The sequence below is a fragment of the Oribacterium sp. P6A1 genome (assembly GCF_000702885.1).
Classification (GTDB): domain Bacteria; phylum Bacillota; class Clostridia; order Lachnospirales; family Lachnospiraceae; genus Oribacterium.
On the sequence record NZ_JNKO01000001.1, the window covers coordinates 1 to 115,343 of the forward strand.

At 42.8% G+C, this 115,343-nt stretch carries 97 protein-coding genes, 1 tRNA gene, 1 other RNA gene, 1 pseudogene and 1 riboswitch (1 of these 101 running past the window's edge); of the genes and pseudogenes, 11 read left to right on the forward strand and 89 right to left on the reverse strand.

All coding sequences use genetic code 11. From position 1 onward, the window contains the following. From T515_RS00005 to T515_RS00165, 35 genes and pseudogenes are all read right to left on the reverse strand, one after another. Positions 1-306: pseudogene (locus tag T515_RS00005) on the reverse strand (hypothetical protein); the annotation flags it as partial. 77 nt (positions 307-383) lie between these two features. Beyond that, positions 384-536 (reverse strand): hypothetical protein, encoded by a 153-nt coding sequence (locus T515_RS17250; protein WP_155988215.1) that lies wholly within the window; start codon positions 534-536, stop codon positions 384-386. Between the two features lie 33 nt (positions 537-569). Continuing rightward, positions 570-836 (reverse strand): hypothetical protein, encoded by a 267-nt coding sequence (locus T515_RS00010; RefSeq protein WP_036606240.1) that lies wholly within the window; start codon positions 834-836, stop codon positions 570-572. An 896-nt stretch (positions 837-1,732) separates the two neighbouring features. Then, positions 1,733-2,080, reverse strand: an RNA gene (rnpB, locus tag T515_RS16240) — RNase P RNA component class A. A 97-nt stretch (positions 2,081-2,177) separates the two neighbouring features. Then, positions 2,178-3,830, reverse strand: a complete 1,653-nt coding sequence (locus tag T515_RS00015) for a nucleoside kinase (protein WP_036606241.1) — start codon at positions 3,828-3,830, stop codon at positions 2,178-2,180. 124 nt (positions 3,831-3,954) lie between these two features. Next, on the reverse strand, positions 3,955-4,827 hold the full coding sequence (locus tag T515_RS00020; protein WP_036606242.1) for a Nif3-like dinuclear metal center hexameric protein: 873 nt from the start codon (positions 4,825-4,827) through the stop codon (positions 3,955-3,957). Further along, positions 4,824-5,570 (reverse strand): class I SAM-dependent methyltransferase, encoded by a 747-nt coding sequence (locus T515_RS00025; protein WP_051671272.1) that lies wholly within the window; start codon positions 5,568-5,570, stop codon positions 4,824-4,826. The genes T515_RS00020 and T515_RS00025 overlap by 4 nt, the downstream gene beginning before the upstream one ends. A 103-nt stretch (positions 5,571-5,673) precedes the next feature. Then, positions 5,674-7,437: a DNA primase gene (dnaG, locus tag T515_RS00030; RefSeq protein ID WP_036606243.1), complete on the reverse strand. Its 1,764-nt coding sequence runs from the start codon at positions 7,435-7,437 to the stop codon at positions 5,674-5,676. A 127-nt stretch (positions 7,438-7,564) separates the two neighbouring features. After that, on the reverse strand, positions 7,565-8,623 hold the full coding sequence (locus T515_RS00035) for a deoxyguanosinetriphosphate triphosphohydrolase (RefSeq protein WP_036606244.1): 1,059 nt from the start codon (positions 8,621-8,623) through the stop codon (positions 7,565-7,567). Positions 8,624-8,827: 204 nt separating this feature from the next. Then, positions 8,828-9,196 (reverse strand): RidA family protein, encoded by a 369-nt coding sequence (locus tag T515_RS00040; protein ID WP_036606245.1) that lies wholly within the window; start codon positions 9,194-9,196, stop codon positions 8,828-8,830. Between the two features lie 164 nt (positions 9,197-9,360). Continuing rightward, entirely contained in the window at positions 9,361-9,855 is a 495-nt protein-coding gene (gene ilvN, locus T515_RS00045) for an acetolactate synthase small subunit (protein WP_036606247.1), read from the reverse strand. A 10-nt stretch (positions 9,856-9,865) separates the two neighbouring features. Beyond that, the gene (ilvB, locus tag T515_RS00050) at positions 9,866-11,500 is read right to left on the reverse strand and encodes a biosynthetic-type acetolactate synthase large subunit (RefSeq protein ID WP_036606249.1); all 1,635 of its coding nucleotides are present in this window, start codon (positions 11,498-11,500) and stop codon (positions 9,866-9,868) included. Between the two features lie 166 nt (positions 11,501-11,666). Next, positions 11,667-12,866, reverse strand: a complete 1,200-nt coding sequence (ilvA, locus tag T515_RS00055) for a threonine ammonia-lyase (protein ID WP_036606251.1) — start codon at positions 12,864-12,866, stop codon at positions 11,667-11,669. 17 nt (positions 12,867-12,883) lie between these two features. Next, entirely contained in the window at positions 12,884-13,138 is a 255-nt protein-coding gene (gene ilvN, locus T515_RS00060) for an acetolactate synthase small subunit (RefSeq protein ID WP_036606254.1), read from the reverse strand. A gap of 13 nt (positions 13,139-13,151) precedes the next feature. Then, the gene (gene ilvB, locus T515_RS00065) at positions 13,152-14,810 is read right to left on the reverse strand and encodes a biosynthetic-type acetolactate synthase large subunit (protein WP_036606258.1); all 1,659 of its coding nucleotides are present in this window, start codon (positions 14,808-14,810) and stop codon (positions 13,152-13,154) included. A gap of 467 nt (positions 14,811-15,277) precedes the next feature. Then, positions 15,278-16,579: an ATP-binding protein gene (locus T515_RS00070; protein WP_036606260.1), complete on the reverse strand. Its 1,302-nt coding sequence runs from the start codon at positions 16,577-16,579 to the stop codon at positions 15,278-15,280. 146 nt (positions 16,580-16,725) lie between these two features. Further along, complete coding sequence (gene ilvC / locus T515_RS00075; RefSeq protein WP_036606261.1) at positions 16,726-17,745, reverse strand: ketol-acid reductoisomerase; 1,020 nt, start codon at positions 17,743-17,745, stop codon at positions 16,726-16,728. A 408-nt stretch (positions 17,746-18,153) separates the two neighbouring features. Continuing rightward, positions 18,154-19,533: an NAD(P)/FAD-dependent oxidoreductase gene (locus T515_RS00080; protein ID WP_036606263.1), complete on the reverse strand. Its 1,380-nt coding sequence runs from the start codon at positions 19,531-19,533 to the stop codon at positions 18,154-18,156. 106 nt (positions 19,534-19,639) lie between these two features. After that, a riboswitch (purine riboswitch) is annotated at positions 19,640-19,738 on the reverse strand. 146 nt (positions 19,739-19,884) lie between these two features. Beyond that, positions 19,885-21,168, reverse strand: a complete 1,284-nt coding sequence (locus T515_RS00085; RefSeq protein WP_036606265.1) for an O-acetylhomoserine aminocarboxypropyltransferase/cysteine synthase family protein — start codon at positions 21,166-21,168, stop codon at positions 19,885-19,887. Between the two features lie 427 nt (positions 21,169-21,595). Beyond that, positions 21,596-21,669 (reverse strand) — tRNA-Pro (locus T515_RS00090). Positions 21,670-21,907: 238 nt separating this feature from the next. Then, positions 21,908-22,516, reverse strand: a complete 609-nt coding sequence (locus tag T515_RS00095) for a vacuolar family H+-ATPase subunit H (RefSeq protein WP_036606266.1) — start codon at positions 22,514-22,516, stop codon at positions 21,908-21,910. Positions 22,517-22,547: 31 nt separating this feature from the next. Continuing rightward, positions 22,548-23,027 (reverse strand): pantetheine-phosphate adenylyltransferase, encoded by a 480-nt coding sequence (gene coaD, locus T515_RS00100; RefSeq protein ID WP_036606599.1) that lies wholly within the window; start codon positions 23,025-23,027, stop codon positions 22,548-22,550. A 67-nt stretch (positions 23,028-23,094) separates the two neighbouring features. Then, positions 23,095-23,661, reverse strand: coding sequence for a 16S rRNA (guanine(966)-N(2))-methyltransferase RsmD (gene rsmD, locus T515_RS00105; protein ID WP_036606268.1), 567 nt, complete (start codon positions 23,659-23,661; stop codon positions 23,095-23,097). A 133-nt stretch (positions 23,662-23,794) separates the two neighbouring features. After that, entirely contained in the window at positions 23,795-25,831 is a 2,037-nt protein-coding gene (gene recG, locus T515_RS00110; protein WP_036606269.1) for an ATP-dependent DNA helicase RecG, read from the reverse strand. A gap of 65 nt (positions 25,832-25,896) precedes the next feature. Next, positions 25,897-27,591: a DAK2 domain-containing protein gene (locus T515_RS00115; protein WP_155988220.1), complete on the reverse strand. Its 1,695-nt coding sequence runs from the start codon at positions 27,589-27,591 to the stop codon at positions 25,897-25,899. A gap of 46 nt (positions 27,592-27,637) precedes the next feature. Continuing rightward, positions 27,638-27,997: an Asp23/Gls24 family envelope stress response protein gene (locus T515_RS00120; protein WP_036606273.1), complete on the reverse strand. Its 360-nt coding sequence runs from the start codon at positions 27,995-27,997 to the stop codon at positions 27,638-27,640. A 217-nt stretch (positions 27,998-28,214) separates the two neighbouring features. Then, positions 28,215-28,433, reverse strand: coding sequence for a 50S ribosomal protein L28 (gene rpmB / locus T515_RS00125; RefSeq protein ID WP_036606275.1), 219 nt, complete (start codon positions 28,431-28,433; stop codon positions 28,215-28,217). Positions 28,434-28,620: 187 nt separating this feature from the next. Beyond that, a complete protein-coding gene (locus T515_RS00130) occupies positions 28,621-29,025 on the reverse strand; it encodes a GerW family sporulation protein (protein ID WP_036606277.1) in 405 nt (134 codons plus the stop codon). A gap of 10 nt (positions 29,026-29,035) precedes the next feature. Continuing rightward, on the reverse strand, positions 29,036-30,160 hold the full coding sequence (locus T515_RS00135; protein WP_036606278.1) for a hypothetical protein: 1,125 nt from the start codon (positions 30,158-30,160) through the stop codon (positions 29,036-29,038). 82 nt (positions 30,161-30,242) lie between these two features. After that, a complete protein-coding gene (locus tag T515_RS00140; RefSeq protein ID WP_036606280.1) occupies positions 30,243-30,518 on the reverse strand; it encodes a hypothetical protein in 276 nt (91 codons plus the stop codon). Positions 30,519-30,530: 12 nt separating this feature from the next. Further along, a complete protein-coding gene (gene pgsA, locus T515_RS00145) occupies positions 30,531-31,073 on the reverse strand; it encodes a CDP-diacylglycerol--glycerol-3-phosphate 3-phosphatidyltransferase (RefSeq protein WP_036606282.1) in 543 nt (180 codons plus the stop codon). Then, on the reverse strand, positions 31,073-32,341 hold the full coding sequence (gene rimO, locus T515_RS00150; RefSeq protein ID WP_036606284.1) for a 30S ribosomal protein S12 methylthiotransferase RimO: 1,269 nt from the start codon (positions 32,339-32,341) through the stop codon (positions 31,073-31,075). Before rimO ends, pgsA begins: the two co-directional genes overlap by 1 nt. 2 nt (positions 32,342-32,343) lie before the next feature. Next, positions 32,344-32,736: a DNA-directed RNA polymerase subunit omega gene (gene rpoZ / locus T515_RS00155; RefSeq protein ID WP_036606286.1), complete on the reverse strand. Its 393-nt coding sequence runs from the start codon at positions 32,734-32,736 to the stop codon at positions 32,344-32,346. Then, positions 32,717-33,355, reverse strand: coding sequence for a guanylate kinase (gene gmk, locus T515_RS00160; protein WP_036606288.1), 639 nt, complete (start codon positions 33,353-33,355; stop codon positions 32,717-32,719). Before gmk ends, rpoZ begins: the two co-directional genes overlap by 20 nt. Positions 33,356-33,422: 67 nt before the next feature. Then, a complete protein-coding gene (locus tag T515_RS00165) occupies positions 33,423-34,304 on the reverse strand; it encodes a YicC/YloC family endoribonuclease (RefSeq protein WP_036606291.1) in 882 nt (293 codons plus the stop codon). A gap of 252 nt (positions 34,305-34,556) precedes the next feature. Here T515_RS00165 and T515_RS00170 point away from each other — a divergent pair, with 252 nt between their 5' ends. Next, positions 34,557-36,338 carry an Rqc2 family fibronectin-binding protein gene (locus T515_RS00170; RefSeq protein ID WP_036606292.1) on the forward strand — a complete coding sequence of 594 codons (1,782 nt, stop codon included), beginning with the start codon at positions 34,557-34,559 and terminating at the stop codon, positions 36,336-36,338. A gap of 57 nt (positions 36,339-36,395) precedes the next feature. Here T515_RS00170 and T515_RS00175 read toward each other — a convergent pair whose 3' ends face one another. The 25 genes from T515_RS00175 to T515_RS00295 form a co-directional block, all read right to left on the reverse strand. Then, a complete protein-coding gene (locus tag T515_RS00175) occupies positions 36,396-37,157 on the reverse strand; it encodes a YebC/PmpR family DNA-binding transcriptional regulator (RefSeq protein ID WP_036606293.1) in 762 nt (253 codons plus the stop codon). Positions 37,158-37,273: 116 nt separating this feature from the next. Then, positions 37,274-38,341, reverse strand: coding sequence for an NAD(P)H-hydrate dehydratase (locus T515_RS00180; protein WP_036606295.1), 1,068 nt, complete (start codon positions 38,339-38,341; stop codon positions 37,274-37,276). A gap of 80 nt (positions 38,342-38,421) precedes the next feature. Then, a complete protein-coding gene (acpS, locus tag T515_RS00185) occupies positions 38,422-38,781 on the reverse strand; it encodes a holo-ACP synthase (RefSeq protein WP_036606297.1) in 360 nt (119 codons plus the stop codon). 9 nt (positions 38,782-38,790) lie between these two features. Next, entirely contained in the window at positions 38,791-39,429 is a 639-nt protein-coding gene (locus T515_RS00190; RefSeq protein ID WP_036606601.1) for a redox-sensing transcriptional repressor Rex, read from the reverse strand. A gap of 235 nt (positions 39,430-39,664) precedes the next feature. Beyond that, complete coding sequence (locus T515_RS00195; protein ID WP_036606299.1) at positions 39,665-40,951, reverse strand: adenylosuccinate synthase; 1,287 nt, start codon at positions 40,949-40,951, stop codon at positions 39,665-39,667. Between the two features lie 113 nt (positions 40,952-41,064). Further along, a complete protein-coding gene (locus tag T515_RS00200) occupies positions 41,065-41,250 on the reverse strand; it encodes a hypothetical protein (RefSeq protein ID WP_036606602.1) in 186 nt (61 codons plus the stop codon). Between the two features lie 237 nt (positions 41,251-41,487). Continuing rightward, on the reverse strand, positions 41,488-43,014 hold the full coding sequence (gene yjeM / locus T515_RS00205) for a glutamate/gamma-aminobutyrate family transporter YjeM (RefSeq protein WP_036606300.1): 1,527 nt from the start codon (positions 43,012-43,014) through the stop codon (positions 41,488-41,490). A gap of 209 nt (positions 43,015-43,223) precedes the next feature. Further along, positions 43,224-44,708 carry a cytochrome c biogenesis protein/redoxin gene (locus T515_RS00210; protein ID WP_242839289.1) on the reverse strand — a complete coding sequence of 495 codons (1,485 nt, stop codon included), beginning with the start codon at positions 44,706-44,708 and terminating at the stop codon, positions 43,224-43,226. A gap of 187 nt (positions 44,709-44,895) precedes the next feature. Beyond that, positions 44,896-46,332, reverse strand: coding sequence for an adenylosuccinate lyase (gene purB / locus T515_RS00215; RefSeq protein WP_036606302.1), 1,437 nt, complete (start codon positions 46,330-46,332; stop codon positions 44,896-44,898). Between the two features lie 375 nt (positions 46,333-46,707). Continuing rightward, entirely contained in the window at positions 46,708-47,472 is a 765-nt protein-coding gene (gene dapB / locus T515_RS00220) for a 4-hydroxy-tetrahydrodipicolinate reductase (protein WP_036606303.1), read from the reverse strand. A gap of 76 nt (positions 47,473-47,548) precedes the next feature. Further along, positions 47,549-48,433, reverse strand: a complete 885-nt coding sequence (gene dapA, locus T515_RS00225; RefSeq protein ID WP_036606304.1) for a 4-hydroxy-tetrahydrodipicolinate synthase — start codon at positions 48,431-48,433, stop codon at positions 47,549-47,551. Positions 48,434-48,547: 114 nt separating this feature from the next. Then, entirely contained in the window at positions 48,548-50,383 is a 1,836-nt protein-coding gene (gene typA, locus T515_RS00230; RefSeq protein WP_036606305.1) for a translational GTPase TypA, read from the reverse strand. A 133-nt stretch (positions 50,384-50,516) separates the two neighbouring features. Then, positions 50,517-51,131, reverse strand: coding sequence for a YigZ family protein (locus T515_RS00235; protein WP_036606307.1), 615 nt, complete (start codon positions 51,129-51,131; stop codon positions 50,517-50,519). Positions 51,132-51,242: 111 nt separating this feature from the next. After that, positions 51,243-53,873, reverse strand: coding sequence for a transglycosylase domain-containing protein (locus T515_RS00240; RefSeq protein WP_051671273.1), 2,631 nt, complete (start codon positions 53,871-53,873; stop codon positions 51,243-51,245). A gap of 190 nt (positions 53,874-54,063) precedes the next feature. Next, complete coding sequence (locus T515_RS00245) at positions 54,064-54,705, reverse strand: RpiB/LacA/LacB family sugar-phosphate isomerase (RefSeq protein ID WP_036606309.1); 642 nt, start codon at positions 54,703-54,705, stop codon at positions 54,064-54,066. Between the two features lie 171 nt (positions 54,706-54,876). After that, complete coding sequence (sufU, locus tag T515_RS00250) at positions 54,877-55,347, reverse strand: Fe-S cluster assembly sulfur transfer protein SufU (RefSeq protein WP_155988221.1); 471 nt, start codon at positions 55,345-55,347, stop codon at positions 54,877-54,879. Between the two features lie 102 nt (positions 55,348-55,449). Beyond that, positions 55,450-56,694, reverse strand: a complete 1,245-nt coding sequence (locus T515_RS00255) for an aminotransferase class V-fold PLP-dependent enzyme (RefSeq protein ID WP_036606315.1) — start codon at positions 56,692-56,694, stop codon at positions 55,450-55,452. 79 nt (positions 56,695-56,773) lie between these two features. Next, complete coding sequence (locus T515_RS00260) at positions 56,774-57,835, reverse strand: SufB/SufD family protein (RefSeq protein WP_036606317.1); 1,062 nt, start codon at positions 57,833-57,835, stop codon at positions 56,774-56,776. A gap of 95 nt (positions 57,836-57,930) precedes the next feature. Continuing rightward, positions 57,931-59,349 carry a Fe-S cluster assembly protein SufB gene (gene sufB, locus T515_RS00265; protein ID WP_036606318.1) on the reverse strand — a complete coding sequence of 473 codons (1,419 nt, stop codon included), beginning with the start codon at positions 59,347-59,349 and terminating at the stop codon, positions 57,931-57,933. 101 nt (positions 59,350-59,450) lie between these two features. Then, complete coding sequence (gene sufC / locus T515_RS00270) at positions 59,451-60,191, reverse strand: Fe-S cluster assembly ATPase SufC (RefSeq protein ID WP_036606320.1); 741 nt, start codon at positions 60,189-60,191, stop codon at positions 59,451-59,453. 360 nt (positions 60,192-60,551) lie between these two features. Beyond that, complete coding sequence (locus tag T515_RS00275) at positions 60,552-61,439, reverse strand: radical SAM protein (RefSeq protein WP_036606322.1); 888 nt, start codon at positions 61,437-61,439, stop codon at positions 60,552-60,554. 120 nt (positions 61,440-61,559) lie between these two features. Continuing rightward, positions 61,560-62,903, reverse strand: a complete 1,344-nt coding sequence (locus tag T515_RS00280) for an ATP-binding protein (protein ID WP_081832592.1) — start codon at positions 62,901-62,903, stop codon at positions 61,560-61,562. Between the two features lie 391 nt (positions 62,904-63,294). Beyond that, positions 63,295-64,035, reverse strand: a complete 741-nt coding sequence (locus T515_RS00285; protein WP_036606324.1) for a S1 RNA-binding domain-containing protein — start codon at positions 64,033-64,035, stop codon at positions 63,295-63,297. Between the two features lie 256 nt (positions 64,036-64,291). Beyond that, positions 64,292-64,870 carry a DUF3793 family protein gene (locus T515_RS00290; protein ID WP_036606326.1) on the reverse strand — a complete coding sequence of 193 codons (579 nt, stop codon included), beginning with the start codon at positions 64,868-64,870 and terminating at the stop codon, positions 64,292-64,294. A 96-nt stretch (positions 64,871-64,966) separates the two neighbouring features. Then, entirely contained in the window at positions 64,967-65,398 is a 432-nt protein-coding gene (locus tag T515_RS00295) for a flavodoxin (RefSeq protein WP_036606327.1), read from the reverse strand. A gap of 279 nt (positions 65,399-65,677) precedes the next feature. On the opposite strand from T515_RS00295, the gene T515_RS00300 reads away from it, so the two are divergent. After that, on the forward strand, positions 65,678-66,163 hold the full coding sequence (locus T515_RS00300; RefSeq protein WP_036606328.1) for a peptidylprolyl isomerase: 486 nt from the start codon (positions 65,678-65,680) through the stop codon (positions 66,161-66,163). Between the two features lie 261 nt (positions 66,164-66,424). Here T515_RS00300 and ptsP read toward each other — a convergent pair whose 3' ends face one another. The 5 genes from ptsP to T515_RS00325 all read right to left on the reverse strand — a co-directional run bounded on the left by ptsP (position 66,425) and on the right by T515_RS00325 (position 73,512). Further along, entirely contained in the window at positions 66,425-68,050 is a 1,626-nt protein-coding gene (gene ptsP / locus T515_RS00305) for a phosphoenolpyruvate--protein phosphotransferase (protein WP_036606329.1), read from the reverse strand. Positions 68,051-68,191: 141 nt separating this feature from the next. Further along, positions 68,192-68,449, reverse strand: a complete 258-nt coding sequence (locus T515_RS00310; RefSeq protein WP_036606330.1) for an HPr family phosphocarrier protein — start codon at positions 68,447-68,449, stop codon at positions 68,192-68,194. 174 nt (positions 68,450-68,623) lie between these two features. Next, positions 68,624-70,492, reverse strand: coding sequence for a PTS beta-glucoside transporter subunit IIBCA (locus T515_RS00315; protein ID WP_036606332.1), 1,869 nt, complete (start codon positions 70,490-70,492; stop codon positions 68,624-68,626). Positions 70,493-70,628: 136 nt separating this feature from the next. Beyond that, positions 70,629-71,453 (reverse strand): Cof-type HAD-IIB family hydrolase, encoded by an 825-nt coding sequence (locus tag T515_RS00320; protein WP_036606333.1) that lies wholly within the window; start codon positions 71,451-71,453, stop codon positions 70,629-70,631. A gap of 205 nt (positions 71,454-71,658) precedes the next feature. Further along, the gene (locus T515_RS00325) at positions 71,659-73,512 is read right to left on the reverse strand and encodes an alpha-amylase family protein (RefSeq protein ID WP_036606334.1); all 1,854 of its coding nucleotides are present in this window, start codon (positions 73,510-73,512) and stop codon (positions 71,659-71,661) included. Between the two features lie 373 nt (positions 73,513-73,885). On the opposite strand from T515_RS00325, the gene T515_RS00330 reads away from it, so the two are divergent. Continuing rightward, positions 73,886-74,764 (forward strand): ROK family protein, encoded by an 879-nt coding sequence (locus tag T515_RS00330; protein WP_036606335.1) that lies wholly within the window; start codon positions 73,886-73,888, stop codon positions 74,762-74,764. A gap of 239 nt (positions 74,765-75,003) precedes the next feature. Here the strand turns inward: T515_RS00330 and T515_RS00335 are convergent, their stop codons facing one another. Both T515_RS00335 and T515_RS00340 read right to left on the reverse strand, forming a co-directional pair. Continuing rightward, positions 75,004-76,275 (reverse strand): chloride channel protein, encoded by a 1,272-nt coding sequence (locus T515_RS00335; protein ID WP_242839290.1) that lies wholly within the window; start codon positions 76,273-76,275, stop codon positions 75,004-75,006. A 158-nt stretch (positions 76,276-76,433) separates the two neighbouring features. Then, positions 76,434-77,360 carry a transporter gene (locus T515_RS00340; protein ID WP_036606337.1) on the reverse strand — a complete coding sequence of 309 codons (927 nt, stop codon included), beginning with the start codon at positions 77,358-77,360 and terminating at the stop codon, positions 76,434-76,436. Between the two features lie 141 nt (positions 77,361-77,501). On the opposite strand from T515_RS00340, the gene T515_RS00345 reads away from it, so the two are divergent. Both T515_RS00345 and T515_RS00350 read left to right on the forward strand, forming a co-directional pair. After that, on the forward strand, positions 77,502-78,398 hold the full coding sequence (locus tag T515_RS00345) for a TIGR01212 family radical SAM protein (protein WP_036606338.1): 897 nt from the start codon (positions 77,502-77,504) through the stop codon (positions 78,396-78,398). A 374-nt stretch (positions 78,399-78,772) separates the two neighbouring features. Next, complete coding sequence (locus tag T515_RS00350; protein ID WP_051671274.1) at positions 78,773-80,089, forward strand: EAL domain-containing protein; 1,317 nt, start codon at positions 78,773-78,775, stop codon at positions 80,087-80,089. 77 nt (positions 80,090-80,166) lie between these two features. Here the strand turns inward: T515_RS00350 and T515_RS16195 are convergent, their stop codons facing one another. Further along, positions 80,167-80,571 (reverse strand): barstar family protein, encoded by a 405-nt coding sequence (locus T515_RS16195; RefSeq protein ID WP_051671275.1) that lies wholly within the window; start codon positions 80,569-80,571, stop codon positions 80,167-80,169. 58 nt (positions 80,572-80,629) lie between these two features. Continuing rightward, positions 80,630-81,121, reverse strand: coding sequence for a ribonuclease domain-containing protein (locus T515_RS00360; protein WP_036606616.1), 492 nt, complete (start codon positions 81,119-81,121; stop codon positions 80,630-80,632). A gap of 348 nt (positions 81,122-81,469) precedes the next feature. Here T515_RS00360 and T515_RS00365 point away from each other — a divergent pair, with 348 nt between their 5' ends. Continuing rightward, positions 81,470-82,591 carry a hypothetical protein gene (locus tag T515_RS00365; RefSeq protein ID WP_051671276.1) on the forward strand — a complete coding sequence of 374 codons (1,122 nt, stop codon included), beginning with the start codon at positions 81,470-81,472 and terminating at the stop codon, positions 82,589-82,591. Positions 82,592-82,732: 141 nt separating this feature from the next. On the opposite strand, the gene fliB is transcribed toward T515_RS00365, so the two are convergent. After that, positions 82,733-83,896 (reverse strand): flagellin lysine-N-methylase, encoded by a 1,164-nt coding sequence (gene fliB, locus T515_RS00370; RefSeq protein WP_036606339.1) that lies wholly within the window; start codon positions 83,894-83,896, stop codon positions 82,733-82,735. 203 nt (positions 83,897-84,099) lie between these two features. On the opposite strand from fliB, the gene T515_RS00375 reads away from it, so the two are divergent. Next, a complete protein-coding gene (locus T515_RS00375) occupies positions 84,100-85,161 on the forward strand; it encodes an anthrax toxin lethal factor-related metalloendopeptidase (RefSeq protein ID WP_036606340.1) in 1,062 nt (353 codons plus the stop codon). Positions 85,162-85,240: 79 nt separating this feature from the next. On the opposite strand, the gene T515_RS00380 is transcribed toward T515_RS00375, so the two are convergent. From T515_RS00380 to T515_RS00405, 6 genes are all read right to left on the reverse strand, one after another. Further along, the gene (locus T515_RS00380; RefSeq protein ID WP_036606341.1) at positions 85,241-85,912 is read right to left on the reverse strand and encodes a zinc ribbon domain-containing protein; all 672 of its coding nucleotides are present in this window, start codon (positions 85,910-85,912) and stop codon (positions 85,241-85,243) included. A gap of 285 nt (positions 85,913-86,197) precedes the next feature. Further along, positions 86,198-88,786, reverse strand: a complete 2,589-nt coding sequence (locus T515_RS18125) for an FAD-dependent oxidoreductase (RefSeq protein ID WP_155988216.1) — start codon at positions 88,784-88,786, stop codon at positions 86,198-86,200. 300 nt (positions 88,787-89,086) lie between these two features. Further along, entirely contained in the window at positions 89,087-89,590 is a 504-nt protein-coding gene (locus tag T515_RS00390) for a NusG domain II-containing protein (RefSeq protein WP_036606343.1), read from the reverse strand. A gap of 41 nt (positions 89,591-89,631) precedes the next feature. Next, on the reverse strand, positions 89,632-90,519 hold the full coding sequence (locus tag T515_RS00395; protein ID WP_036606345.1) for a hypothetical protein: 888 nt from the start codon (positions 90,517-90,519) through the stop codon (positions 89,632-89,634). 203 nt (positions 90,520-90,722) lie between these two features. Further along, the gene (locus T515_RS00400) at positions 90,723-92,132 is read right to left on the reverse strand and encodes an alanine/glycine:cation symporter family protein (RefSeq protein WP_036606347.1); all 1,410 of its coding nucleotides are present in this window, start codon (positions 92,130-92,132) and stop codon (positions 90,723-90,725) included. Positions 92,133-92,296: 164 nt separating this feature from the next. Further along, positions 92,297-94,618, reverse strand: coding sequence for an ATP-dependent helicase (locus T515_RS00405; RefSeq protein WP_242839291.1), 2,322 nt, complete (start codon positions 94,616-94,618; stop codon positions 92,297-92,299). Between the two features lie 178 nt (positions 94,619-94,796). On the opposite strand from T515_RS00405, the gene T515_RS00410 reads away from it, so the two are divergent. Further along, entirely contained in the window at positions 94,797-95,462 is a 666-nt protein-coding gene (locus T515_RS00410) for a hypothetical protein (RefSeq protein ID WP_036606349.1), read from the forward strand. Positions 95,463-95,523: 61 nt separating this feature from the next. Here the strand turns inward: T515_RS00410 and fliD are convergent, their stop codons facing one another. Both fliD and T515_RS00420 read right to left on the reverse strand, forming a co-directional pair. Beyond that, positions 95,524-96,558 carry a flagellar filament capping protein FliD gene (fliD, locus tag T515_RS00415; protein ID WP_036606351.1) on the reverse strand — a complete coding sequence of 345 codons (1,035 nt, stop codon included), beginning with the start codon at positions 96,556-96,558 and terminating at the stop codon, positions 95,524-95,526. Between the two features lie 267 nt (positions 96,559-96,825). Next, positions 96,826-98,406, reverse strand: a complete 1,581-nt coding sequence (locus T515_RS00420) for a glucose-6-phosphate isomerase (protein ID WP_036606352.1) — start codon at positions 98,404-98,406, stop codon at positions 96,826-96,828. A gap of 179 nt (positions 98,407-98,585) precedes the next feature. Between T515_RS00420 and T515_RS00425 the strand changes: the two genes are divergently transcribed. Then, entirely contained in the window at positions 98,586-99,548 is a 963-nt protein-coding gene (locus T515_RS00425) for a carbohydrate kinase family protein (RefSeq protein WP_036606354.1), read from the forward strand. A gap of 102 nt (positions 99,549-99,650) precedes the next feature. Here T515_RS00425 and T515_RS00430 read toward each other — a convergent pair whose 3' ends face one another. The 10 genes from T515_RS00430 to T515_RS00470 all read right to left on the reverse strand — a co-directional run bounded on the left by T515_RS00430 (position 99,651) and on the right by T515_RS00470 (position 112,825). After that, a complete protein-coding gene (locus T515_RS00430) occupies positions 99,651-100,136 on the reverse strand; it encodes a ferritin (protein ID WP_242839292.1) in 486 nt (161 codons plus the stop codon). 94 nt (positions 100,137-100,230) lie between these two features. Further along, positions 100,231-101,427, reverse strand: a complete 1,197-nt coding sequence (locus T515_RS00435; RefSeq protein ID WP_036606358.1) for an FprA family A-type flavoprotein — start codon at positions 101,425-101,427, stop codon at positions 100,231-100,233. Between the two features lie 230 nt (positions 101,428-101,657). Next, positions 101,658-103,850 carry an alpha-galactosidase gene (locus tag T515_RS00440; RefSeq protein WP_036606360.1) on the reverse strand — a complete coding sequence of 731 codons (2,193 nt, stop codon included), beginning with the start codon at positions 103,848-103,850 and terminating at the stop codon, positions 101,658-101,660. A 286-nt stretch (positions 103,851-104,136) separates the two neighbouring features. Then, entirely contained in the window at positions 104,137-104,352 is a 216-nt protein-coding gene (locus T515_RS18535) for a type II toxin-antitoxin system PemK/MazF family toxin (RefSeq protein WP_081832594.1), read from the reverse strand. An 80-nt stretch (positions 104,353-104,432) separates the two neighbouring features. After that, positions 104,433-104,909 (reverse strand): YbaK/EbsC family protein, encoded by a 477-nt coding sequence (locus T515_RS00445; protein WP_036606365.1) that lies wholly within the window; start codon positions 104,907-104,909, stop codon positions 104,433-104,435. Between the two features lie 473 nt (positions 104,910-105,382). Next, positions 105,383-106,360, reverse strand: coding sequence for a calcium/sodium antiporter (locus T515_RS00450; protein WP_036606367.1), 978 nt, complete (start codon positions 106,358-106,360; stop codon positions 105,383-105,385). Between the two features lie 290 nt (positions 106,361-106,650). After that, positions 106,651-107,739, reverse strand: coding sequence for a ribose-phosphate pyrophosphokinase (locus tag T515_RS00455; RefSeq protein ID WP_036606369.1), 1,089 nt, complete (start codon positions 107,737-107,739; stop codon positions 106,651-106,653). Positions 107,740-107,858: 119 nt separating this feature from the next. Next, positions 107,859-108,713: a serine O-acetyltransferase gene (locus T515_RS00460; RefSeq protein WP_036606370.1), complete on the reverse strand. Its 855-nt coding sequence runs from the start codon at positions 108,711-108,713 to the stop codon at positions 107,859-107,861. 116 nt (positions 108,714-108,829) lie between these two features. Beyond that, the gene (locus T515_RS00465) at positions 108,830-110,560 is read right to left on the reverse strand and encodes a putative bifunctional diguanylate cyclase/phosphodiesterase (protein WP_036606371.1); all 1,731 of its coding nucleotides are present in this window, start codon (positions 110,558-110,560) and stop codon (positions 108,830-108,832) included. Between the two features lie 237 nt (positions 110,561-110,797). Further along, entirely contained in the window at positions 110,798-112,825 is a 2,028-nt protein-coding gene (locus tag T515_RS00470) for an FAD-binding protein (protein WP_036606372.1), read from the reverse strand. Between the two features lie 340 nt (positions 112,826-113,165). Between T515_RS00470 and T515_RS00475 the strand changes: the two genes are divergently transcribed. Further along, complete coding sequence (locus tag T515_RS00475) at positions 113,166-113,486, forward strand: DUF5955 family protein (protein ID WP_242839293.1); 321 nt, start codon at positions 113,166-113,168, stop codon at positions 113,484-113,486. A gap of 139 nt (positions 113,487-113,625) precedes the next feature. After that, positions 113,626-115,023 carry a class I SAM-dependent RNA methyltransferase gene (locus tag T515_RS00480; protein WP_036606373.1) on the forward strand — a complete coding sequence of 466 codons (1,398 nt, stop codon included), beginning with the start codon at positions 113,626-113,628 and terminating at the stop codon, positions 115,021-115,023. Between the two features lie 116 nt (positions 115,024-115,139). Here the strand turns inward: T515_RS00480 and T515_RS00485 are convergent, their stop codons facing one another. Then, a protein-coding gene (locus T515_RS00485; protein ID WP_036606374.1) for an ATP-dependent helicase crosses the window boundary here: on the reverse strand, positions 115,140-115,343 show its 3' end. Its footprint extends 2,304 nt past the window's final position; the window shows 204 of its 2,508 coding nt (coding positions 2,305-2,508); the start codon falls outside the window, past its right edge; its stop codon occupies positions 115,140-115,142.

The following is a 115,343-nucleotide window of genomic DNA, read 5'->3' on the forward strand; positions in this document are numbered from 1 at the left end:
TTTATGTTTAGACCAGTCTTTAATAGCCGTAAAGAATGACTTCCAGTCCTTTTCCAATAAACGAAGGATTTGTTGAGCCGACTGAGCGGTAGGCATCTGTTTGTAATCATCAAATTCAAGATCTGCTTTTAACAGCTTATCCATATCTCCGTACCGAAGCCATTTATCATTTTTGACAAATTCGCTACGGACTAGATAGTTTGCATGATTATAGAGATTCTTTGATTTATGGGTAAAGTCACAGAACATTGAGTAGAACGGACTATTATGTTTTATCAGATGTTTCTCTACTCTCTGAGCTATCATCTTCTTCTACCCCCCAAAAATAGCCACAACATTGAATATAAAAAATCTTATATATTTATAATCATTCTTTATTGTAATTAGTGACTATACGCACCAAACTGTGGATATTCTGCTAAAAGAACTTGATCACCAACTTTGTATTTTGGAGTTGGTGCATTCGCCTCGCTGACACCGCCAGATACCTTAGCCATCATATCATCATTAAGTTCTATGTTCTTATTCTCTGACATATCTGTTTCCTCCTTGTTGTGTTGTTCTTCTCATCAAAGGAATTGAATAATCTCCCATTTGGCTTGTCCTATTAGTTCAACTTTCACCCTTGTACCCGGCTCCAGCAGCTTTCCGATTGCCCAATAGTGAGCGCTTATATCTCGCCCGTCATCCGCATGTACCTTGTAAATCGTCGGATCTCCTGAAACACCAGGGCCAACTACTGTTCCTATTGCAGTACGTCCTCTTTCTTCAGCATTACCACCCGTAGCATTCGCCATCATCTTATCATTAAGTTCCATGTTCTTATTCTCTGACATTTTCTTATCCTCCTGTCTTAGTCGAAATTTTTTAGGAATCTTTCTAATTCCTTTTGTTCACGTTTTTTTGATAGATAAACTGTACCATTAATGCATTATTGGCACAATGATTCGCGTCTATTCGGTAAATTTTAATGTCTATTTGGCAAAAAACTCTGATTTTTGTGTTTTTTGTACATCAAAAAGAGGATGTGGAAATGATCTTTCATTTTCACATCCTCTTTAACTTAATAACTTAGTGACAGATACTTTTGACATTCATATCAATTCATGAATCTAACTGCTTATAGAGACCGATTCACTGTTGAATACCATTAAGATAGTTCTGCATTGTTTGAATTTTCTTCTCATATCAATAATCCCTTCCAAATAACATATTGCACAGAAATGTGTGTTGCATATTATCCCAATAACTTATTTCGACAGGGATTACTAAAAAATATTCTATAATTTTAAGTATTAAATATGAGGTAATTAATATTGTTGATACATAAAATTATTAAGTACGGAGAATAAGTTAGGATTTAAATAGTTTACATACAAAAAAACAGCGGCTCCCGAAGGAACCACTGTTCTGATGTAAAGATAAAGTCTTTGACATTACCTTTCATCCGCATCAGGCTGTTTTTTATATATCCTGAGTTTTACTATTCTATACCCTCTGCTTTAGCTGCGATTCCATATATTTCGTTTCATACTCAATCCCCTCAAATTGAAATAGAACAATATATGTAAGCGCTTACAACTCACAAAAGTTATTATAACATTAATAAATTAAATTTCAATAAAAACTTATAAAAAGTATTAAAATGGTTGGAATTGAGAGGGATTTGTTCGAAAATGAAAAAACTGCCCCAAAGGAGTTAATCCTCCTTCAGGGCAGTCTCAAAATCTTAGGATCGAGTATCGTAATAAGCCGGGTTATGTATCAAGTGGTCATCTATCTAGGGCGTATGTTGCCATACGTCTCAATCAACCTACCCGGAAACTGACGAGCAGCCATATGTTTCCTATTTGGTCTTTCTTCGAATGGGGTTTATAATGCCGCTCCTGTCACCAGTCGCGCGGTAGTCTCTTACACTGCCGTTTCACCCTTACCGGCAAAAGCCGGCGGTCTGTTCTCTGTTACACTTTCCTGTGCGTCACCGCAACCTGCCGTTAGCAGGCATCCTGCTCTGTGAAGCCCGGACTTTCCTCTCCCAGCCGGTTTCCCTTATACTGGCAGCGACCACATCCGATACTCGAACTAAAATTGTACTATCAATTCACAGATAATACAAGTGCTTTTTCTTTTTGAAACCTGTGTATATTCTTTCTGAAACCTGCGTTACAGGCAATAACCTAACCTACATCCAGGCAGCTTCCGCCGATGAACTCCCGCACGATGGAGGTTTGAGGAATGAGCTCCGGACTTATAGGAAGGATGTAATCCAGGAACTTGAGAAGACGTTTTGCTTCAACATGTTCCGGATCTCCTCTCTGTATCTGGAAAAGAAGCGGAGCTGCAAAAATCTTCAAAACCGGAAGCTCGTAAATCATGCTGGAGTTGACCATTACATCTGCGCTTTCCTGATACGGGAAGATATTTTTATCTTCTCCCTTTCTGACATTCTCCCACATGGCAATGGTGTTCTTTGCACTGTAGCCTCTTGTTCTGTTGTCACGGACTATGCGGCGGAGAAGTCTTCCGTCTGTGGTGGCGATGCGGTTGTGGGCGTCAACATTAATCTGCGTAAGAGATGAAATGTATATCCTGTACTTGTCGTTATCGGACAGTGAGGAAGACATCTCATCATTCAGGCAGTGTATACCCTCGATTACCAGAACATCATTGGCACCGAGCTTGCAGAAATCCCCTTTATACTCTCTCGTTCCTGTGAAGAAATTGTAGCGGGGAAGCTGGATGGTCTCGCCCTGAAGGAGCTTCAGCATATCGCTGTTGAACTGCTCTACGTCTACACACTTGATGGACTCGAAATCCTTGTTTCCGTTTTCATCAAGAGGCGCCAGGTCTCTGTCTCTGAAGTAATTGTCAACAGAGATTGGGTGAGGATTAAATCCCAGTGCCTTCAGCTGGATGCTGAGGCGTCTTGAAAATGTGGTCTTGCCGGAGCTTGAAGGTCCCGCTATCATAACCACCCTCTTGTTTTTCTCTGCGATATCCATGGCGATGTTTCCGATGGTCTTTTCGAAAAGAGCTTCCTGCATAAGGATCAAGTCATCGGAATAACCGTTCATGATCATCTCATTCAGGGAACCGATACTTGAACAGCCGATCTTTGAAGCCCACTTTGAGGATGTATGTTCTACTTCATACAGCTTGTTCTGAGGTACGAAAGCTGCCACCTTTTCAGGAGTGCTGCGGGTAGGAAGCATAAGAACAAAACCTTCACCGTAAGGAATAAGATCATAGTACTTTATATAGCTTGTGTTCAGCACCATGTAGCCGTAGAAATAATCAACAAAATTCCCCATGTAATAGAGGTTGACGCTTCCTGTCATTCTGAAGTGGAAAAGACGTTCCTTGCTGACCATTCCGTTTTCACGGAAAATCCTGATGGCCTCTCTGGTGCTGACAGACTTCTTGAGTATAGGAATGCTTTTTTCATGATACTCATCCATCCTGGCTTTTACTTTTTGAAGAAGTTCCGGTGTAGGTTTTACTTCACCTCTAAGGTAACAGTAGTATCCGCCGCCCAATGTATAATCAACAACCACTCCGAAGTCCTTGACATCTTCGCAGACATTGTAGAAGGCTTTTAGCATCATGAATATGGCGGATCTCTCATAGGTTGACTGACCTATCTTTTCCGTGCAGGTAATGAAATGAATCTCGCCGTCTCCAGGTACTGTATGATAAAGCTCATAAAGCATGTTGTTGTACCGTGCAAGCAGGATCTCATGCTCGTACAGAGGCTGAAAATGTCTGGCTACTTCAATAAAAGTTGTTCCTGTTGGAAATTCCTGTGTTTGTCCCTTTGCTGTGATTGTCATGTTGATCTCCATTCCGCCGCAAAAAACGCGGCACAAACAGTGATATTAAGTAAAATTTTCAGTATAAAAAGGTATCGTAGTAAGCTTCACATGACATGATCCCGAAAGTGGAAAACGGGGCTGTTTAAATATATTTTACCGGAAATCCGGTTTCATCCTTTATGATCTCCACCTCGGGAAAAGATTCCGAAAGGAAACTGCACATGTGTTCCACAAATATATGCTCAAGACCATAGTGTCCTGCATCTATAAGGCTTATACCCTCTTCTGTAAGGTCAAGTCCTTCGTGATGCCCCATATCTCCGCTGATAAAAGCATCCACATGAAGCTTCATGACTTCCTTAAGTTCTCCTCTGCCGGAACCGGGACAGCAGGCGATGGTCCTGATGGGGGCTCCTGCATCATAGAATCCGACAAAAGGAAGATGGAATTTATCCTTCACGAGTTTTGCCAGTTCATCACAGGTCATGGTATGAGAAAGCTTTGCAACAAAACCGATACCATATTCATTTATATCGGCGATGTTTCCATCTGTATCAGTGTCAGGTTCCGGGGTGGGAAGCATTGAACCGAAGGAACCGCCGTTTTCGGAGTCTTTAGGGGTGTATCCCGTAGCTTCCATAACAGAGAGCTTTTTAAGCCCCAGTGTTTCACAGACTATGTCTGCCATACCTCCCGGGCAGCTGTCATAGTTCGTGTGCATGGAGTAGACCGAAACATCATTCTGAATGAGGTCAAGAAGCTTCAGCCCCAGAGAGGACTCATCGTTTATGGCCTTAATGCCTCTGAATATCACAGGATGATGCGTGACTATGAGATCACAGCCGGATTCAATGGCTTCGGTGACAGCCTCCTGTGTCGCATCAAGTGCCACATAGACCTTACTCACTTCCTTGTCGTTCCTGCCCACCAGAAGTCCCGGATTGTCCCAGTCACAGGCAGAAGCTTTAGGTGCAAGCTTATCAAGCCTCTCAACTATATCTCTTACTGTTATCATCTGTATGCCTCCAATGCCTTAAGACAAATCTCATAGGACTTTCTGACAGTCTCATTTGCGGTTTTTTCCAGGATTCCCTCATATCGCAGTTTCTCTTTTTGAAGAAAGCTGAGAAGTGTCTCGTTTTTATCCCTAAGAAGGATACCGCCGTAGATGAAATCCTCATCATTTTTGTAGAAATCCAAAGTTTCATCCGGAGTAAAGCTGCCGGCTTTGCCCTGTGACAAAGAATCATCACAAGAGGGAAGCGTTTCATCAGGATTAGCTTTTGTTGTTTTTACGGGAACCGCAGTAATGATGGTATAGTACTTCTTTTCGTCAATCAGCATCTCTTCTTCTATGATGTTCATCCCGTTGTCTATCAGGAAATGACGGAAGTGTTCGATGTCCGACTGAGGTGAAAGAACAAAACGGTTAAAATCCTGAAGCCGTCCGGTGAGGATTCTTTCCATCAAAAGTCCGCCCATGCCTGCGATGATGACAGTATCCGCTTCATGGGGTTTTACTTCCCTGAGCCCGTCACTGAGTCTTGTTTCTATTTTTTCAGACAGTCCCTCCCCTGCGATATTCTGTGCCGCGCTGTTTAAGGGGCCTTTGTTAATGTCACAGGCCAGGGCTCTTCTCACTTTCCCTGAACGCACCAGCTCTATGGACACATAGGCGTGGTCGCAGCCTATATCCGCAATGGTTTCAGAAGGAGGAACCATCTCTGCTATTTTTTTTAATCTGTACGGTAAATTCATATAATGTCATTCTGAATCTCCTGTTCCGGTGAATATCAAATACTTTGGAGATAAGGTTCTTATATCCATTCAGGATATCCCTATTCCGGAATAAGTGATTCTGTTAAAGCTTTAAATTCTGAAGATCCGACTGCTGTTTGAAAAGCTCTGTCAGCATGTGGGGATCGATTTCATTTTCTATTTTTTTATTTAATGAGGTGAGTTTGATGTTTCGTATCACATCTTCCAGTCCACGTTTGAACTCATATTCATCGGTGTCATCTGAAAGCAGATTTCCGTTGAACATGCCGGCAACTTTTTCGTACTCCTCATCTGAGTCTCTGAAGCTGTCCAGAATCTCATTGGCAGGCGTCTCATTATAGACCATGGAGAGAACCTTCTGCATGGATGGGTCACTGAGATCCTCTGGGAAGATATACTCCCTGACCTTCGGAATGAGCTCTGGCTTTTCCTGAAGCCAGGTAATAAGCTGCTTCTCGGATTTCTGAAGAGCACTTTCCTTTTTCTTCACATTTTTCTTTTCCTGTGTGAAGCTGGTATGGTTGTAGATCTTTTCGTTTAGAGGCGAGTTATTTCTTTCGCGGAGATCCCCCATGTGATTAACCAGCTTACGGAGGCTGTCGTAATCTATCATCTGTTCTCTGGCAACAGCCTTTATATAGTTCTCCCGCTCTATAGGCTCCTTTATCTCACTGAGCTTTGAAGCGACTTCATTTGTGTACTGTGTCATGCCTGCAGGATCCGAAAGATCATAGTCCTGTTTCAGCACGTCTATAAGCCAGAGAAAACTGTTTTTGGCATTGTCTATGCGCTCCTGGAATTTATCAACACCCATGGCCTTGATAAATTCATCAGGATCCTTGTAGGGACGCATATTAATGACCTTTGTGTTGATTCCTACTGCTTTCAGCATGGGCATGGCTCTTTTAGCGGCGTTAATACCGGCACCGTCCGAGTCATAGGTCAGGAGAATGTCGCTGACATAACGCTTGAGAAGTTTGCACTGCTGTTCTGTGAGGGCGGTTCCAAGGGATGCAACAGCATTGTTAAAGCCGGCCTGATGGAGCTGTATGACGTCCATATAACCCTCGCATAGAATGAAGAACTTTTTCCGGGATTTTTTGGCATAACAAAGACCGAAAAGATTTCTTGATTTGTCAAAGAGTCTTGTTTCCGGACTGTTCAGGTATTTCGGCTCTCCATCTCCCAGGACACGTCCTCCGAAACCGATGACACGGTTGTTGGCATCCATGATAGGAAACATGACACGGTTGAAGAATTTGTCATAGATACCCTTTTCAGAAAAGGTTATGAGTCCGGAATCATGGAGAATGTTGTCATCGAAACCTGCATTCTTCAGGTACTGATACAATCCGTCCCTTGTCTGGTCGGCGTAGCCCAGTCCCCATGCCCGAAGAGTCTCGTCACTCAGTTCACGTTTCTTAAAATAGTTCATGCCGTTCTGACCCACAGGGTTTCTCAGAGCGTTGAAAAAATAAACTGCCGCTTTTTTATTTATATCAAGCAGCTTGATTCGAAGATCCGTATCCTTTTTCTGTTCGGCGCTTTGTTCTATCTCCGGGAGCTTGTAGCCTACATCATCGGCTATTTTTTTTACGGCCTCGGGAAAGGTCAGGTTCTCATATTCCATGGTGAACTTAATGACATCTCCACCCTTTCCGCAGCCGAAGCAGTGAAAGATCTGCATACGGGGATTTACGGAAAATGAGGCTGTCTTTTCTCCGTGAAAGGGACACAGACCGAAATAGTTGGCTCCCTTTTTTTTCAGATTTACATACTGCCCGATGACATCAACTATGTCAGCCCGGGATCTTAATTCTTGAACTGTCTCTTCAGGATAAAACAATGTGGTACTCTCCAGTTTGTTTACAAATATGAGGTATTGAGTATTTCAAATGATGGCAAAGCACATAGTTGTGTGCCATGCATCCCATAAGGACCTACCCAATAAAATTCCGGAAGATCCATATGAATCAGTATTTCTGCCATCCGATGGGAACAAAATACTCTTTGAATTTATATATACAGTAGTCATCTGTCATGCCGGCGATGTAATCACACACGCTTCTTTCATGGGCCAGCAGGATCTTCTTTTCCTTCATGGGATCATCTGATCTGATTGCCGAAAGCATATTTTCAAGCATGGTGGTATACTCAGAGGTCATGGATTCAGGATGCTCCATGTAGTAGTTGAAAAGAAGGCGGATCATCCGGTTTACCTTCACCTCTTCAGCCTTTGCGGCACCGCCGATGTAAATGTGGTCGAACATCCATTGTCTCAGAATCTGCATGGCTGTCTCTACCTCACGGGACATACGAAGCTCTTTCTGATCCTGAGAATTGTAAATCACATCATGTATCAGGGTGTTGAGACGTTCTTTTACAGAATGACCCAGCACATCGGTTATTTCTTTCGGGATGTCACTTTCTTTAATAAGTCCTGCGCGGATGGAATCGTCTGTGTCATGATTTATATAGGCGATCTTGTCTGCAAAACGTACTGCCTGGCCCTCCAGTGTGTGAGGGTGTCCCGAGGTACGGTGGTTGAGAATTCCGTCACGTACTTCCTTTGTAAGGTTAAGTCCCCTTCCGCCTTTTTCCAGAACCTCAACGACTCTGACGCTCTGTTCGACATGAGAGAATTTTTCGTGGCAAAGATCATCCAGAACTCTTTCTCCGCTGTGTCCGAAGGGGGTATGTCCCAGGTCATGTCCTAGGGCAATGGCTTCTATCAGGTCTTCATTGAGACGAAGGGCTTTTCCGAAGGTACGGGCGATCTGACTTACCTCCAGAGTGTGTGTGAGTCTGGTACGGTAGTGATCACCTTCAGGCGCTATAAAGACCTGTGTCTTATGCTTCAGTCTTCTGAATGCCTTACAGTGGATGATGCGGTCTCGATCTCTCTCATAGCATGGTCTGATATCATCCGGCTCTTCAAATCGGTCACGTCCTTCCGAGTTTTTGGATAATGCTGCATAAGGAGATAATGTTTTCTCTTCCAGCTCTTCAAGTTGTTCACGAATACAGCTCATACACACCTCCCGATATCAAATAATACGTAAAGCATAGCATTTTGAGCCCATCTCCGCAATAATTTGCGAACGTTTGTACATAAAATAGATGGGGTGCAAAGTCGGAAGCCTTCCGGTATCAAATATAAAAGGAGGCTTCATCTAACGAAGCCCCCTTCCGATTCAATATTTCTTTTTGGCTTTATACCGGCCGGCCTTTAGCATTTAAAGCTCTGCAATAGCCTCGATCTCGCACTTCACACCCTTAGGAATGTCCTTTACTGCAACGCAGGATCTTGCAGGATTTGATACAAAGTACTTTGCATATACTTCGTTGAATGCAGCGAAGTCGTTGATATCGCTTAAGAAGCAGGTAGTCTTAACAACCTTATCCATAGAGCTTCCCGCAGCCTCTACCAGGGCCTTTACATTTTTGCAGCTCTGCTCTGCCTGTTCTGCTACTGTTTCTGCAACGTTTCCTGTAGCAGGATCAACAGGAATCTGACCTGAACAGAATACAAGATTTCCCACCTTCATGGCCTGTGAATAAGGTCCGATTGCTGCAGGTGCATTATTTGTTGATACAACTTCCATTGATTTATCTCCTTTAGATTGAATTAATATGATTTTACCACCTTCATAATAAATGGCATTTATCAATTACTAATGATATCCATAAAATATTTTGTCGTGCTTTTTCGTTCTATGGTAATTCCGAAAGTTATATTTATCAGAACCGGATAGAACAGATTTGAGTATTATTTCTCCTCACCCTGATCTTTAATCTTCGTTATAGCGAGAGTTCCGGTTCGCGCAAGTTCTACTATACGTATAGATTTAAGAGTGTCAAGGAACATCTGAACTCTCTCAGGGGTATCGCACATCTTTATGGTCATCATGGACTTTGAAAGATCCACGATTCGGGCTCCCATGATCTGGCAGTTCTCCATGATGTCTTTTCTGTTGTCACGGTTGTATCTGATCTTTACGAGAACCAGTTCCTGACTTATACCTTCGCTTTCATCAAAGGTCTTTACCTTTATTATATCAAGCTTCTTGTTGAGCTGCTTCTCTATCTGTTCGAGAGTGCGTTCGTCACCGCTTGAAACGATGACCATATTGGAAACAGTCTTATCCTCGGTTTCACCAACAGTCAGAGAATCGATGTTGAAGCAGCGTCTCCAGAAAAGACCGGCTACCTTGGCAAGAACACCGGATCTGTTCTCAACAAGGCAAGAATATATTCGTTTCATTTGGTCCTCCTTAAGCTATCTCTGATGGGTCAACAGTGACTTCCATAAGTATGGATTCATCCTTTTCAAGGAAATCATCCAGCTTTTCGGCCATCTCGCTGTTGTTTGAAAGTTTGATGTATTTCACGCCGTAAGCTTCGGCTATCTTATCAAGCTCCGGACTTCCTGAAAGATCCGTAACCGAGAATCTGTCCTTATAGGTAAAATGCTGATACTGCCTTACGAGACCGAGCCAGCCGTTTTTAATGACTGCGATCTTTACAGGCACACCGTACTGACGCATGGTGGCAAGCTCCATAAGGCACATCTGGAAGGCACCGTCGCCTATTACCGCAACCACCTGCTTCTTTGGATCTGCAAGCTTCGCGCCGAGAGCCGCCGGGATGGAATAACCCATGGTTCCCATACCACCTGATGTGAAAAAACGTCCGTTACGCATGATGTAGTTTCCGCAGCTCCACATCTGGTTCTGTCCTACATCCGCAACATAAACAGCATCATCCTTCATCTTCTGACAGAGCTCAATGATAAATTCTTCGGGAGTGACGGTTGAAGATTTTCTCACCCTCTCCAGGAGCTTCTGAAGCTTCTTGTCCTCAGTCTCCTTTTTGTAGGCCTTAAGTCTGTCAACCCACTCGTTGTACTCGGAGTCGCAATCCTGCTGATTGAAAACCTCAAAAACGCTTGCGATATCACCTACAAGAGGAATCTCAGGTCCGGCGTTTTTTCCGATTTCTGCAGGGTCAACATCTATGTGGACAAGCGTCTTGTTCTCAGTAATGAGGTCTGGCTGGCTAATGCTTCTGTCCGCAACTCTGGCACCCACCATGATGATCATGTCAGCCTCATTCATGGCGCGGTTTCCGTAGGAATTACCGTTGTTTCCGACCATGCCGAAAAACATGGGATCGTTGGACTTCATTACGCCTATACCCATCATGGTGCAGACTACAGGGATCCTGTTGTTGTCGGCAAAGCTTCTTACAGCATTAACAGCCCTTGCCAGGTGAACTCCCCCGCCTACGCAGATGATAGGACGCTTTGCCTCTTTGAGTCTCGCAAAAACCTTTTTGATCTGTACCGTATTTCCCTGTACGGTAGGTTTATAGGTTCTTAATTTTGCTTCATCCGGGTACTTAAATTCCTTTATTTCGGCCTGCTGAACGTCTATAGGGATATCAATGAGCACAGGTCCTCTTCGCCCTGAATTGGCAATGTAAAATGCCTCCTTCATGATGCGGGGAATGTCTCCTGCGTCACGTACTATATAGGAATACTTAACGAAAGATTCGCAGGCTCCTGAGATATCTGCTTCCTGAAACACATCTGAACCCACAAGACTGCTCTTCACCTGTCCGGTGATGACCACTATAGGAATGCTGTCTGCAAAGGCAGTGGCTATACCTGTGATGATATTTGTGGCACCGGGACCTGAGGTAACTGCTGCCACGCCCACATTTCCGGTGGCTCTTGCATAACCGTTTGCGGAATGGGCTGCATTCTGTTCCTGACGGACCAGTACGGTCTTAATGTCTGTGTCCAGAATGCTGTTGAAAAAGGGAGCTATGGCAACTCCCGGATATCCGAAAACATATTCAACATGTTCATTCTGGAGACATTTAACTAAAGCGTCTGCACCTGTCATATATTGATATCTCCTTTAAAAGATTGATATAAATGTCATAAGTCTTTTTCCACTCGTGCTTCAGCAAATGTGGAGGGAATGCCTGATGGCAAAATGAGATTCGGTCCGATATCGCATTTTGTCATTACATCGCTGCAGCATGGCATTTCCTGATATTGCCCGGATATCAGACCAGCTTGAAGCCTTCTTCCACGAACTTTGATCTGATGGCTTCGATGTGTTCGAAGTTTCTTGTTTCCATCTGTAGAGTAAGATAGCATCCGTTGATGTCTGTGTCCATGGAGATGGTGTTATGGTCAACCTTTGTGACATTGGCACCCATGGAAGCAACGATATGTGATACCTCCTCCAGCTGACCCGGCTTATCCAGAAGCTCGATGGTGAGAGTTGCCTTTCTTCCGGTTTTGATAAGACCTCTGTTGATTACGCGTGAAAGGATATTTACATCGATATTGCCGCCTGATACCACGCAGACAACCTTCTTGCCCTTTACAGGAATCTTGTTGAAAAGTACTGCAGCTACGGAAACTGCACCTGCACCCTCTGAAACAACCTTCTGCTTCTCCATAAGTGTGAGGATGGCTGCTGCTGTTTCGTCGTCTGTAACCGTTACGACTTCATCAACATATTTATTTACCATATCGAAGGTGACATCTCCCGGGCACTTTACGGAGATACCGTCTGCAAAGGTATGAACCTCACTTAGAGCTTCTACCTTTTTGTCCTTTATGGCTTCTACCATGCTGGCGGCACCTGCTGCCTGGACACCGTATACCTTACAGTTGGGATTAAGCTTCTTTACTACGAAGCTGACTCCGGAGATGAGTCCGCCTCCTCCTACAGGAACAACAACGGCGTCTGCATCTGCAAGCTGATCACAGATCTCCATACCGATGGTTCCCTGGCCTGCGATTACATCAACATCATTGAAAGGATGGATGAACACAGCTCCCGACTCCTTCTGATATTCTACAGAAGCGGCATAAGCGTCATCATAAACACCGTCAATCAAACGAATCTCCGCACCGTAGCTCTTTGTAGCCTCCACCTTGGAAATAGGTGCTATGGCAGGCAGGAAGATGGTTGACCTGATTCCTGCGCGCTGTGCTGCAAGAGCAACGCCCTGTGCATGATTTCCGGCTGAGCATGCAACAACTCCCTTGGCTTTCTCTTCATCAGTAAGGGTTGAAATCTTGTAGTATGCGCCTCTGATCTTGAATGATCCGGTGTTCTGAAGATTCTCAGCCTTTAAGTAGAGATCGCAGCCTGCATCGATTCTGGTGGCATGTACAAGTTCTGTCTTGTTGATAACCGGTTTAAGTACGTGTGCTGCCTGATAGACCCTGTCCAATGTTAATTCGTTCATAATTCCTCCCAAATCTTTTAGTCTTCCATCATTTCTGTTCTTAAGTCAACCTTCCGGATATCGTAGAGCTTTTCAAGCTGGGATATGACCTGGGTTCTCATATAGTCATCTCCTGTGGAAACGATCTCTATCTTCGTCACTCCGGGAATATCCGTAGGACCGGCATGAATTGTCTCGATATTGTAGCCCCGCTTTGAATAAAGGCCTGTGATCCTGTTGAGTACGCCGAAACGGTTATTTACCCAAAGATCGATAATGAATCTCTCTTCCATAAAAACCTCCTGTTTAATCCTTCAGTATGATGTTCTTTATTGACTTTCCGGGCGGGATCATCGGAAGAACCTTTTCATCCTGATTTATATGACAATCAATTACGTAGGAACCTGTATCTCCGGTATCGGTCTCTGTCAGTACCTTTTCAAGTTCTTCAAGAGTGGATACCGAATATCCCTTTGCTCCGAAGGCGTCTGCAAGGGCTGCGAAGTCAGTTTTTCTGTTAAGGGTTGTCTGGGAATATCTTCCCTCGTAGAAGATTCCCTGCCACTGTCTTACCATACCGAGAACATTGTTATCGAGGATTACAACAGTGATGGGAAGATCCTGACTGACTACGGTACAGAGTTCATTGAGATTCATTCCGAAGGAACCTTCCGATGTGAAAAGAACGGTTCTCTTTCTTCCTGAGCCGATACATCCTCCGATGGCAGCTCCCAGACCGTATCCCATGGTTCCAAGACCACCTGAAGTAAGAAGAGTTCTAGGAGCTTCAAAGTCGTAGAACTGAACGGTCCACATCTGATGCTGTCCCACATCCGTTGCAACAACTGTTGTATCGGTTGTGTGCTTTCTTACTGCATTTATGATGTTCTTCGGACAGAACTCACCGGGACGATCGGGAATCACTACCTTCTTGAACTCCTCTACTTCATTTCTCCACTCCTGATGGCGAACTCCCTTGAGTTCTGAAAGAAGATCCTGAAGTATGGTCTTTACATCACCCTGTAAACAGAAGTCTGAATTTACATTCTTTCCGAATTCGGCCTTATCTATATCGATATGGATGACTGTGCACTTTCTGGTGTATTCATTGATATCACCTGTGGCTCTGTCTGAGAAACGTACTCCCACTGCAAGCATGAGATCACATTCGGACTGAGCCTTTGTGGCGGCGTACTGACCGTGCATTCCGCACATTCCCAGATTGTATTCGTAGGAATCCGGCAATGCTGTTCTTCCCATCATACTGAGTCCTACAGGTGCATCCAGACGATGTGAAAGCTCCAGAACCTCCTTCTCGGCATTGGCAGAGATAACTCCGCCTCCGCAGTAGATGAAAGGTCTCTGACAGTTTCTGATGGCTTCCAGAACCTTTTCCTTTACGAAAGGAACCTTGGGCTTGTCAGGCATGCGCGGAACAACCGCGATTCCGTATTCACAGAGATCTGTCTGAACGCTCTTTGGAATGTCTATAAGAACCGGACCCTTACGTCCTGAGTTTGCGATGAGAAATGCTTCCTTGATGGTCTGCTCCAGCTCCTGTACGTGGCGTACCATGAAATTGTGTTTAACAACAGGCTGGGTGATACCTACGATATCAACTTCCTGGAAACTGTCACGTCCTAAAGCATTGATGGAGACATTGCCGGTGATGGCAACCAGAGGAACGGAATCAAGATATGCATTGGCGATACCTGTTACAAGATTTGTTGCACCCGGACCTGAGGTGGCGATGACAACGCCTGTTCTTCCGGTGGCTCTTGCATAACCGTCAGCAGCATGACATGCTCCCTGCTCGTGGGCAGTGATCACATGATTGATTCTGTCTGAACTTTTATAAAGCTCGTCATAAATATCCAGAACAGCACCGCCGGGATAACCGAAAACTGTATCAACACCCTGTTTGATAAGCTCCTCTATCAGGATTTCTGCGCCTTTTAATCTCATATCTTTAAACTCCTTTGATGGTGAATTTATATATGTGAATGTGTTACCAAAACCAAGCGAAATGTTAAAAATATTTAGTATAAATTATAAATATAACTATACAACAAATTACCAAAAAAATAACCTTGCAGTTGTAAAGCTGCAAGGTTTAAAAACATATCTGTCTTATCAATCTTGAAAAGCTTTACGCAAATAAGCACTATTGTTAATCACAATAATGTTCACGAGAATAATAATGACAGATGTAATAACACTGTAATTACTCATGCGTCTTTGCGTCACCTTTCATTGAAATAGTTTCAAAACATGATCCTGATGATGTAAAAACAAGAGACTCAAAGCTGTACGATCCAATAAGATCAAAAGGACAGCTTCCTGCCATGAATGTTCTAAAACTTGTACAACAATTATGCGATTCCGAAGTCGGCATGTCAATGAACAAAAAGTTATAAGAGATATAGCGCCATTTACGGATTCAGGGAATTGATGAACTGCTGTGCTACTCTGCCGGTATGGCCGCCCTTTCTTACGGACCAGACATTGGCCTTTGCAAGAAGCTCCTTTTCAGGCATATCGATGCCATGCTTACGTGCGAGGCTTATGACGATCTGCTGGAATTCCTGGAAGGTAGGCTTCGTATAAAGAATATTGAGTCCGAAGCGGTCAACCAGAGACAGCTTTTCCTCAAGGGTATCGGAATGATGAACATCTCCGCCTGCCCCCATATCATCACGATCCGCAGTACTTTCTTTTATGAGGTGGCGGCGGTTGGATGTGGCGTAGATGAGAATGTTGTCGGGCTTTGTTTCCATTCCGCCTTCGATAACTGCCTTCAGGTACTTGTACTCGATCTCGAAGTCCTCAAAGGAAAGGTCGTCCATGTAAATGATGAACTTGTAATTACGGGTCTTTACCCTGGAAATCACATATGAAAGATCCTTGAACTGGTGCTTGTAGATTTCGATGAGACGAAGGCCCTCAGGATAGAACTCGTTAAGTGTCGCCTTGATGGTAGTGGACTTTCCTGTTCCGGCATCACCGTAAAGAAGTACGTTGTTGGCACGTTTTCCTTCGATGAAGTTCCGGGTATTGTCGAAAATCTGCTTCTTCTGAAGCTCGTATCCAACCAGATCATCGTAGTTTACGGCATCAAGGTTGTTTATGGGAATAAGCTCAGGGGTGCCGTCCTGGTCGTTTCTTATACGGAAAGCTTTGTTGAGACCGAACATGCCCACACCATGCTCATGATAATACTTACCTACAGCGTCATAGAATTCATCAGCGGTTCCGGCAGCAAGAAGTTTATCCTTTAACTCATTTACTGTTTTTGAGATGTAACTGAAATACATACGCTCATGCTTTTTTACTGCGTGATAGTTCTGGAGTGTGGTGAAACAGTCGGTGCAGAGCAGGTCTTCCAGCTTTGAGAAATCATAATGCATAAGGCGGATGATGTATTCGAAATCATGCTTTGCAAAATGAGCCGCAGAACCTTCCGGAATAGAGGCATTTTCAGATATCATGGCCAGAGGATTCTCATCTGTCATGAGAAGGAAGGTAATGTATCCGGCCCAGAGATCGTCTGTAAAGCCGTAGTTTGTGGCTGTTTCCATGATTTTATGAACCTGATCGAAGCAGGCGGAAAGCAAGCTGAATACCTTTGCTTCTTCTCCGGCTTCCGCTGCATCCGAAATGACGGCTATGGTGTCCAGAGTTTCATCATGTTTCAGATTTCCGTACACTATAAGATTTGATAAAAGGTTTTTCATAAGGGCTCCATTCTGTTGCGGATTAACACATAAGTTTTTAATGTGACGGGGATATAAATAACTTAACAGACCGGCGTTATGCAGAACATAACAGCCGGTCTGAGGTTTGTTTTATTTAATTAATAAAGACCGAAGGATCCTTTTTATCAGTTGTTTACGAGCTTGTCTGATTCATTGTTCCAGCTGTAGAGCTTTCTGATATCCGCACCTACAGTCTCTGTCGGGTGCTGGGCAGCCTTTGCTCTCATTGCCTGGAAGTGAACCTTACCGTTGTTCATATCCTGAAGGAACTCAGATGCAAATGTTCCGTCCTGGATGTCAGCAAGGATCTTCTTCATAGCCTTCTTTGTATCCTCTGTAACGATCTTTGGACCTGTTACATAGTCACCGAACTCGGCTGTGTTTGAGATGGAATATCTCATGCCTGCAAAGCCTGACTGATAGATGAGGTCAACGATAAGCTTCATCTCGTGTACACACTCGAAGTAAGCATTACGTGGGTCATAGCCTGCTTCAACGAGAGTCTCGAAGCCTGCCTGCATAAGTGCGCAGACACCGCCGCAAAGAACAGCCTGCTCACCGAAAAGGTCGGTCTCTGTCTCGGTCTTGAATGTTGTCTCAAGAAGACCTGCACGTGCACCGCCGATTCCTGCACCGTATGCAAGAGCATAGTCAAGTGCGTGACCTGTAGCATCCTGATGGATGGCAACAAGACAAGGGGTTCCCTTACCTGCCTGATACTCGGAACGAACTGTATGACCAGGAGCCTTAGGAGCGATCATAGCAACATCTACGTCAGCAGGAGGAACGATAAGCTTGTAGTTGATGTTGAAACCATGAGCAAACATGAGCATATCGCCGGCCTTTAAGTTAGGCTCGACATCTTTCTTGTACATGCCTGCCTGAAGCTCATCATTGATGAGGATCATAATGATGTCAGACTGCTTAACAGCTTCTGCTGTAGGAAGAACTGTAAGTCCCTGAGACTCAGCCTTTGCCTTTGACTTTGAACCCTCATAGAGTCCAACTACTACATCACAGCCGGATTCCTTCAGGTTAAGTGCATGTGCATGTCCCTGAGAACCATATCCGATGATGCAGATCTTCTTTCCGTTAAGAAAAGATATATCACAGTCTTTTTCATAAAATAATCTTGGTTCTGCCATTTTTATTCCTCCAAAATATTATAATTTCGACAATCGCTCCATGATGTGCAGCAATCATTTTTTCGTGTATTTCGGTCAAAAACCATAATTCATGTATATGTATACTGATAATTATTAGTGACCTTCACAATTAAAAATTATAAATATCGAAAAATGAAAATGCAATATGAATTATGAAAAGATAATATGATATAACTTCATAGAATGTATAACCTGACATAGAAAAAGAGGCATTACCCGATGGTATGCCTCTTATAGTAAAAATATCTGTTATTTAGGGAAATACTGATTAAAGTGTTTCTCCGGCCGGATTATCCATGCGAAGCAGCAATTTCCTTTAAAAATCCCTGCCATCCGAATTAGGATCTTAGGAAACGCTGATTAAATCAGTAGTTTCTTATATCCGTCTTATCCGATTCTCTTTGATATCTCTCTTGCTACGTGGACACCGCTGGCACTTGCATGTGAAAGTGAATGAGTGACTCCGCTTCCGTCTCCGATGCAGAAAAGATCAGGATAAATGGTCTCGAGTTTGTCATCCACCGAAACCTCCATGTTATAGAACTTGACCTCTACACCATAAAGCAGGGTGTCATCATTGGCAGTACCCGGAGCAATCTTATCAAGAGCGTAAATCATCTCGATGATGCCGTCGAGTATGCGCTTTGGAAGTACGAGACTGAGATCTCCCGGTGTGGCCTTAAGAGTAGGTCTCACTGTTCCCTCTTCGATTCTCTTCACTGTACTGCGGCGTCCTCTTTCGAGATCTCCGAAACGCTGAACGATAACTCCGCCTCCCAGCATGTTGGAGAGTCTGGCAATGCTTTCGCCGTAGCCGTTGCTGTCTTTGAATGGCTCTGAGAAATGCTTGCTGACAAGCAGGGCGAAATTGGTATTCTCTGTCTGAAGAGACGGGTCCTCGTAGCTGTGACCGTTTACTGTGATGATACCGTTTGTGTTCTCATTAACCACCGCTCCGTGAGGGTTCATACAGAAGGTACGGACAGAGTCTTCAAACTTCTGGGTCTGATAAACGATCTTTCCTTCATAAAGCGCATTTGTAATGTCTTCAAATACAACTGCAGGAAGCTCCACTCTTACACCAAGATCCACTCTGTTTGACTTTGTAGGGATCTTGAGATCATCACATACTGTTTTCATCCATTTGCTGCCGCTGCGGCCTACGGAGATAACACAGTACTTACAGGAAGCAGTACCGTCTTTATAATCAACTTCATAACCGTCATCAAGTTTCTTTACCTTTTCAATCGGTGTTCTGAAGAAGAACTGAACCTTGTCCTTCATTTCCTTGTAGATGTTATCAAGAACGATATAGTTTTTGTCGGTTCCCAGATGACGAACGGATGCGTCAAGAAGTGTAAGTCTGCTCTGGATACACTTTTTCTTGAACTCGGATCCTGAGGTGGAGTAAAGCTTTGTGCCCTCTCCTCCGTGAGTCATATTGATGGTATCAACATACTTCATAAGATCTGTAGCGTTTTCTCTTCCCACATGCTCGTAGAGTGTTCCGCCGAAGGCATTGGTAATGTTGTACTTGCCGTCCGAAAAGGCTCCTGCTCCGCCGAATCCGCTCATGATGGAGCAGGTCGGACAGTTGATGCATGACTTTATCTTGTCGCCGTCGATAGGACATTTTCTCTTCTCCAGAGGATTTCCGGCCTCAAATACTGCAACGGAAAGAGAAGGCTGAAGCTTCATGAGCTCATAGGCTGCAAATATTCCTCCCGGACCGGCGCCGATTATGATTACATCAAATTTAGTGTTCATTTATTTCCCCTCAAATAATTATTTTTCCCTTTGTGCTTTTAAAAAGGACTGAATATATACCGATCATTGTATATTTCGGCAAAATACAAGCTGCCACTAACAGAATCTTATGACAAATAAAAGTCATAAGGTGCTGTTAATGGCAGCTTGTAGAAACGCCCAACCATATAATGGGCATATTATGACGATGAGATTTTAATGGTTTTCCCGCACATCGTCAAGCAAGTACTTGATGTCAATACTCACAAAAAACTATACGCAGATATGTGAGAAATCACAGTGGGAACAAGATGTTAAGCCGGAATCGGATGACCCGGATATCTGATATGAGAATAATTCCCTTTATAGAACTTATGCCTTCTGTGAAGCTTCAAGAGCCTGCTTGAGATCCTCTATGATATCATCAACATTCTCGATGCCTACGGAAAGACGAACCATATCCGGCTTTACACCGCCTGCAAGAAGCTCCTCGTCTGTCAGCTGGCGATGGGTGGATGATGCCGGGTGAAGAACACAGGTATGTGCATCTGCAACGTGAGTTGCAATGATAGCAAGCTTAAGGTGCTTCATGAATTCCTCTGCTGTCTTTCGTCCTCCCTTTACACCGAAGGAAATAACACCGCAGGTTCCATCAGGCATGTACTTCTGAGCTCTCTCGTAGTACTTGTCCCCGGGAAGGCCGGGATATGTCACGTAGGAAACATTGGCATTTTCCTGAAGGAATTCAGCCACTTTCTGAGCATTCCTGCAATGTCTCTCCATTCTCACTGCAAGAGACTCGAGACCCAGGTTAAGGAGATAACAGTTCATGGGTGAAGGTATGGAACCAAGGTCACGCATAAGCTGGGCTGTTGCCTTTGTGATATAGGCTTTTTCCTTTCCGAACTTCTCTGCATAGGTTATTCCGTGATATGACTCGTCGGGAGTGCAGAGACCCGGGAATTTGTCGGCATGTGCCATCCAGTCAAACTTTCCTGAATCAACGATAACACCGCCTACTGTTGCGTCATGACCATCCATGTATTTTGTTGTTGAATGGATAACGATATCAGCCCCCCATTCAAAAGGTCTGCAGTTAATAGGTGTTGCAAAGGTATTGTCTACGATAAGAGGAACACCATGCTTATGTGCGGCTGCAGCAAATCTTTCGATATCAAAAACAATCAGTGCGGGGTTAGCGATGGTTTCGCCGAATACTGCCTTAGTGTTTGGCTTGAAGGCAGCCTCAAGCTCTTCATCACTGCAGTCAGGATCAACGAAAGTGAAATCAATGCCCATTTTTCTCATGGTGACATTGAAAAGATTGAAGCTTCCGCCATAGATGCTTGAAGATGCGATTACATGATCTCCTGCATTGGCAAGGTTGAATACCGAGATGAATGATGCTGCCTGACCTGATGAGGTGAGCATGGCAGCGGTTCCGCCCTCAAGGGCAGCTATCTTTGCGGCAACAAAATCGTTTGTAGGATTTTGAAGTCTTGTATAGAAGTAGCCTTCCGCTTCAAGATCAAACAGCTTACCCATATCAGCACTGGTATCATACTTGAAAGTAGTGCTCTGAATGATGGGAATCATTCTTGGCTCGCCATTCTTTGGTGTATACCCTGCTTCTATACATTTGGTTTCTTTTCTCATTTTACTTCAAAGCTCCTTCGTTCTTTTGATTTACGGCATAAATCAGGTGCAAGGTACTTATGTAACAGGATAGATACTTGTAAGAATACAAAAATCTATGCAGCATGGTGATGTGTTGGCTGTACAATGCATGAGATTTATACTCGCAGTATTTCGGATTTAGATATTTGGTAAAAGCACAGGATCATCTTAGTCTTCTGTTTCTTTTTTACAGGATGTGTCATCCTGTAACCCGACCACATACAGATAATTGTGACGATGAACAAGATCACAATGCTCATACTATGCCACTCATGATAACTCATAGCAGCCTTGTTTTTGAACTAGATTAATTCTATAACTGGTAATAGCAACAGTCTAGCACGAAGAAAATGATAATAAAAGAAAAGACCCGGTACTTTCGTACTGAGTCAGTCCCAAGGGTTAGTCGATGCGACAAGATTCGAACTTGCGACCTCTGCGTCCCGAACGCAGCGCTCTACCAAGCTGAGCCACGCATCGCTTTTTTATGCAAGTGAAATCTTAGCAGACAGATTAAGGCATGTCAAGTTATATATAAAAATAGAATAAAAAGTTATGGCTTTAAGTCCAAAACTGAATTCTGCTGCCATACAGCACAGAGTGATAAAAGTCATTCCGCTTTAAAGGCTGTATGGAAGCCCATGCTGACAGCTAAGAAACAGAGTATCTCATGATATCATGAAATACTCTGTAAAAGATGAATCAAATATAATGAAGATTACTGCTGAAAGCTGTCCTGTGCTGAAGGATAAGCTTCAGGGTACTGGGCATCCTGAGCTGTCTGAGGATTCATAGCCCGGTTAAGCTCTCTTCGATTGTTTGTTACTACATTATAGGTGTTCTGCATGCTGTCAAGTAAGGACTGGTATCTTGTCTGCTGCTCTGAGATGGAATTTCCCAAAAGTACTTCGATGGATTCAAGGATGCCGTCTGTATAAGTGATGGCACTTGCCTTAACACTGTTTGCTTCAGCCTGTGCCTCGGCAAGAATCTGATCAGCCTTGGCCTGAGCCTGCTGAACAAGAGCATTGGCCTCATTGTATGCCTGCTGCATGATCTCATTCTCTGATACCATCTCCTCAGTCTGCTGTCTTGCGTCCTGAAGCATGCTTTCAGCCTGATTCTTTGCATCTGCAAGAATAGCTTCCTGCTGTGATATGATCTTCTGATACTTTTTGATCTCATCAGGTACTCTGAGACGGAGCTCAACCAAAAGCTCTTCCATCTCTTCCTTGTTTACAAGGATCTTTGTGTTTGAAAGAGGCTGGTACTTGCAGCTATCAATATATTCTTCAATCTCACCGATTAACTGTTCAATTCTGCTCATTTATCTAATCCACCTTATATTAACTAATAATTTACTTTTTATACTTTTCTTTCATTTTTCTCTCTACCTCGGCAGGTACAAACTCATGGATATCTCCGTCGAAGCTGGCGATTTCCTTGACTGTGCTGGAGCTGAGATAAGAGAACTTGAGATTTGTAGTAAGAAAAATCGTATCGATATCGGGGGCAATGACTTTGTTTGTCTGCGCAAGCTGCAGTTCGTATTCGAAATCGGTTACTGCGCGCAGTCCTCTTACTATAACTGTAGCACCGCACTCGCGGGCAAAGTTGACAGTTAGACCACCGAAGGATTTAACCTCAACATTTCCGAAATTTTGGGTCAAATCTTCAATCATTTTAACACGTTCTGACATGGAAAACAACGGGGTTTTTGCACTGTTCTGCAAAACTCCGACAATCAGTTTGTCTACCATCTTAGAAGCTCGTTCTATTATGTCGAGGTGACCAAATGTGACTGGATCAAAGGATCCCGGATAGATACCTATTATCATAGTATTTCTTCTTTCTCGGTTTATATTTATAGCACGTTCAATTATGGTATGTAAATATATGGAAGAGTTATTCTGTAATTCTTTTTTTGAAAAAAACATGTTTATTTGTCTTATATGTTTTTTCCCTCTGAAGAGAATAACCCATAGCTGCTATTTCGTCAGCGATGTCATCGTTTATATCAGCCTCTACAACGAACAGTGTGTTTTCATCCACATAATCCATGTCCCGAATGAGCTGCATGGCTTTACGTTCAAAACCGCGGTTGTATGGTGGATCCATAAATACGATTCCGAATCTGTAGCCCTTTCCGTTAAGTCTGTTAAGTGCTGCCATATAGTCAGTAGTCATAACAAGAGCCCTGTCACCGAACTTACAATGCTCGATGTTTTCATTTATGCAGGCTGCAGCCTTTGGATTGTTTTCTACAAATACCGCTCTTTTAGAACCTCTTGAAAGAGCTTCTATACCGATGGCACCTGATCCGGAAAAAAGATCCAGGAAATCAATGCCAGGTACTTCGAATTGAAGCATATTGAAAAGGGTTTCTTTTATTCTGTCTGTAGTTGGACGTGTGTCCGCTGAATCAATGGTTTTAAGAAGAAGTCTTCTTGCGCTTCCCGCAATTACTCTCATTTTAATCTCCTCTAATATGATGACATAAGTGTCATAAGTCAATCTCACATTTTGACACTTACTTAAATGAATATTTCAAATACACTATGGTTATATTCCGGAGGACAGCATGCCTGTTTAAAAAAGCAGGCTGTTAAAGGATACAGCTCTCTTCCAGATATCTGTTGAGTCTTTCTTTTAGATCATGATGATCCTCATTATTAAGCTCAGGATCGGAACGAAGAACATACAGCGCATCCTCAGATGCTTTTCTCAGCAGTTCCTTATCCTGATAAATGTCGGCGATGGTGAAATCAAGTGCACCCGACTGCCTTATTCCGAAGATATCTCCGGGGCCTCTCAGCTTAAGGTCCTCTTCTGCTATATGGAAACCGTCATTGGAGGTGGCCAGTATATGAAGCCTTTCTTTTGACTTATCAGAATTGGAACTGTCTACAAAGATGCAGTAGCTCTGATGCCCGGATCTTCCCACACGCCCTCTTAGCTGATGGAGCTGTGCAAGTCCGAAGCGTTCTGCATTTTCAACCATCATTACGGTTGAGTTCGGAACATCCACGCCTACTTCAACTACTGTTGTTGAAACCAGAATATCGATTTCTTTATGGAGAAATCGATTCATGATCTCGTCCTTCTCTTTAGGCTTCATCTTTCCGTGAAGCTTTTCGATCCTGACATCGGATGGGAATACCTTTCGTATCTTTAACAGATAATCTGTCACGTTCTCAAGATCAAGCATATCATTTTCTTCGACCATAGGACAGATAATATAGGCCTGTCTGCCCTTTTTTATTTCATCATATATAAATTTATATGATTTTTCCCGGTAGCTTTCATTTACTACCGCATTTTTAATAGGCAGACGATTGGAGGGCAGACCTTTTATCAGACTGACCTTCATATCCGCGTATAACAGCATGGCCAGTGTTCTCGGTATGGGTGTGGCAGACATGACCAGAGTATGGGGACTGTGTCCTTTCTCTCCCAGAGTTTTTCTCTGATTTACACCGAAGCGGTGCTGCTCGTCCGTCACAACAAGTGCCAGATCGTCATAGATGACATTGTCCTGAAACAGGGCATGGGTTCCGATAATGATATCTGCCTCGTGGCTTTCTATCTCTTTATATACGGCCTTCTTTTCAGAAGCTTTAAGTGAACCTGTGACAAGTACGATCTTCAGGTCGTAGGCATTGTCCGAAACTATCTTTTTAAGCTTTTCATAGTGCTGGGATGCCAGAATCTCAGTGGGAGCCATAATGGCTGCCTGATGTCCGTTAAAGGCGGTTTCCAGTGCGGCTATAAATGAAACTATGGTCTTTCCGGAACCTACATCTCCCTGAAGAAGTCGGTTCATTATAAATCCTGATGAAAGATCCGTTCTTATATCTTCCACTGCTGCTGCCTGTCCATCGGTGAGTTTGAAGGGAAGACCGGTAATAAAGGAATCGATTCGTTCATCACGTTTCAGGATATATCCGGATTTTTTCTCATCCGTATTCTGCTTCTTTTTAACAAGGGCCATGGAGAATAAAAAGAGCTCATTATATGCATGACGCTCTCTTGCTTTTTTATAGTCCTCCATGTTTACGGGAAAATGAATATGTCCGATTGCCTCGTTCATACTCATAAGTTCCCTGTTGTAAAGTATGTTTCCGGGAATGAAGTCCTTCTGTGCTTCCGAAACCTCCATAGCCTGCTTTATGGCTTTTTGGATCAGGGAATTGGAAAGCCCCTTTGTCTGGCCGTATACAGGTTCCAGAGTATCTTCCTTTTTTGAGTATTCATCAACTGAAAAGATTTTCGGCTGGTTCAGGGTCTTTTGTCCTTTATAATCCCCTACCTTTCCGAAAAAAACAAAGGCAGAGCCTGCTCTCAGTGTATTTTTTAAAAAGGGTGCATTGAACCAGGTGAGGCGCATCTTTCCGGACAGGTCTCTGATGTAAGCTGTTGTCATCCTGAGTCCATGAAGATTTATTATGGATGCATCTTTTTCAAGCATGCCTTTAACAGCACCCGTTTCCCCTTCGGTGAGGCTGCCTATAGGTGATGGTTTCCTGTAGCAAAGGTAAGTATGAGGGAAATAATACAGAAGATCCTTAACTGTAAATATTCCCAGCTTGTTGAAGAGTTTTTCTGTTTTTGGTCCTATTCCCTTTAAATCTGTCAGAGTCATATATTTTATGTTAAAAATGCTCCTGAGATGTATTTCTCAGGAGCTTGTATATTCTCAATAATGATTTATTCCACAGAAATGAAATAATAGTAAATAGGCTGTCCGCCGTACTGAAGCTCTGTTTCAACAGAAGGATACTTCTTTCTGATATCACCGGAAAGCTTTTCCGCATCCTCTTTCTTTACATCCTTACCGTAATAGATGGTAACGATTTCAGATTCGTTGTTGATCATTTTGGCTACTGCTTCGTTGACTGCATATTCGATGTCTTTCTGTACAGAAAGGAGTCCGTCATCACCGATTACCATGATGTCATTTTCCTGAATGGCATGTCCGTCGATGGTGGTGTTACGTACAGCGTATGTTACTTCTGCAGAGTTCACACATTCGGAAGCATCCTTCATGGCTTCCAAGTTCTCTTCTGCCGTCATATCCGGGCTGAAGCTGATCATGGCTGTGATACCCTGAGGGATGGTCTTGGTAGGTACTACGATGATGGTCTTGTCTTCTATGATATCCTTGGCCTGATTTGCCGCAAGGATAATGTTTTTGTTGTTTGGAAGAACAAATATGGTCTTAGCATTGACCTCGGCACAGGCATTTAAAATGTCCTCTGTTGAAGGATTCATAGTCTGGCCGCCTTCGATCACATAGTCAACACCTACACCCTTGAAGATCTCTGTGAGTCCCTCTCCGGCAGATACTGATATGAAGCCGAAATCCCTGGCAGGACCGAGATCCTTCTTTGGCTCTTCCTGAGGGGCTGCTGAACTCTTTGACTTTTCGCTTTCGGCAATCTTTGAGGCATCCTTGATAAGAACTTCATTGTGCTCAAGACGCATATTGTCTACTTTCATTTTTGAAAGGTATCCCATGGAAAGGCCCTTTTCGAAAGCATTGCCCGGGTGGTTTGTATGTACGTGAACCTTGATTATGTTCTCATCTGAGAAGCATACGATGGAATCACCGACACCGTTAAGCCAGGATCTTAATTCATCAACTTCTTCATCACTGAACTCGTGATCACCGTTTACCATGAATTCTGTACAGTATCCGAACTTGATATCAGCTGTGGATATGTCTCCGCGGGACTTGCGCTCTGCCTGAGGTGCAGCTGCAGGTGACATCTCTACGTCATCTATGTCAATGCTGACATCCTCTCCCTTAAGGGAAGCAAGGGCGCCCTTTACAACAGTCATAAGACCCTGTCCGCCTGAATCAACTACACCGGCTTCCTTAAGTACGGGAAGCATGTCGGGAGTCTTGGCAAGAACATCATCACCGTAAGCGATAACCTTTTCAAGCATGGTGAGAGTATCCTCATCAAGTACAGACAATTCTGTTATTCTGTCAGCCATTCCCTTGGCAACTGTAAGGATAGTACCCTCCTTGGGCTTCATAACAGCTTTGTAGGCTGTTTCTATAGCACGATTAAAAGCTCGTGCAAGGATAACATCATCAATCACGCCTGCTTCTGCATTCTCACGGATTTCCTTTGTGAAACCACGAATGAGCTGGCTTAAGATTACGCCGGAATTTCCTCTTGCTCCGCGGAGTGAACCGCTGGCCATAGCCTTTGCCACATTGTCAATAGTGGGCTCGGAAATCGCAGCTACCTCTCTTGCAGCTGACATGATTGTCATAGTCATATTTGTTCCTGTATCACCATCAGGTACAGGGAATACATTGAGTTCGTTGATGTACTCTTTCTTGGCGTTAAGACTGTTAGCGCCTGCAAGAAAAGCGTTTTTCAACGCCATTGCATCAATTTGATTACCCACAGGTAATTCCTCCTTATAAACTTCATCAGTCAATGACTCTTACGCCTTCAACGAAGATATTGACATCTTTAACCTTCATGCCGGTATACTCTGTAACTTTATATCTGACGTTTTCGATAAGATTGTCAGCTACGGCACGAATGCTCACACCGTAAGCAACAATAACGTGGAAATCAAGAGATATCTCGTTGTTCTCAATCTTTACCATGATGCCCTTAGTGAGACTTTCACGCTTAAGAAGCTTTACAAGCCCGCCGGACTGGTAAGAGACCTTAGCCATACCAACGATACCAAAACACTCTATTGCGGTAGTTCCTGCATAGGTAGCAATAACATCAGGATCGATCTGAATTTCACCCAGCTTGGATGCAATTGTTCCTTTCATATATTACCTCCGGAAAGATACTGTAATGTAGTAAGTCTTATAAAAATCGGATTGCTGCGCGTTCAGCGTCTGCGCAATGCTTTTTTATAAAAGCAAGCTTGATTATAGCATATTATACCGTTGTGTGCACTCTGACTTTAATTTATGGTTTTGCATGAAAAAAGGGTATTACGAGTGATCGTAATACCCTGTCATGCATCAATTAGACGATCCTGAATTAAGCGTTTGCCTCAACAGTCTTAGATGTACCGATTGCACGCTGAACCTTGCCAGATCTTAAGCAGGAAGTACATACATACATCTTCTTTGTACCGCCATTTACCATAACTCTAACTGACTTAATGTTAGCCTTCCAGATCTTGTTTGATCTTCTATGTGAATGGCTTACCTTATTTCCGAAGTGAACTGCCTTCTCACAAACTGCGCATTTTGCCATGGTTGCACCTCCCTTTTCAAAATATATCGAATCAGATACGCTCTGAATTCGCGACTCAACTATACTAGCAAAGTTACCGGGAATTTGCAAGCTTTTTTTAGGAAAAATATCATGGGGCATTTAAACGTGCTTTAAATAGGAATTTACCCTCGGTTAATGTATAGTAAAAGATATAGACTCCGGTTATTCAGACTTCGTTTTCGATAATGTCCAATGCGGCTTTTTCGGCATCCTTTGATACTCTGCTGCCGCCTGTAAACTTATCTATGGCATCAGGTATCATGTCCAGTATTTTTGTGAATGCGTCCTGATTCTTGACATTGATAAGCTTACTGTTTCCGTTCTGAAGAATGAGGATGGCTGTAGGAGTGATCCTGGAGCTTAGAGCTCCGGCACCGCCGTCATCTTTGTTACTGTCTTTTGGCTTGGAAAAGCCTCCGGCTCCCATTCCGCAGCTAACCTCAATAAGTGGGATAAGTGTGGCATCCCCCACCTTAACGGGCTCGCCTACTACTGTTTTTGAATTTACAAATCCGTCCATTCCATGAAATAGAGTGTCCAGAATCTCTGTTACATTATTTTTGTCAGCCATGGGTGCCTCCTTACAAATGATTTATGACAAGTTGTCGTATTTTTTTATTTAGCATCAGTTCTATAAGTACAATCAAAAGATGAATGAGTCTTATTCTGCCTTTGAAATTCATATCTCCGCATATCACGGACCTGTCAAAGACAGGCTCGATGGTGAAGTTTTCTCCATATACAGGATAAAGCAGGCTCAGATACATCATGGCGCTGCCTACTGATGCCGGATCCTCTGAACCATAGGTCAGATTGCCTTCAAGGCTTCTGAAACGGTAATGTTTAAGAAGATACTTTGTATTTTTTATTATAAGCTTCAGCGCTTTTCTGTTTTCTTCATCAGTTATTGCAGCCTTTATGCCGGATATCTTTTCTGCAACATTCTCTATTTTACCAGGAATTTTTCTGAATTTCTCCACTGTTTTTTCTCTTAGTGAGGGGCCTCTCTTTTCTTTAGGAAGAGGGGCTTCAGTATTTTCGGTTTTTTCAGACTGTTCGAAGACATCAGAATCAGCAGGATCTGCGTCAATTTCAGAGACCTCGGAATCGGCGGATGTATCGGATTCAGAGATGTTATCGCTGATTTGAGAGACATTGACATCAATGGCGATATCAGAATCAGTAACATGATCGTCAATTTCAGAGGAATCGGAATCAGCAGGTGTATCAGATTCGGCAGGTATATCAGAATCGGTGATATCGTCACTTATACCGGTGTTATCCAAAACCTCTGTGATATCAGATTCGGAATCTGTGACTGGAGATTTTCCCGAGCCGGTTAATGAACTGTTTTCAGTGTTTGAAACAGAGTCTGATGCTGATCCGGGATTCTCTTCCTGATTGCATATATCAGTTTCATCGGAAGATGATTCCTCATCATCCCCTTCAGAATCCATCAGTGTGAGCCACAGGAATTTGAGATTCATTTTCAGACCATCCGGATCAAATGCAGCCTTAAATCTAAGGGCCTTTAGAAGCCAGCTTGCGTTAAGGTCAATGTAGTAGTCATTTTCCGATTCTTTTTTATATCCCATGGATCTGTATCTGACAGGGACAAACAGGATGATAGAAAGCAGAAATAAAATGAGCAATAAAATAACGAGGAGCACAATGCCTATGACCTTTAATATTGTCAGGACAATCATGTAAGCCTCCTCGTTTTAATTAACGTCCCCATACATCAGTTATCTGTACGGACGCTCATGTGTTTTTTTGACAGGGATGAGATCAACAGATCACATCCTTTCTCTGCATCAGCATAGTTGTGACACATTCAACGGCATCTTTATAGCCGTAACCTATTCCAAGGATTTCCACGTTTTCCGTGTTCATCTTTGGGTTCAAAAACATAGCCTGATTATATATTTCATACAGATTCGGTGCTTTTGCCGCTATGATGACATAGGCACCCGGTTGAAAATGTCTTTTTCGCAGATTATCAAGAATATATTTCTTATGTTCCCTGGCATGTCTGCCCCAGTAAAGATTCTCAGAAAAAATCATATTTCCGACCTGTTACATACCGCCTTCTGTAATGACACGGATGTTTTTAATCATGTAATCCACAAGAGACACAATGGTAAGTACCAAAGCTATTCCGGCAATAATGTCAGTGATCAGCTTTAATACAGGAATGTCTATAATCAGTAAAATGACTGTGAGCATCTGGAAAGTGGTTTTGAATTTGCCCCACCAGGATGCAGCGATAACTATGCCTTTGTCAGCAGCCACAAGCCTGAATCCGGAGATGATAAACTCTCTTGCTATGATAACGATAACGTACCATGCAGGCAGCTGATTCAGCTCTATAAGGCATATAAGAGCCGAACATACCAGAAGCTTATCAGCCAGAGGATCCATAAATTTCCCAAAATCTGTAACCAAATTCCGCTTTCTTGCTATCTGTCCATCCAAAAAATCCGTAAATGAAGCAAGACAAAAAACAATCAAAGCAGCAATACGTAAATTCTGATCCTGTCCACCGTTAAACAGAAGCAAAACGACAAACAGCGGAATCATGAGTATACGAAGTATCGTCAGTTTGTTTGGTAAATTCATTAGATGCGCTCTCCAATCAAGTCATATCCATCTGCATCGATGATACGACAATCTATCATATCACCGGAGATTTTGTTGTTATATGTTCCTGCGTCTACAAATACCATACTATCTATGTCGGGATTGTCCATATAAGAACGTGTGAGATACATGTTGTTTTCAGGGTCGTAGCCTATAACCATAACTCTGAGCTCTCTTCCGATCTGCTCTCTGGCCTTTTCAAAAGCGATGCGCTGCTGAAGTCTCATGATCTCATCCTGACGCTGAAGCTTTATCTTTTCCGGAATCTGACCGGTCATCTCAGCGGCAGCTGTATCTTCTTCCTGTGAGTATGGGAAAACACCCAGACGTTCGAATCGCATTTCTCTGACAAAATTCTTCAGGATCTCAAAATCCTCTTCTGTCTCACCAGGGAATCCGGTGATAAGTGTGGTACGTAATGCGATATCCGGAATTGCTTTACGGAGCGTAGCTATACGTTCCTTAAGCTCAGCCTGTCTTGTTTTTCTGTGCATATTCTTAAGGACTGCATCAGATGCGTGCTGGATAGGTATATCAAGATAATGAACCACCTTCCTGTTATCACGAATGGTCTCGATGAGCTCATCTGTGATCTCTTCAGGATAGCAGTAAAGTATACGTATCCACTCTATTCCCTCTATCTCTGAAAGTCTGTTGAGAAGCTCCGGAAGTGCTTTCTTCTTATAAAGATCAACACCGTAAAGAGTTGTCTCCTGAGCAACAAGGATCAGTTCCTTTGTGCCGTGGGATGCAAGCATCTTTGCTTCTTCAATGAGATGTTCCATAGGTACGGAACGGTAGTGTCCTCTGAGACTCGGAATAATGCAGTAAGTACAGTACTTATCGCAGCCCTCCGCTATCTTAAGATATGAAGTATAATTCTCGGAGTTTTCGACACGTGCCATCTGGATATCCAGCTTGTCAACGTAGTCCTTTACTCCCATAACTTCGTCTACTTCAGGAAGCTCTTTTCTTATCTGGTCTTTGTAGCGTTCAACTAAACAGCCGGCAACGATTATTTTCTTAAGCTTTGCCGACTGCTTGTATTCGCCCATCTCGATGATGGTATTAATACTTTCTTCCTTGGCATCACCAATAAAAGAACAGGTATTGATCACAGCGATATCTGCTTCAGCAGGATCATCGGTTATCTCGGATCCGGGATACTTTTCCAGTAGGTTGCTGAGCATCTTTTCGCTGTCTACCCTGTTCTTATCACAGCCAAGTGATATCATATGAATCTTCATGCTTATGCTTCGCTGTCAGAATTGTAATCATCTTCTGAAGATGCTGAAGGGCTGTTGTCGATAAGCTCTGCAGTTCCGTCATCATCCTCATCAAACTCTTCTGTTGCAAAATCGAAACGCTTTTCAACAGCATTTGTTCTGAACTCGTCTTCGACCTCAGATCCGCGCTTGATGGTGATGGCGTTCTTGGCAAGCTCCTCTACTGCGATAGAAAGAGGCTTTCTGCTTGGGTCTACAGGGAGAACCGGAGAAGCTCCGTCTATTAACTGTCTTGCACGCTTGGCACTTGCGATAACAACAGAATATCTGCTTTCTACAAGTTTGTCTGTGTCGTCCTGAATCGCATTGGTGTTGTTTGCTGCATCGATCAGTTCGTTATATGATTGCTGTGACATCTTCTATCCTCCTAAGATCTCTTCTAACATTTTCTATTATATCAATATGGTTTTTAGCCTTTTCGTGCTGAGCACGAATGAGATTATGCAATTTTTCGGTGCAGGTGTCAATATCATCATTAATTAAAATGTAATCGTAGGCCTCCACACCTTCAGACTCCTGAATTGCACGTTTAAGCCTCTTTTCCACCACATCCATGGACTCGGTTCCTCTTCCGATGAGTCTGTTTTTGAGCTCAGCCCCTGATGGTGGTGTAATGAATACCAGCACTGAATCAGGAAACTTCTGCTTGATCTTCAAAGCACCCTGAATCTCAATTTCCAGTAGAACATCCTTTCCTTCCGAAAGATTGGAATCCACAAATGCTTTTGGTGTACCGTAATAGTTCTCTACGTACTGGGCGTATTCGATAAGCTCATCTTTTTCTATCATATCAAGAAATTCTTCTTTTGTTTTGAAGAAATACTCTCGACCGTCCTGTTCGCCCTCTCTCGGATTACGTGTTGTACATGAAATGGAAAGAGCGTAATTGTCATATTTAGCGAGCAGACTCTTCATGAGTGTGCCCTTGCCGGCACCGGAAAATCCCGATACGACTACCAAAGATCCTTTGTTCATACTTATCCTCTTAATGTCTGAATTCTGTAGTTATGCGAAACACTTTGTTTGCTGTTTCGTGTAGGGATCACTCCAGATTCTGTATCTGCTCTCTGATTTTTTCTATCAATGTCTTAAGACCGATGGCATCATCGGATATGATAAGATCATTTGCCTTACTGAGAGTTGTATTGGCCTCTCTGTTCATTTCCTGGGCGAGGAAATCAAGTTCTCTTCCCACAGAACCGCCGGCTTCAAGCTTTCCGCGCATGTTCTTTATGTGGCTGTGGAGTCTTACTCTCTCCTCATCTGTACAGATCTTATCGGAATACATGGTGACTTCCTGAACTATACGGGATTCATCAATACCCGCTGTTCCCAGAAGTTCGGTAACCTTTGCGCGGAGCTTCTGCTCGTATGCGGCTGTGATCTCGGGTGAACGCTCGTCTATGCGAAGAACGATAGATTCCATTTCTGAAAGCTTGCTCAGAAGGTCGCTCTTTAAATTCATACCCTCTGATACTCTTGTGGCCACAAAGTTTGTGAGAGCCTGAGTAAGAGCAGGATTAAGCCGGTTCCAAAGCTCGTTATCATCTTCCGATTCCTCGGAGAGAACAAGAACATCAGGAAGGCTTGCAATGTTGGTGACTTTGACATTGTCATCTACTTTAAGCTCTGTGCATATCTTTCTCATGGAATCGAGATACTCTCTTGCAAGATCAAGGTTAAGTCTCAGGGACTTGGAACCCTCTCCGAACTCGTCATAGGTGATGAATAGATCAACCTTTCCGCGGGAGATGTACTCCTTGATGGTATTTCGGATATTGGCCTCAAGTGCATTGAACTTCTTGGGCATCTTGATGTTGAGATCAAGAAAACGTGAATTTACGGATTTGACTTCGACGGAAAGACGATAGATTTCATTGGAAACTTCACATCTGCCAAATCCGGTCATGCTTTTTAAATCCATAGCATACCTCTTTTGAGTTAATGAAGAAAAAACTGATTATAGAAGTGTTTCTTCATAAATATAAAATAGTGTAAAAAACATTCGGACTAAAGTCATCCGAATTGTATCTTTATGCCGGAAATCTGTACCCTGTCTGCGGCTTGTGTTTTCCGAACATTTGTTATAAATTATAATCTACCCTAAAAAATAAGTAAAGTTAAAGAAAAGTGCATGTATTATTGTACATAAAACAGGAATTGAGAGGTGATCAACATGGCTTATGACGGACTGGTTGTTTCGGCAACGGTTAAAGAATTCAGGGAAAAACTAATCGGTGGAAAGATCTCAAAGATCACCCAGCCTGAAAAAGACGAGATCGATTTTGTTATACGTAATCAGAAGGATAATTACCGTTTAAAGATTTCCGTAAATCCTTCGCTTCCATTATGTATACTTTCCGATGAAAAGAAGCTCTCTCCTATTTCCGTACCTACTTTTTGCATGGCTCTTCGTAAGCATATAGGAAACGGTGCCATACTTGATGTAAAGCAGCCGGATCAGACATTGAAATGCAAGGGTCTGGAAAGAGTTGTCATTTTTGAGATTGAGCATCTAGATGAAATGGGTGATCTGGGAAAGAGATATCTGTCTGTTGAGCTCATGGGTAAGTATTCGAATATCATATTATATAGAGAAGATTTTACCATCATTGATGCGGTGAAGAGGATTTCACTGTCCCAGTCTTCTGTTCGTGAGGTGCTTCCCAACAGGGAGTACTTTATTCCGGATGCGGGAGGGAAGAAGAATCCGCTGGAGCTTACAGAAGAGTCTTTCGTTAGTCTTCTTTGTGATAAGCCTGAGCCTGTTTTTAAAGCTCTCTTCCATAATATAACAGGATTAAGTCCTCTGACTGCTTCCGAGATGTGCCACAGAAGTTCTGTTGATCCCGATCTTTCCGCCAACTGCCAGCCTAAAGAAGCATTGGCGAAGCTCTATCAGGGATTTAATGAGGTGGTAAGCTCTGTTGCTGCACGGCAGTCTCCTGATCCTGTCATAGTTTATAAGGACGGAGTACCTTCCGATTTTTCGGCATTTCCTCTTACAATCTATGATACTGACAGTCAGTATGAGGTCAGACATTTTGAATCCATGAGTGATGTCATTTCGCGTTTTTATAGTGAAAAAGATAAAAGTTCAAGAATCCGTCAGAGGTCTACAGATCTTCGCAAGGTTATAAATACTTTGCTGGAGCGTACCGGAAAGAAGCTTAATATTCAGGAAAAACAGCTTAAGGATACGGAGGACATGGATAAGTTCCGCGTTTACGGAGAGCTGCTTCATACCTATGGTTATTCACTTACCGGTGGCGAAGAGGTACTTCGCTGCGAGAACTTTTATACCAATGAAGAAATTGACATCCCGCTTAAAAAGGATCTGACTGCTTCTGAAAATGCAAAGCATTATCTTGAAAAGTACGATAAGCTGAAGCGTACCAGGGAAAATGTCACTGTTCAGCTTGGGGAAACAAGACAGGAACTTTCACACCTTGAGTCCATTCAGACCGCCCTTGACATCGCTGAAAGCGAGGAGGATCTTCAGGATATAAGAAGAGAAATGGGGGATTTCGGTTTCATTCACAAAGCCCAGGGAAAGGATAAGGGGAAACTTCAGAGAAAGTCAAAGCCCTATCATTTTGTTTCGGAAGATGGCTATGAGATCTTTGTCGGAAAAAATAATTATCAGAATGAGGATGTAACCTTTAAAATCGGTGACGGAGGTGACATTTGGTTCCATGCCAAGAATGTTGCCGGTTCTCATGTTATCGTGAAGACCGGAGGACAGCCTATGGAGGATATTCCGGACAGACTTTTCATAGAAGCTGCAGGACTCGCTGCCTACTACTCTTCTCACAGGGATGATAAAAAGGTGGATGTTGACTATACTATAAGAAAGAATCTGAAAAAGGTTCCTAACGCAGCGCCGGGTTTTGTTATTTATCATCAGAACTGGTCTGTTACCGTTGAACCTAAAAATATGACAGAAGTAAATGATTGATATAAAAAAGAAGCGGTCCGAAGACTGCTTCTTTTTTCGAATCAGAGTCTTTAAAACTTATCCCTGAACGCTGTCGTCGTTCTCTTCTGCCCAGTTGGTGTAAACATTCTGAACATCCTCTGATGCGTCAAGAAGATCGAGAGTTCTGCGAAGTCCCTTTACTGCCTCAGGGTCTGTTACAGATACATAGTTCTGAGGAACCATAACCACATCAGCCTCTGCCATAGGGATACCCTGCTTCTCGATGTTCTCGCGAACTGTCTCGAAATCGCTGGGAGCTGTGTAGATTACGTAAGAATCTTCCTCATCCTGAATATCCTCAGCACCGGCCTCTATAGCCATTTCCATAAGTGTATCGAAGTCCTTGTCCAGGTCGTCCATAGCCTCGCGGTCAAGGATGATCTGTCCCTTCTCATCGAACATGAAGGATACTGCACCCTGTGTTGCGAGGGAACCCTTACCCTTTGTGAAAGCGGAACGGATATCTGCTGCGGCACGGTTCTTGTTATCTGTAAGAACCTTTACGATGAGAGCAACACCGTTAGGACCGTAGCCCTCATACTGAAGCTCCTCGAAGTTATCAGCTTCCATGGATCCGGCAGCCTTCTTGATACCGTTGTTGATGGTATCATTAGGCATGTTGTTTGCCTTAGCCTTTGCGATAACGGCTGCAAGCTTTGAGTTGTTGGAAGGGTCAGGACCGCCAGCCTTAACAGCAAGCGCAATCTCATGGCCGATCATTGTGAATATTTTACCCTTAGCGGCATCATTCTTTTCTTTCTTAGCTCGAATGTTAGAAAATTTTGAATGTCCTGACATATCATTCTCCTCAAATCATATATAAAAATCATTGTTTATAAATCAAACTCTAGTACTATAACGTAAATGAAGCGCAGAATCAAGAGTTTCATGAATCTGCGCCTGAAAAATGAATTCTATTGTTCTGATAAGGAATCAATGATACGTCCAAGAGAATTTGCGGTGTCCCTTGCCAGAACTCCGTTTATGCCGTATTGTTTCGCTGCAAGCACTCCTGCTTCTGCATGAATAATAACTGCAAGAACCGCGGCATTATAGGCCGTGTTCTTAAAACTTACGGATTCTGATATTTCGTATCCGGATCCATCAGTAATGTATGAGCCTGATTCATCAGTGGGAACAGAGGACAGGTCAACTCTATTTGAAGGTTCACAGTCAAATTTGTTCCTGCTGCCCATATTACCTGATTCTGCCCTGAGCAAAGTATACATACCTGCTATGGCTCCGCTTAGAACATCCCCTGATCCGCCCTTGCTGAGGGCCGGACTTTTTAGTGTGTTTTTGAAGAGCTTCTCTCCTGTTTTGTCTGAAACTATGGTCTCACTGCCCTTCATTATAGTAATCAGTTTATGGCTTTTTGAATATTCCGAAGCGGTTAAAGCCGGATTTTCCAGAATTTCCTGCAGGGATTTACCGGATAATCTGCTCATTTCCATGGGATGAGGTGTGATTATGACAGGAATCCTTTCCGTAATTTCAGAAAGTTCTTCCTTTAAAGAAGGACTTTTGCTAAGGATATTAAGTCCGTCGGCATCCAATATGAGAAGAGGTGACTTCTTTTTTATAAGGTCATCATCAAGAGAGAAAGCTTTTATGGATTTTAATGTCTCTCTCAGGACATTTTGACTAAGAAGAGAGTTTCCAAGGCCGGGACCTGCAATTATTACATCCGCCCATTGAACATTTCTTTTGGCAAGCTCATTTACGTCACCTGACTCCTCATAGCCTTCATAAACCGCCTCCGGGAGAAGTGTCTGCAGTATAGTTCTGTTATCTTCATGGGTCAGGAATTTTACCAGTCCCGCACCGGTACGGTAAGAGGCAAGGGCCGAAAGATAGGCTGCCCCGCTCATGCCTTTGCAGCCTGCAAGTACGAGAACCTTTCCGTAGGTTCCTTTATTGCTGTCCGGAAGACGTAAAGGTATGGAATTGAAATAAGGGGATGGGTCAGTTTGGATATTCATGGATGTATCCTTTCATTTTAGGAGCCTTATGTCCGGTTTACGATTTTCCGAAACTTATTGTGTCCGGAAGCGGGGATGAACTACCCTTCCACCACTGCCATGGCTGAAACCAGATCCTTGGTATCGGTTATGGAAACAAGGATGTTTTTTCCGCCCAGTTCTTCGAACTTTTCCAGAGCTTTCCCATGCAGTACAACGTAAGGCCTGCCGTTTTCCGTTCGCAGAATTTCGATATCAGCCGGGCGTATGCCCTCTGAAAAGCCGGTGCCGAAACATTTGACCACACATTCCTTACATGCAAAATCACCGGCAAGCATCGAGTCCTTGTCTGATGCCTGCCGGAGTTCTTCTTCGGTAAAAATACGTTCTGCAGTATGGTTCTTTCTGGTGTTTGCTATACGCTTTATTTCTAAAAGGTCAGTACCTATACCGATGATCATGATGACCTCTTATTCAGCATTGAGAGATTCTCCCATACGGTAGCTCAAACGCATAAGAGACTCGGAAAGATGTACATTCTCTATAACGATGTTCTCGGGAACATCCAGATCCACATGGGCGAAGTTCCAGATGCCCACGATTCCGTCATTGATAAGCTGCTCAACCACCTTTATTGCCGCGTTCTTGGGGATACATACAGCAGCCATCTTGATATTGGATGACTTGATGATTTCATCCATGCTTTCCATGGACTGAATCTCTATATCACCGACTTTTTTTCCGACAATGCTTGGATCCTTATCAAAGATGGCTTTAACTATAAAGCCTCTCTTACGGAAATTAGTGTAATTTGCAAGAGCCTGTCCAAGGTGTCCGGCTCCTACGATGATCATCTCATGCTCATTGTCAATGTTAAGAATTTTGGCAATCTCGTCATGGAGGTTTTTGATGTTATAGCCGTATCCCTGTTGACCGAATCCGCCGAAATTGTTCAGATCCTGTCTGATCTGGGAAGCGGTGAGCTTCATTCTTTTACTGAGCTCGCTGGAGGATATACGTTCAATGCCCTGATCCATAAGATCTTCAAGATAACGGTAATATCTTGGAAGTCTCTGAATGACTGCCTGAGAAATCTCTTTTTTTGCCATAAAATAACCCTCTATATTTTCAATCTTTTTATTATCTGAATTTGATGTGATCATGTTTCCTCTTTCATCACCTAACATATTATACAGTTTTGTTAATTATATGTCAAAAGTTATAGTAGAATTCTTAACAAAGTTTTATAGATGCTTTTTTAATAAAACCATGCTTATTCTGTAAAAAAATACATTGAAAGGCGGATCGGATATGATCCGACCCGCCGATTGATTAATAAATATATCAGATCTTAGGTGTACGCTTAAGAATCTCGTGTCTCTCGGGACCGTTTGAAACCATGGTTATAGGAGTCTCTATCTGCTTCTCGATGAAGTCGATATAATCCTTACACTCCTTTGGAAGCTCGTCATAGTTCTTGATACCGCGGATATCGCAGTTCCATCCCGGAAGGGTCTCATAAACAGGTTTTGCCTTGTTGAGAAGCGGTGTAACAGGGAAATCATTTGTTACTTCACCATCAATCTCATAACCTGTACAAACCTTAAGCTCCTTGAGATAACCAAGTACATCAAGAACAGTAAGAACTGCCTCTGTTGCACCCTGAAGCTGACAGCCGTACTTTGAAGCAACTGCATCATACCAGCCCACTCTTCTCGGACGGCCTGTGGTTGCGCCGTACTCACCCTTATCTCCGCCTCTTCTTCTGAGCTCCTCTGCTTCATCACCGAAAAGCTCTGAAACAAAGTCTCCGGCTCCTACTGCTGAAGAATATGCCTTGGTTACGGCAATGATATCCTTTATCTCATAAGGAGGGATACCTGCACCTACCGCACCGTAAGCTGCAAGAGTTGAGCTTGATGTAACCATAGGATAAATACCATGATCGGGATCCTTCATGGTTCCAAGCTGACCCTCAAGAAGAATAGTCTTTCCTGCCTTAAGAGCCTCTCTAAGGAACTTTGAAGTATCTGTAACGTATGGTGCAATGAGGTCTCTCTGCTTGTGGAGTTCTGTGAGGAGCTCATCATAGTTTATCTCTGCTGCATGATAAAGCTCGCGAAGTGCCGCATTCTTTATTTCCACAACCTTGTGAAGTCTGTCTGTAAGAACTTCTTCATCAAAGAGCTCACAAACCTGAAGGCCGATCTTTGCGAATTTATCGGAGAAGAAAGGAGCGATACCTGACTTTGTGGAACCGTAGCTTTTTCCGGCAAGTCTCGCTTCCTCAAGAGTATCAAAAAGTACATGATAGGGCATCATGACCTGTGCACGATTGGAAACAAGTATCTTAGGCTTTGGAACACCTGCATCAACCAGAGACTTGAGCTCGGCACAGAACTTTTCTATATCCAGTGCCACACCGTTGCCAAGTACAGAAGTTGTGTGATCGTAAAATACACCGCTTGGAAGAAGGTGAAGTGAAAAACGTCCGTAGTTGTTTATGATGGTGTGACCTGCATTGGCACCGCCCTGAAAACGTACTACGATATCCGAAGTCTCGGCAAGCATGTCAGTGATCTTGCCCTTTCCTTCGTCTCCCCAGTTTGCACCTACGATTGCTCGAACCATATTAATCCTCCTAAAGAGATAGTATCCCAAGGATACTACTGATGCCCCTCACCTTTTTGACACATTATGCAGAACTGCTTCTGTGAGAGATTCGTGACCGAAGCACCAAAAAATTATTTTTTTGTTAGCTTTGTGAACCAGATAAATACATAAAGTACCGACGGGATCACTATGAGGCAAAAAAGAACAGCCAGAAGATACTCTTTTTTAGCGCCGGTAAAAGCGAAAAACAGTAAAAGTATAAGCAGTATGGCTATGATTATCAGAGCTAAAATTGCAAGCACTCTTTTTAAAGTCAAAACTGCACCTCCATGATGATCTAATTTGCACAGACATGAAGAATTATATAAATAAAACACTGAATTTTCAAGTTGTATCATTAGCGTAAGCTGCATATTTAAGAGTTCTAAAGTCAGAGCCCCTCCGGCTCTTCTGAAATATCTGCTTGACTGTATTAAAAAAACTCCGACATATAGTATCTCGATATGGATACCTTATGTCGGAGTTGGATATTTTAATATTATTTTTAACTTATCTCAGGCAATCTTCTTTACCTTCTCTTCAGGGCCTACAGCCTTTCTCTTCTCATATCTTGTGTAGATAACATAAGCGGCAAATCCGAAAAGCACGGGACCTATGATGGACCAGAAAGTAGTCTTGTAATCTCCGTCCAGGGCCGGCTGAATGATGGCAAAAAGGTTTGCAAGGAACAGAGTCATAGTAACGACATAGCCCCAGAAAGATGCTGACTTCTGGGATTTGTATACTTCAAAGCTTCTGTCTATGCCCTTAAGCTTCTTGAACTTAGGGAAGGCGTAGGAAATGAACATGTAAGGGATGGTCATACCAACGTTTACCATGGCTGTAAGGATAAGGAAGAACTGCTGCATGGTATCTCCGCCGAAGGAAACAAGAAGTACCATGGTGCATACGATGGCGCACTGAATCCACATTGCATTCTTAGGCATGCCATCCTTTTCAATAACGCCCATCTTTCCCGGCCAGAGATCCTCAGGTGTTCCCTCGATCATCTGCTTAAGAGGTGAGTAAACAAGTGTAAACATTGCACCCATAAGGGCAAGGAACATAATAAGTGCGTAGATTCGTGCAAAACCGTGAGCGAGAGTTACCTGCAGTGCCTCTGAAGCACCGAAGGCTCTTCCGAAGGTTGATGCAAAGTTAGACATTATTACATAGGATACGTTTCCAAGGGTAATGTTACCGGCCCCGAGAATTTCCTCATAATTTGTGAATGAACCAACCAGCATGATAAGGAGCGCATAACCCACAAGGATAACCATTGCAGCTGTTACGATACCCTTAGGGAAGTTCTTCTTGGGATTTTCAGTCTTATCTACAAGACCGCCCACAGCTTCTATTCCGCCGTATGCAAAAAGTGCGTATACGATGAAGGACAGGATCATGATGAAATTGCCCTGGTATGCCGCATTAAGAGGAGTCTTTAATGACTCAAAGCCAAGGAACGGCTGCTCGAGCTGACCGTGGCGGGCGATGATCATTACGATAGAACCCACAAGTACAAGAACATTGATGGTGAGAACCGCAGAGCCGCCGATGGATGTAACCTTACTAATCTTGTCAATGCCTTTGGTATCAAAGTAGGTGATCACCATGAAAAATGCTGCAGCCAGTATTCCAAGAAGTCTTGAACCGGATAATAGCTCTGAACCGAAAAGTGACCATGTGGAAGTTGTATCGCTTCCGAAGATGATGTTTGAAATGGGTACCCAGATTCCGGAGGAGACATTGACCATCCAGAGAACGTAGGAGGTATACCACATGAATGTTCCGATAAATGCATATTTGGGACCTACGGACTTCTCCATCCATGAGTACATTCCTCCGGTCTCGTTACGGAAGGCGGAACCGAACTCCGCTATCATAAATGCAAAGGGAATAAAAAACAGGATTCCTGCGATAACAAACCATGGAATCGCCGCATATCCCATGAGATAGTAGGATCTTGGGATGTTATTGAATCCGTATACTGATGTAAAGATCATCAGTATAAGTGACATTAAACCGAGTTTCTTTTCTTTCATCTTACTTCTGTGATGTACGTTCCTTCTGATGCATCACAGCTCCTTTCTTTAGTGCTCCGCATGAATTCAAAAAAATACACGCGAGGTTATATATTACATAAATTTAGGTTATATGTAAATGTCAATTTTGCACAATTTGTACAAAATTATATTTATACCAAAAAGAGGATGAAGCACCGCTTCATCCTCTTATATAAAGTTTCAACATATTAGGATACCGAAACATGGTTACGGTATCGTGCTGACTCTCTTCTTGCTCTGTCTATAACATCTTCCATCATTTCTTTGTTCATGCCTCCCGGAACATAGCCAAGTATGTTGCCATGAGGATCAATGAGGAAGGTGGTGGGAAAGGCATTGATATAATACTGCTCTTCCGTGATGTATTCCGTGTCCATAAGGACAGGGAAGGTATAGCCATGATCATTTGTGAATTTCTTTATTCCGGTAACATTCTTTTCCTGCCCCAGGCCCGGAAAAGTGATAGTGAGGAATACTATATCAGAATCTGTTTTCTCACTGTATTCTTCGAAAAGCTCCTGAATATATGGAAGTTCTTCCTTACATGGTGGACACCATGTGGCCCAGAAGTTCAGGAAAACGATTTTCCCCTTGTAATCTGAAAGGGTATGAGTGTTGCCGTGCTGGTCTTTCAGTGTGAAATCAAAAGCCAGATAGACATCTTCGTTTGAAGCATTTTCCGAAGATTCTTCTGTTTCATCAAGGGTCTCTTCCCGGCTTTCATTGATATGATCATTTACGGATTCATCGTTTTTTTTGCTGATTGAATCCCTTACAGATTCTTTCAATGATTCATCATTTTGCTTTGAGCTTTCAGCATCTGTCTTCTGACTTGTATCGGTTACTGAATTTATATCAGATCCCCCTGATTTAACTACACTGTCTTTGACAATGTTTCCGGTATTATCTCCTTGAGTAGTGCTGCCTGTATCTATGGAAACCGATGACAGATAGGATGATAATCCGTTTAGCTGTCCTGTGAACATCATAAGCCCGATGACTATAAGAAGTGCCCCTCCGATTTTCACAGAGTACCGGACTATGGATTTGTGCCTTGAGAAAAATTCAAGAAGTGTTGTTGTGAATAATCCCACCAACAGAAAGGGAATTACATAACCTAAGGTATAGACAAAAATCAGCAGTAGGCCCTTTAGCACGGTATCTGCCGATGCCGTCATTATAAGTATGGATGACAGAACAGGACCTATGCAGGGGGTCCAGGCAAAGCTCAGTAAAAAGCCGAACAGAAATGCCGCGAAAGGAGACATTGTCATATTCTTTGTGTCAAAGGGGAGCCTGAATTCTCTGCTCATAAGGCTGCTCATTCCGAAGAATCCAAGCTGATACAGACCGAAAAGTATGATAATGATGCCGCCGATTTTTGAAAAAAGAAGCTGATGCCCTGAAAACAATCGCCCAATGGCACTCATTCCCAGACCCAGGATCAGAAAAGCAAAGCTTATGCCCACAGTAAAGAAAAAGGTGTTGATCAAAACCTTTTTCCTGTTGTAATGAAAGCTGCCATCCGACTCTTTTTTCAGGGTTCCGCCGGATAGATAAGCGATATAAACAGGTATAAGAGGTAGAACGCATGGAGAGAAAAAACTGATAATTCCTTCAAGAAAAACAGTCAATATGGAAATGCCGGAAGTTACCGGTAGGTTCATAGCCATGATACTCTCCTTATTTCATATGAAATTGCAATGTCTGTTAATTAATATATTAAGCCATTAAGCAAAAGATGTCTATTAATGGCATATTTGATTTCTCGTATATGAAATTGGTTAGTAATGAGATTTTAATAAGAGCCAGAGGGCTCCATATAAGCCCCTCTGGCTCTGTTTTAAAACTAATTCTGTTTTAAACCTTTATCTCAGCAGTGAGTCCAAGAAGCTCCTTGTTATCTTCAAGTATCGGCTTCACAACTTCGTTAATGTAGTCTTCTGTCTGCTTTGGTGAACGTCCTACATAACGCTCAGGCTGCATGCTTGCCTCAAGGTCGTTAAGGGAAAGGTGGAAGCTTGGGTCAGCAGCTATAAGCTCAAGAAGGTTGTTGTCCTTACCCTCTTCCTTTACTGTCTTTCCTGCTTCCATGCTGAGCTGTCTGATCTTCTCATGAAGCTCCTGACGGTCTCCGCCTGCCTTAACTGCATCCATCATGATATTCTCGGTTGCCATGAATGGAAGCTCTGCCATAAGGTGCTTTCTGATAACCTTAGGATAAACAACAAGACCGTCAACAACATTGAGATAAAGATCAAGGATACCGTCTATGGCAAGGAATCCCTCAGGTACTGAAAGGCGCTTGTTAGCGGAGTCATCAAGAGTTCTCTCAAACCACTGTGTGCTGGACACAAGCATTGGGTTCATAAGATCTGACATAACATAATCCGCAAGAGATGCGATACGCTCAGAACGCATAGGATTACGCTTGTAAGCCATGGCACTTGAACCGATCTGATGTTTCTCAAAAGGCTCTTCGATCTCCTTCATGTGCTGAAGCATACGGATGTCGTTTGTGAATTTGTGTGCTGACTGTGCGATTCCGGCGAGGATGCTTAATACACGGAAATCCACCTTACGGCTGTATGTCTGACCTGAAACAGGATAGCAGGACTTGAAGCCCATCTTCTCTGCTATCTTCTGGTCAAGCTCACGGCACTTACTGTGGTCGCCGTCAAAAAGCTCAAGGAAGGAAGCCTGAGTTCCGGTGGTTCCCTTGGAACCTAATAATTTTAGAGAATCGAGAACATAATCGAGATCCTGGAGATCCATAACGAGATCATTGATCCAGAGAGTAGAACGCTTGCCCACAGTTGTTGGCTGTGCCGGCTGGAAATGAGTATAAGCAAGAGTCGGAAGATCCTTATGCTTTAGAGCGAACTTGCTGAGCTCGTTGATACAGTTGATGAGCTTTTTACGAACAAGCTCGAGACCCTGACGCATGATGATGATATCTGTGTTGTCACCTACATAGCATGAAGTTGCACCAAGGTGAATGATTCCTTTGGCATTGGGACACTGAACGCCATAAGCGTAAACGTGGCTCATTACATCGTGACGAACTTCTTTTTCACGTGCTTCGGCAACCTCATAGTTGATCTCATCCTGATGTGCCTTCAACTCATCGATCTGTTCTTTGGTGATGTTGAGTCCAAGCTCATGCTCTGTTTCCGCAAGGGCTATCCAAAGCTTTCTCCATGTACGGAACTTGTTGTCCTGTGAAAAGATGTACTGCATTTCCTCTGAAGCATAACGTCCTGTCAGTGGGCTTGTGTAACGATTATGTTCTGCCATCTTGATCTCCTTTAAATAAAGCTTGTGTGAACTTATTCTTTTATCTGTGTGCCAATGTTTAAACCCTGCTCTGAGAGCAAAACATCAGACCACAGCAATTAGAACTATATAACATTTTTTCTTTGCTGTCGAATGCTTTTGCCACGCTCGGCATAATGCACAATAAAGTTCCGGAAAAGAAAGTACGCGACTACCCTTTTTTACATCGTATGCTTAAAACCTTTACCGAGTCTGCCATTCCTGATATCAGATTCCTCGTCGGTTATCAAGAGTTCAAATTTTCTTTTGTGCAGGCACAACAACCTTTTGAGAGTTTAACAAGTCTTATAACGTAAAAAGCAGAATCCGATTTGGATCCTGCTTGAATCTTTCATATCAACGCAGAACATCCTGCATGGAATAAAGACCCGCTTCCTTGTTCTTAAGGAATTTTGCAGCATTGAGTGCTCCGTTTGCAAAAATGTTTCTGGAGTATGCTGTATGGTTAAAGGTTATGACCTCGTCTTCACCTGCGAAGATTATATCATGTACACCTGCAATGGTTCCTCCGCGGACTGAACTGATACCGATCTCTTCATGTGGTCTCTGCTGACGGCGTTCTGAACGATCGTAAATATAATCAAGCTTATTATCAAGAGCATCATTCACAGCATCTGCGAGAGCTAAAGCTGTACCTGAAGGAGCATCAGCCTTTCTTCTGTGGTGCTGCTCTACGATATCTATATCGAAGCCTCTCTCGTAAAGCTTCTGCGCGGCTGTCTTTACAAGTTCTAAAAGAAGGTTTACACCGATGGACATATTGGCACTTCTGAGTATTGGAGCCTTCTTTGAAATTTCCTTCACTCTTTCAAGCTGAGCATCATTTAGACCTGTTGTGCACTGAACACATGCCTTGCCGGTCTTCTCCACATAATCCAAAAGCTTGTCTATGGCAAGGGCAACCGAGAAATCAATGATTACATCAAACTCTTCTGTCACCTTATCGAAACTGTCATATACAGGAAATCCGATAGCTGGATCATCAAGGTGATCTTCCCTGTCTATTCCTGCTACTATCTCGATGTCATCCATAGCCTTTGCGCAATTTGCAACGTTCTTACACATAACACCCATGGCACCGAATAATAAAACTTTTGTCATAACAACCTCACTTTCAATTTATATCAAAACAGCAGTGATCAGGTAGACCACTGCTGAAATTTACTTTTGATCCTGATCAAAGAACTCCGAACTTTGTCATCTCTTCCTTAAGAAGAGCCTTTGTCTTGTCAGTTGCCTCTGTAAGAGGAAGTCTCATGGAACCAACGTTCTTTCCCTGAAGATTGAGAGCTGCCTTTACAGGAATAGGATTTACTTCTGAGAAAAGAGCCTTGATAAGCGGAAATGCCTTGAGCTGCGCATCAAGAGATCCCTTGATGTCGCCGTTAAACCACTTCTCACAAATGTCGTGAGTCTCTTTTGGAGCAATGTTTGAAAGCACTGAGATAACTCCTGAACCACCGAGGGCAAGAAGAGGAACCACCTCATCATCATCTCCGGAATAAAGAGCGAAATCCTCATCAACGAGAGTCATGAGCTTGGTGCTCATCTCGATGTTTCCTGTAGCGTCCTTGACACCTGCGATGTTCTTGACATTCTTATAAAGATATGCCATGGTCTCAGGCTGTATGGTAACACCTGTTCTTGAGGGTATATTGTAAAGGATACAAGGAATGCTTATGGCCTCTGCAATAGTTGTGAAATGCTTTATAAGACCTTCCTGTGTTGCTTTATTGTAGTATGGAGTAACCAGAAGAACTCCGTCAGCTCCCGCTTCTTCAGCCTGCTTTGAGAGCTCAACAGCAGTTGCTGTACAATTACTTCCTGTTCCGGCGAGTACCGGTATACGGTGAGCTACCTTATCTATGATGAAACGTACAACATCCATGTGTTCTTTCTCTGACATGGTTGATGCCTCACCTGTAGTGCCGCAAGCTATAATGGCGTCTGTGCCGCCTGCAATCTGTTCTTCTATGAGCTCTGTAAGTTTTTCGTAATTTACAGATTCATCCTCATTAAATGGAGTAATGAGAGCTACTCCTGCTCCTTTGAATATTGCCATAACAACCTCCGTTATTTATGGTTTTAGCATTAAACTTCACCTATTATACAATATGATTTAAAAACAGGCGACAGAAAATCTGCCGCCTGCCATAGTTTTTTATTATTTCTGTGATTAGCTGTTCTTTCTGGCAATTCCGGCTCTCTTTCTGAGAGTAGGATCAAGAATCTTCTTACGGATACGGAGATTCTCAGGTGTAACCTCAAGAAGCTCGTCTGTATCGATGAAGTCGATGCACTGCTCAAGAGACATGATCTTCTTAGGTGTGAGCTTAAGTGCTTCGTCAGATGATGAAGTACGTGTGTTTGTAAGGTGCTTTGTCTTACATACGTTAAGCTCGATGTCCTCAGACTTAGGTGACTGACCGATGACCATACCTGAGTAAACCTTCTCACCCGGTCCGATGAAAAGAGTACCTCTTGCCTGTGCCTGGAAAAGACCGTATGTTACAGCCTCACCGTTCTCGAAGGCAATGAGTGAACCCTGGTGACGGTATGAAAGCTCGCCTCTGAACTCGCCGTAGCCATCAAACTCTGTATTAAGGATACCGTTACCCTTTGTATCTGTCATGAACTCGCCTCTGTATCCGATAAGACCTCTTGAAGGGATATCGAACTCAAGACGTGTGTAGCCTGTTGCAAGCGGGCTCATGCCGTTAAGAACACCTTTACGCTGTGTGAGCTTCTGGATAACTGTACCTGTGCAGTCATCCGGAACATCGATGTAAGCGATCTCCATAGGCTCCATCTTCTTGCCCTGCTCGTTGGTCTTGTAGATAACCTCTGCCTTGGAAACAGCAAACTCGAAGCCTTCACGACGCATAGTCTCGATAAGAACTGAAAGGTGAAGCTCACCACGTCCTGAAACCTTGAGAGTATCGGCTGAATCAGTTTCCTCAACACGGAGAGATACGTCAGTCTGAAGCTCTCTCATAAGACGGTCACGGATATGTCTTGATGTAACGAACTTACCTTCCTGACCTGCAAGAGGAGAATCGTTAACGATGAAGTCCATAGAGATGGTAGGCTCAGTGATCTTCTGGAACGGAATAGCCTCAGCCTCTCCTGTGATAACAGTATCACCAACGTGGAGATCTTCGATACCGGAAATGGCAACTATCTCACCGCACTGAGCTTCCTGAACATCCACTCTCTTAAGTCCATCGAAGGTATAAAGCTTTGTGATTCTTACCTTGCTCTTCTTTGATGGATCATGGTGATTAACTACGTATGCATCCTGATTGAGCTTGAGAGAACCGTTCTCTATCTTACCGATACCGATACGACCAACGAACTCGTTGTAGTCGATGGTAGAGATGAGCATCTGTGTATCAGCCTCAACATCTCCAACAGGCGCCGGGATATAATCGAGGATAGCCTGGAAAAGAGGCTCCATGTCCTTCTCTTCGTCTGAAAGATTTGCCTTGGCAAAACCTTCCTTGGATGATGCATAAAGGAATGGGCAGTCAAGCTGCTCGTCGGAAGCATTGAGATCCATCATAAGCTCAAGAACCTCATCCTCTACATCAGTAGGACGAGCCTGTGGCTTATCGATCTTGTTGATTACACACATTACAGGAAGTCTGAGATCGAGAGCCTTCTGAAGTACGAATCTTGTCTGAGGCATAGGACCTTCGAAAGCGTCAACAAGAAGGATGGCACCGTCAACCATCTTAAGGATACGCTCAACTTCTCCACCGAAGTCTGCGTGGCCCGGAGTATCAATGATATTGATCTTTGTATCCTTGTAAGTAACAGCTGTGTTCTTTGAAAGGATGGTGATACCTCTCTCACGCTCAAGAGGGTTGGAATCCATTACACGGATACCTACGTCCTGATTGTCACGGAATACACCTGACTGCTTTAAAAGCTCGTCAACAAGTGTTGTTTTACCATGGTCAACGTGGGCGATGATTGCGACGTTACGAATATTTTCTCTCTTCTGCTTCATTCTTGTACCTCATCTATACAGTATAAAAACCCAGTCGCATATAGTATGCGAACTGAAAAATTGAGTTTCAGAGCGCATAGGTTTTAGCGACCGGGCTTAATATGCGCCTTGAGTACATACACTCAAAAAAATCCTACGCATTATACCACCGGTGTTTCTCGATTGCAAGAGAAATACTTCCACCGGACATCTCCTGTATCTGATTTTGAAACAGAGTCAGTTTATCTTCCGGAACCAGCCATGTCATGTTCACGTTGTTTCCGTACTCTGCAGTTTCTTCTGTTATACCCTCTGTTTCTGTGAAATATTTTATTTTTCCTACCAGTGTATATGGAATCTCGGCAGCTGCACGATAGCCTTCAACAGCTTCCAGTACAACTGCATTATCAATTGCTGCTTTGCTTGCATTAGTATAGCTTCTGACCAGTCCTCCCGTGCCAAGGAGTGTTCCTCCGAAGTACCGGGTTACAACTATAAGGGCATCATGTATCTCCTGTCCCTTAAGAACATTCAGTATAGGCATGCCGGCGGTCTGGGAAGGCTCACCGTCATCGGACTGCTTTACGGTTTCATAATTGTCTCCCAGAACATAAGCATAACAGTGATGGCGTGCGTCATAGTACTTCTTTCTAATGGCGGCTATATGCTCCTGAGCCTCTTCTTCTGATTCAATAGGAAAGATTTCACCTATAAACCGTGATTTTTTTTCTTCGTATTCACCTGTTGCGTACTCTTTTATATATCTCATGTTTATTATCCAAGTACACCCATCTCTGCAGGAGATGGGTGCTGAAAAATATTTATTTATTTTTAATGTCTCTGCCGTTACTCTCGTGCTGTGAATCCATACAGAAAATCCTTAGTTCACTATGACCACCGGCGCTTCTATGCCTGTTGCAGGGGGTCTGCCGGTAGGACCGTATTCATAGGTTTCTGCCGCCTGAGTCTCTGCCGTGGTTTCGGTAATGGTTGGAAATACAAACTGAGGTATCTGAACTGCCTGATAATCGGAATAGCTGTATCCGCTGTCATCAGTTCCTCTGTCTTCTCCCTCGGGTATCTTTATTCCGCCCCAGCTGTAGTGAAGTTCACACTTGTCTTTAGGCACCGTACCCTCTGCGAAGTACTCTGTAATCACGGCACTTCCGCGGTGATCGTGGTAGCATCCTCCGGAAGGCAGCTTCCCTGACTTGCGGCATACTTTTTCTGTGACTATTCCTGTCGGCTCGTCAAAACCGATATCCGGGAGTCCCTCGTGAACCCTTTGCATTATTTTTCTCCATATGTCCTTATGGAAACCGGAACCGCCGTTGTATTCACCGCTGGCATTGTCGATAAGAGGCTGGTTTTCGTCGCAGCCGCCCCAAACGCCTGCAGTATAATATGGAGAGAAACCTACGAACCATATGTCCACATCCTTGGTGGTTGTTCCGGATTTACCCGCAAGACTCATACCGTCAAAATGTGCTCTTGTGGAAGTAGAGTTTACACTGAGACCGGATGCAAATGCCCTGTTGGGAAGCATGGACTGGCTCATGGCATCAGTAAGAAGAAAGGCTGTGGTTTCTTTCATGGCCTGTCTCGGTTTATCCAAAGTTGTGTCAATGATTACATTTCCGTCCTGGTCCACTATTTTTGTGAAAAACTTTGCTTTATTAAAGGTTCCGTTGTTTGCAATGGTTGCAAATGCCTGCGTAAGTTCAAGATTGGTTACGCCGTTTGTAAGACCTCCCAGGGCAAGAGCGGGGTTCTCGTCTTCATCAACAAGAGATGTGATTCCGAGATTTTCCGCATACATGCGGCCCTTATGGGGATCCAGCTGTTCCATGAGACATCTTACAGCGATTATATTTAGGGAGTAAATGATACCGTCTCTTATGGTCTGATATCCAAGATATCCCTTGCTGTACCAGTTCTTGAAGGTCTTTTCTCCTATAGTATAGCTTCCGTCATAATAGCTGGAAGCAAGAGTGGCACCGTAAAGATCTATGGCAGGTGCAAAGCTTGAAATGACCTTGAAGGTTGAACCGGGCTGTCTCAGTGTGTTTGTGGCACGGTTCAGTGAACGTGAGAAAAGCTTCTCTCCTCTTCCGCCGCTGATGGCCTTGACCTGACCGGTGTACTGATCCATGAGAACGAAGGATACCTGAGGCTCAAGTGTTGCAAAATACTTTTCTCCAAGTATCACATCCGTATCAGTAAGTAGTTCGGACTTATACTCTTCAATATATGTCTTGGCAGTATCTTCTGATTTGTAAAGGCCGTTAAAGGAAATGCCCCTTACTTCTTTTATATAACGGCTCAGATCTCTTTCCGAGTAGTTGACTATGGTTCCGTCTTCATGACGTACAGTAAATCTCCAGGTTATGGAATACTTTTCAGTATCGTAATTCTCAGGATTGTTTACTTCCTCATCAACTATGGCCTGAAGTGAAGGATCCTGTGTGGAGTAGATGGTGAGTCCACCGGAATAAAGAAGATCCGTTGCCTTCTCCTTTGAGTAATCGAAACGGCTCTGAAGCTCTTCCACAACCTGTTCCGTAAGTTCATCAACAAAGTAGGAATATGGTTCATCCACCTCTGCGGATTTCTGTGTATCAACGTCCTTTATCCTGGAGTAGACATCATCCGCCATAGCTGCATCATACTGGGCCTTTGTGATGTATTCCTGCTTCAGCATATTGGAAAGAACCTGAGCTCGACGATTGGCATTTTTCTCGGGGTGTGTGATAGGGTTCAATGCTGACGGATTCTTTGTGATAGCTGCAATAACCGCACATTCGGAAAGGGTAAGGGTATTGACTTCCTTATTAAAATATCTTCTTGCTGCAACCTTGACACCCAGTGTATTGGAACCGAGGTTTATGGTGTTGAGATACGCGGTTATGATATTCTGTTTTAACTCCTCTTTCGAGATATCCGACTGACTTTCAAGCTCCAGAGCCAGATACTGTTCCTGGAACTTTCGGACATATTTCTCAAAGGTTCCTTCATTTAAACCGCCGCCGAAGACATTGTTCTTGATAAGCTGCTGGGTTATGGTGGAACCGCCGCCGTCGGAGCTGTTATTTGAAACTACGCCTCGGGCTGCACGGAGTATGGATTTAATGTCTATACCGTTGTGTTCCCAGAAACGTTCGTCCTCTATGGCTACGAAAGCATTGATGAGGTCCGTTGGAATCTGATCGTAAGTTACTCTTTCTCTGTTTGAGCCCGCCTGTACGAGGGTTGCAGTGACATTGCCCTCGGTATCAAGTACTTTTGAAGCATAGGCTGTAGGACCTATATGAATTGATTTTATGTTTGGAGCGGAATCCAGGATTCCCTGAAACATACCATATCCCAAAGCTGCTGCGAGTATGCCTCCCGACAGAGCTCCCAGGATCAGAGCCATCTGAAAAAAATAAGATATGCGGCGTCCGACCTTTCCTTTGGTATCGTCCAAAGCATAAAGGGTTTTATCTATATTGTATTTCGTGTATTTTGTCATTACTTCCTGCCTAAAATGGTTAATACTGTCTCCTGTTGATTATACATTTCACAGAAATTGTATGCAATGCCATCACACTTACAAAATAATGTCAGTTAATCAGGAAGGTTAGGGATTAATATACAAAAAGAAGAACCGGCATCCCTGCCGGCTCCCCTTTGATTAAGAAGGATACATCATGTAGAAAAGGTCAGTCTACAAGTGATTTAATATATGCTCCTATTTTCTCATCCTTGCAGTTTGCAAAGAATAACTCCTTGAAGTGCTCACCCTTGAAAGCGCCCTTTACAAGCTCAGGATCAAGCTCCTTGAGAACCTCTACAAGATCCTGTTTAAGAGTATGTCTGCGTACCTCGTCGAGAATCTTCTTGTTTCTCTGCTCAGGCTCACGTCTCTCTGGCGGATATCCGCCGCCGAATGGCTGTGAAAAGAGCTTCTCGAAGATGTATACGAGGTTAAGGTCTCCGCCCCATCCGAACTTCAGTGCGAAAGGAAGTGCTACTGCATTACCATCGTTGATCTGTGCAAATGTGAAAGCATCAAGAGGATCCTCGATATGTCCGCAGATAACACCCGGGAATGAGTTGAGAGCAAGCATTGCGCCCTCACCTGTTCCGCAGCCTGTTACAACGAAGTCTGCAGCACCGCTGTTCAGGAGAACGGCTGCCAGAATACCGTTCTGAACGTATGTGAGCTGTGCTTCATCCTCAGCGCTGTACATACCGTAATTGTCTACGGTATAGCCCTTCTCGTCTGCAACCTTCTTGAGAGAACCGTAGATCATGGCATTCTTCGCTGCCTGAGAGTTCTCATTGATTAAAGCTATTCTCATGATTCATATATCTCCTTGTTTATTTGGTTAACCGATTTACTAATTAGTATTTTAGATGATAAGTCGGACAAATACAAGAGGAGTTTTGTGAAAATGTACAGATTGTAATACAAAAACAGTTCAGTCCATAAACCAAATTAATTATCGATTGAACTGTTTTTATAAAAGAGTTTATTGTTCGAATTTCCCGTCGTATTTATCGATTTTTCCTTCATCTGCATCTTTGAAGATCTGGCCCATGGTATGCCAGCCGAGGACAGCACACTTGACTCTTGCAGGCATGTGATGTATATCCTCAAGAATCCCCGCCTCCTCAAGTTCTTCCTTTTCTTCCGGGGTTATGGTGTCCTTTATCATCCTTAGGAAAATATCTGAAAGTCTCAGAGCCTCTTCCCTGGATTTTCCGATGATAAGATCGCACATCATGTCGGCGCTGGCCTGGGAAATGGCACAGCCGTCACCGAAAAAGGATGCCTCCTCAATGGTGTTCTGATCATTTACTTTTATATAGAGTACAACGTCATCACCACAGCTTGGATTTACGCCTTCAAGAGAAAAGGTGGCATCCTCCATTTTGTACTTGTGGGTGGGATGAATATTGTGATCTGTTAATATTTCATTGTAAAACGTATTTGCCATTATTACCTCCAAGGGTCATGCGCAAATCGAATTTATTCGGATTTGCATATGACCCGCTCATAAGCCGGGAAGTCTACTTCCCGGCTTTACCTCCAAGGGTCAGGTTCAGTCATTATATCCCATTTCCGTTCTTATCTTCTTCAGGGCATCCAGGAATTTATATACATCCTCTTCTGTGTTGTAGAGACCTATGCTGGCCCTTACGGTGCTCGGTGTGTGACAGAACTTCATAAGAGGCTGGGCGCAGTGATGTCCTGCGCGAATGTCTACATTATGCTCATCAAAGATAGCTGCAATATCATGAGGATGTACTCCGTCTATTGTAAAAGTGACTATGCCGTGATGATCTTCAGGATCCTTCTTTCCCAGAATGTGTATATAGGGAAGCTTCTTCATCTCGTCCATCATGAGACGTGTAAGATGAAGCTCTCGTTCTTCGATTCTTTCAAATCCTATGGAGCTTACATATTTAAGGGCTGCACTGAGACCCACAGCGCCGCCGTCATTGACAGTACCAGCCTCAAACTTGTGGGGAAGCTCATTCCATGTGGCACCCTCTGTTGTTACGTATTCTATCATTTCTCCGCCGAAAAGGAAGGGAGGCATCTTTTCCAGCAATGCCTTTTTTCCGTACAAAACGCCGATTCCCATAGGGGCATAGATCTTGTGACCAGAGAAGGACAGAAAATCCACGTCAAGGTCCTGTACATCCACCTTTGTATGAGGTATGGACTGAGCACCGTCCAGTGAAAATACTGCTCCGTTTTCGTGGGCGATACGTGCAAATGTCTTTACATCATTTTTTACACCCAGAACATTGGAAATGTGAGTCATGCTTACAAGTTTGACATTTGGATTCATATAGGAGCGGAACATTTCTTCGGTTATGCTTCCGTCAGGTTCCGGCATGATGTATGTGAGTTTTGCTCCTTTTTCCATACAGAGCTGCTGCCAGGGAATCATGTTGCTGTGATGCTCCATGATGGTTATAACCACTTCGTCCCCTTCCTTTATAAAAGCTCTTCCATAGGTGTAAGCCACGAGATTAAGACTTTCTGTTGCATTTCTGGTGAAGATTATTTCCTCTGTGGATGCAGCATTTATGAAGGAACGGACGGTCTCTCTGGCCTCCTCATAGGCTTCTGTTGCTGCAAGACTTAATTTATAAAGGCCTCTCATGGGGTTTGCGTTCATGGTCCTGTAATATCTGTCTACTGCTTCAAGAACGCACTTCGGTTTCTGGGTGGTGGCACCGTTATCGAGATATGTGAAGCTTCCGTCAAGGATGGGGAAGTCTCTCCTGATTCTCTCGTCCTCATCCTGACGGTTTTCTTTTGTTATTTCGGGCATAAAACTTTACTCCTTTATAGACTCGGTTCATTTCTGTTCAGTCTGAAATATCTTATGATAGACTTAAGGACTCGCCGGATCACCTGTTTTCTTCAAGATATTTCGAAATGAGGCTCTTTGTTTCTTCATCCGGGATTTTTGAGACAACGGAATCTATCCTTGCCTTAGCCATCATTTCGTATACTTCTTCCCTGTTCATACCTCTTGATTCCATGTAGAAAAGGAGGTCTTCATTGAGACTTCCGATGGTGGCACCGTGATTTCCTTCTACATCGTCTTCGTCGCACAGGATAACGGGAATGGTCTGGTTAATAACTTCGTCATCCATGAGAAGAACATCTTCAAGCTCATTTCCCACAGCTCCCTTTGCACCTTTCCGGAGATCAATGGTGCCTCTGAAAAGCTTGAAAGCTTCGCCTCTCAATACACCGTTTACCTTTATATCACATACACTTTTCTTTCCGATGTGGTTTGCAATATAGTTCATATCAAGGTGATCCCGGTTCTTAAGAAGATAAGCAATATCAGTCTTTAGACTGCTGCCCTTTCCCGAAAGATCTGTACGTGATCCCTTATAAGTCTCCTTGCCGGAAAGCACAAGCTGCATCTCCTCAAAGGAGCCATTGTCATCGGCTCTTGAAGCTATATCGTTGAAGAACCTGAATCCATTCCCCAGTCTCTGAATCTGAACAAGAAGTACTTTTGCATTCTTTCCGATACGGACCTTGGTCTGCAAAGCAGCAAAACCGTTTGCTTCTTTTTCTGATGAAAAATCCATGATTACAGTCACGTCGCTGTCCGGTGCTGCATCTATGTAAACTGCATTTACAGAGTTTGCATCACAAGTGTAATTAAAGTCAATCTTTACGGGAGAGCTTACTTTCTGCCCATTTCCCAAAGATATCTTAAGTACATCTGCACCTGACTTTTGTACCAGACTATCCATGTCATAGCCCATTCCGCCGGGAATATCCATGATTTCATCATAGGCTGCAGCCGAAACCGAAACTTCAGAACTCCTTGTTACAAAAGGGTTTCCTTCTGTTAATTCAGCCGGAACCTTCACCGGGGCATCATTCATCTTAAGCCAGTTATAAGTCGGTGCAGGCATGGCATTTATCAATAATGTATTATTTTCCATATTTCCTCCAGGATCAGGAATGTACCGGATTTGTCCGGACTCACCTCTGACCCGCCAATTTAGTTTGAAAGCTTACTTTCAATCCCTGATATCCATTAACCTATTGCTCCGACCATCTCAAGACGGATCAGATTGTTCATTTCTACTGCATATTCCAGCGGCAGCTCCTTGGATACAGAATCCGCAAAGCCTGATACTATAAGGGCCCTTGCCTCTTCCTCTGAAATACCTCGTGACATGAGATAGAAAACCGCATCATCGGATATTCTTCCGATCTTTGCCTCGTGTCCCACGTCCGCCTGCTGTGTTCGTACATCCATGGCCGGTATGGTATCGGATCTTGAAATATCGTCAAGCATCAGTGACTGGCAGGATACAGAGTTCTTTGCATTCTTTGCCTTATTGTTAATGACTACGGATGAACGGTATGTGCTTGCTCCGCCGTCCTTGCTTATGGAACGGGTGCTGATGTAGGAGCTTGTATCCGGACCCATGTGAACCACCTTTGCTCCGGTATCGAGATTCTGTCCTTTTCCTGCAAATGTCACGCCCGTAAAATCCATGTGGGAATGTGCGCCCTTAAGTATGGTCATGGGGTAAAGGTAGGAAACGTGAGAACCAAATGAACCGGATACCCACTCCATGTTTCCTCCTTCTTCCACTATGGCACGCTTTGTATTCAGGTTGTACATGTTCTTTGACCAGTTCTCGATAGTCGAGTATCGGAGCTTTGCATTTTTGCCTACGAAAAGCTCTACGCAGCCTGCGTGTAAGTTTGCGATATTGTACTTAGGCGCTGAGCAGCCTTCGATAAAATGAAGGTTTGCGCCTTCATCCACTATGATGAGGGTGTGCTCGAACTGCCCCGCTCCGGGAGCATTTAAACGGAAGTATGACTGGAGAGGTATCTCCACAGTAACTCCCTTGGGAACATATACGAAGGAACCGCCTGACCATACAGCACCGTGGAGTGCCGCGAATTTATGATCTGTTGGAGGCACCAGATGCATGAAATGATCCTTTATCATATCGGCATAGGGGCCGTGAAGAGCGGATTCAATATCGGTATATACCACGCCCTTGTCTGCAACTTCCTTCTGAAGATTATGATAAACAAGTTCGGAATCGTACTGGGCACCTACTCCCGCAAGGGACGCACGCTCAGCCTGAGGGATTCCAAGTTTTTCAAAGGTGTTCTTGATGTCTTCCGGAACCTCTTCCCAATCTGCGGTCATTTTTGTCTTCGGTTTTACATAGGTCACGATGTTATTCATATCGAGACCTTCGATACTGGGACCCCACTGAGGGATCTCCTTCTCATTGTATATTTCAAGGGATCTTAAGCGGAAATCACGCATCCACTGAGGATCTCCTTTTTTATCTGATATTTCCTCTACTATTTCTCTGGTGAGACCTTCCTGTATTTTGTAAAAGTCCTGATCCTTTTCTTCGTAGCGGAAATCATACATTGAACGGTCAATGTCATTGACCTCTGCTCTTTCCTTCTTGGCCATGTTGTATCCTCTGTATCCGGATAGTTATCACTATCTCTTTTTGTATCAATTACGAAAACCCATGCTTTGTTTCATCTATTCTGTAATTACCCGGGTCTTCGTCACTTCAAAAATTCTTCGAAGCCTTCCTTGTTGATCTTTTCAACAAGAGAAGCATCACCCTCTGCCTGCATATTTCCGTTCACAAGTACATGTGTGTGATCCACCTTGAGAGATTCAAGGATCCTTGTGGAGTGGGTAATGATAATGAGAGCTCCGTCCATGGATTTCTGGTATTCCTCCACACCCTTTGAAACAGTACGGACAGCATCTACATCAAGACCCGAATCGGTCTCGTCCAGGATAGCAAGGGATGGCTTAAGCATAAGGAGCTGAAGTATCTCTGCCTTTTTCTTCTCTCCGCCTGAGAAGCCTACATTGAGATCACGGTCTGCATAGGAAGGATCCATATTGAGTATCTCCATAGCTTTTCGCATTTCTTTTTTGAAATCCCAGAGACGGATATGCTGTCCTGTTCTCTGCTGAAGTGCAGATCGGATGAAGTTTCCGAGAGTGATACCAGGAACCTCAAGAGGATTCTGGAAAGAAAGGAACATACCGAGCTTTGCTCGCTTGTCAGCTGAATCAGCAGTGATGTCCTGACCGTTAAAGAATATGTTTCCTCCTGTTATTTCATACTGGGGATTACCCATGAGAGCATTGCCAAGGGTTGACTTTCCGGCTCCGTTTGGTCCCATAAGAACATGGGTCTCTCCTTTATTTACAGTAAGGCTGATTTTGTGAAGGATTTCCTTATCCTCTACATTCACAGCCAGATCTTTGACCTTAAGTAAATCTGCCATAATGATTCTCCCAAAATATATCCATTAAATTTAAAATGATTAATTGAAAAATGTCCTCCAGACATGATGATTATAATTCCTAGCAAACTACTATGCAATATAATCCCCACCATTTATATAGGATTTTGCAAAAAAATACAAGTGATTTAGTAGGAATTAAGAAACATAACTAAAGATATATATAAAAAAAGCCTCTGACCATTAACTTAATGGTCAAAGACTTTTAAATCATAAAATATAAAAATATGTGCTGCGCATTATTAGTAACAGTCAGAAAGGGCAGGTTCTACTGCTCCCATTCAGGATGCAGAGAAGTTCAGGCTGTATCCGCAGGCCTAAACAGTAAACCGGCTAATGGTTTCAGACTCCTTCTCCGTTCCACTCCGGTATAAAGCTTTCCTTTGCCACGCTTCCGTCCTGAATAAAGGCATTGGTAATTCCTCTTGTCATAGCGTGATCAAGAAGCCTTTCATATTCTCTGTGAGTTACCTTCCGGTTTATTTCGGGATATTTATCAAGCCTTTCGAAAGGCGTAAACTGATGCATGAGGCTAAGGTAAACATTGTCACCGTAGGTATCATAAACGTAGTCAACTACCTGTTTTGCGTTTTTAACCATTCCGGGCATAAGAAGATGACGTACGATGACACCCTTCTGCATGATTCCGTTTTCATCAAAGGAAGGCACGGGACACTGTCTTACCATTTCTTCGAGGCTTTCCTTCGCATGCTCCGGATAGTCCCCGGCTCCTGAATATCTGGCAGCTTTATCGCTGTCCATGTACTTGAAATCATCAAGGTAGATATCAGCAAGTCCATCAAGCTCTCTTATAAGATCACGGGTCTCATATCCTGAACAGTTAATCACGTAAGGAATCCGAAGACCCTTATCACGTCCCTTTATCATGGCTTCACGTATAAGAGGGATATAGTGATCCGGAGTTACCAGGTTAATGTTATTGGCACCCTTTTCCTCAAGCTCCAGGAAGATTTCCGACAGCCGGTCAACAGAAACCTTCTTTCCGTATTCTCCATGGCTCAGCTCATAGTTCTGGCAGAACACGCACTTAAGTGTGCAGCCTGAGAAAAAAACCGCGCCGGACCCTTTTGTTCCGGATATGCAGGGCTCCTCCCAGAAGTGGAGGGCGGCCCTTGCAACGTAAATGTCTGAAGAAACCCCACAGACCCCGTGCTTTCCTTTATTTCTTTCAGCCCCGCATTGTCTCGGACAGAGACGGCAGCTTTCCATAAGAGGATGTGATGAGTGAAGTAAGTCTTCTTTTACTGAAGATATATCTGCAGCGCCACTTGGGCTTTTGGTGTGATTTCTATGATTAATTAAATCGCTATGCATAACCTGTTTCGATAGTTAATTCTCTTTTTGGGGCTTCAGTTTACGGAAATTAGCATTTTTCCTGTTCTCTTCCGCATTCTTTCTTGCCTGCTCTGATTTCGGCATGGAATCAATTCTGGCCTTTTCCTTTTGGAGCTCCTGGGCTTTTCTCTTTTCGTCCTCCATACGGATCTCCTCTTCATTGAGGACTCCGATCTTCAGATTATTCTCATCCTCATACCACTCAAGGAAGCTGTGCTTTACATGCTGACGTTTGAATCCCAGGATCTTATTGAGACTCACGTTTTCCATGGCGCTGAAGATGTTTCTCTCAACATAAGGATTTGATTCCTTAAGCTTAGCTATGAGATGCTTCGTTTCAAGACGCTTAGAGCTTGTCTGTCCATCTGTGTGACAGGTTGAACATGTGGCTGTGAAATGGCAGGCACACTGAATGAAGTTAAGGCTGTTGTAGTCTCGCCAGTGCTGGATCTCTGCCTCATGAATAAGATAAAGAGGTCTTATAAGCTCCATTCCCGGAAAATTGGTGGAGTGAAGCTTCGGCATCATGGCTTCGTACTGACCGGCATAAAGCATTCCCATAAGTATAGTCTCGATGACATCATCGAAGTGATGACCGAGGGCGATCTTGTTGCAACCCAGCTTCTGTGCTTCCTTATAGAGATAACCTCTTCTCATTCTGGCACAGACATAGCACGGGGACTTGGGAATGTTGTAAACAGAGTCAAAGATATTGGTCTCAAAGATGGTAAGGGGAATGCCTAAAAGCTCTGCATTTCTCTCGATTATCTTTCGGTTGGCTTCATTGTATCCCGGATCCATGCAGAGGTATACAACCTCAAAGGGAAGTTTGTTATGACGCTTAAGCTCCTGAAAAAGCTTCGCCATAAGCATGGAATCCTTGCCTCCGGAAATGCAGACTGCAATCTTATCACCCTCTTCCACAAGATTGTAATCACAGATGGCTTTTACAAACATGCTGTAAATATTTCTCTTGAACTTCTTTCTAAGGGACTTTTCGATATCTTCCCGTCTCTTCTCCGAATCAAGGTCCTTCTGAATCTGACGGAGAACCCATTTTCCGTAACCGCCCTGAAGGCTGTAGGCTTCGTATCCCTGGTCTGCAAGCTGTTCCGCCGCCAAAAGCGAAAGCTCTCCGTACTTACAGTAAAGTACAAGCTTTTTATCCTTTGGGATAGTGTGTGTTTTTTCAGCTATATCGGAGAGCTCGACTCTTAGAGCATCCGGCATCTTGCCTGTAAGAAAATCCTGTTCTTCCCGGACATCGATGAGATAGTAGTCCTCTCTCTTCCAGCTTTCAAATTCATCTATAGTTATTTCTCTTCCTGTTGTCTCCATAAAATCCTCTTAATATATTTCAATCCGGCAAAAATAACTTCCTGCCGGATTCCGCGACAGCCTGCCATGGGCATTATATAAACACAGTGCCCGCCTGGCGGCTTTATAGCGTAAAAAGAATCGCCGTGCTGAAAACAGCAGCGACGATTCGATGTCGTGTTTTAGCTCACGCCATTATATGCGATGTGCCGGTATTCGGCAAGTTATAGATTCTTTTTCATTTCTTTTTCTGTTTGTTTAATAATCGAGTAGGGTAAATACGCCCTACTCGATTCCGCGTTGGCCGTCACATGTGCTTTTGTACAAGTACAACGCACGCGTGACAGCCTTATCGCGAAAAAAAGAACGTCTGATAAAATCAGACGTTCTGAAAATTTCATATTTTAGTTAATCAGGAAAAACTGATTCCGCTCTTTTTGAAGAGATCTCCGAGAGATGTGGTAGCTGCACCGGACTCTTTGTAGTTTGCACGGAAATCCTCACGTTCTTCCCTTTCCTTACGTTCCTTGCGCTCAGTCTCAAGAGACTTCATGGAAAGAGAAATCCTGCCATCTTTAACATCGATAACCTGTACCTTAACAGTTTCACCTTCCTTAAGTACTTCTGAAGGAGATTTAATACGCTTGTTTGAGATCTGGGAAACATGAAGAAGTCCTGTAACACCATCTCCTATATCTACGAAAGCACCGTAATCCTTTATGGAATCAACCTTACCTTCAGTTACGAGACCTACCTGAATCTTCTGAGTCTTTTCTTCCTTTGCTTTCTCCTGCTCTTCGCGAAGAACATCTCTTGCGGAAAGAACAAGCTTGTTGTTCTCAGGCTCAGCAGTAATGATGCGGACATTGAGTTTCTTTCCTACATAGTCCTTTAACTCTTCATCCTTTACAAAACCGAGAGAAAGCTTTGATGCAGGGATAAATGCTCTGAGTCCATCAATAGTGGCTGTTACACCGCTCTTTACAGCCTCTGCGACTTCAACTTCAATGGTGTTCTTATTCTCGAAATCATCAAGAACCTTTTCCCACTTGCTCATGTCTACACGCTTTGTTTTAGCATGCTCTTTGAAGGAAGCTTCAAGCTCGTCCTTGAAGTCATCCATTGATGGAATCTTTTCGTTTAATTCTGACATAATATCTGGTACCTCTTTTTTCATAATAGTCCCGGGCAAGGCCCTCATAGACTCTATGATACCATAAATCCTGTTATTTCAACACAAAAATGCTTAAAAAAGACGTTACGGAGAATGTATTTAAACTAAAAACAATTTTGACATTTTCCTATGGGGAATCCTTCGATATAGAACCCTCAAGAACTTTGGAGACCCGGAAAAAGGGCTGTTCTCCCGGAGAACAGTCCTTTCACATGAAATAGAGTGTAGTAAAATATCATGCTGCTACAGTCATCGACTCTATAGGAATCTTTCTGATTGCGGCATTTTCGTATATTCTGGCGCAGATTCTGAAGCGTCTGAAGGTATTAAGCGCCTGAGCCTTATTGCAGTAAACTTTCCAGAAACCACAGGTCAGACAGTCTCTTCCGTCATTACGTATGAATTCTTCCACATCCTCAACAGGAAAACCAAGAAACAGTCCTATTTCATGGGGGAAACAATCATAATCAGAAAGTCTTTTCATAAGAAAATCAACTCTTCCCTCCAGAATGATATCTTCGGTGGCTCCGCATTCGGGATAACCAAGGGATCTGAGTATCTCACATGCAGTTTCATTGCACAGATCATTTATTAACTGATTTTTCCGGTATACGTATAAAAGAGAATTGTTTTTTTTGCTTCGTATCCTTTTTATATATACACCCATAGGATTGAGCTTTGCGCTCAGTATCGCAATCTGAAATTCAAGAACAGATACAGGTATATCTGAAATATTGAAAATGGTTCCAGTCTTAAGGCCCGCCAGAGTCTGGGAACAGTTTCTTAAAAGCTTTTCACTAAGTTCTTCTGCCATTGGTTTATCCCGATTAAGTTATTTTTAGAGTCGTTATCCTGTATTATCCCGATTATCCTTCTTTACGGTCATTCCGGACAGGGGATAACTGTAAATTTATACAGATGCAAGCTTCTTTCCCAGCTCTTCGCAGGAAGCTTTTGCAGCATCATCAGGTGTTTCATTGGCGATGACGCCTTCACCGTCAACTACAGTGGCACCGGCTTTCTGCATGCGCTCTGTCCAGTTACGCATCCATTCACCGTCTCCCCAGCCGTATGAACCAAAGAGTCCGATGGTCTTTCCGCTTGCGAATTTTTCAACCTCTGATACAAAAGGCTCCATTTCGCTCTCTTCAAGCTCCTCAGCTCCCATAGCAGGACATCCAAGGGCAAATGCTGACGCATCTTTAAGTACATCTGCGGATACATCCGATACTGATATCACCTGAGCCTCCTTGCCGGCTCCCTCGATACCCTTACCTACAGCCTCTGCCATCTCCTGTGTGTTTCCTGACTGAGTCCAGTAAACTACGTAAACCTTATCCATAATCTTCCTCCATATTATCTAATATAGTTAGGTATCTCTAACTGATGTAATTATAAGTTAGCATCGTCTAACTGTCAATTAAAAAGTTAGTTGTGCCTAATCATATTTAATCAAGGATACTTTTACAGGGGAGTAATATTAATATCGGGGAATAACAAATACCGTTTACTCTGTCACAGAGGTATTGTTTTACTATTCAATAATTGGTAAAATGCAGAGACAGACAGCCGGTTTTTTGATTTTGCTAAGGGCCGGCACTAATCATGAAAGGAAAAGAATATGGCAAATCCAATAGTTACTATTACCATGGATGACGGTAAGGATATCAAGATTGAGCTTTATCCTGATATCGCTCCTATTACAGTTGAGAATTTTGTTAAGCTTGTAAAGGATGGTTTTTATGATGGTCTTACATTCCATCGTATCATTCCCGGCTTTATGATTCAGGGCGGCGATCCTGAAGGAAACGGAACCGGCGGACCGGGTTGGAATATCAAGGGAGAGTTCTCATCAAACGGTGTAAAGAATGATCTCAAGCATACCCGTGGAGTTATTTCTATGGCTCGTGCTATGGATCCTGATTCTGCAGGTTCCCAGTTCTTCATCATGCATGCAGATGCAAACTACCTTGACGGTCAGTATGCAGCATTCGGTAAGGTTATCGAAGGCATGGATGAGGTTGACCGCATTGCGGCAACACCTACAGGATGGCAGGATGCACCTGTTATTTCAGTGACTATGACAAAGGTTACAGTTGCAGAGTGATTATAGGACAAAACGGAGATGATCTATATTTGTAGTCATCTCCGTTTTTTTATGCGCGATACGGCCTTCAGGTGAATACTTGTATTCTTTTGAAGGCCAACGCGTCATCGAGTGGGGGGATGAAATCCTCCCTACTCGATACCTGAAATCCAGCAGGGTGCTTCATCCGGCTTGATTCTGTATAAAGAAAAGAGATGACTGATTTTTTGTCAGTCATCTCTTTTGCTTTTAATAAGTATTTAAGAAGCTTCTAACCTGGCTTTACTTTCTAAGATCTATTCCTCTGATCACTTTTCTGAGAGGAAGAATAGATACAGGATTTACAGAAAGCTCGTCAACACCGTAGCGAAGGAAGGTCTCTGTAAGTGTAAGGTCTGATCCAAGCTCACCGCAGATTCCAACCCATGCACCATGACGGTGTCCTGCCTCAATAGTCATCTTGATTTCCTTGAGAACTGCCGGATGATGAGTATCAAGGAACGGGTCAAGTGCTGCATTCTGCCTGTCTATAGCGAGGGTATACTGTGTGAGATCATTTGTTCCGATGGAAAGGAAATCACACTCTTCAGCCAACTCGTCTGCGATCATTACAGCAGCCGGAGTCTCTATCATGACACCTATGCTGTACTTTCCAATGGTGTATCCCTTCTCTTCAAGCTCTGCTGTACATTCCTGAATGAGTTCTTTACACTCGTGAAGCTCTCTTGAAGAAATGATCATAGGAAACATGATTCCCAGGTTGCCGTAAGCGGATGCCCTGAGAAGAGCCTTGAGCTGAGTCTTGAAGAAATCTCTTCTTGTAAGACAAAGTCTGATAGCTCTGCAGCCCATGGCCGGATTTTCTTCCTTGATGAGATTCATATAGTCAACCTGCTTGTCGGCACCGATATCACAGGTACGGATGATAACCTGCTTTGGAGCGAGGGACTCAACTGCCAGTCTGTAAGCATTGAACTGCTCTTCTTCTGTCGGATAGTCCTTGCTGTTGAGATATACGAACTCTGAACGGAAAAGTCCAACTCCGCCTGCGTCGTTCTGCTGAACGAGTCCTATATCTGAAGGACCGCCGATATTGGCATAAACCTTAATGGTCTTTCCGTCGATGGTTGTATTGCTCTGGCCCTTAAGTTCCTGAAGGAGAGCCTTCTGCTTCAGGTCGGAATCTCTCTTGTTGCGAAGGGAAATCATGAGATCCTCTGTAGGCTCGATATATGCGCATGCATTGTAACCATCAAGGATGGCGATTTTACCGTCCCATTTGCTTGCGACTTCACCGCACTGCACAAGTGCAGGGATACCCATGGATCTGGCAAGAATTGCTGTATGGCTGTTAAGAGAACCTTCTCTTGTGATGATTCCGAGGAGCTTTGACTTATCAAGACGTACAGTCTCAGATGGTGTAAGATCATTTGCTACAAGGATAGCAGGTTCGCTTCCCTGCATTGATTCAGGATCGATGCCGAAAAGGATATTGAGGACAGCCTGCTCTATATCATAGATGTCAGCTGAACGCTCCTTCATATAAGGATCATCCATCTCTGCAAAAACTCTTGCCTGATTGTTGAAAGCAGTCTTTACAGCGTATTCGGCATTGTGCTTCTGTGTCTGGATTATCTCCTTTGTGGCATCAATGAGGTCATCATCCTCAAGCATCATGGCATGAACCGAGAAAACCTCGGCACTGTCTTCACCGGCGTCGATAACAGCCTTCTCATAGAGAGCATTCTGCTGATCAATAGCCTTTTCTCTGGCCTCTTCAAAACGGGCAAGTTCAGTTTCTGTATCCTCTATAAGCTTTTCACTGATAACTACCTTTGGTGGAGTATATACTTTTATTTTTCCTATGGCGATTCCGTTAAGAACGCTCTTTCCTGTTGCAACCTGCATATTATCTCCTTAAAAAAAGACACCTCCCGGAAATACCGTCCGGTCATCCGAGAAGTGCCTGATTATTATGGTTTTAAGATGTTCATGATGATGTGAAATAGCAACACGCTGTCACATCCTAATCATCAATACAGTAGAGAATCAGAAATTCTCCTTAAGTGACTTCTCAAGCTCAGCTGCGCATGCCTCTTCATCATCGCCCTCGATCTGAACCTTGATGGTATCACCCTGCTTGATACCCATGCCCATAAGTGCAAGAAGCTTCTTCATGTCAACATTCTTGTCACCCTTAAAAATAGTTACCTTTGAGTTGTATGCCTTTAAGGCCTTTACAAGAACTCCTGCCGGACGTGCATGAATTCCGTTTGGATCATTGACTGTGTATTCGATTTCTCTCATAATATGTATCTCCTTTTTTTACTTTTGTTTATTATAGTATATGTTTACAAAAATAAACAAGGCTAAATTGATAAAAATCCGTCAATTATAAAAAAATAATGTGAAGCGCTTGATATTTTTGTCATCCTGCGCTTCACATCCGGAATAATACTGAAGAAAATCAGTCAGTATCTATTAAATTTTTACTTCATTATAATCATCGCTGTTTGTCAGAAGAACAACTACTATATCAGGATGATTTGCTGCTTTGATGGCACTTCTTGAGAATTTAAGTATAGGCTGACCTGCAGTAACCTTGTCACCCTCTTTTACAAGAGGCTCAAATCCCTCACCGTTCATGGCTACGGTGTCAACTCCTACATGAATAAGTACCTCCATGTCATTCGGACCTGTGATTCCAACAGCATGCTTTGATTCTGCAACTGAGGAAATTTCACCATCGTAAGGTGCATATACTGTTTCGTCTTGAGGCTCGATACCTACACCTTGTCCAAGTACACCTGTTGCAAATGTTTCATCCGGAATTTTATCCTGGGCTATTACGTTTCCTTTTACAGGTGCAAGTACTGTTCCGGCTTCACATGTTATAACCGGCTTCTGTTCGAAATCAGCTGAACCCTTGTCAGCACTTTCCTCTGCTTTCTTAGGTTCCTTTACCTCTTCCTTCCAGAATAACCATGTTCCTGCAAATGCTACACCGCCGGAAACCAGAAGAAGTACTGTATAAACCGGAATATTGTTGATGGTGAGGTATCCGGGAATACCTGTAACACCGTATGCTGTAGCACCGATTCCTGTTATGGCTCCGAAGATGGAACCTACAGCACCACCTACCATACCGGCAAGGAAAGGCTTATAGAAACGAAGGTTCACACCGAAGATTGCAGGCTCTGTGATTCCAAGTGAAGCTGAAAGAGCTGAAGGGATGGCGATTACCTTTGTCTTGTTGTTTTTTGCTTTGAGACCAACTGCAAGGCAGGCTCCGAACTGCGCAAAGTTTGCGGCAGAAGCGATAGGCATCCAGGTGTTAAGCATAAGTGCGGGATCTGAAAGCATACCTGCTTCGATAACATTGTACATATGATGGAGTCCCATAACAACGGTGATAGGATAGATGGCTCCCATTACCATGGCTCCTACAGGGTTCTTAACGAGAACTCTTGCGCCGCTGAGAACAAGTGTCTCAAGTCCTGAGAAAACAGGTCCGATCATGGTGAAAGTGATGAGAGCTGTGATAAGTACTGTACAAAGGGGAGTGATGAAAAGATCAAGCATCTCGGGAACATGCTTATGGAACCATTTCTCAACGTGACTCATCAACAGAACCGCTATAATTACCGGGATTACATGTCCCTGATAACCGAGCTGGTTTATCTGGAGAAGTGAATAGCCATCTGTTATCTTGATGTTTCCGAAAAGATACCATACACCGTAGCCGTCTGCTGCAGCCCAGCCGTTTGTGAGAGCTGAGTGAATCATAAGAAGACCGATAACGGCGCCGAGGAAAATGTTTCCGCCGAATACTCTGGCAGCTGAGATGGCAACGATAACAGGCAGGTATGCAAATGCTGTGTTAGCTACCATGTCGAGGAAGGAATACCAGTCTGTTCCTGCGAAATTGAGTCCCGGAATTTTACCGAGTGCCTCTACGAGACCCATCATAAGACCTGATGCCACGATTGCGGGAAGGATAGGTACAAATACATCTCCGATAGGCTTAAGTAGCTGTTTCCAGAGAGGCTGCTTTGCGGCTGCAGCTGCCTTGACATCATCCTTGGTTGCAGCTGTCATGCCGGTGATGCTGAGGAATTCATCGTAAACTTTGTTTACGGTTCCGGTTCCGATGATCAGCTGAAGCTGACCGTTAGATTCAAACATGCCCTTTACGCCTTCAACAGTGTCAAGGTAATCCTTATCTACCTTGCTGTTATCTTTGATGACAAGTCTGAGTCTTGTTGCACAGTGCGCTGCCTGAGCGACATTATCGCGACCGCCTATATGGTCAACGATTTCCTGCGCACATTTTCTGTAATCAAGTGCCATTTTTCTACCTCGCTAAAAGTGATTTATTTACATCCGCTGTCTCCCACAACGGAAATGCACATTCTGCTGCCGGGCCATATATCATATTGATAAATCAGTCCTGCAATCAAAATCAGATTGTTATAGTGAACATATCTCAGATAAGTTCCAAATCTGCAAATGCTTTTGCCAGTCCGTCCTCTGTTACCGAAGGACATACAATATCCGAAAGCTCTTTGAGTTTATCTGATCCGTTGGCCATACATACGGATACACCCACAGCTTCTATCATTTCAAGATCGTTCATGCTGTCTCCGAAGCCTATAGTATCCTCCATAGGGATACCAAGATGTTCTGCAATGAGCTTTACACCTCTTCCTTTATCGAATTTTCTGTTAATGAGTTCGCCGTTTACGCAGCCGTGAGCAGGTACGTCCTGAATGACAAAATTGAAATCCTTCTCAAGAAGAGATCTGCACTCATCAATCTGAGAAGACTCCCTTGCCATGATGACCACCTTATAAACAGGCTGTCCGTCGTACATATTCATGGGCTTTATTCCCAGATTTTCGCTAAGGGCTTTTCTCCAGCGCTCTATCTCGGAGTTTCCGCCTTCTGTAGTGTCCAGAAAATCCTTCAGATTTGAATCTCCGAAGGAACCGTCTTTTCCTTCAATGGTACAGAAAACACCGTTTTTGTGAAGGGAATTCAGAGCTGTATCCAGCTGCTCCTTGCTCATGGGACAGTCGTAAAGTACCTCATCTCCACAGGTGACATAGCCTCCTGAGCAGCCTACCAGGCCGTCAAAACCGTATTTGAGCACCGGCTTAAGCATGTCGTAGTTTCTTCCTGTGCAAAGGAATACCTTATGTCCCTTTTTCTGAGCTTTCTTAATGACATCAACAGCACTGTCCGGAGGAGTATTTGTTCCGGCCGGTGTCAATGTACCGTCGATATCAACAAAAATAAGTTTTGTTTTCATAAATAGACCATCTTTCTAAACACTAATAAATATTATCTCCGTAAAAGAGTTTCTGAAATAATGATAGTGCTTTTTAGAATATGCCAAGCGGTTGACACACAACTAATATTACCAAACTCTGATAATAATTTCACTAATAAATTCAATTTTTTTTGAAAAATTATACTCTGACGATTGATTATTGTATGCAAAATGCTGTCAATTATCACTTATAGCTCGTTAAGAGCCATGCAAAGTCTCTTGCAGGAATACCTACGGCGCATGCAGGACGGGATTTATTTGTAAGCATGTCCTTATAGTTTTCCACTTCATCTATCCATGCTGTCTCGTCATGATCCGAGAAATTGAAAAGTGCAATAAGCTTCTCTCCGCGATGATATCTGCCTATTCCGAGAATGTGATCATTATAGGTTTCAACTATCCAGCAGTCTGCCTCCGAATCAAAAACATCATGGGCTGCACGAAGTTTTTCAAGCTTACGGATGGCTTTATAAAGTCTTCCCTGACGGGAGGTTTTGGAACGGCGTTTTCCTGCTTCATCCCATTTGAATTTTCCTCTGTGGAGATATCGTGAATCATCCCATTTATCAGGTTCGCTGTGGTAGCTGTAGTCATTCAGCTGACCTATCTCATCACCGGAATAAATGATGGGAATACCGCTCTGAGTGAGGAGAAATGCATGAAGCATAACATCAAGCCTTATAGCCATATCCAGCTTCCAGGGGTTATTTTCATATTCAGCTGCTTCTATGCCGCACAGAGATGCAGTAGTACCGCAAAGTCTTGCGTCACCGAGGCGGGGATCATCGTTATAAAGCTCTCCTCTTGAATCAGATTCATAATACTTTCCGCTTAGGTAATCATTGAGGAATTTCTTATGCTCCACCTCTTTGACACCGAACTGTTTCAGATAGTTGTAATCCAGTCCCCATCCTATATCATCATGGCATCTGAGATAATTCAGAAAAACGTACTGTTTTGGAAGAGCGAATACCTGTCCCAATTGATGCTTCATAAGTCTCACATCCTGAGTTGCCACAGTATGCCATGTGCTTGCCATGGTGGTTACATTGTAAAGCATATGACATTCAGGCTTATCTAACGTTCCGAAATATGGAACCACTTTGCTTGGTTCCATAACCACTTCGCCAAGGAGCAGGGTTCCGGGACAGACGATTTCCGTGGCCATACGCATTATACGGACAAGGGTATGGACCTGGGGGAGATTTCTGCAGGTTGTTCCGAGAGCCTTCCAGATATATGGAGTAGCATCGAGTCTTACTATATCTATGCCATGATTGCACAGATTCAGCATGTTTGCGGTCATGTCATTGAACACAGTGGGATTTCCATAGTTCAGATCCCACTGGTAAGGGTAGAAAGTAGTCATGACTACCTTATGGGCTTCATCACACCAGCTGAAATTTCCCGGAGCTGTTGTGGGGAAGACCTGGGGCACGGTTTTCTCAAATTCATTTGGAATGTACCAGCTATCGTAGAAGAAATAGCGGTCCTGATACTCCTTCTCTCCTGCTCTTGCACGACGGGCCCATTCATGATCCTCCGAGGTGTGGTTCATGACAAAGTCCATGCAGACACTCATTCCGTTTCTGTGGCACTCCTCTGCAAGATCTTTCAGGTCCTCCATGGTACCGAGATCAGGATCCACCTTTCTGAAATCCGAAACAGCATAACCTCCGTCTGAACGTCCCTTCGGGCTTTCAAGCAGCGGCATGAGGTGTATATAGTTGGAACCGGTTTCCTTCAGATAAGCTATTTTGTCTTTCACTCCCTTAAGAGTTTTGTTGAAGCAGTTGACATACATCTGCATGCCCAGCATCTCATTTCCGTGATACCAGTCGGGCACCATTTCCCTTGCGTCATCCCACTCTCTGAGTTCGGGGTCACGCTCTTCATAATATTGATGGAGCATGCACAAAAAATAATCAAATGCCTGATTATCATTGTTATACAGCTCACTGTAAAGCCACTTGAGTTCATCGAAGTGGGCGTCAAGTCTTGCTCTGAATATTTTGTCTGTTTTTATATCTTTGAACATATCTCTGAAGGTCCTTCTCCTTTTATTTTTTGTGTGCATATTTCAATGCAAACAGAGCATTATGAATAAAAAATATCAATGCTCTTCCTTTGATTATAAAAAAATATTTCCACACCATCAATCCAAGTAAGTATTATTTCTAACGAAAAATAATATAAATTTTTAGAAATAATGTCAGTAAAGTGGTTTACGATGGGGCATAAAAATCAATTCCTTCTTTTTCCGTACAATAGAGCATTTTTGATATTTTTATATACAAAAGTAATTTATAAAATTTCTACCGGATTGATTTTTTATTTTTACTCTTTTAAAATCGAATCAGACGAAAAACACAGATGTTTTCGTAAGATTAAATAAAAGAGAGGTAAGGTTTATGTTGTATGGTGCATTGGAGGCAGGCGGTACAAAGATGGTTTGTGCTGTCGGAGATGAAAACGGAAAGATTCTTGAACAGATTTCTATTCCTACTGTTTCACCTGAGGAAACTATTCCCAGGATCATAGAGTGGTTTAAAGATAAAAAAATCGAAGCTCTCGGAATTGCCGCATTCGGTCCCATCGATCTTAATCGTGGATCAGAGACCTACGGAAGCTTCACCACAACTCCAAAGCTTAAATGGGCCAACTACAATATAGTTAAAGCCATGAAGGAAGCATTGGGAGTTCCCGTTGGATTTGACACAGATGTCAATGGCTCATTGCTTGGTGAAATCACCTACGGACAGGCTAAAGGACTGACAGATGCGGTATATATCACTATCGGTACCGGTATAGGCGGAGGAATCATGTCTAACGGAAAGCTGGTACACGGTATGCTTCATCCGGAACTTGGTCACATGAAGATGGTTCCATATAGCGGAGACACATATAAGGGACACTGTCCTTTCCACGGTACCTGCCTTGAGGGGCTTGCTGCCGGTCCTGCTATAGAAGAACGCTTTGGCAAGAAGGCCATAGAGCTTAAGGATGACATGAATGTCTGGGATATGGAGGCATATTATATAGCACAGGCTCTTGTTAATATCATCCTTGTTATGAGTCCTCAGATGATCATTCTTGGGGGAGGGGTAATGCATCAGACACAGCTCTTCCCTCTCATCAGAAAGAAAACTGCAGAAATGCTTAACGGATATATCAAAACATCTGAAATTGCGGATATGGATCACTATATCGTTCCTGCATCTTTGAATGATGATCAGGGAATCATGGGCTGCATCAAGCTTGCCATAGATGAAAAAGCACTGGAAGCATAGTTATTGATAAAGTTCCATAAGTTTTATCCCGGGGATGTCTTTACAAAACGGGGGAACTCCGGAGATGGAAGCATTCTTATATCGACTTTTGAAATTTGTAAAAAAACAGTAGTATGTCGTTTCCGGCATACTACTGTTTTTTTTTATAAGGTATTTAAGAATATCATGTGTACATGGATATGCTTAAATGCCAACACGAAATCGGGAAGGAATTTTTACTGCCAGATTATCTTAACGATTCAATGAGCGTTTTTATCAATTACCTCTGGCTCATACTTGTTGAACCTGATTTTCTGTGAACCATAGAGACTGTAATTTCCCGAGAACAGATACGTTACCGCAACTCCCAGAAGTACATAAGAAGACATTTCAAATCCAAAAAGCTCAAAGCCTATAAGAATGGATGCCATAGGGCAGTTGGTTACTCCGCAGAATACAAACACAGCTCCTAAAGCAGCTCCCATCACAGGTGAAATATTGCATATTCCTGCAACGGCATGACCGAAGGTGGCTCCTATAAACAAAGAAGGAACTATCTCACCGCCCTGGAAACCGCCGGAAAGAGTAACCGCTGTGAATACGATCTTCAAAAGAAATGCATAAGGCACAATTTGAAATCCGGGATCTTTTATACATGAGGCTATTATATCCGATCCTGCTCCGTTGTAGGTTTGAGAACCTACCATAAGAGTTAAACCTATGACTACAGCTCCGCAGATTACCGCTCTAAGATATGAATTTTTTACAGCAGTCTTTGCAAGTTTTTTTGTTTCATGAAGGGCGGAACAAAAGAGAATGGCCACAAGAGAGCAAAGCACAGCAAAGAGTATGGTGCTTAAACAGGATTTTAATGTAAATTCTGTAACTCCCGAAAGGGTCATAACTGCTTCTGCCCCGGGATTTATCTTTTCGGCAACGAAGTGGGCCGTAAGAGCTGCTATAGCGCATGGTGCCAGTGCGGAGTAGTACATGATTCCCACAGTACTCACCTCTATGGGCATAATGGTTGCCGCCAGAGGGGTTCCGAAAAGTGCGGAGAATGAAGCACTCATTCCGCACATAATGGTGCGTCGGCGGTCGTTTTCGGAGAATCTGAGAATTCGTCCAAGAGCATTTCCGAGAGAACCTCCAACCTGAAGGGCCGCTCCCTCACGGCCTGCAGAACCACCGAAAAGATGGGTAACTACTGTGGAAACTATGATAAGAGGTGTCATACGAAGAGGAACTCTCTGCCCGTTATGAATAGCCTCCAGTACCAGGTTGGTTCCTTTTGGTGTCCGTGCTCCAAGTAATGTATAAAAATAAACTATAAAGACACCGGCCAAGGGCAGTAAAAAGAGAATGAAGGGATGGGAGGCACGAAAAGCTGCAGCCATGGTTATGGCCTTTGCAAAATATGAAGATACGGTTCCCACTATAACTCCGGATACTACCCCAAAGAACATCCATTTAAACATTACCGGGATATTTCGCAATGTATTTTTTATAAAACTGCTTTGATTTGATGACATGAAACATGTACCTCGATGTTTTAATATAGATATAATGATCCAGCACAATGGTGCATACATAGAGCATCATCAGTGTGTAATAATTCCGGAGCCGCAGAAGTTTGCGGCTCCTCTTATTTTCGATCATCTTACGAGTCAGGATTTAAGTTTCGGATTTTTCAGCTTGTACGCTGTGAAATACCCTTGATGCTCTTGATAGCCCAATCCTCATTCACAATTGTTACCACAGAACCGCAGTAAGGACACTTTGCTGTCTGGTTAATGTCTAGCGGTGCACCGCAGTGAGGACATACTACAGAACTGAGTCCCTTTTCTGTATGAGTCTTAACTCCGCTCTTTCTGCAAAGATCATACTCGTAAGTCATGAACTTCTCCCTGGTCTTGCTGCCGGATACAAGTGCGCCTGTTCTGTCATCGAGAGTATAGTCGATTATACGTGTTTTAAGTATAGCCACGATATGATCCATATCATTCTCCTGATAGAAGCTTACCGGTTCTGAGCTTAGAACTGCTATCCTCTCAATGTAGTTTGTCTGATTATGATTCTTCATGGCAGTGAGCTGACGATCCATCTGTCCATAGAAATCATCTGTGAGATAAGGACGTATAGGCTCAAGATTCTTGTCCTGCCATGCATTCTGAAGCTTGACATAGACATTGGACAGCTTGGCTGCAAGCTCTGCGGAATCAAATCCCGGATCGATACTTGTATACTCGGAAATAGGTCTGCCTTTGCTGCGTGCGGTTGTGCTGACAGGCTGACTTGTACGGGCATCTGTCATACGCTTCGTATCTCCGCGTTTAATGATGAAAACAAAGATCAGGATAAATACGATAAGAGGAACCAGTATATCCCAGAAGAAATCATCACTTGAACTGCTGCCGGAACTGCCGTAGTAATTGTAACTGCTGTAGCTGCTGTCACTGCTGCTCCAACCGGAATCACTGCTGCTCCAGCTGTCTGAACCGTAGTCCGAGTCTCCGGAGTAACTTCCGAAATCGGCAAATCCCTTTAAAGAAAATGCTGAAATGATGAAACACAGGACTAAAATCATCAATAGTTTAAATCTGAATTTCTTTTTCATACTTAAAACTCCTATGTGGATTTGTGTGACATAAGTGTCGTGCTGCAAAAGTATGAATATTTATTTTGTCAACTTTGGACACACATATCTTTATCTATTCTATCAATTTTATTTTTAACATGAAATGCTATAATCATTTTCATGTATTATTTATCTCTATCAGAATATTTAAAAAGAATTTACGGACAAAAAGTGTATAAAATCTCACTGCAGTCAGGATGTTCCTGTCCAAACAGAGACGGTACCATTTCGAGAGGAGGCTGTACCTTCTGCTCGGAAGGAGGTTCCGGAGATTTTGCAGCAGCTCTTTTGCCGGTTGATGAGCAGATTGAGCTGGGAATAAAAATGGTTGAATCCAAGCTCCCGAAGAATTCCGGACATAAATTTATAGCCTACTTTCAGTCCTATACCAATACCTACGGCGATACACAGAGGCTTATAAGTTTATTTGAGGATGCTCTTAAGGATGAAAGAATCCTTGTGCTTTCCATAGGCACCAGACCTGACTGTATAAGTGATGATATGATTTCAGAACTTAGAAAACTGCAGGACAAATACGATAAAAAAATCTGGATTGAACTTGGGCTACAGTCTGTTCACGATGAAACCGCAAGACGAATCAACAGAGGCTATACGCTGAAAGTATTTGATGATGCATACAGACGCCTTAAGGATGCAGGTCTTTCCGTTATAGTTCATGTCATAATCGGATTTCCATGGGAGGAGGAAGAGGACATACTTGCCACTGTCAGGTATCTTTCTGAACTGACCCCTGTACTCGACGGAATAAAGCTTCAGCTTTTACATGTCTTAAAAGGCACTAAACTTGGAGAGGAGTATGAAAAGGAGCACTTTCATGTTCTCAGTCTTCCGGAGTACTGCTCCATTCTTGTCAAATGCCTGAAACTTTTGCCCGCTGAAACTGTTGTACATCGCATTACCGGAGACGGACCGAAAAAAATACTTATAGCCCCATTATGGTCAGGTGATAAAAAGCGGGTTCTGAATACCATAAACAAAGTTGTCCGGGAATCATGATATGCAGAAAGAAAAATCCATACAGGAATTTGAATTTGTCAAGTGTTATTTCCGATGAAACCCCTTTCTGAAAACCCTTTCATTAAAAATTTAATAAATAGTCATTATAACGTATATCTATAGCGCAAGCGCCTGATATACATATATTTTTTCAATTATAGAAGTCGGTTGCCTGACCAACTACATTTCCTTTAAAATAAGGCTGGTATCTTAACCAACGTGTTTCTCATTAGAAATAGATATTACGGGGAATATCTATTTCTAATATGAGCGTGTTTCAGGGATGTAACAGCTTAAAACATTTTGTTATGAGATACGGCATCTGGGTTTAAAAATGAGGGTATGACCTGATGCATTAGGGGAAGGATGTTTGTATGGATAAGAGTAAATTGAATAGTTTTATGTACGTGGAGAGGATCAGACATGTTCTGTGTACAAATCCTGATAAGCGTTATCTTTTGGTGCGCTCAAATGTCAGGGATTTTAAGCTTCTGAATCAGCTGTTCGGATTTCAAAAGGGAAATGAGATCCTGCGATGTATGAAAAAGCTTATTATAGAACACGGCAGATATTTCGAAGTATATGATCAGCTTCACGTCGATCAGTTTGTTTTTCTGATTGAAAAAGAAAAATTTGAAGTGAGACTTTTCAGGAGTATTGCCGAAGCGTGTTCTGAGCTTATCGACAGTGCAGCATTTCGTATGCATTTTCAGCTGGGAATTTATGAGATAACAGATCCTGAGATGGAGGTTCTGTCCATGTGCGACAGAGCCAAACTTGCTATAAAATCAATAAAGATTGATGAGCCTTTTTCTGTGGCCTGGTACAACGAATCCATCATGGAGGAACGACTGTACAGCAAAAAGATCATAAGTGAATTTGACAGTGCACTTAAGGAGGAGCGTTTCCTCATGTATCTTCAGCCCCAGGCCAATACAAAGGGCGAGATAATAAGTGCTGAAGCGCTGTCAAGATGGCTGCTTGAAGACGGAACCGTACTGAGTCCGTCTCAGTTTATTAAAATCCTTGAGGATTCCGAGCTTATCTGGAAGCTGGATCTCTATATGTGGGATAAGGCAGCAAAGCTTCTGAGTGAATGGAAGGATGATCCTGAAAAAAAGAATCTGAGTCTTTCTGTCAATATCTCTCCGAAAGATCTTTATTATCTTGATATCGCTGATAATTTGATAAGACTGGTTGAAAAGTATGATATTCAGCCGGGCAAGATGAATGTGGAGATAACCGAGTGCAGTTTTGTAAACAGCCCGGAGCTGTATATAGATCTCATTTCAAAGCTTCATAAAGCAGGATTTTCTATTGAGATAGACGATTTTGGAAGTGGCTACTCTTCTCTTACTCTTCTTAAGAATATTCATGCTGACGTGCTGAAACTGGATATGGGATTTTTGCAGGACACAGAAGATCTCATCAGATCTGAGATCATCATAGATTCTGTTATCGAGATGGCGAAACGTCTGGACATGCAGGTTATATCAGAGGGAGTGGAAACACAGGAACAGGCTGCATTTCTCAGAATAAACGGTTGTGACTTTTTCCAGGGCTTTTATTTTTCAAGACCTGTTCCGTCGGACAAGTTCGATACTGTTCTTAAAGCATATAATCTGGAAAGAACCAACAGTAAGAGCGTCAGACCTAAATCTCTGAGGGATTTAGTACTGGAAGCTGTATGAGTATGATCACTCACCATATTTAAGGCATAATTTAGGAGAACCGCATAAACGGTTCTCCTTTTGAATACCTGTTACGTCTATTCATTTACATCCATTTTATCGTAGCCATCACTGTCACTGTAATTGTCATCGGGATCTGAATAATCGTCTCCGCTGCCGTCATATTCGGATTCTTCCCCATTATCATAATCATCCTCTTCTTCGGTTTCATCATCTGATGAAAAATGTACGGAAAAATCCTGCAATTCCACCATAAGATCTTTCAGAGTATGTTTGAACTTTTTGAAATACTGGGGATCTTTTTCAGCAAATTCTTCAAAGTTCTTTACAATCAAAGTACAATCGTCTATAACCTCGCTCAGATCATCATAGAGAGCATCAAGATTTCTTCCAAAGTAATTCGGAACAGGAAGCTGATCTTCGATTGCATCATATAATTCGTCACGATCTGTTACATCTGAAAGGTCAAGAAAATATTTCATACGTTCCTCCGATATTTCCGGCATCCCTGCCACAAAAATGATAAAAGCTTTAATTTAACTATGATGAGTTGCCATACAAAAGTTCATAGCTTGCATAGTGATCTTCTGTATAGTAGATAAGTCCGTCGTTTGAGTAGATGATACGCTTTTCTCCTCTTTCATTTTCATGAAGAGTATCAATGTCACATTCGTAGTATTTGCGTTTCCTTTTTGATGGCAGCAGACCTTCACGGTTTGAGAAGCCGTCTCCCCCTATACATTTTCCATAAGCCACATCATCAAGACCTCCGCCCTGCCATCCCAGCTTCCTGGCTTCCCTCTTTGTTATAAAATTTGAAGGAAGGTGACCGTAGGTATGAATGTATAGAGCAACCTCATCTCTTGAGGAATATACTCCATCCTCTGTTACGGTGCCGGAATATGGCTCTTTTTCAGCGGCAGTTACAGTGATGTCCGGAGATTGGGTTACAGTATATCCGGATAATGGCACCAGGAAAAGCATAGAGAAAAGGATCATCATAATCCCGGTTATTCTTCTTTTAAAGTTCATAATTTTTTTCTTTTTGTCTTTTTTTGTAAAGTATATTTCAACGAATCTTTCCACATAACCCTTCAAAATGGATTATGATGTATTTACATGAATTATTACCGACAATATTCTGAAAAAGATTATACTTAAGTGCTCAGAAACTTGTCTATTTTATTTCGTAAGGAAGAAGTCAATAAAAGTGTCATGGTTTTTCAGTTTCAGTTCAGCGAGGGTTGATATCATTGCTGCATAAAGAAAATGATCCTGAATTTGGATTGAGATTTTGAAGATGCCGGATACATGTAAGGCTTTAATAAGGTAAAAGCTTTTTATTTTATGTATCACGTCTGATTATATGAGGAGGTTTACATGTTTAGTTTAAAGAAATTTGCAACGGTATTGGCATCGGCTTCATTGATAGCCGTAATGGCTATACCATCCTATGCAGCAGATACGAGAACAGCTATTTCATCTGTGAAAATCAAAGTAGTCACAGACCTGTCCATAGGTTCTACATCAAGTGACGTTGAGGTTACCACAAATTCATCTCTTTACGACGTTCACAGTGCAACTATCACAAACGTACCCAGTGATGGCTGGGATGCTGACGATAACCCAAAGGTTCAGATCAAACTGGCACTTGAGGATGACGATGAATACAAGTGGGACATCACAAAATCAACAGTAACCGTAACAGGTGATGCCGGTACGGTAACTTCCGTTTCAGGAGGAAGCGGACATGGCTATCTCACTATAGTTTATACTCTTGATGATCTCGATGAGGTCTATACAGACTGGTCAAGTTCACTGGATCTCAGTATTGACGATGCCGACTGGCAGACTGCTTACGGAATAGCAGACTGGAGTGCAGCCGAAAGCGCAAAAAAATATGAAGTAAAACTTTACAGGGGAAGTACACTTCTTACTACCGTTACAACAACCAACAGCTACTACAGCTTTGCAAATTACTTCACACAGGCCGGTACATATACATATAAGGTTCGTGCTATTTATACAAGCTCATATAAGGGCTCCTGGGAGGAATCCGATGATCTTTATGTAACCGAATCCGCTGCTGCTTCCATCAAGGCAACATACAATTCCAGTGTCAACTCAACTACAAGTTCTTCATCCAGCTCTTATGTTTCAGGACTTACCGGAAGCACAGTCTACAGCGGCACTACCTATGCCAATTCAACAGTAGATTCAACAGGTGGACAGTGGATTCTTGATCAGTATGGCTGGTGGTACAGAAATGCCGACGGTTCATGGACATCCAACGGCTGGCAGCTTATAAACGGAAAATACTATTTCTTCAATACAAGCGGCTATATGAAGACCGGCTGGATCTACTGGAATAATCAGTATTACTACTGCGGCGCAGACGGTGCCATGCTTACAAATACAATAACCCCTGACGGTTACTATGTAAACTCTGCAGGTGTATGGGTCTCAAACTATAATCCTTATGCCCTGACTTACAGCTCATGAAAATGATAAACCTGAATGATGCCCGGAAGGATGCTTTAGTATAGGGCGCCATGGATTTGTCCCATACAGACTTTTGAAACAAAAAAGAAAAAGAACCTCCCGGTGATTATGATATTTTAATCATAATTCCAGGAGGTTTTTTCAGCCTAACAGAAAATCGGCATAGCCGAAATCCCATACAGGAGATTCAAAACTGTTTGTAAGGTACTCTTCTATGTCCGATGCATCATAACCTGTGAGTCTTGATATGAGAACTATCATGTCTCTTACGCTTTCATAAGTCAGTTTATGATCGGGAGTCATAGTCCATGTCAGATATAAAGCCTGCAGTATGGAGGCATATTCCATCATCATCCATTCAAATTGAAGAACCATATCCCTGAGATCCATACCGGGTATCAAAAGATTTGAGAAGGTTTCAGATACAAGATAGTTTCGGAGCAGCTTCTCATAAGTTGATAATAATTCATTGAATTTATCAGTATTGTCATATAAAAAGGACAGGGATGCCTCTCGGAGAGGCTTGAGAAAACCGGTGTAGCGACCTTCCGATGAGTAATTCTCTGTTATATCAAGGAATAGCTCATTTCTTTCATTCATGGAGTCTTCTTCATTTCTCTCAAGCTTTTTTATGGATTTTTTTAGTTTTATTATTGATTCAGGATCTGTATAATCTTTTATGTCATCTATTGAGTCTTTATTATAGATGTCCAGTAATATGAAGAATGCTGTAAGTAGATTCGTGCGGTTGTCAGAGCTTTCATCAGATAGGTGAAACATCATGAGATCTCTTGTGAGCTTGAGAATATCATTCACAGACCCACATTTAAGTGCTTCACCATCCTTGTAATCAAGACCTGTGAAGTTCAGAGTCTCTTTTTCATTCCAACGGTCAACTATCTCCGGGCAGCATGAAACCAGAGCCTTTTCAGTTCTATCCGGGAACGCATGGTTTTCTCTCGGGAATTCATGACAGGTGACGGAAAGCATCTCCTCTCCGTGTTCTTTTACGAGACGGCATAGATGATCACAATCGAGGAAAGGGCATTTCATATCAGGTAAAAGACCGATGACATCCGTATCATCGACTTTTTTTATAAACTGACTTAGAGAGCTGTGTTCACTGAGACCGGATGGCAGTCTTCCATTCTGCTTAAGATCTCCCGGAGCTGTTACGGAACGCCATTTCTTTTTTGTCTGACGGTCTACGGATATTTTCCATTCCTGACAGCAGGTAAAGGAGCACTCACCTCCTATACAGTGAAAATCATCATAGTAGTCTGGCTTGATTTCTATTGTTGACATAGGACTCACTTTCTGTTTAACAAATAAATAGACATTTCAATAAAGTGTCATAAAATGAACACAAATTAGTATTATAAATAATTAATATATAATAATACAGTCGAATCATATATATGGTCAGGCTGTTATCCGGTGTCTCCCGGATGATCAAAAATCAGGAACCGGACAGAACTTTAGAGTTCTGAGCTTTTAGGAGGATTAAATTGCTGAGCATTAATATAAAAAATTTAAAAACAGGGATTCTCGCCGGCTTTTTTACGGCTGCCATGTCTATTGCTGCCGGAAACCAAAGCTTTGCAGCTATTCCTTTGGCAGATCTTGGATTTACCGCCAACAGTGAGCAGATACAGGCTGTTACATATCAGTATAATATGATTCCGGCTTCCATACGTCAGTATTATGAGGATTCAGGCAATAAGATTTATTTTTTTGAGACATCTGAAACCATAGATGATCTTTTGGGGGCATATTCCGGTCAGGAGGGACAGCAGGCTAAAATCATTCTTACAAACAGGGATTACGGCGGTGCAGAAGCCATAACCCACGAGATGGGACACTTTTTTGACGATATCTGTTATACCGATGAGGGAACATCCGTAAAGACTATGAGATTCAGAGACATAGTTTTTTATATGACTCAGGATGGAAAAAGATACATCTCCGACACCGATGAGTTCAATCGCATTTATCTGTATGAACGTAAAAATGCTCCGGTGACCAAGTATGAGAAGACAGATGCCAATGAATACTTTGCGGGCTCTTTCGGTCTTTACTGCACAGATCCCGATACTCTCATGACCTATGCACCATACACTTATGCATATATAGATAAGCTGGTTAATAATTTCACAAATATTTATCCTGCATCGGCAGAGAATATAGCTCTGACTGTCACTATGCCGGCAACTATAGATGAACTTACAGGAGGAGCTACAACCTCCGGAATCTATATAGCAAACGGAAATGCTTATACTGCTCATGCATCAAATTCAGAGTCTGTATCCACCTTCCTGGGCGGCAATGTCAGCCAGATTTCGGGAGTCACTTCTCAGGGAGTTTCTTATACCGGCTATACCAATGTGGATACTTCAACAGAAGCAGGTGCTGCCAATGCAGGTCAGCAGATTCAGAATGCCACTGCAGCTGCACAAAACGGTGAAGGAACTACAACTGTTGTAAATCCTGACGGCTCCATCACAACCACAACAGTAAAACAGACGGAATACGGAACCATGGTTTCTGTTGTAAGAGTTTATTCAAACTGATTCAACTACATAGAATTAAATATTTAAAGTGAGGGTCATGAATTTTGAACCCTCACTTTTTCCCGATAAGGCCCGATTGTCAGATTGCATTTGTCTCGGTTAGTACTCTTATATCCATTGTGAACATGACACTCAGTATAAGCAAGGTGAAGATCACTGTATGAACCATAGGATATATGGCTTTTCTGTTCATACCCGGAAGCTGTTTTCTGTCCCAGAGACTGAGTATGGGAAGGAAATATGTCATATACACAAACTTTTCGCTGTAAACCAGTCCTTCCATCATTTCCGGTCGCTTATTAAGTTCTTTGATGTCATGATATCCGAAAAAGAAAACCAGAGCCTCATATATCATAAATGTGTTTATGAGATTAAAGTTAATATCATTTCTTAGTACAAGAAGATGATATAAGAGGGCCAGTGTTCCCGGGACAACTGCCTGAAGCCAGGCATACTTCTCTCTTTTGAACTCGCTGAGAAAACCATGTGACGATGTACTCCTAACAGAGTCTGATGCTGTAAAGCTGTCCCTGCTTTTCTGATTACCTTTCACAGAACCAGAAGAAGCTGTCTGGTGAGCTCTTCTTTTTACTGTTCTTCCGCATCCCGGACAGCTGTCTCTGTCATCCGGCACTTCACTTCCGCAATTTGTACAGACTCTCAAAGGCTTTATTTTGATTATAGGTGTATAACATTCAGGACAATTTCTTGAATCATCGGGAATGATGGAACCGCATTTAGGACATTTCATATTTTACCTCCATGGGTCAGACACGAGGAGGATTCATCTCTGTTCGTATCTGACCCATCAAATTATTTAATGAGTTTACTTTCAAACTTTATTTCACTCATGACGGTATCATTGGCCATCACTGAATCGTTTTGCATTTCCTGCTATAGCGATTCCTCCACATTATACACGTACAATCAGGTTTAGTATACAATCGGGTATGTAAAAAAAATAAGGGAACGTGCTCCATGGCACGTTCCCTTAATATTTTATCTATGTGCTTTAAATTTACCAATAAGTTTTCAATTACTTATTATCAGCTGTTACAGCCTTAGCTGCTGTACGTCCTGATACGAAGATTTCTGTGATAGCGTTACCGCCGAGACGGTTACCACCATGGATACCTCCTGTAACCTCACCTGCTGCGTAAAGTCCATCGATAGCCTTACCGTCCTTGTCAAGTACATGACGGTCAACATCAACAGAAATTCCACCCATTGTATGGTGAGTTGAAGGAGCCATGAGACGTACACGAAGCTTAGCGTCATCAAGGTTGTATGTATCAGCCTTGTATGATCCGTCAGCGTTCTTCTCTGCATCACCGATAAGTGCTGAGAACTGCTTCTTAGTAACATCCTTAGGCTGCTTTCCGTTCATGATAGCCTGGTCGTAGTCCTTGATTGTTTCGATTACAGCATCAGCATCAGTATCGAAACCAATCTCCTTGAAGAGATCTGCAAGCTCACCGATAGTTCTTACATACTGTCTTCCCTCTACGTCCTCATCCTTGTATGGATATGGTCCAGGAATAGGAACAGCAGCGTTAGCAATCTCGATGAATACGCCCTTGTGACCCTTCCACTCGATACCGTTCTTGAACTCACCAAGTGAAAGAACATCACGCTCAGATGTCTCATCTACGAAACGGTTGCCTGTTGTAGGATTGATGTAGATAGCATAATCTCCGCCACCGAAGGCAAGATCTCCGTTGTCTACCCATGAAATAGGCATAAGCTGTGTGAAGCCTTCACCGGTTGTAGCTGCACCGGCTGCCTCAGCCATCTTGATACCATCACCCTGAAGTGATGAACGGTTGGTTGTCTCAAGCTTATCGTTAAGGAACTCGCTTGACCAGTACTCATTTGTATCTACAACCTTTGCAATGTTAGCCGCAAAACCACCTGTTGCAAGGATGACACCCTTCTTAGCATGAGCTGTTACAGGTGTTCCATCGAACATAGTAGCCTTAACGCCTGTTACACGACCGTCCTCTACGATGAGCTCATCAGCAGTTGTACGAGTCATGATCTTGTTAGCTTCGTTAGCATTCTTGAATGAAGTCATAGGCGCCATGAAGTATGTTCCCCATCTTCCGCCGTACTCTTCTTCCTTGCCATCACCGTCAGCATCAACATTAGCACCGATGAACTGGTTCTCTCTGTACCAAAGAGCACCGATAAGTGTAGGCTGTGTATCCTCAACAAATGTTGAACCCATAGACTCGAGCCATGGCTTGATATCCTGTCCATCTGTGATGAACTGTGATACGAGATCTACATCACCATAGATCCATGAAGACTTGTCAGCACTCTGACGAAGTCCGCCATAGTATGTCTGGAAAATATGAAGGTTGAGTGTTGAGAAAAGTGTAAGGTCTGACTCAGGAGTTCCTGCATCAAGCTTAGGCTGTGCCCAGTCAAGATAAGCCTGGATCTCCTTCTTAAGAGCCTGAAGTGTAGGAAGGTAATCCTTAACAACACCATGCTTTGAAAGCTCTTCGATATCACCGGCTACATACTCGTGATCCTTGTAATAGTCAGCATCGAATTCATCCTCAGACCAGTTAAGGATAGTCTTTAACTCATCGATACATCCCTGAACTGACTTAACCTTGTTGTACTCGTTGCCGTCGAAGCCCTTGCCTGTTGTTGCATCAGGATTCTTCTCATCCCATACAAGGTAAGGCATAACTGACTGGTACTGACCACCTGATACAAGTGTGTTACCACCGACCTCGGCGTTCTTCTCGATTACGAGAACTGTGTTGCCGTCCTGAGCTGCCTGAGCTGCTGCGGAGATACCTGCTCCACCTGCACCTACTACAACTACATCGTAACTCTCTTCAACAGCATCCTGAGCCTTAGACTCGACTGTGTTGGATGTGAAGGCATCCTTGTTTGTTACCTTCGCCTGATCAGCTGCATCATTAACAGCTTCCTTAAGAGCTCTTGATGAGAATGTAGCACCTGATACACCGTCAACGCCTGTACCGTTTGCTTCGATGATCTGTGGGATGAGGATGTCGTATGCAACATCACCTACGTGCTCAGTCTCCTTTGACTCCTTAACTTCGATTGCTGTTACCTTGCCATCATCAAATGTAACGTCAACAGCGATATCTCCGTTATAGCCTGTTCCCTTACCTGTGTAAGTTCCGGCTGTGAAAGCGAGTGCTGCATCATTTGGAGCTGTAGCCTCGCCCTTCTTTGCAGCCTCGATTGCTGCGGCTGCGGCTGCCTTAACACCGTTTGATGTTAAAGTTGCACCTGAAACACCATCGATCTCGGATGACTGCTTATCCTTGATCTGAGCTGCAAGCTCTTCAAGAGCTGCCCCACCTACAGTCGGTGTCTCATCCTTACCTTCAATCTGAACATCAGTGATCTCAGTATCTGTTGTTGTAACAGTAACAGTAACCTTACCACCGAAGCCCTGATCTGAACCTGAATATGTACCGGCAACAAAATTACCGGCTGCGGCAGCTTCAGTAGTTGCAGCTTCAGTAGCTGCTTCTGTTGCGGCTGCAGTTGTTACTTCAGGTGCCTGCTGTGATCCGCAGGCAGTCATTGATGCTGCAAGGCCCACGGCCATTGCGCCTCTAAGAAATTTTTTCATTTTGCCTCCTTAAAGCACCCATAAAATACGATTCTATTTAAGCATATTCAACAATAAAAAACAAATTGAAAGCGGTTTCAATGTGGTTAAAAATATTAAATGATATTTCAGTGTCATTTTAATGCACATTTTCTTGCCGAAATGATCAATAGTGAGGATTTTTTAGGCTGTTTTTGCCTGTTTATCAATAGCTATACAGTATAGTCCCATGCATTTATATCCATAGCCTTACTGATTTATCGAATTAAAAAAAGCGGTATGTTCTGAAACAAACCGCTTTTGAAACATCATGTAATCATGTCACTGTATAACTATGATAAGTCCGTGTGGAAGGCATGTGATAGGAAAATCATAATCGGTATCCGTCATCTTTCCGATGGATACACAGATCTGGTTGCTGCAGTTGGACTCTATTACAGATACCGAATTATCCTTTACCTGCATGAGATTGATGTGATGCTTTGTCTCCAGTGCTTCATCACCCATGGATTCAAGGGTTGTACCCTCAGGTACCTCTGAAACAACACCATCCTTTATCATATAAAGGGCATCCTTGGAAAGTGGCGCTTTGAAAATCTCACGATCAACATACTGTACAACTACCTGAAGTTCCTTTTCGGAAGCTTCCGTAGCTTCCGTACTTTCTGTTTCCGCAGAACCCGAAGCTCCTGAAGTGGTCTCAGAGGGTTCTTTATGCTTTGAACTGTTTCGCATATATGCTGTAAGACCGAAGCTTAACAGAATAAGTATAAGTATAGCTGCGATCAGGATGATATTACGTTTCTTGTTTTCTGATTTCTCCATTTGGATAAGTACTCCTGCTTTAAAAAACTTTAGGCATTATCTTAGCACAACTTTATGTCCTGAATCAACATGGTGTATTTTCTTCTCTGTTCCGGAAAGAATGGCCATTCAAGAGTTGATTCCATAAGTTCAATCTCTCCTCCCGTGTATCTTTTTCGTACATCCTTTATACATTGCCATGCACCTTCGGAAGGATTGTTCGGGTCGTATTCCGAAGAAAACAGTACACGGTATTTTGAGGCTTGAAGTATGGCTGTGTTCATCAGAGGTATAAATGAATCATCCACATCCCTCAGGTGATCGTGGAAGGGATCGGGATCCACAGGTCTTCCGCCTAAGAGCTGTTCTGAGACATTGCCGGCAAGGATATGCCAGCTGTAGGACAGGATGCTCCAGAGCTGGCTGTGAAGTCCCGCCGCAACCACCATATCGTAGCTTTTTTCCGGAAGGATCACTCCGAAATCCTCCGGACTTTTCCTAAGGGATTTTTCCAGAATTTCGAATTCTTCAAGAGACCGCCGGATGAAATCAGCTTCAGTAAGTGTTCTTCCCTTTTCCACCAGATACATATACAGTCTGTTAAAGAACCTCTCCGTCATTTCCTGGGTAACCCCGGTGAGAGTACATTCCTTTATGTGTATCTTATGACAATGCTCCTGTCCCTGATTCCTGACCCCGACCCTGACACTTTCGCTGTCCAGATCTATCAAGTCGATATGGGAGAAATGCTTCGCGAGGCGACTGAGATTAAGATCATTACAGGGACCTGCGCCGAGAATGGCGAGGGTCTTATGATCATCCCATGAAGAAGCTCCTTCTGATTCTTCAAATCGAAGTATCCTGTCGGTGAGTTCTCTCCTGTACTCCTTCCAGTTAGTGTAAGCATCCGGTATGCTGAATTCGTTTTTTATACTTTCAAAAATATTCATAGACCTTATTGTAATGATATAGACCCCGGAAGTCTACGGTTCATTTTATTCCGGGAAAACTGTTTACCTGTTCAATGCAATCGAGTAGGGCGGATTTCATCCCCCCACTCGATGACACGTTGGCCTTCAAATGAATACAAGTATTCGCCTGAAGGCCGTATCACGCATAATAAAAGGACCTGCATTTCCGCAGGCCCTTAAAATCAACCGGCTTTTTCTGTTACCGGCTTATATTCTTTTTTCTTAATATAGTTCTGTTCATAATCCTTAAGGGATCTTACTGCTTCCTTTGACATAGGCACCAGTGCAATAAGGTTAAAGATGGTCATAAGACCTATACCTACATCACCGAGGTCCCATACGAAAGTATATGCCGCAAGGCAGCCGATGAAAAGATTAACAAGCGCAACAGCTTTATAAACTGTCTGTGATTTCCAGTTATCTCCGAAAATATATGCTACATTTGATCTTGCATAGAAAAGTATTCCAAGGAAGGTTGAGAAACAGAACAGCCAAAGAGTAATAGCTATAAAGATAACTCCCGCTTCCCCAAAGTGGTATCTCATAGCCGCCTGAAGAAGATCCATTCCTCCGAGACCGCCTGTGTACTCTTCCGGTGCAAGCAGCATTACAAATGCTGTGCAGCTGCAGATGATGATGGTATCGATAAAAACTCCCAAAGCCTGAAGTAATCCTGATTTTACAGGATGGTCCACATCTGCGCTTGCAGAGGCGCATGGAGCTGATCCTGAACCTGCTTCGTTTGAGAAAAGTCCTCTTTTTACACCATTCATAAGAACAGCTCCGAAACCTCCAGCCAGGGCCTGACGTGCTCCGAAGGCTTCTCTGAAAATCTGTGAAAATACAGAGGGAAGACCTGAAAAATTATTAATAATAACAAACATAGTCAGGAGAATGTAGAATCCTGCCATGACCGGAACTATGATATCAAGTACCTTTACAGTGACATTTTTCTTTAAAACTATGTATGCTCCCGGAATGCAGAGAATGATGGCTGTTGCCATAGGAGGTACTGAAAAAGCATTCTCAAGAGCCGTGGAAACAGAGTTTCCGATAACCTGGCTTATGCCGCACCAGCAAAGAAGTCCTGATAAGGCAAAAAGTATGGCCATGATACTTTTCTTCTTTTTACCTGCGAAGAGGTGGTGTATGTAGTATGCGGGACCGCCCCTGAAACCTCCGTAAAGGGGATCCTTTTCTTTGTACATCTGGGAAAGTGTTGCCTCAACAAAAGCAGTGGCAGAACCGATTATGGCTGTGACCCACATCCAGAAAACAGCTCCTGCTCCACCTGCTGAAACTGCAGCAACCACACCTACCAGATTTCCCATTCCGACACGGGTAGCTGTAGAAACTATGAGGGTCTCAAGTCCTGATACGCTGCTCTTCTTATCACTGTCTTTTTCGGATGCCACCCTGATCATCTCAGGAAGCATACGTACAGGCAAAAACCTTGTAATAACCATACAGAAAAGACCTGCGGGGATTAAAAGAAGAACCAGTAAGGAAAGACCTAAAGAAGAGCCTCCGGGAAGAGGTATAGTAATGATGTCACCCCAGAGGAAGTTGTAAATTAATTGAAATAACTGCATTTTATAAAAACCATTCCTTTATTTTATTGCCTTATGAAATTATACACATTCACTTTAGAAATGCAAAGCGTAACAGTGTAAAGTTTTCAAGTGTTTAGGAAATATATTTAATGATATTTATAAATCTGATTTAATTATATTTATGGAAAAAGCTGCCCTGTATGTCAGAGCAGCTTTAAGAGATCATGTGAGTACAGAAACATCAGCTGGAAGGTTGCTTCTTTACCGCTGTCAAAAGCAATGGTTACTTTTCGTTTATCTATTGATACCACGGTACCTTCGCCATTTTTTATATGTTTTACTCTCACACCTTTATATAAAGAATCCACAAAATCCCTGTAATCCGATTCGGAAAAGATCTTCTCTGATTCCGTGTTCCTTTCACTGTAAGCGTGAGGCGTAAACAGTGAATACCGTGAGTTATTCCGGGAGTATCCGGAATTCTCCGTAAATAATTGGCCGAAACCTGTTTTCGGGCGGTCATTATTCCCAAAACCGATTCCGCTTCCAAAAGAAAAACTCCGGTATTGATTTCCGGCGGAAACATTGGCAGAAAATCCGGAACCGGGGCTGTGAGAAGGGCTATGGTTGTAACCTCGGTCCAGAAGCTCATTCAGGAATGTGGCATCTTCATTTTTGTATTCAAATATATTTAAATTGTTTTTTGCTCTTGTAACAGCAACATAAAAGAGTCTTCGTTCCTCTTCAAATATCTCAAGCTGTTCACGGTCATCTCCGCTTGCAGCTTTTCTTATGGAACTGCTCTTCCAGGCGATGTCCGGAACCTCCTGAGGAAAGATGCCGTCCATAACATCCATAAGGTATACGGTATCATATTCGAGACCCTTACTGCTGTGGATGGTTGACAGAATGAAAGAACATTCAGGGTCGCTGTTTTTCTCCTTAAGTATAATCTGAAGATCTTTAAGTCTTTCAAGAAGATTAAGAGGACTGTCTTCCTGGTAGGACAGGCTTTTCAGAATAAAAAGCTTGCTCTCACTTATTTTGTTTCTCTCGAGATACTCGTTATATCCCATTTGACGGGTTATGCGTCCTATAGCCTGATCCGCCTTGTCATCAAGGAGATTTTTGAGATTTGCCCTAAGTTCCAGAAGATTTGTTTCTGTCCCTTTTGGCAGCTTACAGAAACTTAATGCCGCATCAATGATGGAAAGCTCATGTTTCCTTGCCTGCTGACAGGCTTCTGCTGCCAGGGCTTTCGACAGGTAGGTCTTCATTTTATAGTAGATCTGGAAAAACAGTTCATCGTTTCCGGGATCAGCCGCAAATTTTATGATATTGGATATGTCGTTGACGGTTCTGTGGCTGAAAAAGCTAAGGTCCATGTTTTTTACTCTGTAGGGAATATTATTTCTTTCCAGAAGGTCCACAAGAGGAAGTATGCTTTCATTATCCCTGTATAGAACTGCTGTTTCTGTCCGGCAATCTTTAGCTGCCTTCATAAGATAACTGTACTGTGCGCTTCTGCTTTTGATTGAAATGGTGTTTATCGCACCCTTACCGGAACGTTTCGTGAACATGGTCTTTTTATGCCTCAAAACGTTTTGAGATATGAAATGCTCAGCACTGTCAACTATGAATTTACGTGATCTGAAGTTTTCCTCCATAAGAAGAACCCTGGCATTTTTGTGTTCCTTTTCAAAGTTAAGAAGTGCATCCGGGTATGCTGCACGGAAGCCGTAAATGCTCTGATCCTCATCTCCCACCATAAAAAGATTGCCGCTTTTTTCGGCAAGCAGACTGATGATTGCATGCTGTATTTTTGAAGTATCCTGTGCCTCGTCAACTAAGATATATGGATACTTAGACTGGAAATAATCCAGTGTTTCCGTACTTCTTTTCAGGATCATCAAGGCGTAAACCATCTGGTCATCATAGTCCATAAGCCCCCGGGTCCGCATCTCTTCCTGATACATACGGTATATTTCGGAAATCTTCATTTCGCTTGTATCATCAAGAGCCTTGATTTCCTCAGAATCCAGCATCATATTTTTTATGTATGTTATGAGGGTGCGAACATTTTTCAGGTCACTTTCCGTTGCAAATTCATTCTGAACACTTCTGTATATAGTCCCCAGAAGTTCTGAGGTCATTTTGTCATCAGTAACGAGATTGAAGGCACTTTTACCGATCTTTTTACCGAAATAGTTAATGATTCTGGCACAGACTCCGTTTATGGTACGGAATTCGAGTCTGTCTGCATATTCAGGACCAAACAGACTTCTGAATCTTTCGGCCATATCCCTTGTGGCTGCAACCGTATAAGTAAGTGTCAGTATCTGTTCAGGAGGTACGCGCTTTTCATATATCATGAAGCCAAGTCTTGCAACAAGGACAGTTGTTTTTCCTGATCCCGGTACAGCAAGGAGCAGCACGGCTCCGTCGGTTTCATTCACCGCCAGATGCTGCTGTTGTGTGAGATTTATATCATGTTCCTTTAGGTAATTGTAAAAATTCATAGCCATCAATATACCATAGTTTAACTTCTGTACTCAAGTGATGTTCTGATATCAACTATTGATTCTCAAGGCTTTTATATAGTTTTCAGCTTATTTTAATAGATTTTTTTGACGAAATTCTCTTATGGTGTGATGCTGCATCTCAATTTGATGCATGGCTGTTTTTTTATGAGGATAAACAGATATGAGAATCAGGACAGGAATTCTTCTTCAAAGCATTGTTTTTTTAATTATTCTCTCACTAAGTGCATGTTTCAGTCAGGAAAGAAAGTTCAACAGTGTCAATGAAAAAATGGATGTGATGATGTCTGAGATAAAGGCAGAGCCAATAGTTATGAGGCTTGATGATACCGCCGGTGCATCATATATATTCTATGAAGAAGGGCTTTGTGTACTTTATCAGCCAAGTCATTACAATAAGACCATTAACATCGGCTACAAAAAAGATGATTTATGGTATACCTATGGATTTACAATGAGCGTCAAGGCTGATAGCTACCATTCTTTTACTCCAAAGGTTCCCGTAAACGGTGAAATGATGTACAGCACTTATATAAAGCCATTCTTTGATGTGACTGTGGTATCTGAGAACAATGAGGAACAGACTATGGTCGTATCTCTGGAATTCGGAGGCGTAAGAGAAAACTGGGATGCTGTATTCAGCAATAAAAGTTTTGCAGAGTACAGACGTGTAACAGCTCCTACAGATGTATATATGTACTACTCCGGAACCAAGGACTATAAGAATGTTGTGGAAGCCATCGCAGGTGAAGTAAGCGATGCAGACAAATCCATGGGAGAATTATTTAAGAAAAAAACAGAAAAAATACTTAACAGTAAGGTTAAATAAGATAAATGAAAGGGAAGGTCTCAGACCTTCCCTTTCAAATGTGTCGTGCACTCAGATGAAATCATCCGAGAAGATTCAACATGGAACCTACTGAATAAGAATTTGAAATACTGTATGGCATACTCCTTGAGAAGTCATACATCAGATTAAAATAGTTCCGACCGATATCATCACCTGAAAGCAGTGAGGACAATCCTCTGCTTACGGCTGAAGCCGATGTGGAGGTCCCGACGATGCTTGAAACAGATTCCGATAATGTGGTCCTTGCTCTCTCACCTAAGGTGGTTGCGATACCGTACTGACCACCGATCAGTTCACGTGTGGTATCGTAATCATTTTCGAGAGCACTTCTTAGTCTTGTCTCATCTAATTTGAGGTCACCGTTCTTATCATAAGATAAGCCTACCATACCGAGTACGGTTCCGTTGGCGATCTTTCCTGACATACGTGAAAGCTGACTCTGTACCCCCGATCCGAGATTCTTTCCTGCGGAAAGTGTCTCCATGGTATTGTTATAAGCTTTCACCATATCCTTCATAGCCGAGACAATGTTGTCTTCATCAACACCGGTGTAAATGTTTGTGGTTCCGGTACCTTTCAGCGTCAAGGTCGCATCAGCATTGTCGAGCTTGATGGTGTTGGACGCGGAAGTATACTGTGTGGTTCTGCCGTTCTCTGTTATGGAATAACGTGCCGGCTCGTCTTTAGTTGCGAGGTTCTGAACATTGACTGTAAAGTCTTTGGACTTTCTGAGAGAATTCGTTTTGATCTCTGCAACTGCCTCATCAGAGGATCCTAAAGTATACTGTGAGAAAACATTGCCGGATTTGAAATAATTCAAATTATCCGCTGCTTTTTCTGTATTCTTTACATCACTTTGATATGCACTGAGAAAGGCCTTTGTTTTGTCAACACCGGAGGAGGAAGCGGCTGTAGTATTCTGTGTGCCGAGGAACGAGCTGATCCTTGGTGTACTGCCGTAAGCTGATGCCTGATTGATACCGTACTGGTAACGCATCAGCTGGTACATATTGTTAAGATAGCCCGAATTGTAAAGATCATATGAGCTTATACCGCCGATAGCACTTATAGACATCTTTTGCCTCCTTTCCCTGGATAGTAGGTATATTTCCTTATATACCTCATTGTGTTTTCACAAACAGGATAGTCTAAAAAATATAGACTTCTCTATAATTATGGTATCACAATTCTTTTGAAAATACCCTGTGAAAAATACTTTTATTTAAGGGGTTTGAGGCTCATTATTGACTCTTTTTAAAAGAAATATTTTGCATAAAAAACCACCATCCCAATACATCGATTAGGACGGTGGCGATATAAACTAATTATGTGAATGTAATAATCAGATGTTCAGAAGCCTGCTGTATGCTGCCAGTGCTCCATCTGTCTCGTGGGCAAGAACCTTCTTTGCAAGAGTCTTACCGAGCTGAACACCTTCCTGATCGAAGCTGTTGATGTTCCATACAAAGCCCTGGAACATTACCTTGTTCTCAAAGTGAGCAAGAAGTGCGCCAAGTGCCTTGGGATCAAGCTCGGAACCGACAATGATGCTTGAAGGACGACCGCCCTTGAAGTTCTTATTCAGGTTCTCGTCAGACTTTCCGCATGCAAAGGCAACGATCTGGGCAGCAACATTGGCACAAAGCTTCTGCTGGCTGGTGCTGTCCTGAATATCAACATCATTTCTTATCTGGCTGTTTCTGAAGCCTATGAACTGAAGCGGAACGATATCGGTTCCCTGATGAAGAAGCTGATAGAAGCTGTGCTGTCCGTTTGTTCCAGGCTCACCGAAGATAACAGGTCCTGTAACATAGTCTACAGGCTCACCGAAACGGTTTACAGACTTTCCGTTTGACTCCATGTCAAGCTGCTGAAGGTGTGCAGGGAAACGGCTTAATGCCTGTGAGTATGGAAGAACCGCTGTGCTTGGATAGCCCAGTACATTTCTCTCATATACACCGATAAGTGCATCAAGCATTGCAGGGTTCTTTAATAGATCACTCTCAGCTGAAAGCTTGTCCTCTTCTGCTGCTCCCTGAAGGAAATCTGCAAATACCTTTGGTCCGAAGGCAAGTGAAAGAACAGCTCCGCCTACTCCTGATGTGCTTGAATAGCGTCCGCCGATGTAATCATCCATATAGAAAGCTGTAATGAAATCATCGCTATGTGCAAGAGGTGATGTCTCTGATGTAACTGCGATCATGTGCTTTGCAGGATCGAGTCCGGCCTTCCTAAGTGCATCCATAACGAAGGACTGGTTTGTAAGAGTCTCAAGTGTTGTTCCGGACTTTGAAACAAGGATAAAAAGAGAATGTGCTACATCTATTGAATTAAGTACGGATGAGGCATCGTCAGGATCAACATTGCTGATGAACTTTGCTTCCATCTTGAAGGTGTCATGCTTCTTAGCCCAGTTCTCAAGTGCGAGATACATAGCGCGGGGACCTAAGTCACTTCCGCCTATACCGATCTGAACTACTGTAGTGAACTTCTCGCCGGAAGCATTGGCAATCTCACCTGAATGAACCTTTTCAGCGAACTCTGCGATACGCTTCTGCTCGTTCTCATAAAACTCACGCTTATTTACACCGTCAGCCATTACATCTTTTCCAAGCTGACCTCTTGTGAGCTGGTGAAGGACCATACGCTTTTCACCGGTGTTGATAACTTCGCCTTCATAAAGAGCCTGATACTTCTCTGTGAGCTGAGCTTCCTCTGCAAGCTCCTTGAGAGCTGAAAGGATATCGTCATCAACTTCCTTCGAAGCATAATTGAAGGTAAGACCTGCTGCCATAGGTACAGAGTACTTGCCGACACGCTCTGCTCCCTGTGCGCCTGACATGGCTTCCACAAGGTTAAGACGCTTTACTGCCTTAAGCTTTTCATAGGACTTCAGTGTATCGAGATTGTTCCAGTTGATCATTTAGAGATTCCTCCTTTAACCATACACATATGTATAATTTATCTTTAGACTTTGATAAAAAATCAACGTTTATATTATCACCTTAATTGTGGCAATTCGCAAGAAATAATTTTTGATTAAAACAGGTATTTAGGCTACAATTTACCGTGATTCTAAAAGACAATGATTGGAGATTTGTTATGCTGAACAAGAAACTGCTTATCATAGGTTCTACATGTGTGGATGTCATCATAAAGCTTGATCATCTTCCTGTAACGGGTGAGGATATGCATCCTGAGTGGCAGCATTTTGCCATGGGGGGATGCGCCTATAATGTAAGTCAGGTTCCCTATGGATGCGGTTTTGATGTTACTCTTCTGACTCCTGTGGGAACTCTAGGTGTATACAGCGGTTTTGTCAGGACAAATCTTTTGAATCAGGGTATAAAAGGACCTGTAACTGTTGAAGGCGCCGGGAATGGATGCTGCTACTGCTTTGTTGAAAAAGACGGTGAAAGAACCTTTGTATCCCTTCACGGGGTGGAATACAGTTTCCATGAATCATACACGGAAAAGTTAAAGAATCATAGTTTTGAATATACCTATATCTGCGGGCTCGAGGTTGAGGAAGAGACAGGGTATGAGCTGATTGAGTGGCTTGAGAATCACGTAAACCGTGTATCATCAGATTCCGACGGAATAGATGCCGGCACACTTGTATATGCCCCCGGGCCGAGGGGAGTCAATATTTCTCCCGACAAAAATGAGCGTATTTTTGCATTGAAACCGGTTCTTCATTTGAATGAAGATGAGGCTATTGCTTTAAGCGGTGAGAACACTCCGGAGGCAGCAGCTTCAAGACTTCAGAAAAAGACCGGAAATCTGCTCGTGATAACAATGGGAGAAAAAGGGGTTCTCTGGATGGAAAAGGACGGATCACTTCACAGGATGCCCTCACGAAAAGTTACTGTGAAAGATACGATAGGCGCCGGTGATTCTCATTGCGGTGCTGTTATTACCGGGCTTTCTATGGAATGGAATATGGAAAAGACCATGTCCTTTGCCGGTTTCATATCCGGAGAGGTGGTCAGCAGAGAAGGAGCCGTGCTTCCCTCTAAGGATATCAAGAATATTTTTGATGATTTAAGTTCCCATATAGATTAAGTAATAAATCAAAAAAAACATCAGCCACCGTTAAATTATAACATGGCTGATGTTTTTTATTATTCAATTATTTTTTATCTTTGATGTTCCAGTATTATACAATTATTTCCTGGCACTAAGATCCTTATCAAGAAGATAAAGATTCTTCGGCTTGTCGCCAAGCATCTGAACCTTGGTTATCATATCCCTGGAATTTCTCTCCTCTTCCACCTGCTCTGTTATGAACCAGTTAAGGAAAAGCTGTGTGCGATAGTCCTTTTCGGAAACAGCTGCATCATAGATCTTGTTTATTTCTTCTGTGATGTAATGCTCATGCTTGTCGGCTTCCTTAACTGCGTCAAGTATGGTCTTGAACTTGGGGGATGCCTCTTCAATGGCCGTTAAAGGAACATCCTGGTCATTGTCCAAAAGATAATCATAAATCTTTAATGCATGCTCCTGCTCTTCCGCTGCCTGAGCCCTGTACCATGAGGCAAAGCCCGGGAGATCATTCTGGCTGAAATACTTTGATATTCCGAGATAGAGATATGCGGAATAAAATTCCTTGTTTACCTGAGCTGCTAAAAGATCTGCTACTTTTGCGTTCATAATTGTTCTCCTTCTTTAAATATGTTTTGGACTTTTTTAATTCCTTTGAATTAACTTTATAAAACTGTGAATATGATCATCGGTAACGAAATAATCATTTAACGGTTTCTGCCAATGCCTTTGCCAGATCACCAAGACCTGCCAGAGTGTTTTCATCCACGGAAGATGTTATGGAAATCATAGGCTCCAGAAGATTCATATTCTTCATGGTGCCTAGAAGCTCCGTCATCTTTTTCTTCGCTGAAAGGGCCCAGCTTCCGTTCTCGATGATTCCCACATTTCTTCCGGAGAGATTGTGGTTTTTGAGATCTGTCAGGAAGGTGTGCATGTTGTCAAATATCTCGGCATTGTAGGTTGCACTGGCAAATACAAGAGTTCTATACTCAAAGGCTGCCGAAACAAGGTATGAAACCTCAGTTTTGGAAACGTCAAATACCTTCACATCCCTGACTCCCAATTCTGCAAGTTTCATGGAAAGTATGTCTGCCGCATTTCCTGTGTGACCGTATACCGAACCGTAAAATACAGCAACCGACTTCTTTTCGGGAGTGTATGTTGCCCAGCATTTATACAGGTCTATGATTGTATCAAGATTCTTTCTCCAAAGATGTGCATGAAGAGGCAGTATCATTTTCACATCCAGTGATTCCAGTTTTTTCAGAAGTGCGTTGGTCTGTACTCCGTACTTTCCTACGATATTGGCATAGTATCTTCTTGCTTCATCCTTCCAGTCATGTTCCCAGTCAACTTCATCGGCAAAAATATTTCCGCTCATAGCTCCAAAAGCGCCAAAGGCATCTGCCGAGAAAAGGGTTCCGGTTGAAGCATCAAAGCTGACAATGACTTCCGGCCAGTGTACCATGGCAGCAGTGAAGAAAGTCAGAGTATGTTCACCGAGGGTAAGAGTATCCTTTTCTTTTACGACTACAGCATCAGCTTTTATGTGATAGAACTGATCTATCATCTGAATTGCTTTTTGTGATCCTACGATCTTAAGCTTCGGATATCTGAGAAGCAGTTCAGGGATGCAGGAGCAATGATCAGGCTCCATGTGCTGCACCACCATATAGTCAAGCTCTCTTCCATCAAGTGCTTTTGTAAGATTGTCAAAGAACTGTCTTGAAACCGCATCATCGATACCATCCATGAGACAGGTTTTGTCATCAAGGATAAGGTAATTGTTGTAGGACATGCCATCAGGTGTTGCATAGGCATTTTCAAAAAGTTGAAGTCTTCTGTCCGAAGCTCCGACCCACCATATATCTTTCTGAACCTCACGTATGTTGTACATTTAAAACATCCCCTTCCCTTTTTATTTGTATTCATTCAAATCTGTATGTATAAAATCCATGAAAACTATTGCTTTAATTATAGCCTAAATAAAAAAATCCTGTCATTATTTTTGTGAAATAAATACAAAATAATGGCAGGATAGCATAACATGTTTTGTTGATATGTGATTAACCGGAATAAAACAGGTAATTCGAGTAAGGAAAAACTCCCCGGCTGATTAATCGTTGCTTAAATTTTAATGAAATGAAGCTGTACTGCAGGATAATCTCCCTGTGAAAGATTTATGGCGTAGCCTCCGTACATAAGAGCTGCACCGGTGAATGAAAGCCCGGTGCCTTCAAGCTCATAGACTGCTGTTTCATCAAGACCCTTCAGCTTTACATTTTTGATGTGAGCATTGGCCTCAGGTTTCTTTACAACCATGTTAAGAAGAGCCTCTGATCTGTCAGCTGAAACAAACTCCCAGGCCTTGTATATCTCATGATCCTCCTTACGGCCGAGTCTAAAGTAGTCTCCTCTCTGAATGAGACTGTAGTATCTTTCAAAGGTCTTTATCTGCTCTTTTATGGTCTCGCGGTCTTCAACTGATGCCTTAGTTATATCAAGCTCGTAACCGAAGGTTCCCGACATGGCAACTATTCCTCTTGTATTAAGCGGTGTAGTTCTGCCTGTCTGATGGTTTGGTACGGCTGAAACATGGCTTCCCACTGTACTTACAGGATAGCCGAAGGAACTGCCCTCCTGGATCTCCAGTCTTTCGATGGCATCGGTGTCATCAGAGCACCAGATCTGCGGACAGTAGTACATCATGCCTGCATCGTAACGTCCGCCGCCACCGGCGCATCCTTCTATCATGAGATCAGGATATGCCTTCAGTATCCTGTCTAACAGTGAATAGGTTCCCAGTATAAATCTGTGGGCAGCTTCACCCTGGCGGTCAGCAGGAAGATGGTTTGAAAATACATTACTGATGCTTCTGTTGAAGTCCCACTTTATATATGAGATGTGAGCGTTTCCGAGAACCTTGCTTATACAGTCGAAAAGGTAGTCAACCACCTCACTGTTGCTCATATCGAGAACCATCTGGTTACGTGACATGGTAGGACGTCTTTCAGGGTCCCTAAGAGCCCATTCAGGATGCTTTCTGAAAAGCTCGGAGTCCTCGTTTATCATCTCAGGCTCGAACCAGAGTCCGAACTTCATGTCCATCCTATCAAGCTCGTCGGAGATACGCTTAAGTCCGCCCTGAAGCTTTTTCTCATTGACGAACCAGTCGCCGAGACCGGAGTTGTCGTCATCACGCTTTCCGAACCATCCGTCATCGAGGACCATCATTTCGATTCCGAGCTCTTTTGCACTTTTTGCTATATCAAGGATCTTTTCACTGGTGAAATCGAAGTAGGTTGCCTCCCAGTTGTTTATGAGAACAGGCCGTCTCATATCAAGGTACTTTCTGTCACAGACATTCTCACGGATTATGTGGTGGTAATTGTGGCTAAGCTCCGTGAGACCCCTGTCAGTAAATGACATGATCACTTCCGGTGTATGGAATGTTTCTCCTGACTGAAGATGCCATGAAAAGTTTTCATCATTAATTCCGGAAACTATCCTCACTGCCCCGGCCTGATCCTCTTCTATCTCGAACTTGTGGTTTCCGGAGTACATGAGCATCATGCCGTAGCACTCACCTCTGTCTTCATTGGCATCCCTGTCGCAGAGTATTACAAATGGATTTTCATGGTGGCTGCTCATGCCCCGCTTTGAACTGATTACAGCTATGTTCTGAGTGAGCCTGTTGCGGGTCATGGAACGCTCCATGCAGTGTCTTCCTGCGAAATGTATCTCATCCCAGCATCCGAAAGGCACGTCAAGCATTGCGGAAGATGCTTTTCTTAGTTCAATGCTTACATCAGAAACATTAACAAAAGCAGTATGTCTCGTTATGACATCCTTCTCTGGGAATACAGAATAGTAAAGCTTAAGCTGTAAACCTATTACGCTGTCCTCCAGTGTGATGACAAGAGTTTCTGCCTCTTCACCATACTGTCTTACAGAAGGAATTCCGGGAATCTCAGGTTTTACTCCGAGTATTTCATGAGACTTGTATCGAAAATCGCAGCTTCTGCTTCCGTTTTCTGAAATGAGATTTACAGAACTTATTCTGTAGTCGCCGACATTGGAACCGGAGAACTCCTGTGGAAGTACGTCAATTGAACGGCCTCTGTCCAGCCTGTTCTCATAAAGGTTTCCGGAGAAGCCCCTGTCTATAGGCACTATCTGATAGCTCATATCAGCTCCATGAGTGTTCCTTCCGTAATAATTATGTATGAGAAGGCCGATGTCATCTACCTGCATCTGATATTCGGTGTTCTTTGTTGTCAGCCTGAAAATCTTTTTTGATTCTTCAAAAGTTATTGCCATAATATTATCCCTCCGATAGTTTTCAGGTTTCTAAACATGTCATAGGAAAAGTGTTCAGAAATCCGGCTGCATCCCTATTTCGTGTGCCAGTGATGGATGAGCCATGTACAAGTATACAGGGAGATTTTCGTTATTGAAATCGGATTTTGTTAAAAAATTTAAGCAAACATTCTACTTAATGTTTCCCTTGATTATGCCTACAGAATCTCAGTCTATTTTAATCTTCAGGTTCATCACACATCTTTATAAGTTGTTTCTTCGAATAATTTCTTTGACTATAAACAACTCAACTGATTTTTTCGGTTGCTCTTTTTATGTAATCTGCGCAGATTTCAAGAAGATCATCAGGTAGAACTTCTATAACCTTCGCATTTCTACTATTAAGGTCAATGGCTCTTATCTGAAAGGGCAGCATCACTCCTTGGGTTATAGTTCTGCTATCCAATTCGATTTCTAACGGATATGTCTTGTTTTTAGTTGTGATTGGAACACAGAGATTGATTAAAGTAAAAAAACGAAACCAAGTCTAAAATACTTGATTTCGTTTATATAGTAAAACTGCCAGCTTTTATTTGTAATCAGCTAATCATTTTCCCATCCCTTACACACGTCGCACCAGCCTTCAGCTCCTGTAACTGTTTCAAGTTCCGAAGGCGTCAGTTTAACTGAAGTAAACTCATTGCCTCCGGCAGGATGAACGTATTCAAATCTTTTCATGGATACATCCAGCCAGATCGGAATGTTCTCGGACACCGCGAAAGGGCACACTCCGCCAGGTTGAAATCCTGTAATATTCTCCACCTGATCTCTCGGGATCATATGAGGCTTGGTATGGAATAATGTCTTGAATTTTGAACTGTTGACCTTGCCATCACCGGCCATCACGACTATTACAGGCTTTTCATTAACGATGAAAGACAATGTTTTTGCTATCTCCGGTTCTGTACATCCTATCTGCTGTGCCGCATGTTCCACGGTATCTATTGTCTCAGTATGCTCAGTCAGTCTGTCACCAAGATTTTTTGAAACAAGAAACTTTTTCACCTTTTCGTTCACCATGCTCAATCACTCCATTCATTATATTCAACCATGAAAGGGACATATTTTGCCCCGCAAACACAAGAGTGAAAAAATTTATTTTTCACTCTTGTATCTTTATTATCAACTCACTATTCTTTTTCAGCAATTTTATTATTTTTAAGCCCATATGTAAAAAAGAAAATACTTATGGTTGGTTATAATCAATTCCTTTAATAAAGACCTGTTGTCTTTAGTTCGATTTGTTTCTTCATCTATACTGTTCTGCTTGTTATAACTGATTATATATTAAATTTAGATTTTGGTGATATTAATATGCTCAGATATATGTAACCATACTAAACATATTAAATATCACACAAGAAAGGGATTTTTTATGAAACGTATAGTTACAATTCAGGATATTTCATGCTTAGGCAAATGCTATTAACTATATACAAAAGAAATCAGCAGTACCTTAATTTACAGGTACTGCCGATTTTTTTCATTCAGCTTTATCTAACGATGGCGTATGCCATATCTGCAAAATACATTGCAAGCATGAGACCGCCCTCAACCCTCGAAATCCTTCTGTTGCTGATGGAGAAAACAAGGGCTACAAGAGTCACGACTACAAGTATCATCATGTCGATACAGGAAGCGATGTTTACCTCCACCGGATGGATGGTTGCAGAAATTCCGAGTATGAAAAGAATATTGAAGATGTTGGAACCAATGGTGTTTCCTATAGCCATGGCAGCTTCCTGTTTTCTTATGGCCACAATGGATGTAACAAGCTCAGGAAGTGAAGTGCCGAAAGCAACTACAGTAAGACCGATGAGAGTTTCTGTCATACCTGCGGCTCTTGCTATCTCCTTTGCGCAGTAAACCACAACCTGTCCTCCTGCAATGATGATACCGAGTCCTGCAAGGATCATAACAACAGATTTAAGAACACTGTACTGAGGGACATCCTCAGCCTCTTCCTTACTCTTTCTTGCCGCAATAACAAGTGTTGCTATGTATCCGATAAGGAGAAGCACCAGAAGGATACCCACAGGTCTTGTGACTACACCTGCATGCTGTGATACATCAACATTTAAGAATCCTCCGCTCATAAGGATAGGTCCGCAGCTTGCGAGTAATGCTATGATGGTAATGATTATGGAGAAAGGTATATCTCTCTTGATTACAGCATTATCAACCGCCATGGGCTTCATAACTGCGCATATTCCGAGGATTGCAAGGAGGTTGAAGAAGTTGGATCCTACAACATTGCTTATTGCTATCTCATTTGAACCCTGAAGTGAAGCAGATGTACTTACCGCAAGCTCCGGAGCACTGGTGCCGAGAGCTACTATGGTGAGTCCGATGATGAGACTTGGAACATGAAAGATTGCTGCGATCGAAGAGCTGCCGCTTACGAACATGTCAGCGCCCTTTATAAGGGCAAACATTCCCAATGCCAGAAACAAGATGTACAGTAAGATCATTTCATACCTCCAAAAAACTGATGACTAAGGAGCATCTGTCACTATGAAACATAAAAAAGCGAGACTCCTACTGCGTTATGCAGTAAAAGTCTCGCTTTTTACAACATATTCCGGGGACACTGTCCCGTACTGACGAAATATGCAACACCTCCGGTGGAAGCTACTCCCTTAAACTTAATGCCGAGTATAGGTGGTTAATGTCCCAACGTCAACCTTGTTTAGAAATAGTTTTTAAATTTTGTCGATTTATTTAAATCCTGCATTTTCAAAATCAATTTTTTGTGCTGAATTTATTCACCTTTAAAATTCTTAATGGTCTCTGAAATCCTCGAAGCCGGCCTGGTAAGCCTTGATAAAGATTCACCTTTGTTAATGGTGTCTATGATAGCCGCGATATAACGTTCCATATTTATGCTGAAATAGTATTTCTTTTCAAGTAATTCCTTTTTCTGAACCACGAGATTTGTTGTGAATATCCTGTCAAAAAATCCCTTGTCGAAGGCTTCGTCAAATTTATCAAAGCCTTTTGAAAAGAGTCCGAAGGTGGCAAACATAAAAACTCTCTTTGCCCCCCGCTCCTTCAGCTGACGCATTACATCAAGCATGCTTCCGCCGGAATCTATCATATCGTCTATAACTATAACGTCCATTCCGGAAACATCACCGCCGCAGAAATCATGTGCAATTATGGGATTAGACCCGTTCACTATGGTGGAATAATCTCTTCTCTTATAGAACATGCCTATGTTCACTCCGAAAAGTGACGCAAGAAAAACCACTCTTTCGGTGGCTCCCTCATCCGGAGCTATGAACATCAGATGTTCCTTGTCGATGATTATATCTTCGTACTCGGTAAGCAGTCCCTGAGTAAACTGGAGAGCAGGAGATATATTTTCTATGCCGTTAAGGGGAACTACATTGGCCATACGTGGGTCATGGGCATCGAAAGTGATAACATTATGCACTCCCATAGACTCAAGCTCTCTCAGCATAACCGCACAGTCAAGGGACTCCCTCATGGTTTTTCTGTGCTGCCTGCTTTCATAAAGAAAAGGCATGATGACATTAATACGGGAAGCCTTACCGTTGCAGGCGGCAATGATGCGTTTCATATCCTGGTAATGGTCGTCCGGAGACATACGGTTAAGACTTCCATCCATTTTGTAGGTTATGGTATTGTTGCAAACGTCCACAAGAATATAGATATCCTTGTCTCTTACGGATTCCTTCAGTATTCCTTTAGCCTCGCCGCTGTTGAATCTCGGACACTCACATGGGATGAGAAAGCTCTCTCCTCTCCAGCTCTGAAGAATTCTGTCTATTTTCTCCCCTATTGTGATTGCAGATTCCAATGCTATCAATCCAATCTTTTGAGCCATCCCGCCACCTCCTTTGTTTTTTCAGCAGAAAGAAACACTCTATATAGCAGTCCTCTACTATTCTTCGACAAAAGAGTTAAAGCTGATAAGAAATTTGATTTGTCCGGAATCAAAACCTGTTACTGCTGCTTTGCACTGACTCTGGCTCCCTCTTCAACAGAATTCACGATAAAAGCATTACCACCCACAACAACGTTGTCTCCGATGATGGTTTCTCCTCCAAGTATGGAAGCATTGGAATAGATGGTAACATTGTTTCCTATGGTAGGATGACGCTTCTTTCCCTTCAGGCTCTGTCCGCCGCGGGTTGAAAGACCTCCAAGGGTAACTCCCTGATATATCTTTACGTGATCACCTATGACGGTTGTCTCACCTATAACTATGCCTGTTCCATGGTCAATGAAGAAATAGTCACCTATCGTGGCTCCCGGATGAATATCGATACCTGTCTTTCCATGAGCATACTCTGTCATGATTCTCGGTATCATGGGAACGCCGAGAAGTGAAAGTTCATGGGCCATACGATAGATCGAGATGGCAAAAAATCCGGGATAAGACAGTATTATCTCATCCATTCCCGCTGCTGCGGGATCACCTTCAAATCCGGCCTCAACATCAGTTTCAAGAGTTTTTCTGATGCGTGGTATGCGGCTCATAAATTCAAGAGTTATTTTCTCCGAATCCGAATCATCTTTTCCCTGATACTTAAGAACTATGGATATCTGCTTGTTCAAATGAAAAATAACATCCTCTATGGTTGCGGACATATTGTTCTTTAATGTATATATCCTGTAAACCTTATCGCTGTAGTAACCCGGATAAAGTATTTTTAACAGCTTCTCAACCACATCCACTATTGCTTTTTTATCGGGCTGATTGCATATATCGATATGATTGACTGTTCTATCATCCTCGTAATCAGAGAGGATCATGTTCACGACTTCTTCAATTCTTTTTTCATCATTAGGCTTCACTTCAAAAGCTCCTTTTTATTCCTATTAATTCACCGGACATATGATTAACATAATAACACTTGTTTTATTTTTTGACACATATTTTTTATCCGGCTTCAGAGCTTTTGATATCATTTTTAAAATGAATTCAATACTACTTCCTTTGCTTCATTTTCTGTTAAAGGTTTACCCCATATATATCCCTGAATATAATCGCATCCGATTTTCCGGAGAGTTTCAAGCTGTTCATCAGTTTCAACTCCTTCTGACAGAACATCTATACCCATGATATGTCCAAGGGAGATAATGGTTGAAACATATTTTTTTGATGTTTCATTGTTATTCATATTGTCTATGAATGATTTATCTACCTTAAGAAGCGTTGCCGGGAAATTAAAAAGGTAGCTGAGTGATGAGTATCCTGTTCCGAAATCATCTATAGCTATATGTATGCCCATTGCCTTTAGCTCACCTATACACTTGGATGCTTTTTCAACAGACTCTATCAGGATAGACTCAGTGATCTCAATTTCCAGATTTCTGGGTGACAGATTACAGGTATCAAGAATTTCCTTAAGCTCATCAAGGAAGTGCCTTTTCATGATATGCTTAACAGAGATATTGATACTGAGAAGTATGTCCGCATCGGTCTCCTGAATGAGATTTCCGATAAACTTTGCCGCTTTTCTGAAAACAGCGCTGTCAACCTTATCTATGAGACCTGCTTTTTCCGCAATAGGAATAAACTCTCCGGGGGGAATAAACTCCCCATTTTTGTTTTTCATTCGGGCAAGAGCCTCAAAACCTCTCAGCTTATGATTCATATCAAACTGGGGCTGCAGATTAAAGAAGATACTGTTGTTGATGATGGCTGTTTTTATTTCATTCTCCACTTCTGTTACATGCCTGTCTATAAGCATATCATCAGTGAAACGAAGAATTTTATTATCTTCTTTGCTCTCCTTTGCCTTAAGCATGGCTTTGTTGGAGTAGGAAAACAGTGAATCAGCATCAGAACCATCTGCGGGATACTCGGCATAACCGTAGGCTGCGGAAATGTGAATTTCGTAATCATGGATGAGCAGCTTGTTGCCAAGTACATCTCTGTACATGTGAAGAGTATTAATGAGATCTTTAATTGATCTGTACTTTCTGATTATGAGATTAAATTCATCTCCACCGACTCTGGCAATAAAATCAAGGGTTCCGGAAGCGCCCATATCTGCAAGAAGCTTCCATTTTGTCGATAATTCCATCAGGACCTCATTACCTATATCAAAGCCCATGGTGTCATTAATATCATTAAAGCCGTTCAGATTTATGGAAACAACAGTAAAAGGCTGATTCTTTTTTACGAGGTCATCCACAAGTTCGGCACATGCAAATCTGTTGGGAAGACCTGTCAGTATGTCAGTAACAGCCTGTTTTCTGAGTTTATCCTGATACCTTTCGATGCCTTTATTTTTAAAATAAATGACTATAAGAGTAAGTATAGTTACCAGTGTTACAAATACGCCGGAGATATTGGAAATATTCTGACTTCTCATGGTATTTGAAATGATCATCGGAATATTGAGAAGTAATACAGATATGGAAATGGTGAATCCCACATCACCGTAATAGAGGGTGAGTAAAATAGCGAAAATATTGCAGATTGATGACAGTACTCCTGCAAAGGCATTCAATCCGAAGGATGTGCCGTTATAATCAATCGCAAAGTTTGAATTCAACAAAAACGGCATAACAAAATAGGATCCGAGATACAGAATTGAAAGTACTATAAGCCCGGACACAGGTGACTTTCTTTCAGAAGAAAGATTATCCAGTGTTTTTTCCAATATACGTTTTTTTGTGTTTTGTATTTTCATAATTTTCGGCAAATCAATCAAATTTTAACAGTGTTTAAAATGTTACAATCACGTTCAAATAATTTACGTCTATTATATCATGTTGAAGTTTCTCTCAAAAGCCCCATGACAGTCTTTTCAAAAAAAGAGAAGACCTGAAATTCAAGTCTCCTCTTTAATGATCTTATCCTGTATGACTGATGACGGTAATATACTAAGCCCCGTCAGAATACAACCTGAACTTTATTCCCTGATTCATCATGCCTTGATATATTCTGCAGCTTCGTTTGCTGCGATATATCCGGAATCTATACATAATCCATAGCAGTAACCCGGAACATCGTAGTATGGGCTGTAGTAGAGACTTCCATTATCTGTACCTACCACATAAAGTCCTTCCATAGGCTGGTTTTCTATATCCAATGCCCGGAGACTGTCGTCTGTACGGATTCCACCGAAGGTTGACCATGCTGAAGGCTCACACTGTACTGCATAGAACGGACCCTGTGAAACCTTTGAAAGGTACCATGGAGAAGTACCGAACTTTGAATCGACACCATCCTCACAGAACTTGTTGTACTCTTCTACTGTTTCCTTGAGATTTGTAAGACCGAATTTCTCTCCCAGCTCTTCAATGGTATCAGCCTTTGCAAGCCATCCTTCCTTAAGACCTTCCTCGATATCCTCAGGAAGCTTGTCCAGTATTCTGTCCTTGAAGTAGTTTCCTATGAACCAGTTCTTTTCATTAGCGCCCTTCTTTGTGGTGTACTCATAAAGGCCCTCTGTTGCCATGGCATCCACATAAGCCTGATCAACGATACCGTACCAGGGAGCGTTCAGTATGATCTGCTCAGAACCGTAACTCATAGGATAGTCACAGAGCAGACCCTCATTGATGAAACGTTTTCCTTCGCCGTCTACAAGGAGATTTCCGTAGAGACCGAACTTGAACCAAAGGTTCTGATCATACTTATCCTGCTTTGCAGGTCTTGTAGCCTTACTGTTTGTTCCGCCGTACTCACATGGACAATATCCGAAGGTCTTACTGAGAACAGCACCCGCATCAGCTGTCATAAGGATACCGTCACCTGTGCACAGGCTGTTTCCTCCTGATGCTGCATTTAACTTACGTGTTTTTAGGAACTTCTCCTGAAGATCACGGTTTCCGAGATAGCCTCCCGCCGCAACGATAACAGCCTTGGCATTAACAGTGACTTTTGTTCCATCGGCCTTAACAGCATGAAGCCCCTTTGCTTTTCTTCCGTCCATGATGAGATCAGTTGCCTGAGTGTTATAGATCACTTCCACACCTGCATCTGCCAATGCCTTCTCCCACATCTCTACTCTTTCCTCAAGAGGATTTGTGATAAGGTGGAATCCGCCCTTCTCACCGATAAAAGGTGTTTCGAAACGGAAGTTTGCCTCCTTCATCTCGTATCCGATTCCAACAAGCTTCTCAACTGCATTCTTTGATTCAGTGAGACATCTGTACATAAGAGCAGGATTAGGAGTCCAGTGTGAGTATTCCATTACGTGCTGGAATACTTCGTCTACTGTCAATGTGGTACCGCCTTCTTTTGCGTGAAGAACCGATGTATCCACAGCGAAAGGCCCTGAAACCTTGATTCCGTTTACGCCTGCAACAGATCCTGACTTTTCAATGGTAAGAACCTTAAGTCCTGCCTGACCTGCAGTAATGGATGCCATAAAACCTGCAGCTCCGCAGCCGATAACTGCAAGATCCACATCATAGGTTTCATCTGCGCCGGGTGTTACCGACAGTGTCCTGGAAAGCCACTCTGCTTTATCTCCTCCTGCCTGAGCCACGCAGTCTGCGATAGCTTCCTTAACGGCACGTGAAGAATTGGTTGCACCTGTAATTGCATCAACGCCTCCTGCCTGATTCTCGATTATGGCAGGAATCAGAGTATCTTCGACCTGACTGAAAAGTACAGGAGTTTCTCCCTGCTCCAGAACCTTAACTGCCGTAAGTTCAGTATCACTGAAAGTACACTCTACGGTTATATTGCTGATATTACCGTATGCAGTGGCTTTATAGGTTCCGGCCTTGTAAATTGCGTTTACAGCCTCCTTGGCCGCTTCTGTCGCAGCCTCTGTGGAAGCTGCAGTGGTTTCCGCCGCAGCGGTGGTCGCAGCAGCCGCAGTGGTCTCTGCAGCCTGACTGGTTGCCGAAGGAACATCCTGAGAACCGCAGGCTCCCAAAAGTCCTGTTGCTGCGATGGCTGCACTGCCTTTCAAAAAGTCACGACGTGAAATCTTTTTCATCTTAATTACCCCCGAAATTTTGCATTATTTGCAATAATTGCCCTACAAAATATTCTAATAGCTAATTTCCCGGGGGTCAATCATTTTTCTTTAGGATAATATGCTGTGGAAATTTCTTTTTATTTAAAGTTAATATAAGTATTATAGACAAATAATGTGTTATTAATATTCTTATAATATACATCATCAACAATATCTGTTTTTTACATCCATCTGCAATTTTGTCTTACAAAATCCCGCTTTGATATACCTGTGAAAATATATTATTCACTCAAGGTGAATAGTCAAAATCTTTTTTCAATGTTATAATCATTCTATGTATCATGATAGGAGGTATCTCATGGATAAGTTTGATATTGATGCTCTCAGAGACAACGCAAGAGAGTTAAGAAACAGTATGAAGAATTATAGAGAAGACGCAAGAGACCGCGCTGAGCTCCTTTTACAGAAGTTAAAGCTGCAGGATTACATCGAGAAGAAGAAAGAGGATGACAGAATCAGGAACACTCTTCTCACCATTCTCGCAATTATCGGAATTGTTGCTTCAGTAGCCGCCATTGCATATGCAGTTTATCGTTTTGTTGCCCCTGATTATCTTGAAGATTATGATGATTATGAAGATTGTGATGACGAAGACGATGACGTTGTTGCCGAAGACTGATATCTCACTGAACTTTTAAGACATGGTCAAGACACCATGTCTTTTTTTTACCTACTCGATGTTGTGTTGCTTCTCCCTATATAGTAAAATGAATTGCCTGCTAACTATGTTTTGTTTGTATCTATAGGAGACAATATTTATGGAATTATGTGCCAATGCAGAAAGATGCGGAGGATGCTTTTATCAGGGAAAGACCTATGATGAAGAGCTTAAGATAAAGGAACAGGGCTTACATGAGCTTTTGGAGCCTGTTATAAATACTGATGATTACACTTTCGAGGAAATAGTACCATCTCCCATATGCGAGGGATATCGCAATAAGATGGAGTTCTCCTTCGGTGATTCTGAAAAGGACGGTCCTCTTACCCTTGGACTTCACCAGAAGCACAGCTTCTTTAACATTATAAATACCGATATATGCTCTCTTCCCCATAGCGACGCAAATGAAATAATACGTGCCACAAGAGAGTATTTTTCAAAACTTGAAATTACATATGAGCATAAGAAAGCACATGAAGGCTATCTCAGGCACCTTCTTTTCAGAAGAGCCATAAAAACAGGAGAAATCCTTGTTGATCTTGTCACTACCTCACAGTGGGACAGCGCCATGCGTGTAATAGCGCCACAGGAGGTTTACGAAGAAAGAGCAAAAGAGCTTTCGGAGTGGTTCAACAGAAGATACAGCCCAAAGGCTCAGAAAAAGCACAAAAAGCCTACACCTGACAAGTATATAAGAGTGGCTCCTCCTATGAAGGAAGAAGATGTTTTAAATGGCTGGAAAGACACTCTTCTTAAATTAAAGGAAGATGGAAAAATCGAAGGAACATTTGCAGGTATTCTTCATACTGTCAATGATTCTCTCGCTGATGCGGTCACGGATATGGGGACCACTGTTCTCTATGGACAGAGCTTCTTCTACGAGGAAATCCTTGGGCTTCGTTTCCGTATTACCCCCTTCAGCTTTTTTCAGACCAATTCTCTCGGTGCCGAAAAGCTATATGAAAAGGTTCGTGAATATGCGGGTTTCAGGGAGTTAAAAAAGGAACAGGAAAACTCTGATGTTAAAAAGCCTGTGATCTACGATCTCTATTCAGGGACCGGAACCATCACCCAGCTTATGAGCAGTGTTGCAAGTAAAGCTGTTGGTGTAGAGATTGTTGAAGAGGCTGTAGCCGCTGCCAGAGAAAATGCTGAGCTTAACGGAGTCACAAACTGTGATTTCATCGCCGGAGATGTTCTTAAGGTCATCGAGGAAGGCGGAAGACTTATAAAAGAAGACGGAAGCTATGAGGATGCGCCGAGACCTGATTTCATCATTCTTGATCCTCCAAGAGACGGTATTCATCCTAAGGCTCTTACAAAGATCATTGATTACGGCGTAGACAGACTTATCTATGTTGCATGTAAGCCAAAGAGTCTCGCAAGAGATCTGGTTCCTCTCCAGGAGGCCGGATATAAGGTACTTAAGCTTTGTCCTGTTGATATGTTCCCGAGAACCAATAACTGTGAGTGCATCGCACTTCTGGAAAAAATCTAATATAAATATTTTTTAATTCAAAAAGGAGACAGTCCAAAACTGCCTCCTTCTTTTGACTCATTTGATATGAGTGTCAAAGCCTATACAGGAACACTTCCCGTTCCTCTGCATTCATACTATTCTTCAACTTTTTTCAGCTTTGCAAAACTTGCCAGCATCTTTTTCTGACCGGCCTTTTCAAATTCTACAGTAACTTCAAAATCCTTCTTGCCATCGGTTACAGAAAGAACTTTTCCGCGTCCGAACTTGATATGACTTACTGTATCCCCTTCTTTATAGTCAAGGGAACTTAATTTCTGCACCCCCTGTGAAACAAGATT

Coding starts and splice junctions, on each gene's coding strand:
- rimO (WP_036606284.1), bottom strand. CDS start 32,341: ATGAAGATTCATATGATATCACTTGGCTGTGATAAGAACAGGGTAGAC.
- rpmB (WP_036606275.1), bottom strand. CDS start 28,433: ATGGCAAAATGCGCAGTTTGTGAGAAGGCAGTTCACTTCGGAAATAAG.
- T515_RS00315 (WP_036606332.1), bottom strand. CDS start 70,492: ATGGCACTTGATTACAGAAAATGTGCGCAGGAAATCGTTGACCATATA.
- T515_RS00390 (WP_036606343.1), bottom strand. CDS start 89,590: ATGGAGAAATCAGAAAACAAGAAACGTAATATCATCCTGATCGCAGCT.
- recG (WP_036606269.1), bottom strand. CDS start 25,831: ATGACTCTGACAGATTTAAAGGGAATAGGACCAAAAACAGAAAAACTC.
- T515_RS00035 (WP_036606244.1), bottom strand. CDS start 8,623: ATGAGCTGTATTCGTGAACAACTTGAAGAGCTGGAAGAGAAAACATTA.
- T515_RS00470 (WP_036606372.1), bottom strand. CDS start 112,825: ATGAAAAAGATTTCACGTCGTGACTTTTTGAAAGGCAGTGCAGCCATC.
- T515_RS00070 (WP_036606260.1), bottom strand. CDS start 16,579: ATGAAAAACCTTTTATCAAATCTTATAGTGTACGGAAATCTGAAACAT.
- dapB (WP_036606303.1), bottom strand. CDS start 47,472: ATGACAAAAGTTTTATTATTCGGTGCCATGGGTGTTATGTGTAAGAAC.
- T515_RS00165 (WP_036606291.1), bottom strand. CDS start 34,304: ATGGATTTAAAAAGCATGACCGGATTTGGCAGATGTGAAGTTTCCAAT.
- T515_RS00445 (WP_036606365.1), bottom strand. CDS start 104,909: ATGGTGAACGAAAAGGTGAAAAAGTTTCTTGTTTCAAAAAATCTTGGT.
- T515_RS00280 (WP_081832592.1), bottom strand. CDS start 62,903: ATGGAGACAACAGGAAGAGAAATAACTATAGATGAATTTGAAAGCTGG.
- ilvN (WP_036606247.1), bottom strand. CDS start 9,855: ATGAAACGAATATATTCTTGCCTTGTTGAGAACAGATCCGGTGTTCTT.
- T515_RS00365 (WP_051671276.1), top strand. CDS start 81,470: ATGTTTAGTTTAAAGAAATTTGCAACGGTATTGGCATCGGCTTCATTG.
- T515_RS16195 (WP_051671275.1), bottom strand. CDS start 80,571: ATGAAATATTTTCTTGACCTTTCAGATGTAACAGATCGTGACGAATTA.
- T515_RS00350 (WP_051671274.1), top strand. CDS start 78,773: ATGGATAAGAGTAAATTGAATAGTTTTATGTACGTGGAGAGGATCAGA.
- T515_RS00240 (WP_051671273.1), bottom strand. CDS start 53,873: ATGACAAAATACACGAAATACAATATAGATAAAACCCTTTATGCTTTG.
- ptsP (WP_036606329.1), bottom strand. CDS start 68,050: ATGCAGGTTGCAACAGGAAAGAGCGTTCTTAACGGAATCGCCATAGGA.
- T515_RS00465 (WP_036606371.1), bottom strand. CDS start 110,560: ATGAAAATACAAAACACAAAAAAACGTATATTGGAAAAAACACTGGAT.
- T515_RS00320 (WP_036606333.1), bottom strand. CDS start 71,453: ATGAAAACAAAACTTATTTTTGTTGATATCGACGGTACATTGACACCG.
- yjeM (WP_036606300.1), bottom strand. CDS start 43,014: ATGAAAGAAAAGAAACTCGGTTTAATGTCACTTATACTGATGATCTTT.
- T515_RS00340 (WP_036606337.1), bottom strand. CDS start 77,360: ATGAAAAAGAAATTCAGATTTAAACTATTGATGATTTTAGTCCTGTGT.
- coaD (WP_036606599.1), bottom strand. CDS start 23,027: ATGATAATAGGTATCTATCCGGGATCCTTTGATCCAGTCACATTTGGT.
- T515_RS00085 (WP_036606265.1), bottom strand. CDS start 21,168: ATGAGAAAAGAAACCAAATGTATAGAAGCAGGGTATACACCAAAGAAT.
- T515_RS00335 (WP_242839290.1), bottom strand. CDS start 76,275: ATGTCATCAAATCAAAGCAGTTTTATAAAAAATACATTGCGAAATATC.
- T515_RS00380 (WP_036606341.1), bottom strand. CDS start 85,912: ATGAAATGTCCTAAATGCGGTTCCATCATTCCCGATGATTCAAGAAAT.
- T515_RS00345 (WP_036606338.1), top strand. CDS start 77,502: ATGTATTATTTATCTCTATCAGAATATTTAAAAAGAATTTACGGACAA.
- T515_RS17250 (WP_155988215.1), bottom strand. CDS start 536: ATGTCAGAGAATAAGAACATAGAACTTAATGATGATATGATGGCTAAG.
- pgsA (WP_036606282.1), bottom strand. CDS start 31,073: ATGAATTTACCAAACAAACTGACGATACTTCGTATACTCATGATTCCG.
- T515_RS00425 (WP_036606354.1), top strand. CDS start 98,586: ATGCTGAACAAGAAACTGCTTATCATAGGTTCTACATGTGTGGATGTC.
- ilvN (WP_036606254.1), bottom strand. CDS start 13,138: ATGGAAGAGAGATTCATTATCGATCTTTGGGTAAATAACCGTTTCGGC.
- T515_RS00450 (WP_036606367.1), bottom strand. CDS start 106,360: ATGATCTTACTGTACATCTTGTTTCTGGCATTGGGAATGTTTGCCCTT.
- T515_RS00430 (WP_242839292.1), bottom strand. CDS start 100,136: ATGAACGCAAAAGTAGCAGATCTTTTAGCAGCTCAGGTAAACAAGGAA.
- T515_RS00255 (WP_036606315.1), bottom strand. CDS start 56,694: ATGCCCGAAATAACAAAAGAAAACCGTCAGGATGAGGACGAGAGAATC.
- dapA (WP_036606304.1), bottom strand. CDS start 48,433: ATGGCAATATTCAAAGGAGCAGGAGTAGCTCTCATTACTCCATTTAAT.
- T515_RS00015 (WP_036606241.1), bottom strand. CDS start 3,830: ATGACAATCACAGCAAAGGGACAAACACAGGAATTTCCAACAGGAACA.
- T515_RS00025 (WP_051671272.1), bottom strand. CDS start 5,570: ATGAATTTACCGTACAGATTAAAAAAAATAGCAGAGATGGTTCCTCCT.
- fliB (WP_036606339.1), bottom strand. CDS start 83,896: ATGTCAACAATAGAAATCAAGCCAGACTACTATGATGATTTTCACTGT.
- T515_RS00135 (WP_036606278.1), bottom strand. CDS start 30,160: ATGATTGTCCTGACAATATTAAAGGTCATAGGCATTGTGCTCCTCGTT.
- rsmD (WP_036606268.1), bottom strand. CDS start 23,661: ATGAGAGTAATTGCGGGAAGCGCAAGAAGACTTCTTCTTAAAACCATT.
- T515_RS00010 (WP_036606240.1), bottom strand. CDS start 836: ATGTCAGAGAATAAGAACATGGAACTTAATGATAAGATGATGGCGAAT.
- T515_RS00480 (WP_036606373.1), top strand. CDS start 113,626: ATGGAATTATGTGCCAATGCAGAAAGATGCGGAGGATGCTTTTATCAG.
- T515_RS00400 (WP_036606347.1), bottom strand. CDS start 92,132: ATGCAGTTATTTCAATTAATTTACAACTTCCTCTGGGGTGACATCATT.
- T515_RS00455 (WP_036606369.1), bottom strand. CDS start 107,739: ATGGCTCAAAAGATTGGATTGATAGCATTGGAATCTGCAATCACAATA.
- T515_RS00360 (WP_036606616.1), bottom strand. CDS start 81,121: ATGAACTTTAAAAGAAGAATAACCGGGATTATGATGATCCTTTTCTCT.
- T515_RS00095 (WP_036606266.1), bottom strand. CDS start 22,516: ATGAGCAGAATTGAACAGTTAATCGGTGAGATTGAAGAATATATTGAT.
- ilvB (WP_036606258.1), bottom strand. CDS start 14,810: ATGAGATTAAAAGGCGCAGAAATCCTGATAGAGGAGCTTATCAAACAG.
- T515_RS00175 (WP_036606293.1), bottom strand. CDS start 37,157: ATGTCAGGACATTCAAAATTTTCTAACATTCGAGCTAAGAAAGAAAAG.
- T515_RS00410 (WP_036606349.1), top strand. CDS start 94,797: ATGAGAATCAGGACAGGAATTCTTCTTCAAAGCATTGTTTTTTTAATT.
- sufB (WP_036606318.1), bottom strand. CDS start 59,349: ATGGCCAAGAAGGAAAGAGCAGAGGTCAATGACATTGACCGTTCAATG.
- ilvC (WP_036606261.1), bottom strand. CDS start 17,745: ATGGCAGAACCAAGATTATTTTATGAAAAAGACTGTGATATATCTTTT.
- gmk (WP_036606288.1), bottom strand. CDS start 33,355: ATGAACAAAGGATCTTTGGTAGTCGTATCGGGATTTTCCGGTGCCGGC.
- T515_RS00435 (WP_036606358.1), bottom strand. CDS start 101,427: ATGTACAACATACGTGAGGTTCAGAAAGATATATGGTGGGTCGGAGCT.
- ilvA (WP_036606251.1), bottom strand. CDS start 12,866: ATGAACGAATTAACATTGGACAGGGTCTATCAGGCAGCACACGTACTT.
- acpS (WP_036606297.1), bottom strand. CDS start 38,781: ATGATCATCGGTATAGGTACTGACCTTTTAGAAATAAAGCGTATAGCA.
- T515_RS00330 (WP_036606335.1), top strand. CDS start 73,886: ATGTTGTATGGTGCATTGGAGGCAGGCGGTACAAAGATGGTTTGTGCT.
- T515_RS00120 (WP_036606273.1), bottom strand. CDS start 27,997: ATGAAAGGAACAATTGCATCCAAGCTGGGTGAAATTCAGATCGATCCT.
- ilvB (WP_036606249.1), bottom strand. CDS start 11,500: ATGACAGGTGCAGACGCTTTAGTTAAATGTCTCCAGAATGAACATGTT.
- T515_RS00140 (WP_036606280.1), bottom strand. CDS start 30,518: ATGATTTTTTCTGAGAATCTTTACTGGGGCAGACATGCCAGGGAACAT.
- T515_RS00195 (WP_036606299.1), bottom strand. CDS start 40,951: ATGGTTCGAGCAATCGTAGGTGCAAACTGGGGAGACGAAGGAAAGGGC.
- T515_RS00260 (WP_036606317.1), bottom strand. CDS start 57,835: ATGGAAAATAATACATTATTGATAAATGCCATGCCTGCACCGACTTAT.
- rpoZ (WP_036606286.1), bottom strand. CDS start 32,736: ATGTCACAGCAATCATATAACGAACTGATCGATGCAGCAAACAACACC.
- fliD (WP_036606351.1), bottom strand. CDS start 96,558: ATGTCTATAAGTGCTATCGGCGGTATAAGCTCATATGATCTTTACAAT.
- T515_RS00285 (WP_036606324.1), bottom strand. CDS start 64,035: ATGTCAGAATTAAACGAAAAGATTCCATCAATGGATGACTTCAAGGAC.
- T515_RS00395 (WP_036606345.1), bottom strand. CDS start 90,519: ATGAATATTTTTGAAAGTATAAAAAACGAATTCAGCATACCGGATGCT.
- T515_RS00040 (WP_036606245.1), bottom strand. CDS start 9,196: ATGGAAGTTGTATCAACAAATAATGCACCTGCAGCAATCGGACCTTAT.
- T515_RS00245 (WP_036606309.1), bottom strand. CDS start 54,705: ATGAGAATAGCTTTAATCAATGAGAACTCTCAGGCAGCGAAGAATGCC.
- T515_RS00300 (WP_036606328.1), top strand. CDS start 65,678: ATGGCAAATCCAATAGTTACTATTACCATGGATGACGGTAAGGATATC.
- T515_RS18125 (WP_155988216.1), bottom strand. CDS start 88,786: ATGAAAAAATTTCTTAGAGGCGCAATGGCCGTGGGCCTTGCAGCATCA.
- T515_RS00310 (WP_036606330.1), bottom strand. CDS start 68,449: ATGAGAGAAATCGAATACACAGTCAATGATCCAAACGGAATTCATGCA.
- T515_RS00405 (WP_242839291.1), bottom strand. CDS start 94,618: ATGGCTATGAATTTTTACAATTACCTAAAGGAACATGATATAAATCTC.
- T515_RS00475 (WP_242839293.1), top strand. CDS start 113,166: ATGGATAAGTTTGATATTGATGCTCTCAGAGACAACGCAAGAGAGTTA.
- typA (WP_036606305.1), bottom strand. CDS start 50,383: ATGAAGCAGAAGAGAGAAAATATTCGTAACGTCGCAATCATCGCCCAC.
- T515_RS00420 (WP_036606352.1), bottom strand. CDS start 98,406: ATGATCAACTGGAACAATCTCGATACACTGAAGTCCTATGAAAAGCTT.
- T515_RS00115 (WP_155988220.1), bottom strand. CDS start 27,591: ATGGCGTTGAAAAACGCTTTTCTTGCAGGCGCTAACAGTCTTAACGCC.
- purB (WP_036606302.1), bottom strand. CDS start 46,332: ATGGCAGAACATAATCGTTACACAAGCCCACTGACAGGACGTTATGCT.
- T515_RS00440 (WP_036606360.1), bottom strand. CDS start 103,850: ATGGCAATAACTTTTGAAGAATCAAAAAAGATTTTCAGGCTGACAACA.
- T515_RS00275 (WP_036606322.1), bottom strand. CDS start 61,439: ATGGAAAGCTGCCGTCTCTGTCCGAGACAATGCGGGGCTGAAAGAAAT.
- T515_RS00235 (WP_036606307.1), bottom strand. CDS start 51,131: ATGAGATATATAAAAGAGTACGCAACAGGTGAATACGAAGAAAAAAAA.
- T515_RS00170 (WP_036606292.1), top strand. CDS start 34,557: ATGGCTTATGACGGACTGGTTGTTTCGGCAACGGTTAAAGAATTCAGG.
- T515_RS00325 (WP_036606334.1), bottom strand. CDS start 73,512: ATGTTCAAAGATATAAAAACAGACAAAATATTCAGAGCAAGACTTGAC.
- T515_RS00080 (WP_036606263.1), bottom strand. CDS start 19,533: ATGAACACTAAATTTGATGTAATCATAATCGGCGCCGGTCCGGGAGGA.
- T515_RS00290 (WP_036606326.1), bottom strand. CDS start 64,870: ATGGCAGAAGAACTTAGTGAAAAGCTTTTAAGAAACTGTTCCCAGACT.
- T515_RS00130 (WP_036606277.1), bottom strand. CDS start 29,025: ATGGCTGACAAAAATAATGTAACAGAGATTCTGGACACTCTATTTCAT.
- sufC (WP_036606320.1), bottom strand. CDS start 60,191: ATGGCAGATTTACTTAAGGTCAAAGATCTGGCTGTGAATGTAGAGGAT.
- T515_RS00180 (WP_036606295.1), bottom strand. CDS start 38,341: ATGAATATCCAAACTGACCCATCCCCTTATTTCAATTCCATACCTTTA.
- T515_RS00210 (WP_242839289.1), bottom strand. CDS start 44,708: ATGGCTATGAACCTACCGGTAACTTCCGGCATTTCCATATTGACTGTT.
- T515_RS00020 (WP_036606242.1), bottom strand. CDS start 4,827: ATGATAACAGTAAGAGATATAGTTGAGAGGCTTGATAAGCTTGCACCT.
- T515_RS00190 (WP_036606601.1), bottom strand. CDS start 39,429: ATGGCAAAAAAAGAGATTTCTCAGGCAGTCATTCAGAGACTTCCAAGA.
- T515_RS00295 (WP_036606327.1), bottom strand. CDS start 65,398: ATGGATAAGGTTTACGTAGTTTACTGGACTCAGTCAGGAAACACACAG.